We start from the raw sequence: 114,699 nt of genomic DNA, 5'->3' as shown, positions 1-114,699 counted from the left end.
CCTCGACCGGGTGACCGACGGACGCGGGCCGGTCGCACGGCATACCCTCGCGTCGCTGCGCCAGCTGCGCGTGCTCGGTCGCGAGCCGATCCCCACCCTTTCCGAGGCGCTCGAGGCGTTCCCCGAGGCGAGGTTCACGATCGACCTGAAGGAGCGTTCCGCCATCGGAGCACTCGCGAAGGTGTTGCAACACAAGGACTTCCGCGAGCGCGTGTGTGTGGCGGGCGCCTGGGACGGCTGTCTCGACGTCGTGCGTGCGCAGGTGCCGGGTGTGCGTACCGCCCTGGGGTGGCGCGCCCTTGCTGCCGTGGTCACCTGCGCCCGCGCCGGTATGCCGCCTGCTCGCCGGTTCGCGACGGCCGAGTTCCTGCACGTGCCAGACCGGATGGGTCGAGTCCAGGTGTTCGTCGAACGGTTGGTGACCGGGGCGCACGGGATCGGGGTGAAGGTCGTGGTCTGGACCGTCAACGACCAACCGTCGATGGTGCGGCTCCTCGATGCCGGTGTCGACGGCATCATCACCGACCGCCCCGACCTGCTGCGCGAGGTGCTCGTGGCTCGCAACCAGTGGACCCCGATGCCCGTCTGGCCCGGCACCTCCACCTCCCCGCGGTCGCTGGCCTCCTGAGGCCGACACGCACGAGCGCCCGTCCCACTCGTGGGACGGGCGCTCGTGGAGCGTGGCTGGACGGCGCTCAGGTCAGGCTCTGGAGGGCCTTGACCTCGTCGCGCGCGGTCACGATCGCCGCGTGCTGCTGCTGGACGACGGCGCGGAAGCCGTCGCTGAGGTCGTCCTCCGCGAGCGCCTTCTCATACTCCGACACCGCGTGGTCCTCACCGGTGACAGCGGCACCGAGGACGCCGGAGGCGTCGTCGCCGGTCAGCGCGTCCTTGAGTGAGAGCCAGCCGCGGTGCACGGTGGCGGCGACCGAGCCGCTCTCGTCGACGTCGTCACCGTACGCGTGACCCATGGACACGAGGTCGCGGGCGAAGCCGGCGCGCTGCTCGGAGAGGCGCTCCAAGGTCACGGCGGCGTCGGGGCTGTCGCTGTCACGCAGCTTCTCGGCCGCGGACGCGAAGCCGTTCCGGCCGTCCTTGAGGGTCTCCACGAGGTCCTTGGCGACCTTCTCGTCAGCTGACATGGCTGGTTCTCCTTCTGTCGGTGTTGGCGTTCACCATGGGCCTACCCGCATCGTCCCTTCCCAAACCCCACAGGCACGGGTGCGCTCGGACACGCGTTGATCAGGACGTAGATCGTCCGCAACGGGCCGTAGCGTGCTGGCCATGGCTATCGCACGCTTTCCCAGCATCGTCCTCGACTGTCCCGATCCCGTTGCCCTGGCGACGTTCTACGGGACGATGCTGGACTGGAAGGTCGACATCTCCAACATCGACGGTTCCGACGGGACGGACGGCTGGGCCGACGTGAAGGCCGACTACGGGCAGTGCCTGTCGTTCCAGCAGGTGGCGGACTACCAGGCGCCGCAGTGGCCCGGCCAGGAGGTGCCGCAGCAGATGCACCTCGACGTGGTCGTCGACGACCTCGACGCGGGTGAGGCCGCCGTGCTCGAGCTGGGCGCGACCAAGCACGAGCACCAGCCGGGGACGTCCTTCCGGGTGTTCCTCGACCCGGCCGGCCACCCGTTCTGCCTTTGCCTGAACTGACTAGACGCCGTTCGACGACCCGTCGCGGTCTGTGGGCGGGTCGTGGTCCGGGGTGAGCTCGGACCGGTCCTCGGCCGCGGAGGCTCTGTCGTCCTTCGAGTCGGATCGGTCCATCGCCGCAGATCGTCTCGCCCGCAGGCTCGCGTCGTAGTCCGAGTCGGGGTCGAGGAAGGACTCGCGATCCGCTACGCCGTCCCGGTCGGCGGCCACGGAGTCGCGGACGTCTGCCTGCTCGTCACGGGCGTCAGCGTCGTCCAGGACGCGTTGGACCTGAGCCCTGCGCTCACCCGAAGCAGTGCCGTCATCCCCACTGCCGTCGATGTCGTCTGCATGGTCTGGCTCACGGGACTGGTGGGGGGGAGTGTGCCGCGCGGTCATGGTCGATGCCTTTCGGCGGGATGGCCGGCCCTCTGGCTCGCCCCGGGCGGGCGGGCCGAACCCAGCCGCTGGACACCATCAAATCACGACACTGCCTCCGGTCCGGCCGTGGATGGCGGGACGTTCGGCTCAGGTGGTCCTGGTCCTGGCCGCTGCGTACGCGTTCACATCAGTTCCACCAACCAGCTTCCACGCGCAATGGCGTGAGGCAGGCGTCGCAGGCACTGAGTGCCGTCGATCGCCGACCGGCTCTCGTCAGCGAGGCGGACCTCGCTGACCTGCCGGCTCCGGTCGCGGCCCATCTGCGCCGATCGGGCGCGGTCGGGCAGCCACGGGTGACGAGCTTCGCGGCGTCCTTCCACGGCCGAATCCGCAGCGGCCCGGCGGAGCCCTGGATGCCGTTCACGGGGCGGCAGGTCAACACCTACGGGCCGCGACCCCAGCGGGCCTTCATCATGGATGCCACCCGGTCCGGCCTGCCGGTCACGGTCCTGCACCAGTTCATCGGCGCCAGCGCGACGATGCGCGCCAAGGTGATGTCCATGGTCCCGGTCGTCGACGCCGCAGGCCCTGAGATGGACCAGGGCGAGACCGTGACGGTGTTCAACGACCTCGTGGTGTTCGCCCCGGGTGCCATCCTCGACGCCCCCATCCGGTGGACGGCGCTGGACTCCACCCACGTGCGCGGTGTGTTCACCAACGGGGGCCGGAGCGTGACTGCGGTGCTCACCTTCGACAGCGACCACCGCCTGGTCGACTTCACCTCACTGGACCGGTTGCGGGCCTCGACGGACGGCAGGCCGTTCACCGCACTCCCGTGGTCCACCCCAACTCTCCGGTCACCGGGACTTCGGGGATACCTGCTCCCCCAGCTCGGCGAAGCGCGCTGGGATGCGTCCCCGCCCGAAGGGTCGTTCAGCTACGTCGAGCTCGAGCTCGACGACAGCGCTACAACGTCCGGGACCTCGGCTGCTTCGCCGCAGGCGGGATGGCGGCCGTGCACCGGCGTCAGCACCAGCTGCCGTCACCCGCTGTGCCATGACCGCGCGGCGAGGGGTGCCAGCCCGTGCGGGCCACCCTTGCGGTGTGGACCTGTACTGGCTCCCACTGGGCTCCAGGGAGGGCGGGTGGTGCGTCCGGGCCAACGGTCGTCTGTGCGAGGCGATCGCCGCGATGCGCAGTGGCCGGCCGCGGTCGGACCTCTACCACTCCGCCTTGGTGGTGCACGTGGACGGAGCCGCCTGGGCAATCGAGATGACCCCGGTGTGGGCGGCTGCCGACCCCGACAGGGGGAGCCGTCGGCGAAGGCAGCGTCGGCCTGGCGATCTTGGGTCGCTCCCGCCTGTTCCGCTACGAGTTCCGGTGCTGGCGCCACGGAACGATCCCGGACATCGCCGCGGCCGTCGAGAGCCCTCGCAGGGTGAGCAACGACGTAGCGGCCGCACGCAGACTGCTCGAGCTCGTGCCGTCGTTCCTTCGCGCGACGTGGGGGCGCGATGAGCAGGGTGCCGGGGAGATCTGGAACTCCAACTCGCTGACGTCGTAGCTGCTCCCCAGCAGTGGTCAGGACACCCGCCGTGCCGACCTGCGACCGCCCCTCGGTGGCCGAGCGCCCGGGTGGGCCGCCGGCCTTGTCGTCGCCCGACCCAGCTGCCTCTCGACCGGTTAGACGCCTCCGAAGGCGCCGTTCATGCCGGGCGCGGTTCCGTCGCGGGTCGCGTGCGCCGCGTGCCACTTCTCGGCGTGCTCGCTGTCGTCCTGCTCCTCCGGCGGTTCCGGGTCGAGGCCGTCCCAGGCGGCGTAGCCGCTGAAGAGCCCGAAGGCCGGCTCACTGTTGATCACGGCATCGGCGAGGGCCGTGAGTGCCGGTGCCGGGACGGATCGGGTCAGGACGCCCGGGCTCCGGCGCTCACCGAGCGTCGCCAGGTGTGCCAGAGGAGTGATGTCGTCGGGGCGGAGGTGGGCGCCCGCCACGAGCTCGGCCTGCACGGTTCGTAGGACGACCTCCCGGTGGGCCGGGTCGATCGCGGCCAAGGCGTCGATGTGTGCCGCCTCGAGCGCGTCCAACGGCGCAGTTCGGAGCAGGTAGCGGTACTGGCGGACCGTCTGGTCCTCCGGGCCTTCACGGGGTGGCACCTGCCTGCGTCCGTGCACGGGCTTGAGGCCCCATGGGCCCGATTTTAGGGCCTGGTCGCAACCAGCAGAAGGCCTTCGCAGCCGCCCGTGTCAGCACCAGATGCAGGTATGCCGCGGACGCGACGTGCGTCCGCGGCATACCGGATGGTGGCGTCGGAGGTGCGGCCGGTGAGTGGAGGCGGTCAGTCCTCCTTGCCCGAGCTCATGCCTTCCTTGATCAGGCCCATCACCGAGGAGTCGGCCAGCGTTGTGACGTCGCCGACCTCACGGTTCTCGGCGACGTCGCGCAGCAGGCGGCGCATGATCTTGCCGGAGCGGGTCTTGGGCAGCTCGGACACGACCATGATCGAACGCGGCTTGGCGATCGGGCCGATCTCCTTGGCCACGTGGTTGCGCAGCTCCTGCACCGTCTCGTCACCGTGGTCCTCGTGGCCGCCGCGCAGGATGACGAACGCGACCACGGCCTGGCCGGTCGTCTCGTCGGTCGCACCCACGACGGCCGCCTCGGCCACCGACGGGTGCGACACCAGGGCCGACTCGATCTCGGCGGTGGACAGGCGGTGACCCGACACGTTCATGACGTCGTCGACGCGGCCGAGCAGCCAGATGTTGCCCTTTTCATCGAACTTCGCACCGTCGCCGGCGAAGTAGTACTTGGGTCCGAACCGCGACCAGTAGGTCTCCTTGTAGCGCTCCTCGTCGCCCCAGATGCCACGGAGCATGCCCGGCCACGGCTTGGTGAGGACGAGGTAGCCGACGGCCTCCGGGTCGTGCAGCGGGTTGCCCTCGTCGTCAAGGATCTCGGCGCTGATGCCGGGAATGGGCCGCTGGGCGGAGCCGGGCTCGAGGTCGGTGACGCCGGGCAGCGGGCTGATCATGATGCCGCCGGTCTCGGTCTGCCACCAGGTGTCGACGATCGGGCAGTGGCCGCCGCCGATGTTCTTGCGGTACCAGAGCCAGGCCTCGGGGTTGATCGGCTCACCGACCGAGCCGAGCACGCGCAGCGAGGACAGGTCGAACTTCGCCGGGATGTCGTCACCCCACTTCATGAACGTCCGGATCGCCGTGGGTGCGGTGTAGAGGATCGACACTTTGTACTTCTCGATGACCTCCCACCAGCGGCCCTGGTGCGGGGTGTCGGGCGTGCCCTCGTAGATCACCTGGGTCGCGCCGTTGGCCAGCGGCCCGTAGACGATGTAGGAGTGGCCGGTCACCCAGCCGATGTCGGCGGTGCACCAGTAGACGTCGGTCTCCGGGTGGACGTCGTGGACGACCGAGTTCGTGTAGGCCGCCTGGGTCAGGTAGCCGGCCGTCGTGTGGAAGATGCCCTTGGGCTTCCCCGTGGTCCCCGACGTGTAGAGGATGAAGAGCGGGTGCTCGCTGTCGTGGGCGACCGCCTCGTGCTGGTCGCTCGCCGAGTCGACGACGTCGTGCCACCAGACATCGCGGTCGTCGTTCCAGTCCACGGGGTCCTTGGTGCGCTGCACGACGAGCACCTTCTCGACGGTGGTCTCGCCCTCCACGGCCGCGTCGACGGCAGGCTTGAGCGGGGCGGTCTTGCCACGGCGGAACTGGCCGTCTGCGGTGATGACGAGCTTGGCCTCGGCATCGGCGATGCGGGTGCGCAGCGCGTCAGCCGAGAAGCCTCCGAACACCACCGAGTGAGGGGCGCCGATCCGGGCGCATGCGAGCATCGCCGCAACCGCCTCCGGGATCATCGGCAGGTAGATCGCCACCCGGTCACCCTTGGAGACCCCAAGGGACTCAAGCGCATTGGCGGCCTTGGCGACGTCACGCTGCAGGTCGGCATACGTGATGGTGCGGCTGTCGCCGCCCTCACCCTCGAAGTGGATGGCGACGCGGTCGCCGTTGCCGGCCTCGACGTGCCGGTCGACGCAGTTGTACGCCGCGTTCAGCTCGCCCCCGACGTACCACTCGGCGAACGGCGCGCCGCTCCAGTCGAGGGTCTGGTCGAAGTCCTTGGCCCAGGTGAGCCGCTGCCTGGCCTGGTCGGCCCAGAAGCCCTCGAAGTCCGCGGCCGCAGCGTCATAGAGGTCCGCCTGGCCGTTGGCCTGCGCGGCGAACTCGGGGCTGGGGGACAGGTCCAGGACCTCGGTGTGGTTCGTGGACTGGCTCTCGGGCGACTCGGGCACGGTGGTTCCTCCTGGCGACATTGGCAGGCGACTCTTCCGGCAAGGCCGACGTCGAGGTCGCGGTGACACCCCAAGCCAACCCGTATCCGGGCTGCGCATCAAGGGGAGTGGTCGCGCTGATCGGTCGACGGACGCTCGCAGCGGCAGACGGCTAGCCTTGGCCGCTGTGAGCACCACGACGAACGCCGAAAGGGATGCCGGTTCCGGCACCCCGTCGCCCAGACCCCTCGACCGGGGGCGGGCAGTCCTGCGCCGCGTGTGGCCAGAGGTCGCCCTGCTGCTCGCCGCGGTCCTGTGGTGGCCCGTCGGGTTCTGGGGTCTGATGCCCTGGTTGCACCTGCCGCTCAAGGCCCTCGACGGTGACCTCGTCCTGCTCGGGGCGACCGCCGCCGCTGCGTCGGTCTCGCTCCTCGTTCGCTCGCCCTGGCCGCGGTTTGCGATCGTGCTGGTGTTCAGCGGCCTCGGCTGGCTGCTCTCGGCCCCCGCGGTCGACAGCTACCCCGACGAGCGCGAGTCCCTGGTGATCCTGCTGGTTGCGGCGGCCTTCCTCGGCATCGTGCTCGGGGCGCGCGGCAACAAGGGTCCGCTGGGCGCGGCCACCGTGCTGGCCGTCGTCGCGGGACTGTCGCCGGCCACCTGGCCGCACGGCCTCCCGCTGGCTCTTGCCCTCGCACTGCCCTTCGCGGTTGCCACCTGGCAGCGCGTCGCGCCGACGCTGCTCAGCGTGGCACGGATCCTCTTGACCTGGCTGGTGTTCTCGCTGTTGGCGGCGTCGCTCAGGGTCGGCTGGGACGTGCTCCACCCGAGCATGCAGGCAGGCTCGAAGCGGGCCGAGCTGCGGCTCGTGGCCGACGCCTCCTGGGACTTCCTGCGCACGCAGTGGTGGACCCACTCCGAGGAGCTGCTGAAGTCCACGAAAGGCTGGTTCTGGGTCGCCCTGGCGCTGGCTGTCCTGCTTGCCGCAGGGCGGGCGCTGCTCGGCGTCCTGCGTCGCCGGACAGCGCCTGCGGGGAGTGCTCAGCCGCGGAGCTGAAGGACCCCTACCAGCGGTGGGCCACGTCGATGACGACTCGGCTCGTGGCCCCGTCGTTGAGGGTGAAGACGCGGAACGGCAACCGCGCCCGCACTCCCACACCCACAGAGGTGTAGCCCTCGAAGGTGCCGGCCCACACGACCTGGCGGAAGGTCGAGTAGCCGGCGACGTTCACGACCTCGGAACGGTTCCTGGGGGTGAAGGTTGCGGACCCCGTCGGGGTGTAGGCGGGGGCGTTGACGGTCAGCTGCAGCTTGGCGCCACCCCTGGTGGGGATCACGGCGCCCGAGCCGTCCGCAGTGACCTGCGAGACGTAGCGGACGGTATACCCCGGGGCTGTGCCCTTGAGGTCGATGACGAGACGGTCGAAGCACGCGTGGCGCCCAGAGCGGACGCCGGTGACGGGACCGGCCTGCAGCGGCGCCTTGGTCTTGGCCAGTGAGCCCCAGGTGATGCCGCAGTACGGCGCCGCCTGGGCCGAGGTGGTGGCCGTCGCGACCGGGACTGCCCCGGCAAGTGCGGCGACGAGGAGCGACCGGGTGATCGCGGTTCGGGTGATGTTCATGGCGTCCTCCTTCCGGACACACCATTGACGCGGTCGCCCCCGGCCGGGTTGACCTCGGCCGCCCAGCTGACCGTGTCGTCCCGAAACGTCCCGGAGCGGGCGGCATACCCCAGGCGTGGGCGGCGGTGAGACGGCGCGAACAGCACGATGCCGCGTTCCCCATCAGGAAACGCGGCACCGTGGTCTGGTGGTGTTGACCGGGGGTCAGTGCGAGGTTGCCTTCTCCGCACCGTGGCCGGTGAGGGAGCGCACCTCCATCTCGGCGTACTTGGCTGCGTTGTACTCCTTGCTCGTCACGGTGCCCAGCCAGCCCAGGATGAAGGCCAGCGGGATCGAGACGATGCCGGGGTTGTCGAGCGGGAACCAGTGGAAGTCCACGGTCGGGTCCGTGATCATCGACGCGCTGGTCTTGAGGGGTGCGACCGGCGCCTTGCCGGAGACCACTGGGCTGAAGACGATCAGCGTCAGCGCGGTGATGAGGCCACCGTAGATCGACCAGAGGGCACCTCGGGTGTTGAACCGCTTCCAGAACAACGAGTAGAGGATCGTCGGCAGGTTCGCCGACGCCGCGATGGCGAAGGCGAGGGCGACGAGGAACGCGATGTTCTGGCCGTTGGCGAGGATCCCGCCGAAGATCGCGAGGATGCCGATGACGACCGCGGTGATGCGGGCGACCTTGACCTCCTCCTCTGCCGAGGCGGTGCCCTCCTTGATGACCGAGTTGTAGATGTCGTGCGCGAGGCTGGCGCTGGCCGTGATGGTCAACCCGGCGACGACCGCGAGGATGGTCGCGAACGCCACTGCCGAGATGAGGCCGAGCAGCAGCTCGCCGCCGAGCTCGTACGCCAGCAGTGGTGCTGCTGAGTTGGCCTTGCCCGGGGCCGCTGCGATGGCCTTGGGTCCGACGAGGGCAGCAGCGCCGTAGCCGAGCACCAGCGTGAACAGGTAGAAGATGCCGATCAGCCAGATGGCCCACTCGACCGACTTCCGGGCCTCCTTGGACGAGGGCACGGTGTAGAACCGCATCAGCACGTGCGGCAGTCCGGCGGTGCCGAGCACCAGGGCCAGCGACAGCGAGATGAAGTCGAGCTTGGTCAGCCCGCTCTTGCCGTACTGCAGCCCGGGATCGAGGACCTTCTTGCCGCCGGACTCGGTGACGGCCTCACCGAGCAGGTGGGAGAGGTTGAGCCCGAACTTGCTGAGCACCCAGACGAACATCACGGCGGCGCCGATGATGAGCAGCACGGCCTTGATGATCTGGACCCAGGTGGTCCCCTTCATGCCGCCGATGAGCACGTAGGCGATCATGATGACGCCGACGACGGCGATGACGAGGGACTGGCCGCTCTTCTTGTCGATGCCCAGCAGCAGGGCCACCAGACCGCCCGCACCGGCCATCTGCGCCAGCAGGTAGAAGAAGCAGACTGCGAGGGTCGAGATCGCCGCTGCCATCCGGACCGGCCGTTGCCTGAGGCGAAAGGACAGGACGTCGGCCATCGTGTACTTGCCCGCGTTGCGCAGCAGCTCGGCCACCAGGAGCAGCGCCACGAGCCACGCGACGAGGAAGCCGATCGAGTAGAGGAAGCCGTCGTAGCCGTTGAGCGCGATGGCCCCCGCGATGCCGAGGAAGCTCGCCGCTGACAGGTAGTCGCCCGCGATGGCGATGCCGTTCTGCCGTCCGGTGAACGCCCGACCACCGGCGTAGAAGTCGGCCGCGCTGCGGTTGTTCTTCGACGCCCGGATGACGATGCCGAGGGTGATCAGGACGAAGACGCCGAAGATGGTGATGTTGAGCGCCGGGCTGCCGACGTTCGTGGCCGCGGGGACCAGGGCGGCGATGGTGGGTGCGCTCATCGGTGGTCATCCCCGATCGTGGTGGCGAGGGCTGCGGCCCGCGGGTCGAACTCACGGTCGGCCCAGCGGACGTAAAGGATCGTGATGACGAACGTCGACACGAACTGGCCGAGCCCGAGGAGCAGCCCGACGTTGATGTTGCCGAACACCTTGGTGCTCATGAAGTCGGACGCGTACACCGACAGCAGGACGTAGAGGAAGTACCAGGCCAGGAACAGCCCGGTCATGGGGAACACGAACCTGCGGAACCGGGACCTGAGGTCCGCGAACTCCGGGGAGTCTTGGAGCGCGACGAAGGGGTCGTGCTCCGTGCGAGCGTCGTTGCTCACGAGGACACCTCCAGTGGTGGCGCGGGCCGGTCCCGCGATCGTCGCCACTGTGCCGCTGCGAGGCCATGAGCAGCAGGTATGCCGCGTGGTCGCGCGCCGTGCGGGGAGTGCGCTCGCCGGGTGGTGGCGCCTGCTGCGCCGAACGGTCGGCGCCGAGCGCCGAGCGGCGATGTGGGCCGTTTGCCCTCCGGCGCGGGTGGGCAGCTCGGCCGGGCCTCAGCCCCGGTCCAGGGCCAGGTCCTCGGGGGTGTGCAGCCGCACCATGGTCCGTGCCGTGTGGCGGGGGATCCGACCCGGAGTGGCCAGCGAGACGACGACGGCCGTGGCGAAGGAGATGGGGATGGTCCACGCGGCCGGCTGCCCGAGGAGGGCGCCGGTCCACCCGGGGATGGGGCCCGCGAAGATGGTGATCGCCACCGCTGCGGCGGCCAGGGAGCCCCCCACGACCAGCCCGGCCGCGGCACCCACGGTGCTGAGGCCACGCCACCACGAGCCCAGGACGAGGAGGGGGCAGAAGGTGGATGCCGCGACGGCGAACGCGAGGCTCACCATCGTCGCGAGGCCCACGGGCTCGATCAGTCTCGACGCCGCATACGGGACGATGACGGACAGCACCGTGGCGAGCCGGAACCCCTGCGCGACGGTGAAGTCGTCGCCGGTCATCCGGCCGAGCCGGCGCCGCAGCAGGTCCTGGTCGATGACCCCGGCGACCGACATGGTGAGCCCTGACGCGGTCGAGAGGAAGGCAGCGAAGGCGCCACCGGCCAGCACCGCCGAGAGGACCTCGCCGAGCTGGCTGTGGACCATGGCGCCGGGCAGCTGCAGCACCAAGGTGTCGGCAGCGGTGCCCAGCGGGAGCTCGGGGATGTAGACACGGCCGAGGATGCCGTACAGCGGCGGGAAGAGGTAGAACGCGCCGAGCAGGGCCACGACGGTCAAGGTGGTCCGTCGCGCGGCCTTGCCGTCCGGGTTCGTGTAGAACCGCACGAGGACGTGCGGCAGCCCCATGGTGCCGAGTGCGAGTGCCAGCAGCAGGCTGTAGGTGGCATAGACCGGATGGCCCTGTCCTGCAAGGCCGTTCAGCGGTTCGGCCCACGCCGTGTCCCGAGCGATGGCCGGACTTGGTGCGCCGTCGCCGAGCCAGGCGCCGAGCAGGACGAAGGCCGGCACGGCGATGGCGGTCAGCTTGATCCAGTACTGCACTGCCTGGACCATCGTGATGGAGCGCATGCCGCCGGCCGCGACGTTGGCCACCACGACGACGGCCACGACGAGGCCGCCGACCCACGTGGGCGCGCCGGTGACCGTGCGGAGGGCCAGACCGGCACCCTGGAGCTGGGGGAGCAGGTAGAGCCAGCCGATGGCCACGACGAGGACCGAGCTCAGCTTGCGGATCACGGTGCTCTCGAGCCGGGCCTCGGCGAAGTCCGGCAGCGTGTAGGCGCCGGACCGGCGCAGCGGCGCGGCGACCAGGACCAGCAGGACCACGTAGCCCACGGTGTAGCCGACGGGGAACCACAGCATGTCGAGCCCGTTGGTGTAGACCAGACCGGCAATGCCGAGAAAGCTTGCGGCGGAGAGGTATTCGCCGCCGATGGCGCTGGCGTTGCGGTACGGCGTCACCGTGCGGCCGGCGACGTAGAAGTCGCTCGTCGTCCTCGAGAGACGGAGACCGAACGCTCCGATCGCCAGGGTCACCGTGCAGATCAGGACGATCGCGACGACACCGTAGGCCGAGTTCACGCGGCGTCCTCAGCGGCGCGGTCCGCGTGCCCGCGGGGCCTCCCCGTCGCGCGCTCGACGGCGCGCATCATCGGCGCCGAACGACGTGGGAGAACTCGGCCTCGATCCGCTCCGACGCACGCACGTAGTAGCGCGCCACGATGATCGCCACGGGGTAGACGACGACCGCGAGCATCAGCCAGGGCAACGGGATCCGGCCGAGGGCCATCGTCCTGGTTGCCGGTACCAGCAGGAAGAGCAGGGGCAGACCGCCGAGTCCGACGGCGCCGAAGGCCAGCACCCTCAGGGCCAGCCGCAGCTGGGCGGACATCAGGCCGGCCATGTAGACCTCGCCCAGCTGGCTCTGTTCGTCGATGTCCCGCGTCAGGGGTCGCAGGTCCCGCCGCGTCGGTGCGTCCCGGCGGGTGCTCGTGACGCGGACGCGAACGGGCGGGGGACCCGGGGAGGTCTCGACCGGCGAGAGGGGGTCGTCCGCCGGGACCTGCGTCGGGTCGTCGGGGGTGCTCACGGGCTGACGCGCGGAGTGGCCCTGAGCAGGCGGTCGCGCAGCTCGCGGGTGTGTCGTCTGCTGACCTGCAGCTCGGCGTCGTCGAGGACGACGCTGCAGCGGCCGTGCTCCATGCGTACCTCTCTGACGTGGGCCAGGGAGACCAGCGTGCTGCGGTGGATGCGTACGAATCCTGCTGCAGCCCAACGCTCTTCGAGCGTGCTGAGGGGGATGCGCACCAGGTGTGACCCGGCCTCGGTGTGCAGGCGCGCGTAGTCGCCCTGCGCCTGCGCGTAACGAATCTGGCTCCTGGTGATGAACCTGGTGACGCCGGCGAGCTCGACCGGGATCGTCTCGTCCTCGAGCTCGGCCGCAGCGCCTGCGTTGTTGGCCGCCGCGCCGGGGTCGGCCGCCGCGACGACCCGGCGCACCGCCTCGGCCAGCCGATCGGCTCGGACCGGTTTCATGACGTAGTCGGTGGCATCCACCGCGAACGCGTCGACGGCGTGCTGGTCGTGTGCCGTGACGAAGACGACCTGCGGCCGCTCCACGAACCGCGCGATGACGCGGGCCAGCTCCATGCCGTCGAGCCCGGGCATCGAGATGTCGGAGAAGACGACGTCGATGTCGCCCCCGTCGAGGGAGCGCAGGGCATCGGCGCCGCTCGAGGCGGTCAGGACCTCTGCGATGCGGTGGTCCTGGCGAAGCAGCCAGCTGAGCTCCTCGAGGGCCGGCGCCTCGTCGTCCACCACGAGCGCTCGCAAGGCTGCGCCCGCGGTGCCTCCGGTGGCTTCCAGCGGGCGGCGGAGCTCCGGATCGCCGGAGGGGGCGCCAGCCATGGGGGAGAGCCTACGGCGTGGGGTGAACGCCCGGGGCGTACTTGGGCACCCGGAACGTCACCTTCGTCCCGGCTCCAGGAGCGGTCTCGACGACGAGGCCGAAGTCGTCGCCGTAGACCTGGCGCAGGCGGGCATCGACGTTGCCGAGCCCGACGTTGTCGCCGTCGGCTCGGCCGTCGAGGACCGTCCGGATGGCCTGTGGGTCCGAGCCCACCCCGTCGTCCTCGATGGTGATGACGGCCTCGGCACCCTCGTCCTGCGCGGTGATGGTCACGTGGCCGCCGCCTTCCTTGGTGGCGAGGCCGTGCCTGACCGCGTTCTCGACGAGCGGCTGGATCGCCAGGTAGGGCACCGTGACCGGCAGCACCTCCGGCGCGATCAGCAGCGAGATCCGCAGCCGGTCGCCGAACCGCGCCTGCTCCAGCACGAGGTAGCGCTCGACGTTGCGCAGCTCCTCGGCCAACGTGGTGAACGCCCCTCCGCGTCGCAGCGCATAGCGGGTGAAGTCGGCGAACTCGAGCAGCAGTTCACGCGCGCGTTCGGGGTCGGTCCGCACGAACGAGGCGATGGCGGCCAGCGAGTTGTAGATGAAGTGGGGGCTGATCTGGGCGCGCAGGGCGCGGAGCTCGGCCTCCATCGTGCGGGTGCGCTGGTGGCCGAGGTCGGACAGCTCGGCCTGGGTGGCCATCCAGCCGGCGACCTCCTCGGTCGCGCGGGCGAGGCCGGCGGACGCGTGTGGTCCGTAGGCCGCGATGGCCGCCACCACGCGGTCACCGGTCACCACCGGAGCGATCACCACCGTCCGCGCGGGGCAGTCGGGATCAGCGCACTGCACCTGGCCGGCGCGCAGGACGATCGTGCGTCCCGTGCGCAGCACCTCCTCCGCGTGCCCAGGTGCATCGGCGGCGTGGTGCTCCGGCGCCCCGTCCCAGGCCAGCAGCCCGCTGGAGTCGCAGACGGCAACGGCGGACGACCCGAGCAGCTGGCGGAGGTGCTTGGCGGCCTTGGCCGTGCCGTCGGCGGTCAGCCCGTCCTGGAGGTGGCGGGCCGCCATCGACGCGGTGTGGAGAGTGGCGTGGGTGGCCTGGTCGACCTCGGACACGAAGCCCTGCGATGACTGCCGGCCATGGCGTACCAGCCGCACGAGGGCGTACAGCAGCACCATCGCGCCCGCGACGAAGATCGCGGTGGGGAGGTGGAAGCTGCCGGACACATCGCGCACTCTAGGCCGCACCGCCCGCTCCCGGCTGGCCCGCGAGCGCGGCGCCGCTGCGCCGCTGAACCGCTGAGCGAGCTCGGGGGCGGTCGGCCAACGCCTGTCTCAACCTGATGGCCGGGTGCACCTAGGCTGCCGTCCGTGGTCGACGTCATCGCAAACCTTCGTGCCCTGGCCGACCTGCCCGGGGTGCCGGAGCGGATCACCGCAGCCCGGGAGGCGTGTGAGCGGGTGCGCTGGCACGAGGCACTGCGCCGTCGCATCCCCGAGGCCGCGGCCGAGTCGCGGGTTCGCGGTGCCCAGGCCAGTGCGGCGCTCGAAGGGGCGACGGTGCCCCTCGACCTGGTGCGCGACGTCATGCGTGGCGCCGCCCAGTGGCCCCTGCAGCCCGACCCTGTCGAGCTCGTTGCTCGCGGCGCCGTCAACGCGACCGCCGAGAGCGAGCACGTGCGCAGCCTGGTTGCCAGCGCCCCGCTCCAGGCACTGGCGCGTCTGCACGTCGCGGCGGCCTCGGACCTGGTCCCCTCCGACCAGCTCGGGCGCCCACGCATCGAGGCAGAGAGCAGCTCCGAGTTCCTCGACCTCGGCGCGGCGCCTCTGGCGAGTGCCTTGCGGGACCGGCTCGAGCTGCTGGTCGCGGTGATGACCGCAGGGGCGGCCGTCCCCGCCCTGGTCGTGGCGGCGGTGGCGCACGCCGAGATCGCCACCACCCGACCGTTCGTGCGGGGCAACGGCGTGGTCGCGCGCGCGGTCGAGCGCGCCCTCGTCCAGGCCACCGGCCTCGACCCGACCGGCGTCGTGGTGACCGAGGCCGGTCACGCCGCCCAGGGTGGGCCGGCCTACCTCGGTGCGCTCGCGGCCTACGGAACCGGCTCTCCGGAGGGGCTGGGACTGTGGATCGGGCACTGCGCCGATGCCATCGTGGCCGGCGCGGTGCAGGGCGAGCAGATCTGTGACGCGGTCCGCGCGGGTCGTCTCACCTAGGCCGAGCAGGGGGACACGCGCGCACCCACCGGTCGTTCAAAGTCAAGGGTTTCCTTTGCGCCGGGGCGGGGGTACACATGGAGGCAAGTCGACGAACGGGAGTCCGACGACCACCGTGGCCCCATCGGGCACCCACGCGCGGGCAGTCCACTGGTGGACCGATCGTGACGGGCTTGTCCCGGTGCGACAACTACACAAAGCACGCCTGGTAACCCGTGGCGGATCACGGTCGATGGCACCCCGCCCTGCGGGGTGCCATCCTTCGGTTCGTGGCGGTTTGCGCGCGCTCAACGCCCATCGCTGCAGGTCCGACCCCAAGTTGGCCTCGAAACGCGCCTCGAACAAGTTGCGGTTGAACGGTAAATGGTCCACCATGAAGGCGTCCGCTCCCCCTTGTGGGTAGAGCGGATCGGCGCACCGGCTCCTCCCCCCCGGAGCTTGGCGCGTCGACGGCCCCGGTTGTCCCCCCGACCGGGGCCGTCCCCTTTCCTCCCGCAGTTCGGGTCCGCCGTCCGGCGCCTGTCCCGGTATGCCGGGTGGTCCGGCCAGAGCCCACGTGACCGGGCCGCTGTGGGCGCCGTCCTCCACAGCCCCGGACCGGCGAGGCGGGTCGTCCACAGCCCGGATCGACCGTGCTTGGGTGGTCGGGCGGCTCCCTTCAGGCTGGCAGACATGGACCACAGGGTGATGGGTGTGATCGGGGCGTCGGGTGGACTCGGCGTGTCGACCCTCGCGGTCGCGCTCGCGGTGCGCGCCGGCCCGCACGTGGGCGCCACCGTGGCCGTCGACGGGGCGCCCGACGGAGGTGCCCTCGATGTGACCGCCTGCCTTGAGCACCTCCCCGGGGTGCGCTGGCCCGACCTGGCCGCAGCCCAGGGCGGTCTGGACGGCGCGGCCCTGCTGCGCGCGCTTCCTGCCGAGGGGACGACGAGGGTTCTGGCCGGCACCCACCGCGGCTTGGGCGAGGACGTGGTCAGGGCCGCCCTGACGGCCCTGGCGCGAGTCTGTGGCGTGGCCGTCGTGGACCTCGGGCGCTCATGCTGGCTCGCGGAACAGTGCACGGAGCTGGTCCTCGTGGCGGGCACCTCGGCGCGCCACCTCGCGGACGCGACGGGAATGGCCGACGCGATCCACGGGCTCGGGTGCCCGGCCGGCCTCGTCGTGCGGACGAGCCGGGGTGACCCGGTCAGTCCGGAGGAGGTGGCGGTCCACCTCGACCTGCCGTTGTCGGGCACGCTGCGCGACGACTCCCGCATCGTGACGGACGCCGACCGCGCGCGGCCGCCCGGCGCCCGCTCGTCGGGCGCGCTCGCGGGGCTGGCCGATGCGCTGCTGATGACGCCCACTTCGGACGACCTCTCCATGCGGCAGGTCGGCGCGTGAGGCCGGTGGACGGATGACCCAGGAGACGCTGATCGCGCAACGGATCCGCCGTGGGCGGGGTCCGGACCCGGCCGCCGTCCACGACATCGCCACCGCCGATGCCGCGCGACTCGGCGAGACCGGTGTGGCCTCTGCACGTGCCGTGCTGGCGTCCGAGGTGCTGGGGCTGGGGCCGCTGGAGCCCTGTATCGCCGACCCCGACGTCACCGACGTGCTCGTCAACGGTGACGGCTCGGTGTGGCTGGATCGTGGTGCGGGCGAGCTGGTCCGGGCCGAGGTGGCCCTCGACCCGGCAGCGGCGCGACGACTGGCCGTGCGACTGGCTGCCCTTGCGGGACGCAGGCTCGACGAGAGCCAGGCGTGGGTGGACGGGCTGTTGCCCAGCGGCATCCGGCTGCACGCCATCCTGCCGCCACTGGTCGATGGCGGCGCCCACGTGAGCCTGCGCGTTCCACGGGCTTCGGGGGTGGGTCTGCCGGCGCTGCGCGCGCGGGGCATGTTCGACGGCACCGTCGAGGAGCTGCTTCGGGCGCTGGTTCGGCGCCGGTCGTCGTTCGTCGTCAGCGGTGGCACCGGCTGCGGCAAGACCACGCTGCTCGCAGCCATGCTGGCCGAGGTGCCCGTCGGTGAGCGGATCGTGGTCGTCGAGGACGTCCGTGAGCTGGCCGTCGCGCACCCTCACGTGGTTCGCCTGCAGGGGCGTGGACCCAATGTCGAGGGCCACGGCGCCGTCGGGCTGGTGGACCTGGTCCGTCAGGCACTGCGGATGAGGCCGGACCGGCTCGTCGTGGGTGAGGTGCGAGGGGCGGAGGTGCGCGAGATGCTGGCTGCCCTCAACACCGGCCACGAGGGCGGTTGCGGCACCCTCCATGCGAACGCGCCGGCCGACGTGCCGCGCCGGTTCGACGCGCTCGGCGCCCTCGCGGCGATGCCCAGGGACGCCGTGCAGACCCAGCTGTCCAGCGCCGTGCAGACGGTGGTCCATGTCGAGCGCGATGCCGGCAGGCGACGCGTCGCGTCCCTGTCGGTGATCAGGTGGAACGGGGTCGAGGTCGTCTGCGACCTTGCTCTTGACGCTGCATCCGGCCGGCGGGGCCCTGGCTGGGATCAGCTCGCAGGTCTGACAGGAGGTGGGGGGTGACGCTGGCGCTGGTGCTCGGGCTCCTCGTCGTCGCGGTAGCCCTCTGGCCAGCGGGGGACAGTCGGGTGCCGACTCGTGCCCGGGTGACAGCCCGCGACCGCCCGGGCCACGGTGACGGAACAGCTCTCGACGGGACGGCTCCTCCGGGTCGCCGTGGTCGCCGTGGTCGCCGGGGTCGTCGGGGTCGCGGTGGGCGGGCTGGTCGGGTGGCCCTGGAAAGCGCCCTCGCCGAGCTCGTCGCCGCCATCGCGGCTCCGCTGCGTGCGGGGGTGGCGCCCTCCCTGGCCCTGACGGCTGCCGCGCCGACCTGCGCTCATGACCCGGCTCTCGGCCCGCTGCTGCGCGATCTGGTCGAGGCCACGAGCACAGGCACCTCCGCCGCCGCGGTGTGGCTGCGGCACGCCGACTCCCACGGGAGCGCAGACCTGCACTTCGTCGGCCAGGCGTGGGGTCTCAGCGAACTGACCGGCGCGCCCCTTGCGGACGCCCTCGCGTCCGGTGAGGAGGTGCTTCGCGCGCGGGCGCGGGGACGGGATCGCGTCGCGAGCGCGGCGGCTGGTCCGCGAGCCTCGATGGCTGTGCTGTGCCTGCTCCCCGCGAGTGGTCCGGTCGTGGGCGCGGCAATGGGTGTCGATCCGCGCTCGCTCTACTTCTCCTCGCCCGTCGCCACGGCCAGCCTCCTTCTCGGGCTGGTCCTGGCGGCCGGCGCCTGGTGGTGGAGTCAGCGGATCCTCGGGCGCGCGGCATGACCACCGTGCTCGTCTGCCTCCTGTCCGGGCTGGCTACCGTCCTGTGGCCCTCCGGTCAACGGGCCGACCGGTTGCCGGCCGCACGGGCCGCCGCCACCGGCAGCACCGGTTCTCGGGCGAGGGCTCCTTCGGGTGGCCCGACCCTGACGCACCGATTCGCCCTCGCAGGCCTCCCCAATCGCTGGGGTTCCCATCGCCGCGAACAGGCGTCGAGCGACGAGGTGGCCGATGCGTTGGTCCTGATCAGCGTGGCGCTGAGAGCCGGGCTACCCCTGACCGAAGCCCTGCACCACGTGCAGGCCGGGGCCACCGGTCGGGTCCGCGTGGACCTCGCCGCCGTGGCAGCAGCACTGGGCTGGGGGAGACCCGCCCAGGAGGCGTGGTCCTTCGCCGGGCCGGGGTGGCGAACCGCTGCGATGGCGACCCACATGTCCGAACACACCGGCGCCGCGCCGGCAGCCCTCCTCGAGCGTGCCGCGGGACGGCTGCGCGAGGAGCGCGAACGCGAGCGCGAACGGGCGGCGGCTCGCGCGGGGGTGCTGCTCGTGCTGCCGCTGGGGCTGGGATTCCTACCGGCTTTCGCCTGCACCGCAGTGGTCCCCGTCGTGCTGAACCTTGCTTCCGGCGTGTTGTCAGGCGGACTGTGACCAGCTGGTCAGGGCTCCACGCCGATGTCCTCGTTCCAGAGTCCGGGCTTGTCCCCGAGCAGGCGCTGCATGAGCGTGTGGCACTCAACGTCATCGAGAACATCGACCTGGACGCCGTGCGAGCGCAGCAGCTCCTCCGAGGTCTCGAAGGTGCGGTTCTCACCCACGACGATGCGCGGAATCCGGTACAGCAGAACGGTTCCGGCGCACATGAAGCAGGGTGACAGCGTCGTGTAGAGCACGCTCGCCTGGTAGGTCCGGGCCGTCAGCCGGCCGGCGTTCTCGAGACAGTCGGTCTCGCCGTGCCGGATCACGCTGCCCTGCTGGACCCGGCGGTTGCGTCCGACCGAGACCAGCTCACCGTCGTGCACGAGCGCCGCCCCGATCGGGATGCCGCCCTCGTCCCACCCGATCTGCGCCTGCTCCAGCGCCACCGCCAGCCAGCGCCGGTCGTCGTCGGCGTTCGACCTCATCAAGCCTCCTGATGTCGTGGATCGTGCCCCGGGGTCCGGCGTCCGGCGTCCCGCGGCCCTCGACCGTCCGGGTCGGCGTCTGGTGACAGGGTGCCACGGGCCCCCACACCTGGACCCGCTCAGCCGGCTGTCAGAGCAGACGGATGCGGGCCCGCATCGCGGGGACTGTCCACAGGCGGCGCGTGCCCGGGCTCACGTCCACAGGGGGGCAGCTCGCGGCTGGCTGCTGGGGCGTGGACGCGCTGGACTCGAGTGGAACAGGGCCGGTGGCCCGATCCACAACCAAGGAGTGCAGCGTGAAATGCAAACTGGTCCAACGATTTTCGACGATCCGTCTGCGCGCCGAGGCAGGCATGACGACGGCGGAGTATGCCGTGGGCACACTGGCCGCGTGCGCGTTCGCCGCCGTCCTGCTGGCCGTGGTCCGTTCGGGCACCGTGAAGTCGGCGCTGGCGTCCGTGATCGCGACCGCGCTCGGGTCGGCCGGCTAGCGGGTGAGCGCGGGATGGCGACGGCCGAGTTCGCCGCCGCCATCCCGGCTCTCGTGATCGTCCTCGTTCTGGCGTTGTCGGCGATCGTGACCGTGACCGACCAGGTCCGCTGTGTGGACGCCGCCCGCGCGACGGCGCGTGCCCTTGCTCGGGGTGACGAGGAAGGAGCCGCCCTCGCGGTCGGCCGGCGGCTCGCGCCGTCCCGTGCGACGTTCGCCGTGGCGCGCTCGGACCGGGAGGTCTCGGTCATGGTCCGTGGAGCTCCGGCGGCGGCCCTTCGGTGGCTGGGCTCGCGGGCTACTCCGACCGGTCGCGCAGTGGCAGCGCGCGAGGATGTCGACATCGTCGACGGCGCAGGTGCCGTGGGAGGTGGGCCATGAACCAGCCCCTGGGCAGGCGAGGGCGAGGCCCTGCGGGTCTGCTCAGGCCGGGTGGACGCGTGCGTCGGGCCCGCCGACCAGACGAGGGCGGCAGCGTGACCGTGGTCGTGGTGGCCGCCATCGGGGTGGCCCTCGTCCTGTTGTGGGGTGGCCTGGCCCTGGCCAGCGCCGTGATCGCCACCCATCGGGCGCGGTCGGCCGCTGATCTCGGCGCGCTCGCCGCCGCCCAAGCCGTCCAGCGGGGAGTCGCCGCGCCGGAGGCGTGCGCGGTGGGGATGTCCGTGACGGCAAGGAACGGCGCCCGGCCGGCCGGCTGTGTTGTCGCCCCCGACGGATCGGTCACAGCGCGCGCCACGACACGGGCCGGACTCGGGCTTTACGCAGCAGGGTCGGGGACCACGACGGCCACCGCCCGGGCAGGACCATCGCCCTGACTCGCGGTCGGCTCCGCACGGGACGTGGGGGAGGGGCCCGAATGAGGGGTTGACGACTCGAACATGGACTCTTAGTGTCTTAGTTACCTAGATAACTGGAGGGATGATGATCGAGTTCACCCTGGACGGCCGGTCCGGCGTCTCGCCCTACCTGCAGGTCGTGCAACAGGTACGTCAGGCCCTTCGCCTTGGTCTGCTCACGAAGGGCGACCAGCTGCCCACCGTCAAGGACGTCGTGAGCCGGCTCGCGATCAACCCGAACACGGTGCTCAAGGCCTACCGCGAGCTGGAACGCGATGGGCTCATCGCCGCCCGACCGGGGATCGGCACCTTCGTGACCCGGACGCTGACCGACGACTCGTTCGCGGCCCACGCACCGCTTCGCAAGGACCTTGATCGCTGGCTGACGAAGGCGCGACGTGCCGGCCTCGACGACGAGAGCATCGAGGCGCTCTTCATGAGCACGTTTCGCAGTGCCCAGGAGGGAGTAGCGTGACCGCCGTCCTGGAGGCGAGGGGGCTCGGCAAGCGGTACCGCCGCCGGTGGGCGTTGCAGGACTGCACTCTCGAGATCCCCGCCGGGCACGTCACCGGCCTCGTCGGCCCCAACGGCGCGGGCAAGACCACCTTGTTGAGCTTGGCCGTCGGTCTGCTCGCCCCGACCGCCGGGACGATCGAGGTCTGCGGTGGTGTCCCCGCGGGGGGTGCCGAGCAGCTCGCCAAGGTCGGTTTCGTGGCCCAGGACACCCCGACCTACGCGAACCTCAGCATCGAGGACCACCTGCGGCTGGGTGCCCATCTCAACCCCCGGTGGGACAGGTCCATCGCCCAGACCCGGATCGAGCGGCTCGGCCTCGACCCGACGCAGCGCGCCGGCAAGCTGTCCGGCGGACAACGAGCCCAGCTCGCCCTCACCCTGGGACTCGCCAAGCGCCCAGAGCTGCTGATCCTCGACGAGCCCGTCGCCAGCCTCGACCCACTGGCCCGTCGCGAGTTCCTCCAGGTGCTGATGGAGGCGGTGGCCGAACACGACGTCAGCGTGCTGCTCTCGTCGCACGTGGTGTCCGACCTGGAGCGGGTGTGTGACCACCTCGTCGTGCTCGTCGACTCCGAGGTGCGCGTCGAGGGTGAGGTCGAGAGCCTGCTCGCCACCCACCACCGGCTGACGGGTCCACGCCGTGAGACCGACTCCCTCCCGGCGGACCAGCACCTCGTCTCGGCCAGCCACACCGACCGGCAGTCCACCCTGGTCGTGCGTACCGAGGCACCGATCCTCGACCCGGCCTGGACGGTCACCAGGCTCGGGCTGGAGGACCTTGTGCTGGCCTACATGGAAGTGCCGTCCGCGGACACCCGCAGGAACGGCGATGCCCGCAAGCCGGCGCTGGAGGTGCTGCGATGACCTGGTTGACCTGGCGACAGTTCCGCACTCAGGCGGCCACCCTCTACCTCGCCGTCGCCGCAGTGGCCGTCGTCGTCCTGGTCACGGGGCCCCGCCTGCACGACCTGGCCAAGAGTGGCGCGAACCTCTTCGACAACCTCACCAAGAGCGACCAGGCCCTGTTCTTTGCCGGGGTCATCCTGGTCGCCGCCGCGCCGGCGATCATCGGTGCGTTCTGGGGTGCGCCACTCGTGGCTCGTGAGCTCGAGCACGGCACCCACCGGCTCGTCTGGAACCAGAGTGTGACGCGCACCCGCTGGCTGGCGACCAAGCTGGGCCTGACCACGCTGGGCGCGGCCGCCGCGGTGGGGCTCCTGACGTGGGCGGTCACCTGGTGGTCCTCCCCACTGGACGGGACCCTCAGCCAGTCTCGCGGCAATCTTCCAGGCCGACTGACGCCCGTGTCCTTCGCGATGCGCGGTCTCGTGCCGGTCGGGTATGCCGTCTTCGCCGTCGTCCTCGGCGCCACCCTCGGGATCATCCTGCGTCGCTCGCTGCCGGCGATGGCCATCACCCTCGCCGTCTTCGCCTTCGTGCAGGTGGCCGTCCCGCTGTGGGTCCGCCCGCACCTGATCGCCCCGGCGACGGTGACCCTCACCTTCAGCGAGAAGGCGCTCGACTCGATCAGTGGGAGCCCGTCCGGCGGTCCCGACCGCATCGAGCTCAACACGGCCAACCACGGAGACTGGATCCTGACGAACCGCACGGTCAACGCCGCCGGTCAAGCCACCGCGCTGCCCGCGTGGCTCGGCGACTGCCTCCCCGGGCCGCGGCAACCCGCGCCCAGCACGCCGACCACGCAGCAGGCGCCGGACATCACCGCCTGTCTGGACCGGCTCAATGCCGAGGGTTACCGCCAGCGGATCGTCTACCAGCCCGTGGACCGGTTCTGGCCCCTGCAGTTCGCCGAGACCGGCCTGTTCCTGGTCATGTCCGGGCTGCTCGGAGGCCTCTGCTTCTGGTGGACCAGGAAGCGGCTCTCATAGCCACGAAGGCTCTGGCATGCCAGCGTGGCTCGTCCTCCGGCCGGCTGTCGGAGATGCCAGCGGAAAACGGTGCCGGCAGAACATAGCGACTGCGGCGACCCCACGGGGGTCGTCGCCGTCGTCGTCGTGTTCGTCAGCTCCGGTCGACCGGGTCCCGCCCCATGATCTTGTCGGCCACGGTGCGGAAGCCTGAGCCCTCATTCGAGCCCTCAGCTGCGTCGTCGCTGCCCTCAACCGAGCTCGATGAGCCGGTGGGGGCCGTCGCATCAGTCGAGGAGGCCGAGTCGGTCGAGTGCCCTGAGCCCACCTCGGTCGAGTCGGTCACGTCGGTCGAGCGGGTCACGTCGGCCGAGTCGGCGGCCGTGGCCGTGGTGCCGAACGGCTCGTCGCTGCTGCCCGCGCTGGTCGCGCCGGCCGGCACGCTGTCCGTCTCGGCGTCGGACGAGTGTCGCCCGGACGCCAGGTCGGAGTCGCCCGCGCCCGCTGCGCTGGCAGCACCGACGCCTGCTGCACCGACGCCAGCTGCGCCGGCAGACCCTGCACCGGCAGAGCCTGCACCGGCACCGCGAGTCGCGAGCTCCTGCTCGACCTTGCGTCGCTCGTCTGCGCGCACCCGCTCCTCGTTCTCGCGCGCACGCTGCTCGGCTGCCTGCTGACGGGAAGCGAACTCCTCCTCGCGGGAGGCCAGCTCGCCGTCACGCTCGCGGTCGCGGTCGGCCAGCCGGGTCTGGAACTCCTCGTCTCGTACGCGGTCACGCTCGGCCAGGGCGCTCTGGTGCGTCTCCTCGGCCCGGGCGCGCTCGTCGGCGCGGATGCTCTCCTCCAGCTTGGCCTGACGCTCGGCGTCCTTGGCCTCGCGTGCCGGCCGACGCCGGCGCTTGGCGCTGCCCCGGATCATCCCCAGCCCGAACCAGAAGAGCAGCATCGCCACAGCGCCGGTGATGAGCAGGGCGAGCGGGGTCATCCCCCAGTGGTAGCCAGCCAGCTCGAGGTTCACCGGGTCGGTCAGCGACTGGGTCGCGAGGAACAGCACGACACCTGCTGCGAGGGCGAGCAGAACGAGGATCAGTCCGAACACGATCACTGGTCGAAACCTCCGACACATCAAGGGTGCGTGGTGCACCGTCCGCAGTCGACACTAGCCGCTGGCCTGCAGGTTTGCCCCTTTCGTCGCCTCGGCATCCCGCGCTGGGGCGCCGGGGTGCACGGCTTCTCCCCGGTCCTGCGGGGCCTGGGCGAGCACTGCCTGGAGCAGACTCACGGCCCGCGCCTTGTCGAGTGGCTCGTTGCCGTTGCCGCACTTGGGTGACTGCACGCAGGCCGGGCAGCCACTCTCACAGCGGCACGACCGCACCGTCTCGAGCGTCGACTCCAGCCACAGCTCGAACGAGTCGAACGCCCGCTCGGCAAAGCCAGCTCCGCCCGGGTGCCCGTCGTAGACCATGATCGTCGGCAGCCCGGTGTCGGGATGGAGCGCGGTGGACACCCCTCCGATGTCCCACCGGTCGCAGGTGGCCACGAGCGGCAACATCCCGATCCCGGCGTGCTCGGCCGCATGGGCTGCGCCGGGGATGTCCGCCTCACCCACTCCGGCCGCCTCCAGCCACTCGACGGGCATCGTCCACCACACCGCGCGTGTGGTCAGGGTGCGCTGCGGCAGGTCGAGGGGGTGCGTCCCGATCACCTCACCGCTGGGCAGCCGACGCAGGAACGAGGTCACCTGGGTGTGCACCTGGACGGTCCCGAACGACACCCGCACCGGCCCCCAGTCGACGCTGCGTTGGGCGCCGACGATGTCGAACGCGCTCACCGACTGGGCGAACGTGCTCCACCCGGGGTCTCCCCTCACCACCGTCGCCGTCCCCTGCTCGAGGTCGAGCTCGGTCACGACGTAGCTGTCGCCCTGGTGCACGTGCACGGCCCCGGTGTGCACCTGGGTGTGCGCCGACGCCTCGTCGATGGTGCCCAGCACGCGGCCGGTCCGTTGCTCGACGATCCCCACGACCTCGCCCGCCCCGCGCAGGGACACGTGGTCGGAGGCCCGGTCGGTCCGCGCCCAGAACCAGCCGTTGGGTCGACGGCGCAGGATCCCGCGTGCCACCAGGGCGTCCACGAGCCCGCGGGCCTGGCCGCCGAACATCGCGAGATCCGCCTCGCGCAGTGGCAGCTCAGCCGCCGCGGCTGCGAGGTGCGGCCCGAGGACGTGGGGGTTGTCGGGGTCGAGGACGGTGGCCTCGACGGGTTGCCCGAAGACCACCTCCGGGTGGTGCACTACGTAGGTGTCCAGCGGGTCGTCGGCCGCGACGTAGACCGCCAGCGACCGGGTGCCTGCCCGGCCTGCGCGACCTGCCTGCTGCCACAACGACGCCCGGGTGCCCGGCCACCCGGCGAGCAGCACGGCGTCGAGCCCGCTGATGTCGATGCCCAGCTCGAGGGCATTGGTCGCCGCCAGCCCCACGATCGCGCCCGAGCGCAACGATCGCTCCAGCTCGCGCCGCTCTTCCGGCAGATAACCCCCTCGGTATGCCGCGACGGCACCTCCCAGCGCGGGTTCCACCTCCATCAGGGTCCGGCGGGCGCTGGTCGCCAACGCCTCGACCCCGGCGCGCGACTTGGCGAAGGCCACCGTCTGCACACGCTGGGTGACCAGGCTCGCCAGCAGGTCAGCCGCCTCGGACGTAGCCGACCTCCGACCGTCGCCCTCGCCGAGCAGCCCCGGCTCCCACATCGCGAAGGTCATCGCCTCCCTGGGCGAACCGTCCTCGGTGACGGGCGCCACCGGCATACCCAGGAGGCGGGAGGCGTGGACGCCGGGGTCGCGGACCGTTGCCGAGGCGAACACGAAGGTGGGGTAGGAGCCGTAGCGCGCGCAGACCCGCCGCAGTCGACGCAGCAGCGCGGCGAGGTGCGAGCCGAAGACGCCGCGGTAGGTGTGGCACTCGTCGATCACGACGTAGCGCAACGCGCGCAGGAAGGGCGCCCAGCGCTCGTGGAGCGGCAGCAGCGAGTGGTGCACGAGGTCGGGGTTGGTCAGGACGAGGTGGGCGTGGTCGCGGATCCACCGGCGTTCCTCGGTGGCGGTGTCGCCGTCATAGGTCGCCGCGCGAACTCCCGGCACGGCCATCGCCTGCACCCTGGCCAGCTGGTCGGCGGCCAGCGCCTTGGTGGGGGACAGGTAGAGCGCCGTCGCCCCCCGACCCGACGGCGCGAAGGCTCCCTCGACTACAGCCGACAGCACCGGCAGGAGGTAGCCGAGGCTCTTGCCCGACGCGGTGCCGGTCGCCATGACGACGTGCGACCCGTCATGGGCCAGGTCGGCCGCCTGCCGCTGGTGCGACCACAGGGACGCGACCCCGGTTCCGGCGCACGCGGCATACACGCTGGGGTCGACCCAGGTGGGCCACTCGGCGAGCGATGCGGCCCTCGCGGGCACCTCGTGCACGTGCAGCAACCGCTCGGCTCTCGACCCGGAAGCCAGGGCTGCCAGCGCGGCCTCGGGGTCGAACGGGACGCGCTCGGGCCTCGCAGAACCGGGTGCGGTGGGGCCGGTGGTGGACATTGCCGCTACCGTAATCCCGAGGGCAGACGGTCCGGGCGGCTGCTCACTGGCAATGGCAACTGAAGGGGTGACCGTGGACCTGTCGGTCTCCAGCAGCGAGCAGGGCGCAGTGACCATCGTCCACGTGGCGGGCGAGATCGACGTCTACACCGCTCCACTGCTGCGCGAAGTGCTCGACAAACAGGTGGCTGCGGGCCGCACCGACCTCGTGGTCGACCTCGAGAAGGTCACCTTCATGGACTCCACGGGGCTCGGCGTGCTCGTCGGTCGGCTCAAGCTGGTCCGTGGACAGAACGGCACGCTGCGCATCGTCAGCGCCCAGGAGCGGATCCTCAAGGTCTTCAAGATCACCGGCCTGGACAAGGTGTTCCACATCTACCCGACGGTCGACGAGGCCGCCGAGGCGTCCAACGCCTGACGGAACGTCCGCGAAACACCCCCAGCGCACCCCCAACGCCCGGCGAAACCTGCCAGAGGGCGGTCTCAGGGTGACGATTTACCTGTGACGATGCTCACCCGGGGCCCCACAGGCTGTGACGTGCATTACTCTCGCCACCAACGTCCCCTCTGCGGTGCGCCATCGTGGCGTGCCCTTGGGTGGTCCTGAAAGTTTCCCCATCGAGGAGGATGGAATGTCGCGCCTTGCGCCTGCCGCCACCGCTGCTGACCTGCAGCTGGACGGCACCAATCTCACCCTGGTCTACGCCGTGCTCGCCATTGCGATCATCGCGCTGGTCATGGGTGTGTTCTTCCGCCAGCAAGTTCTGGCGGCCGACCCCGGCACCGAGAAGATGCAGGAAATCGGCGCTGCCGTGGAAGAAGGCGCCCAGGCGTACCTCGCCCGCCAGTTCAAGACGCTGAGCGTCTTCGTCGTCCTCGTCTTCGGCCTCCTGCTCCTGCTCCCCGCTGACACCGCCGAGGTCCGCTGGGGACGCTCCGGCTTCTTCATCGTCGGTGCCCTCTTCTCTGCGGCGATCGGCTACTTCGGCATGAGCCTGGCCGTCAAGGCCAACGTCCGGGTGGCGTCCGCCGCCCGCGACGGCGACCGTGACAGCGGCATGCGGATCGCCTTCCGGACCGGTGGCACCGTCGGCATGGCCACCGTGGGCCTCGGCCTGCTCGGTGCCTCGGTCGTCGTGCTCCTCTACCAGGGCGAGGCCCCCAAGGTCCTCGAGGGCTTCGGCTTCGGTGCCGCCCTGCTCGCCATGTTCATGCGTGTCGGTGGCGGCATCTTCACCAAGGCTGCCGACGTAGGCGCCGACCTGGTCGGCAAGGTCGAGGCCGGCATCCCCGAGGACGACCCGCGCAACGCGGCGACCATCGCCGACAACGTGGGCGACAACGTCGGCGACTGCGCCGGCATGGCCGCCGACCTCTTCGAGTCGTATGCCGTGATGCTGGTGGCCGCCCTCATCCTGGGTTCTGCCGCCTTCGGCACCTACGGCCTGGTGTTCCCGCTGATCGTTCCCGCCATCGGTGCCGTCACGGCCCTCCTGGGCGTCTTCATCACCCGGGTCAAGCCCGGCGAGAACGCCCTGTCGGCGATCAACCGTGGGTTCTACATCTCGGCCGTCATCGCCGCGGTGCTCTCCGGGGTTGCCGCCTACATCTACCTGCCCGACACCTTCAGTGGGCTCGGCTCCACCGACGAGTCGGTCGCCGCCCTCACCGGCGACCCGCGTCGCTCGGCCCTGCTGGCCGTGATCATCGGCATCGTGCTGGCGGCGGTCATCCTCTGGCTGACCGGCTACTTCACCGGCACCGACAAGCGCCCGACCAAGGACGTCGCCCGCACCTCACTCACCGGTGCGGCAACCGTCGTGCTGTCGGGCATCGGCGTCGGCCTCGAGTCGGCCGTCTACACCGCCGTCATCATCGGCGCGGCCGTCTACGCAGCGTTCCTGCTCGGTGGCGGTTCGGTCATCCTGTCGCTGTTCCTCATCGCGCTGGCCGGCTGTGGTCTGCTGACCACCGTGGGCGTCATCGTGGCGATGGACACCTTCGGGCCGGTCTCGGACAACGCACAGGGCATCGCCGAGATGTCCGGTGACGTGGATGGCGAGGGCGCCCAGATCCTCACCGACCTCGACGCGGTCGGCAACACCACCAAGGCGATCACCAAGGGCATCGCGATCGCGACGGCCGTGCTCGCTGCGACCGCGCTCTTCGGGTCCTACTCGGACGCCTGGAAGGGTGTCTACAACCCGATCCTGCAGGACCTGAGCCAGCAGGCGCAGAGCGGCGCCCTGGACAAGGTCCAGATCGCGGCGATCCAGCGTCAGATCGACACGACGTTCAACCTCGAGATCGTCACGCCCAGCACGCTGGTCGGGCTGCTGCTCGGCGCGGCCGTGGTGTTCCTCTTCTCCGGCCTCGCCATCAACGCGGTGACCCGAGCTGCCGGCGCCATCGTCTTCGAGGTGCGCCGCCAGTTCCGCGAGCACCCCGGGATCATGGACTACACCGAGAAGCCCGAGTACGGACGGGTCGTCGACATCTGCACCAAGGACTCGCTGCGTGAGCTCGCGACGCCGGGTCTGCTGGCCGCGCTCGCCCCCGTGGCGGTCGGCTTCGGTCTCGGTATCGGCCCGCTCGCCGGCTTCCTCGCCGGCGCGATCGGCACCGGCTGCCTGATGGCGGTGTTCCTGGCCAACTCCGGTGGGTCATGGGACAACGCGAAGAAGATCGTCGAGGACGGCACCCACGGTGGCAAGGGCAGCGACGCCCACGCCGCGACCGTCATCGGTGACACCGTCGGTGACCCGTTCAAGGACACCGCCGGCCCGGCCATCAACCCGCTCATCAAGGTGATGAACCTGGTGTCCGTGCTGATCGCCCCGGCGATCGTCACGCTCTCGATCGGCGCTGACAAGAGCAACGTCGTCCGCTACGGCATCGCCGCCGCTGCGGTCGTCATCATCGTCGCCGCGGTGGCCGTCTCCAAGGCGCGCGACCTGGCGATCGGTGGCGACGGCGACGGCCAGGCTGCCGCCCGGTTCGACGCCGTGGCTCCGGACGCCGGAGAGGCCGAGACCGCACCCGGTCAGGCCGTCGACGACGCAACCGACGTGGTCGAGGAGCCGGCGAACCGCTAGCTCCGATACGGCATACGTGCAGCGGCCGGCTCACCCACCAGGGTGAGCCGGCCGTTCTGTTGCAACGGCTCGGAGTGGTCCGAGCCCGCGCATGCCGTAAAAGCATCCCGAATCGGGCACCAGGGCGAATACATTCAGGTCCGTGACAGTCACGACACCGTCGCGCGGGTCCTGGCGGGCGGCCCACCGCAGGTTGCTCCGGTCCACGGCGATCCTCGTCCACGTGGCGACCATGGTCGCGGTGGCGGCGCTGAACCGTTCTGTCGCGTGGTGGGTCCTCGGGGTCGGGGTGGCAGTGCTCGTCCTCGTTCCGGTCGGACTCTCGCTGGTGGAGCGCACCCGGGGCACCGCTGCGGTGCGCATGGTCCCCGACGGGCACCGGATGAGCATCGAGTTCCCCGCCCGTCCGTTGGCTGCCGCTCTCGGGCTCGCTGCGCTGGTGGCGGGGGTGCCTGGGCTCGCAGCCCTTGCCGCAGTCGCCGTCCACGAAGCCCGGGACGGCCAGCCGGGCTACTGGCCGGTCGCCGTCGTCCTGGTCGGGGTGGTGGCGACGACGATCTGGCAGGGGGCCCGTCCTGGGCGCGGCCCCCGGGGGTGGCCGGCCGTGCGCCTCACGCAGGAAGGTGTGGTGCTGCCGACGCTCATGGGCGGCGACGTCATCGCCTGGACGCAAGAGCCGAGGGCGGTGGCATGGGACGGCAACATCCGGGTGCTGACGCCGTCGGAGGCCTGGCGGATCAGGTCCTCCCTGAGGGAGCGGGCTGCCCAGGCGGTTCGCTTCAACCCACGCATCATCTCGGCCTTCACCACGGGCGCCGACGTGGCGGTGGTCGCGGCTGCCGTGAACTTCTACTCGGCGACCCCGGAGCGCCGGATCGAGCTCACATCGATCATGGCCCTCGAGCGCATCAGACGGCGCGACCTTCCCCCGCCCTGGTAGCCGCCTCCGGGCTGCGGGGCGGAGCCGGTGTGCCGCCTGGCCGAGTGCCACGCGCGCCCCCCCGCGTAGGGTCGCGTCATGCCCACGGAGAGCGAGTTCGACATCTCGGCCGTCACGCGGGACGACCTGGCCGACCTGCTGCCGTTGATGCGGGCCTACTGCACGTTCTACGAGAGCGACCCGTCGGACGAGGACCTGCGCGCCATGAGCCGGGCGTTCCTCGAGACCGGCGCGGGCGGCACCCAGCTGATCGCCCGCGACACGACGGGCGGGGCGCTCGGCCACGCGACCATGCTCTGGAGCTGGGACACGACCCTCGCCCAGCCGCTCGCAGTGATGGAGGACCTGTTCGTCACCGCGCAGGCGCGCGGACGAGGAGTCGGAGCAGGACTCATCGACGCGTGTCGGCAGCTGGCCGCAGACCGCGGGATGCAGTGGCTGGCGTGGGAGACGGCGCCGGACAACGAGACGGCGCAACGGCTCTACGACGGGTTGGCTGACCGGGCCGGCACGTGGTTGGCCTATCGACTGTCGACGGACCGACCCGCGACCTAGGCTGGGGCCATGCAGAGTCCGCTCTTCGACCAGGCCAACCTCGAGGTCCAGGCCCAGCAGCGGTTCGCGCTGCAGAACCCCCAGATGCTGCGCGTCCACCTCGGCGGCGACGTGCTCGCGGTCAAGGGCGCGATGGTGTCCTACCAGGGCCAGATCCGGTTCGACCACGAGAAGGCCGGCAGCGTCGGCAAGCTGTTCAAGAAGGTCGTGACCGGCGAGGACGTCTCACTCATGCGGGTGTCCGGTGAGGGCGACGTCTTCTTCGCCTCCGAGGCCGGGTTCGTCTTCCTCGTCGACCTCACCGGCGACGCGCTGTCGGTCAACGCGCGCAACCTGCTGGCCTTCGACTCCACCATCGAGTGGGACATCAAGCGGGTGCAAGGTGCCGGCATGCTGAGTGGCGGGTTGTTCAACACCACGCTGCACGGCACCGGGACGGTCGCGATCCACACCGTCGGCCAACCCGTCATCCTCGACTGCAGCCAGCAGCCCACCTTCGTGGACGTGCAGGCCTGCGTCGGCTGGTCGGCCAACCTCGTGCCCCAGGTCGTCTCGAGCATGAACGTCCGCTCCATGCTGCGCGGCGGGTCGGGGGAGGCGTTCCAGTACGCGTTCTCCGGGCCGGGTTTCGTGATCGTCCAGCCGAGTGAGTGGACGCCACCAGCGGCGGGGAGCGGGGGCGGCGGCGGGGGCTTCAACCTCGGCGGGCTGCTCGACGGATGAGCGTCCCCACCCCGGTGGCCGACCCCGAGCTCGTCGCCCGCCTGCGGGCCGACCTGAGGGCCGCGGCATACACGGTCGAGGCGGTCGCTGAGCTGCTCGGACCGTTGGCGACAGCGGCGCTGGCCCGCGAGCAGGTGCTGCCCGCCCAGCGGGTCACGGTCGACGTCGGCACGCCGCTCGCGACGCTGGTCCGGCTCTTCGGCCTCGGCGACGCCGTCGACAGCGAGGAGGCGGCCGCGGCCCTGCCCACCCTGGGGCTCGTCGGCGCTGCATCGCTCGGCCTGGTGCGCGAGCAGGGGCCTGGCGTGGTCGCCACGTGCGACCTGCGCCCCTACGGCGACGAGGACCACGCGTGGTGGATCGCCTCCGACCTCACCGAGCTGCAGACCCGCGGTCCCCTTCGTGAGGACCACGTGCTGGGTCTCGGCGGAGCCTCGACGACGCTGGCGTCCTGGACGCCGCGACCTGCTGTGGAGCGCGCGCTCGACCTCGGCACGGGGTGCGGGGTGCAGGCGCTGCACCTCGGCGCGCACGCCCGGCAGGTCACCGTCACGGACATCTCCACGCGGGCACTGGACTTCGCGAGGTTCAACGCCGTGCTCAACGAGTGCGACTGGGACGTCGTCGAAGGCTCGATGCTGGATCCCGTTGCGGGACAACAGTTCGGGCTGATCGTCAGCAACCCGCCGTTCGTCATCACGCCACGGACCCCCGACGTCCCGCTCTTCGAGTACCGCGACGGTGGGCAGGCCGGTGACGCTGTCGTCGCCGACCTGGTGCGCTCGATCGGAGCGCACCTCGAACCGGGTGGCGTTGCGCAGTTCCTCGGCAACTGGGAGGTCGTCGGCGACGCCGACTGGCGCGACCGCGTGCGCGGCTGGGTGGCCGGTACCGGCCTCGACGCGTGGATCATCCAGCGCGACGTGCAGGACCCCGCGGAGTACGCCGAGACCTGGTCGCGCGACGGAGGGCACCACAGCGCGACCACCGAGTTCGCCACGATGTATGCCGCGTGGCTGGACGACTTCGCGTCGCGCGGGGTCAGCGCGATCGGCTTTGGCGTCATTACCCTGCAGCGACTCGTGGGGGACCGTGAGCCCTTCGTCGAGCTGACCGAGGCGACCGGGCCGGTGGCGGTTCCGATGGGTGCGCACGTCCTGTCCGGGTTACGCGCCCGCACCTGGCTGGCCGAGCACACCGATGACGAGGTGCTGGCCGTCGCGTGGCGGTGCGCCGACGACGTCACAGAGGAGCGGCACGGCCGGCCGGGGGAGGAGGACCCCGCGGTGATCATGCTGCGCCAGGGTGGCGGGCTGCGCCGCGTGGTCCGGCTCGACACCGTCGGCGCCGCGCTCGTCAGCGTGTGCGACGGCACGCTGCCCGCGGGCGCCGCCCTCGCGGCCATTGCGGAGCTGCTCGGCAAGCCGGCAGCCGAGGTGCGCGTGGCCGCCCTTCCGTTGGTCCGCGAGCTCGTAGCCGACGGGCTCCTGGTCTGAGCCGCGAGTGAGTGCCGGCCGGGACATCCGTCATCTGGGCGCTCATTTGTGCAGGTGGAAAACCCAGTTGTGAGTGAGTGCTCACTCACTCATACTGATCACCATGTCACCCCGCGCCCCCGCGATGGCCCCCGACGACCGGCGGGCCTCGATCATCGCCGCCACCATCCCCCTCCTGCGGGACAAGGGACGCGGCATCAGCACGAGGGAGATCGCCAAGGCCTCGGGCATCGCCGAGGGCACGATCTTCCGGGTGTTCGACAGCAAGGACGAGATCATCCATGCCTGTGTCCACGAGGCGTTCGACACGGCCGCTGTCAAGGCCGAGCTGGCCGCAGTGGATCGCGACCTGCCGTTGCGTGACCGCCTCGCTGCAGCGGTCACCGTGATGCAGAAGCACCTGCAGGGCATCTTCGCGTTGATGAGCGTCCTGCAGTCGTCCGGCCAGCCGCTGCACCGCCCGATGGACCCGAAGGCCATGCGTCGCCGTCAGGAAGGGACGGCAGAGCTCGACGCCGCGTTCACCGCCCTGATCGGCGACGACGTCGCGCTGCTGCGGATCCCGGTCCTCAACTTCATCGGCTACCTGCGGATGCTCACGCTCTCGAGTGTCCACCCGATGCTCGACGGCCAGGACTCCACCGCGGCCGAGCTCGTCGACGTCGTCCTCGAGGGCGCGCTTTCCCGGCCGGCGGCGACCGACCGCCGTCCGGCCACCAAGGAACGTCGTCCTGCCGCCGCCCAAGGACGCTCCGCCACGACCGCAACCGAACGCCGCTCCGTCGCGATCACCTCGCGCACCTCAAGGGGGAAATGACAGTGCTGATCCGGATCATTCGTGACTACCTGAGGCCCTACCAGGGGTTGGTCGCAGTCCTGGTGGGACTGCAGCTCGTGGGCACCATGGCCTCGCTCTACCTGCCCAGCCTCAACGGCAAGATCATCGACGAGGGTGTCGCCAAGGGCGACACCGGCTACATCGTCAGCACCGGTGGCTGGATGCTCGCGGTGTCGCTGGTGCAGATCGTGGCGACCGTCGCGGCGACCTACCTAGGCGCCAAGTCGGCGGCCGGTCTCGGGCGGGACCTCAGAGCCGGGATCTTCGCGCGGGTGGGTGACTTCTCCGCCCAGGAGGTGTCGCGGTTCGGCGCGCCCACGCTGATCTCCCGCAACACCAACGACGTGACCCAGGTCCAGACGGTCGTCTTCATGGGTGCGGCGATGATGGTGTCGGCTCCGATCATGATGGTCGGCGGCATCATCATGGCGTTGCGCGAGGACGTCGGCCTCTCGTGGCTCGTGGCGGTCGCTGTCCCGCTGCTGGCGCTCTCGGTGGCCTTGGTGATCCGCAAGATGATCCCCAACTTCCGACTCATGCAGGAGTCGGTCGACTGGGTCAACCGCGTGCTGCGCGAGCAGATCACCGGCATCCGGGTGGTCCGTGCATTCGTCCGTGAGGACCACGAGCGGGCCAGGTTCGCGGACGCCAACAGGCAGTACACCGGGACCGCCCTCGCCGTCGGCCGGTTGATGGCGCTGGTCTTCCCCATCGTGATGCTGATCTTCAACGCCTCGACCGTCGCGGTCCTGTGGTTCGGGTCGCACCGCGTCGAGAACGGCCAGATGCAGATCGGTGAGCTGACCGCCTTCATGAGCTACCTGATGCAGATCCTCATGTCGGTCATGATGGCGACCTTCATGTCGATGATGATCCCGCGCGCGACGGTCTCGGCCGGACGCATCGCCGAGGTGCTCGACACCGACTCGACGGTCGTCCAGCCGGCCCGCCCGGTGGCCATCCCGTCCACCGGGACCCGCGTCGAGCTGCGCGATGTCGAGTTCTGCTACCCGGGTGCGGATGTGCCTGTCCTGCAAGGTGTTTCACTGACGGCTGAGCCGGGGCGTACCACTGCCATCATCGGGAGCACCGGTGCGGGCAAGTCGACGCTCATGTCGCTGATTCCTCGGCTCTACGACGTCACGGGTGGGTCCGTGATGCTCGGTGGGGTCGACGTCCGGGATGCGATGCTCGAGGACGTCTGGTCCCGGATCGGCCTGGTGCCGCAGAAGCCCTACCTGTTCACGGGAACGGTCGCCTCCAACCTGCGCTACGGCGACTCCGGGGCGACCGACGACCAGCTGTGGGAGGCGTTGCGCATCGCCCAGGCAGAGGACTTCGTCCGGGCGATGCCCGAGGGCCTCAACGCCCCGATCTCCCAGGGTGGCACCAACGTCTCCGGCGGCCAGCGTCAGCGGCTGGCCATCGCGCGGGCCCTGGTGTCCAAGCCGGAGGTGTTCCTCTTCGACGACAGCTTCTCGGCCCTGGACCTGTCCACCGACGCGAGGCTGCGGTCGGCACTCAAGCCGGTCACGCGGCATACCGCGGTGATCGTGGTGGCCCAACGGGTCTCGACGATCATCGATGCCGACCACATCGTCGTCCTCGATGACGGCAAGGTGGTCGGAGCCGGCCGCCACGACGAACTGCTCGAGACGTGTCCGACGTACGTCGAGATCGTCGAGTCCCAGCGATCTGCAGAGGAGGCCGCGGCATGAGCGGTGAAGGAGTGAAGACCGAGGAGGAGAAGGCAGCCGAGGCGCGGCGCGGGCCGGGTGCGAACGCCGCCCAGCGGCGCGGCCCGATGTCGATGGGCATGCCCACGGAGAAGTCGCAGAACTTCGGGCCGTCGGCCAAGCGCCTGCTGTCCCTGCTCCAGCCCGAGCGGGCTGCCCTGTATGCCGTGATGGCACTGGCCGTGGGCAGCGTCGCCCTCAACGCCGTGGGGCCCAAGATCCTCGGCAAGGCGACGGACCTCATCTTCGCGGGAGTGGTGGGCAAGACCCTGCCGGCCACCGCGACCCGCGACCAGGTGGTCCAGGGGTTACGCGCCCGGGGCCAGGACAACTTCGCGGACATGGTCGCCAGGATGAACCACCTCGTGCCCGGTGCCGGCATCGACTTCGGCGCGGTGGGCCGGGTGCTGCTGTTCGTCCTCGCCCTCTATGCCATCGCGAGCGTGCTGTCCTGGGCGATGGGCTGGATCCTCACCGGAGCGGTCAACCGCACGATCTTCAACCTGCGTCGCGACGTCGAGGACAAGCTCAACCGCCTCCCGCTGCCGTACTTCGACGCGCAGCCGCGTGGCGAGCTGCTCAGCCGCGTCACCAACGACATCGACAACGTCGCGCAGAGCATGCAGCAGACGCTGAGCCAGATGCTGACCTCGCTGCTCACCGTGGTCGCGATGGTCGGGATGATGCTCTACATCTCGCCGGTCCTCGCCCTGATCGCGCTGGTCACGATCCCGATCTCTATGGTCGTCACGGCCACGATCGGCAAGCGTTCGCAGAAGCACTTCGTGCAGCAGTGGAAGAGCACCGGTGAGCTGAACGCAATCGTCGAGGAGACCTTCACGGGCCACCACCTGGTCAAGGTCTTCGGCCGCCAGGACGAGGTCCGCGCGTCGTTCCGCACCAAGAACGACGACCTGTTCGACGCCGGTTTCGGCGCCCAGTTCATCAGCGGCATCATCATGCCGACGATGATGTTCATCGGGAACCTCAACTACGTCGTCATCGCCGTGGTCGGCGGGCTCCGCGTCGCGAGCGGGTCGATGAGCCTCGGTGACGTGCAGGCGTTCATCCAGTACTCGCGCCAGTTCACCCAGCCGCTGACCCAGGTCGCCTCGATGGCGAACCTGCTCCAGTCCGGGGTGGCTTCGGCTGAAAGGGTCTTTGACGTCCTCGATGCACCAGAGCAGCGGCCCGATGCGGCCGACCCGACGGCCCTGGACGACCCGCACGGACGAGTGGAGTTCCAGGACGTGTCGTTCTCCTACGACCCCGCCAACCCCCTGATCGAGCACCTCGACCTCACCGTCGAGCCCGGTCAGACGGTGGCCATCGTCGGGCCGACGGGGGCGGGCAAGACCACGCTGGTCAACCTCATCATGCGGTTCTACGAGCTGGACGCCGGCCGGATCGCCCTCGACGGGGTGGACATCACCGACCTGACCCGGCACAACCTGCGCGGCGAGATCGGCATGGTCCTGCAGGACACCTGGCTGTTCGGTGGCACGATCCGCGAGAACATCGCGTACGGCCGACCGGGTGCCAGCGAGGAGGAGGTCATCGAAGCGGCCAAGGCAACCTACGTCGACCGGTTCGTGCACTCCTTCCCCGACGGCTACGACACCGTGCTGGACGCCGAGGGTGGCAACATCAGTGCCGGCGAGAAGCAGCTCATCACCATTGCCCGGGCGTTCCTCTCCGACCCGGCGCTGCTCATCCTCGACGAGGCGACCAGCTCGGTCGACACCCGTACCGAGCTGCTGGTCCAGAAGGCGATGTCGGCGCTGCGGCACGACCGCACCAGCTTCGTCATCGCGCACCGGCTGTCCACGATCCGCGACGCGGACGTGATCCTCGTGATGCGCGATGGGCAGATCGTCGAGCAGGGTTCGCACGACGTCCTGCTCGCGAGGGGTGGCGCCTACGCGGAGCTCTATGCCGCGCAGTTCAGCGGCGCCGCCGTGGACGTCGACACCGGCGAGGCGCCGGCGGCGCCAGACCTGGCCGGCGCCAAGGTCTGAGTCCGACCCCGAGCACCAGGTGTGCCGCGTGGCCGCCTCGGCCACGCGGCATACCTGTGTGGGGGCTCAGCAGCCGGCCACGGGTTGAAGGATCCTGCGGGCCAGGATCCGCAGGATCCTTCAAACTCGCGCCCGAGCTTGGAACCGGAGGCGCTGGCCCGTGAGGCCCGCCCGGGTGCCGATTCACGGCATACGCCCTAGGTTGGGCTGAGATCCGTCGCAACGTCGCCCAGGAGCCAATCGATGACTGCCCTTGCCCCGCTCGCCCTACCGGCCGCAACCCCGTTGATCGACGCGAACTGGCTCGACTACACGCTCGTCGCGATCTACTTCGCCTTCGTGCTGGGCATCGGCGTCATGGCCAGACGCTCCGTCTCGGACTCGATCGACTTCTTCCTGTCCGGGCGCTCGCTGCCCGCGTGGGTGACCGGCCTGGCGTTCATCTCGGCCAACCTCGGTGCGGTCGAGATCATGGGGATGTCCGCCAATGGCGCGGAGATCGGTCTGCCGACGGTGCACTACTTCTGGGTCGGCGCGATCCCGGCGATGCTGTTCCTCGGCGTCGTGATGATGCCGTTCTACTACGGCTCCAAGGTCCGCTCCGTGCCGGAGTTCATGTTCCGGCGCTTCGGCACCGGTGCCCACCTCGTCAACGCCATCAGCTTTGCCTTCGCCCAGCTGCTCATCGCCGGGGTCAACCTCTACCTGCTCGGCTCGATCGTGCACGCACTGCTCGGCTGGCCCCTCTGGCTCGCGCTGATCGTGGCGGCGGCGATCGTGCTGTCCTACATCACCCTCGGAGGCCTTTCCGCGGCCATCTACAACGAGGTCCTGCAGTTCTTCGTCATCGTCGCCTCGCTCCTGCCGCTGACCCTGATCGGCCTGCACCGCGTGGGTGGCTATGGCGGTCTCAAGGACAAGATCACCGCCTTTGCCGACGCCGCACCGGCCGGAGCGAAGGTGGCCCCGGCGGCTCAGCAGCTCGAGTCGTGGCCCGGTCAGGCCCTGTCCGGCTTCGACTCGCCCTTCTGGTCGGTCGTGGGCATCGTCTTCGGCCTCGGCTTCGTGCTGTCCTTCGGCTACTGGACGACCAACTTCGTCGAGGTGCAGCGCGCGATGGCCTCGAAGTCCATCTCGGCAGCCCGCAAGACACCGATCATCGGCGCGTTCCCCAAGATGTTCGTGCCGTTCCTCGTCATCTTCCCCGGCATGGTCTCGGCGGTGCTGGTCAAGGAGATGATCGACCTCAAGGGCGGCGGCCACCCAGCCGGAGGTGCGTCAGGCGAGGGCGTGAAGTACAACGACGCCCTGCTGCTGTTGATGCGGGACATCCTCCCCAACGGCCTGCTGGGACTCGCGATCGCCGGCCTGCTCGCGGCCTTCATGGCCGGCATGGCAGCGAACATCTCGGCCTTCAACACCGTGTTCAGCTACGACCTGTGGCAGCGCTACATCCGCAAGGACCACAGCGACGACTACTACCTGCGGATCGGCCGGCTGGCCACGGCCGCGGCGACCCTCATCGCCATCTTCACCGCCACGCTGGCCAGCAACTTCTCGAACATCATGGACTACCTCCAGACGCTGTTCGGGTTCTTCAACGCCCCGCTGTTCGCCACCTTCATCCTCGGCATGTTCTGGAAGCGGATGACCCCGACGGCCGGCTGGGTCGGCCTGTCCAGCGGCACGCTGTCGGCGGTGCTGGTCGCGTTCCTCTCCGAGGATGCCTTCGGCTCGGCGAGCCAGGGCGTCATCCCGCTCTCGGGGCAGGGAGCGAGCTTCGTCGCAGCGTCGACCGCGTTCGTCGTCGACATCCTCCTCAGCATCGTGGTCAGCATGGTGACGCAGCCGAAGCCGGCATCCGAGCTCAAGGGCCTGGTCTACTCCGAGACGCCCAGGGAGGACCTCGTCGACCCGGAGGAGGCTTCAATGCCCTGGTTCCAACGCACCATGCCGCTCGCCGGCATTGCGCTCGTCATGGTCCTCATCCTCAACTTCGCGTTCTAAGGGAGGCTGCACATGTCTGACAAGAAGAACGAATCCTCGGCCAAGGCATCGGGTGGCCACACTGCCGGCGCGTTCGACATCCGCAACATCATCGGTTCCCTCCTCGGCATCTACGGCCTGCTGCTGCTCATGGCGGGGCTCTTCATGGACACCCAAGAGGCCAAGACGGGCGGTGTCAACGCCAACCTCTGGACGGGTCTCGGCCTCACGGTCGCCGGAGCAGTCTTCCTCCTCTGGGCCCGGCTCAAGCCGATCATCGTCCCGGCCGACGTCGAGCCGGTCGGGGACGACCCGACCCGTCCGGCCCCTCGCCGTCGCCCCGGCGGCCACTGAGCCACCCAGCCACGACCAGGACTGACGGGTATGCCGGGTGGTCACCACCCGGCATACCCGTCAGTGGGTCTCGTGGACGGGTTGGCGGCGCAGTGCCTGGCTGCCGGTGAAGGCGAGGACCGCCGCGGCGGCCACCCCGAGCGCTCCGCCGACCACCCACATCAGCCGTGGGCTCAGCTCGAAGAGCGCTCCGGCGAGCGGTGGCGCGATGACGGTGCCGCCGATGGAGGCCGCGCCGTAGAGGCTCTGGTACCGGCCGTGCATCCCCTCGGGCGCCCGGTCTGACGCGTGCGCCGTGGCCGTCGGCTTGTAGAGCATCTCGCCCGCGGTCACGACAGCCACGGCGACCAGCACCACCGCGATGCCCGGTGAGGGTGCCACCACCACCCACCCGACGCCGACGAGCAGGAAGCCGAGGGCGATGAGGCGTTCGGGCGGCCGTTCGCGCAGGCGGTGGGCGAGCCACGGTTCGAACAGCACGATGAGCCCACAGTTGAGCGAGATCGTCGTGCCGTAGATCCAGGGGGCGGCGCCGAGGGCCTCGAGCTGCCACGGGACGGCGGAGTAGGCGAACCGGTAGGCGGTGTCAGCGGCCACGACGGTCAGCAGGAGCAGGACGAACCGTGGATCCTGGCGGAGGGCGGCGAGCAGCCGGGTCGGGGTGCCGTCAGGCACGGGCGTGCGCGCAACGCTCGGTACGACGAACATCACGACGCCCAGCATCAGCAGGCTCGCCACGGCGTCGATCACGAAGATCGCACCGAAGTGGTGCACAGCCAAGAGCCCCCCGAGCGGTGGGCCGAGCACGGTGCCCGCGTTGTTGACGGCTCGCATCCACGCCGACGCCTGGCGACGGTGCTCGCGCGGGAGTGCGCTCGTCACGAGGGCGAACGACACCGGCCGGCCCACGCCGCCGAGGGCGCCCATGAGCGCCAGGACGACGGGCAACCCAGGGGTCGGCGTCACCGGGACGAGCAGGCAGCCGACGGCCGACGCGAGGGAGGCCAGAGCCAGCGTCGGGCGGAGTCCGAAGCGGTCGCCGACGGTCCCGCCCGCGAGGTTTCCGGCGATCATGCCCAGGCCCCAGACGGCCGCGATCGAGCCGGCGGCGCCCTCGCTCAGGCCGCGGTCCGACACCAGGTAGAGCGGGATGAAGACCCAGGCCATCGAGCCCAGCGCATTGACGAACCGGCCGACGAGGAGCCACCGGACCCAGCCGGGGAGTTCCTTCACGCCAGCGTCACCCGAGAACCGACCCTCGCCCAAGGACCCGGTGTCACCCGGTGAGCCTGGGTCACCACATGGCCTCGAGCTCTGACCGGCCCAGGGCCGGCGGCTCGTAGCGCGGCTGGTAGAGCGTCATGGTCCCCGCGCCGGGGACGACGAGCTGCACCGTCGTGCCCCACGACTGCTCGGTCACGCCGCCCTCGAACTCGGCGCCGCGCTCCTCGAGCTCGGCCATGGTCGTGGCGAGGTCGTCGCACAGCAGGGACAGGTCGAACCGCTGGTCGGTGCCGCCGACCTGCGTGCCGCCCTCGCCACCGTGGTCCCACGACGAGGGGTGCACACCGAGCTCGCTCGGCCCGGTGCGGAAGATGAGCCAGCCGCCGCCGGTGTCGGTGGCGGGGAAGCGCAAGACGTCGCGGAAGAAGTCGCGGGCCGCGGCGGGGTCCTGGGCGTAGACCAGGGTGTGCAGTGCGGTGATCATGGGACCACGGTAGAAGCCCGACGGCGCTCCAGCCCGTCGAGCACGACGTCGATCCCGAACTCGAACTCGGTCTGGTCGTCGCACCACCCCAAGGTCGAGCCGGGGTCGTCGTGCGCCACCTCGGCGAGCATCTCCACGAGGTGTGGGATCTGGGTGGCCATCGCCGCCAGCATCTCTTCCGAGGCATCGCCCGAGGCGGCGTCACCGGGGTCGAAGAGCTCCTGCGAGAAGCCGATCACGCGGCTGCCGAGGGCGTGCAGCGAGTGGTGCGCCAGGTCGTGGCTGAACCCACCGGCGCGCAGGATGCCCACCACGCCGTCGTAGTAGCGCACGATGTCGAGGTTCATCGTGGTGCGCGTCTCCAGCACGCCGGGGGCCCACCTGTGGCGGAGCAACACCTCCCGGGCGGCCAGGGCGCGTGCCCGCAGGGCCCCGCGCCAGTCGGTGGCGGGATCTGGGGAGTCGAGCGACGCCACTGCGGCGACGAGCTCGGTGGCGACCTGCTCCACCATGGCGTCCAGCAGGGCCTCCTTGCCGGCGACGTGGTTGTAGAGCGACATGGCCTCCACGCCGAGCTCCTGGCCGATCCTTCGCATCGAGACCGCCGCGATCCCCTCGGCATCCGCCACGTCCACGGCGGCCCGCATCACGCGCTCGCGGCTGAGCGGACGGCGCGGGGCGTCGCGAGTCGTGTCGCGCTCGACGGTGTCGGTCACGGGTCCTCCGGATCGGGTGCTGGTCGTCACGATGCTAGCTCTCGGCCGTTGACAGACTTACGGCGTAGGGCTAACTTACGCCGTATATTTACACCGTAAGTTTCATCTCGAGCACAGGAGCCACCATGACCGACCTCGCCCACACCAGCCCCTCCGCAGCGTCGCCGAGGGTGGCCGCCGAGCCCGCCCCGCGGCACGCCGGGCCGGCGCCCACGACGATGCGCGCGGCAGTTCACGAGCGCTACGGGCCGCCGGAGGAGGTAGTCACGGTGCGGACCGTTGCGGTGCCGGACGTCGGCCCCGACGACGTGCTCGTGCGCGTCGGCGCGGCCTCGGTCAACGCCCTCGACTGGCACTACGTGACGGGGCTGCCGATGTTCGCCCGGCCGACCCTGGGGCTGCGTCGCCCGAAGCGTCAGGTGCCCGGTGCCGACGTCGCCGGCGTCGTCGAGGCGGTAGGGGCGGCCGTTACCCGGTTCCAGCCGGGTGACCGGGTCTTCGGTGAGGTGTCGGGTGGAGCGTTCGCCGAGTTCGTCGTGGCACCGGCCGACTGGCTGGTGCCGGTGCCCGACGGCGTGGAGGTCGAGACGGCTGCAACCATCGGCGTCGCCGCCGAGACGGCCCTGCAAGGCCTGCGCGACTGGGGCCAGCTGAAAGCCGGTCAGCGGGTGCTGGTGAACGGCGCGTCGGGTGGCGTCGGCAGCTTCGCGGTCCAGCTCGCGAAGGCGCTCGGGGCGTCCCACGTGACGGCCGTGTGCAGCACGGGCAACGTCGAGGCAGCCCGCCGAGCCGGCGCTGACCGGGTCGTCGACTACACGCGAGAAGACCTCAGGGCGCTGGGGGAGACCTTCGACGTGTTCTTCGACAACGCCGGCAGCCTCACCCTGCGAGAAAGCCGTCGCCTGCTCGCTTCCGGGGGCAGCTACGTGATGGTCACCTCGCCCAAGTCGAAGTGGCTGCACCCGCTGCCGCGGTTGCTCCGGGTGCCGGTCTACTTCGCGTTCGGCAGCCAGCGCGCTCCGGCGTTCAAGGTCGCCTCGCGCAGCCGGGCCGACCTCGAATACTTGGTCGACCTGGTGGCGACGGGCCGGCTGAGCCCGGTGATGGACCGGCGGTGGGCGCTCGCCGACGCTCCCGAAGCCCTGCGGGTGCAGGGCGAGTTCCACGCCAAGGGCAAGTCGGTGGTCATTCCCTGACCGGTCCGGCCCCCGAGATCCCAGCTCTCGGGCTACTGTGCGGGCAGGAAGCCCGAGAGCTGGGATCTCGGTGAGGGCCGGGTCAGGCGAACTGCCAGGACCGCTTGCTCAGGCCGAACCAGAAGCCCTCGATGACGCTCTCGTTGTCCAGGCTGCCGGACTCGTATGCCGCGCCGAGACTCACGTACAGCGGCGCCCAGTGCTCGGTGCGCGGGTGCGCCTCACGGGCTGCCGGGGCCTTGTGCATGAAGTCGAGGATGGCGTCGACGTCCTGGCGCTCGAGGGCCTCGGCGGCCCAGTTGTCGAACTCGGCGGAGGCGGCGGGCGGGGTGCCGTCGGGGCCGCCGGCCGGGTTGAACCAGCGCAGGTTGTGGGTGGTGAAGCCGGACCCGACGATGAGGGTGCCCTGGTCGCGCAGCGGGGCGAGCTTGCGCCCGAGGTCGAACAGTGCACGCGGGTCGAGGGTCGGCATCGACATCTGCAGGACCGGGATGTCGGCGTCGGGATACATCTCGACGAGCGGCACGTAGGCGCCGTGGTCGAGGCCGCGGGTCTGGTCCTGGTGGACCGGGGTGTCGGAGGAATGCATCAGCTTCGCGACGTCCGCGGCGAGCTCGGGTGCACCCGGGGCGGCATACGTGACCTCGTAGTAGTGGCGCGGGAAGCCGTAGAAGTCGTAGACGAGGGGGACGTCGCCGGAGGTGGCGGAGAGGGACAGCGGCGCCTCCTCCCAGTGCGCCGACACCATCAGGATGTTGGTCGGCTTGTCGAACCCGCTCGACCACGTCGAGAGCTGGTCGGTCCACACCGGGTCGTCGGCCAGCGGAGGCGCGCCGTGGCTGAGGTACAGCACGGGCTGGCGGTCGGTGGTCGCGGTCTCGCTCATGCAGGAAGCATAGACCCTTATGCTTGAACCTTCAACTAAACGACCGAACCGGGAACCGAGACGCTGCGTCGCGGATTTGACCCTCTCGGATACCGTCATCCGCGATGCCGTGTCCATGCAGCGACGAATCCGCTGCACATGGGGTCAGAACAGAGGTTGAACCATGAGCACAGGGCGCAAGCTCGTCATCGTCGAGTCGCCGGCCAAGGCGAAGACGATCGGCGGCTACCTGGGCAAGGACTGGGACGTGGAGGCGTCGGTCGGTCACATCCGCGACATCCCCACCCCGTCCGAGATGCCCGCCGATATGAAGAAGGGCCCGTTCGGCCGCTTCGGCGTGGACGTCGACAACGGCTTCGAGGCCTACTACGTCGTCGACTCCGACAAGAAGAAGAAGGTCTCCGAGCTCAAGCGGCTGCTCAAGGGTGCCGACGAGCTCTACCTCGCCACTGATGAGGACCGCGAGGGCGAGGCCATCGCCTGGCACCTCCTCGAGGTCCTCCAGCCCAAGGTCCCGGTCAAGCGGATGGTCTTCCACGAGATCACCAAGGAAGCCATCCAGCGGGCCGCCAACACCACCCGCGACCTCGACGTCGCGATGGTGGACGCCCAGGAGACCCGACGCATCCTCGACCGCCTCTACGGTTACGAGGTCAGCCCGGTCCTGTGGCGCAAGGTCAAGGCCGGCCTGTCCGCTGGTCGGGTGCAGTCCGTCGCGACCCGCATGGTGGTCGAGCGAGAGCGCGACCGGATGGCCTTCGTCCGCGCGTCCTACTGGGACGTGGAGGGCGACTTCACCCCGGACGGTGCGGCCAACCAGTTCGGTGCCCGGCTCAGTGCGGTCGACGGTGCACGGGTGGCCACCGGCCGCGACTTCGCCGACGACGGGACGCTCAAGGCCAAGGGTGTCGTCCACCTCGACGAGGAGATCGCGAACTCCATTGCCGCACAGGTGATCTCGGCCCAGGTCAAGGTCACCAGCGTCCAGGAGAAGCCCTACACCCGGCGGCCGTCCGCCCCGTTCACGACGAGCACCCTCCAGCAGGAGGCCTCGCGCAAGCTGCGGCTGTCGTCCAAGAACGCCATGCGCGTCGCCCAGCGGCTCTACGAGAACGGCTACATCACCTACATGCGCACCGACAGCACCACGCTGTCGGAGGCCGCCCTCACCGCGGCACGCCAACAGGCACGGGACCTGTATGGCGCCGAGTACGTCCCCGACGCACCTCGCCGCTACGAGAAGAAGGTCAAGAACGCGCAGGAGGCGCACGAGGCCATCCGTCCCGCGGGTGACCGGTTCCGCACTCCCGCCCAGGTCGCCGGCGAGCTCCGCGGCGACGAGTTCGCCCTCTACGAGCTGATCTGGAAGCGCACCGTCGCCTCCCAGATGGCCGACGCCCGCGGGTCGACCGCGACGGTCAAGCTCGGTGGCACGCTCGAGGACGGCCGGGTCGTGGAGTTCAGCGCCTCGGGCACCGTCATCACCTTCCGCGGCTTCCTCGCGGCCTACGAAGAGGGCCGGGACGAGGAGCAGATCAGCAAGGCCCAGGAGGCCGACGAGGAGCGACGCCTGCCGCGGCTCAGCGAGGGCGTCGGGATCACCACGCTGCGCGCCGAGGCCGACGGCCACGAGACGTCTCCGCCCCCGCGCTACACCGAGGCCACCCTCGTCAAGGCCATGGAGGAGAAGGGGATCGGCCGCCCGTCGACCTACGCCTCGACGGTGGGCACCATCCAGGACCGCGGCTACGTCAACACGCGCGGCAACGCCCTCATCCCGACCTGGCTCGCCTTCGCGGTGACCCGGTTGCTCGAGGAGCACTTCGCCGAGCTGGTGGACTACGACTTCACCGCCTCGATGGAGGAGGACCTCGACCGCATCGCCGGGGGGGACGAGCAGCGGGCCCGCTGGCTGCACCGGTTCTACTTCGGTGGGGACGGCCTGGGTGTCCCTGCCGTTGGCGGAACCGGCGGCGGACTCGTCGGCGGCTCCGGCCAGGGCCTCAAGCACCTGGTCGAGGACCTCGGCGAGATCGACGCCCGCGCCATCTCCACCATCGAGATCGGCGAGGGCATCGTCGTCCGGGTCGGGCGCTACGGCCCGTACGTCGAGGAGACCGTCCCGCGCGGTGTCGACCTGTCCACCGGCGAGATGACCGACGATGCTGCCGTCACCCCGCGGCGCGCCACCATCAACGACGACATCGCACCCGACGAGATGACCCCGGCCCGGGCGCGTGCGCTGCTCGACCAGTCGGCCGACGACGGCAAGGTGCTCGGCCAGGACCCCGTCAATGGCCGCGACATCGTCGCCAAGGCCGGTCGCTACGGCCCCTACGTCACTGAGGTCCTCGACGAGGAGACGGCGGCGCTGAAGGGCAAGGCCAAGGTGAAGCCGCGCACGGCCAGCCTGTTCAAGGACATGGACCTCGCGACCCTGGACCTCGACACGGCCCTCAAGCTGCTCAGCCTGCCCCGGGTCGTCGGCGTCTCCAAGGAGGAGGACGGCACCGAGGTCGAGATCACGGCGCAGAATGGTCGCTACGGCCCCTACCTCAAGAAGGACACCGATTCCCGCTCGCTGACCACCGAGCAGCAGCTCTTCGACATCACCCTCGAGGAGGCCCTGGCGATCTACGCCCAGCCCAAGCAGCGCGGCCGCGCGTCGAGCGCCCCGCTCAAGGAGCTCGGCAACGACCCGGTGTCCGGCAAGCCGATGGTGGTCAAGGACGGCCGCTTCGGTCCCTATGTCACCGACGGCGAGACCAACTCGACGCTGCGCAAGGGCGACGAGCCCGAGTCGATCACCCCTGAGCGGGGTGCCGAGCTGCTCGCCGAGAAGCGCGCCAAGGGTCCCACCACCCGCAAGCGGGCTGCCAAGAAGACGACCAAGAAAACCGCCACCAAGAAGGCGGCGACCAAGAAGACCGCTGCCAAGAAGTCAGTGGCCAAGAAGGCGTAGGTACCCATGCCGATCGAGCCGACCACCGCCCGCCAGCTGGACCACCGGCTCGCCCGCGAGCAGTCCGACCACCGCCTGCCGTCCGTCGCGGCCGGCCTGGTCCGGGGCGGCGAGCTGGTCTGGTCCGGCGCCGTGGGCACCCTGTCGGGTCGCTCCGACGGTGAGGCCGCCACCACGGACACGCAGTACCGCATCGGCTCGATCACCAAGACCTTCGTCGGTGTCGAGGTGATGCGGCTGCGCGACGAGGGTCGGTTCGAGCTCAACGACGCGGTCAGCAGCCACCTCGACGAGACGGCGGACACCGACTTCGGTGCGGTGACCATCGCGCAGCTGCTCTCGCACACCTCGGGCCTGCAGGCCGAGACGTCGGGACCCTGGTGGGAGCGGACTCCCGGCGGCAGCTGGTCGGACCTGCTGGCCAGCCGACCGGCGCTGCGGTTCCGTCCGGGTGCGCGGTTCCACTACTCCAACATCGGGTATGCCGTCCTCGGCGAGCTCGTGGGTCGGTTCCGTGGCGTGCCGTGGGATCAGGCTGTCCGCACGAGTCTTCTTGAGCCGCTGGGGATGTCGCGCACCTCGACCCGTCCCGTCGCACGCTCCGCACCTGGTTGGGGCGTCCACCCGCTGGCCGACCTGCTGCACGTCGAACCCGAGCACGACGCCGGGGCGATGGCTCCGGCAGGGCAGCTGTGGTCCACGGTGGAGGACCTCTCGCGGTGGGCAACCTTCCTGGCCGGCGACACGGCAGACCTGCTCAGCGCCGACACCCTCGACGAGATGTGCCAGCCCATCGCCGTCAACGACAACCCCGCTCAGGCGTGGACGGGAGCGCACGGGCTGGGCTGGCAGGTCTGGAACCTCGACGGCGTCCGGTATGCCGGTCACGGCGGTTCGATGCCCGGCTTCCTGGCTGGGCTGCGGGTCAACCGGGTCACCGGTGACGGCTGCGTGGCCTTCGCGAACGCCACCTCGGGGATGGCGCTCGGCAACGACCTGCTGGACCTGCTGGCCTCCGCCGAACCCCTGCCCGTCACGCCGTGGTCCGCGGACGCGGGACAGGCGAGCGGGCTGGACCTGGTCGGCGACTGGTACTGGGGGACCACGGCATACGACCTGCGCCTTGCGTCGGACGGACACCTCGTCATCGGCGAGCCGGGCGCAAACCGCGGCTCGCGGTTCCGGCCCACCGAGACCGGCTGGGTGGGGCTGGACGGCTACCACGAGGGCGAACCGCTCGTCGTCGTCCTGGGCGCCGACGGGCGGCCGAGCCACCTCGACCTCGGCTCCTTCCGGTTCAGCCGGACGCCCTACGACCCGGCCGCGGACATCCCCGGCGACATCCACCCCGACCGCTGGCACTGACGCGGCACACCCCCTCGAAGCCCGTTCTGTTGGAAGGGGAACTTCCGGATATCCGGAAGTTCCCCTTCCAACAGAAGCAGCGGAGGCGGGGCGGCTGACCTGCGGCAACCGCGCGAAAACGTGCCAAACCGTGACAACCCCCTGATGTGTGCTGAGGACATGTTCTGTCAGGGTTGTGTGGCGAACCCGGCCATATCAGGCACCCCTGCGCCGTCCTAGGGTTCTGCAGAACGCGACGGCCCCATCCGTCGCACCGAGCCGCACGAGGAGGTGCCGGTTGCCCAGCGACGCCCGCCCGGACGCATCAGGAGCCCTGCTCCAGACCCGAGCGCTCACCAAGGAGTTCCGCGGCTTCCGGGCCGTCTCCGACGTCGGCCTCAGCGTCGCCGAAGGCACCGTCCACGCGCTCGTCGGGCCCAACGGCGCCGGCAAGACCACGCTGTTCAACCTGCTCACCGGTTTCCTCGCGCCGACCTCCGGCCAGATCCTGTTCCGCGGCGAGGACATCACCGGTCGCCAGCCCGAGCAGATCGCCCACCTCGGGATCGCCCGGTCGTTCCAGATCACCAGCCTCTTCGACCAGATGAGCGCCGTCGACCACGTCGAGCTGGCCCTCGCGTCGCCCACCGGGCTCGGCTACCGGTTCTGGCGGTCGTCCACCCAGATGCGCCAGTTCCGCGACCGGGCCATGGACCTGCTCGGCCAGGTCGGCCTGGCCGACCGCTCCGGGGCAGCGGCCGGCTCGCTGGCCTACGGCCAGAAGCGCGCGCTCGAGCTCGCCCTCGCCCTGGCCCTCGACCCCCAGCTCCTGCTCCTCGACGAGCCGACGGCCGGGATGGGCCTCGAGGACGTCGACCGGACCATCGCCCTCGTGAAGCAGGTCGCCGAGGGACGCACCGTCGTCTTCGTCGACCACAACATGCACGTCGTGGGGTCGCTGGCGGACACCGTGACCGTGCTGCAGTCCGGTCAGGTGCTCGCGGAGGGCAGCTACGACCAGGTGCGCAACGACGAGCGCGTCATCACCGCCTACCTCGGACAGGCAGGGTGACCCCGGTGGCTGGTGAGGTGCTCGAGGTTGCCGGGCTGTCCGCCTGGTACGGCGAGGCGCGCGTGCTGGACGACGTCGACCTGCGGGTCGCGCCCGGCGAGGTCGTCACGCTCGTGGGCCGCAACGGCGCTGGCAAGACCACCTTGCTGCGCTCGGTGATGGGCCTGCACCGCCAGGTCAGGGGAACCGTGACCTGGGCGGGCCAAGACCTCGGCAAGATGTCCGCCGACAGGCGGGCCAAGTCCGGTATCGGCTGGGTGCCTGACGACCGGGGCATCTACGCGACCTTGTCGGTCCAGGAGAACCTCCTGCTGCCCCCGGTCACGAGCAAGGCCGACGCCTGGAGCCTCGAGCAGGTCTACGAGCAGTTCCCGGTGCTGCACGAGCGACGCGACTTCCCCGGCACCAAGCTCTCCGGCGGTGAGCAGCAGATGCTGGCCATCGCCCGGGTGCTTCGCACCGGGTCGCGGCTGCTCCTGCTCGACGAGCCGTCCGAGGGCCTCGCGCCGGTGATCGTCCAGCAGATCGGCGACATCATCCGCCAGATCAAGGACCAGGGCATCTCCGTGCTGCTCGTCGAGCAGAACGTCAAGTTCGCCTCCACCGTCGCCGACCGGCACTACCTGCTGGCCCAGGGGCGGGTCGTGGAGTCGCTCGACAACGACTCGTTCCAGTCCCGCACCTCCGAGCTCCTCGAGTACCTCGGCATGTAGCACCACCCGCTCCACCACCACCTCGACCAGACCCGCAACACCCCAGGAGGGGAACATGCAGCGCACCAAGACCAGACAGACCATGGCCTTCATGGCCACCGCTGTCACCGGCAGCCTCGTGCTCGCCGCCTGTGGCGGGGCCGGCGGCCCCAGCTCAGGCGGCGGCAAGATCAGTGACGACAAGGTCGTCATCGGGCTGCTCAACGACCAGTCCGGCGTCTACAAGGACCTGTCCGGCCCCAACTCCAAGGTCGCGATCCAGATGGCGATCGACGACTACAAGGCCAAGTACGGCGACAAGGCCGTCGCCAAGGACATCGAGATCGTCTCGGCGGACCACCAGAACAAGCCCGACGTGGCCAACACCAAGGCCCAGGAGATGTACGACCGCGACAAGGCCGACATCATCCTCGACGTGCCGACCTCGTCGGCCGCGCTCGCCGTCGCGACGCAGGCCAAGGCCAAGAAGAAGCTGTTCATCGACATCGGCGCCGGCACCACCGCGCTCACCGGCAAGTCCTGCAACAAGTACACCTTCCACTGGGCCTACGACACCTACATGCTCGCCTCGGGCGCCGGCGCCGCCCTGGTCGAGGGTGGCGGCAAGAACTGGTCGATCGTCTACCCCGACTACGCGTTCGGTCAGGACATGACCAAGTCGTTCAGCGCCGCCGTCGAGCGCGCCGGTGGCACCGTCCAGCAGAAGATCGCCACGCCGTTCCCGAACGAGAACTTCTCGACCTTCATCACCAAGGCCGGCTCCTCCAAGCCCGACGTCATCGGGATCATGGCCGCCGGTGGAGACCTCGTGAACTTCGTCAAGCAGTACAACCAGGCAGGGATGGCCGACCAGGCCAAGCTCGCCGTCGGCCTGATGTTCATCACCGACATCCACAGCCTCGGTGTCGACCAGTTCAAGGGCACCACGTTCACCGACGCGTGGTACTGGAACTTCGACGCCCAGAACAAGGCGTGGGCCGACAAGTTCAAGGCCAAGACCAACACCCGCCCTTCGTTCGCCCACGCGGGCAACTACTCGGCCGCGTTCAACTACCTCGAGGCCATCCAGGCGTCCGGTACCGACAACTCCGACGCCGTCGTGAAGCAGCTCGAGGGCAAGAAGATCAACGACATGTTCCTGCGCAACGGCGAGGTCCGTGCGGCCGACCACAACGTCATCCACGACGTCTACCAGGTCAAGGTCAAGAGCAAGGACCAGGTCAAGGAGGACTGGGACTACGAAGAGGTCGTCAAGACCATCCCCGCCTCCGACGCCTACGGCCCGGCCTCGCCCGACTGCAAGATGTGACCGTAGTTCACCAAGGCTGAGAGGTATGCCGCCCGCGCGCCTGGGCGGGCGGCATACCTCCTCTGAGCCGCACCGAAGCCCTACGCACCGACCACGGGAAGACGCCATGACCGCCTTCATCCAGTACACGCTCCAGGGCCTGGCCCTGGGCGGTTTCTACGCGCTGGCCGCGCTGGGACTGGCCGTGATCTTCGGTGTCCTCGGGGTCGTGAACTTCAGCCACGGTGCCTGCTTCATGCTCGGCGCCGTGGGCGCGGCCGTCCTGCTCGACTCCACGGGGCTGGGCTTCTGGTGGGCGCTGCCGATCATGACCATCGCGATGTTCCTGTTCGGTGTGCTGATGGAACGGCTGCTGGTCCAGTGGCTGCTCCGGCTCGACCCGCTCTACAACTTCCTGCTGACCTTCGGCCTGACGCTGCTGCTGGTTGACGTGGTCAAGCGCAAGTACGGCGTCTCCGGACTGCCCTACCCGCTGCCGGCCGGTCTGCAGGGCCGGTTCACGATGGGGTCGGTCTCGCTGTCGACCTACCAGGTGTTCGCGGCGGTCTTCTCGATCGTCGTCTGCCTCGCCGTCTGGCTGGTCCTTACCAAGACCCGGGTGGGCATGATCGTCCGTGCTTCGACCGAGGACGCAGAACGGTCGCGAGCCCTCGGCATCAACGTGAGCCGTTGGGTGACACCGGTTTTCGGCTTCGGCATCGCTCTTGCCGGACTCGCCGGGGTGCTGCGCGCGCCGACCGGTTCGGTCAACGCCGACATGGGCAGCTTCTTCATCATCATCCTGTTCGCCGTCGTCGTGATCGGCGGTCTGGGTTCGATCCTGGGCGCCGTCGTGGCCGGGTTCCTGGTGGGTCTCGTGGAGGCCTACGGCCAGGGGTATGCCGGCCGGTTCAGCCAGGTCTTCATCTTCATGCTCATGGCGCTGGTGGTACTTGTCCGGCCCTCGGGTCTGTTCGGCCGTGAGGAGGCTGCGTCTTGAGCTCCCTGACAGCGAAGCGAGCACACGAGCGAGGTACGAGCGAGGCGCGGAGCAAGCGCGGAAGGGAGCAATCCACATGAGTTCGCAACTGGAGCACAAGGTGGACGTCGAGCTGCCTGCCGCGCCCGTCACCGTGGCACAGCGTCCGGTGGTCCGCTGGGTGATGCTGGCCGTCGGGCTGGTGGTGACCCTGGCGCTCCCGTGGTTCGTCTACCCGCCGGTGGCGATGGACATCGCGGCCTGGGCGCTGTTTGCGATCTCGGTCGACCTGCTGCTGGGCTACACCGGGCTGCTGTCCTTCGGGCATGCCGCCTTCTGGGGCACGTCGGCTTACACGACCGGGCTCATCGCCAGCAACCTGGGCCTGCCCTTCCCCGTCGCCATCCTCGGGGGCGCGATCGTTGCGATGCTGCTGGCGGTGCCGATCGGCTACCTGTCGGTCAAGCGCACCGGCATCTACTTCGCGATGGTGACCCTGGCGTTCGCGCAGATGGTCTACTTCATCGCCAACCAGTGGCGCTCGGTGACCGGCGGCGAGAACGGCCTCCAGGGGATCCCCAAGAACCTCGGCCCGCTGACCGACACGATCAACGCGGACTCGTTCTACTTCTACTACGCGGCGCTGCCGATCATCTTGCTCGGTGTCTTCATCGCCTGGCGCACGGTGAACAGCCCGTTCGGTCGGGTGCTCGTCGCGATCCGGGACAACCCCGCCCGGGCCAGGGCGCTCGGGTACGACGTGGAGCGGTACAAGATCATGGCGTTCGTGCTGTCGGCCGGGCTCGCGGGTCTGGCTGGCGGGGTGTTCTCCATCAGCCACGGGTTCGCCTCGCTGCAGGAGCTGATCTGGACCACGTCGGGCAAGGTCGTGCTCATCACGGTCCTCGGCGGCATCGGCACGCTCTGGGGCGCCGTGGTCGGCGCCGCGCTGGTGGTCACCCTCGAGGACCAGCTCGCGTCGTCAGGGTTCAACGGGATCGGCATCGTGACCGGTGCGATCTTCGTGGTCATCGTGCTGGCCTTCCGGCACGGCATCTGGGGCACCGCTCGCAACGGCCTCAACGCGTGGCTCCGCAAGCGCCGGCACGCCCGCGACGTTTGACGCACTGACCCGCCGCGGCCAATCCCATCGCCATCGCCGACGTGTTGCCGCGAGATGGTCATCGAGGCGCGGGAATCGGCATCGGTGACCACCGCAGAGCAACAGGTCGCCAACAGCTCGACATGTTGCCGCGAGGTGGTCATCGAGGCGCCAGGTTCCGCGTCGGTGACCACCACAGAGCAACAAGTCCCTCATGCTGCGACTTGTTGCCGCGAGATGGTCATCGAGGCGCGGCAAACGGCACCGGTGACCACTTCAGAGCAACAGGTCCGCAAGGGAGCAACACGTCGTTCAGCAGCGCCCAAGGTCAGGACGTGCGGTCGACGAGCTCGGCCACGCCGTCGAGGATGGTGCGCAGCCCGAAGTCGAGCTCGGTCTCGAAGAAGTCCTCGTCGTCGTCCATCATCGCCTCGCGAGCAGCGGCCACGATCCGGGGGAAGCGGACCGGGTCGACGAGCTGGGCGAGGTTCTGCGGGTAGTCGTCGCCGCCGTCCTGTGACTCGCCGGTCTCGCTGATGAAGCCCAGCTGGAGGGACTGCCGGATGTGGTGCTGGACGTAGCCGTCGACGAGCAGCATCGACGAGAGCTGTTGCTGTGACGTCAGTTTCGTGCCGGCGAAGGCCTGCAGCCCGCACTCGGTCCAAGCCGTGGCGTTCGGCGTCGCAGGTGGCTCGGTGAGGGGGATGAGCACCGACCAGGGGTGAGCAAGACGGACGGCGGCGATCGCGCGCGCCCAGCGCTCGAGCCGGCCGCGCCAGCCGCCCCGTGCGGTGACCGACATGTCCGGCGGGCCGTAGGCGATGTCGAGCATCACGGCATACAGCTCGTCCTTGGAGTCGACGTAGCGGTAGAGGGACATCGTGGTCAGGCCCAGGGCCTGCGCCACAGCCTTCATCGAGACCGCGCCGAGGCCCTCGCGATCGGCGAGCGCGACGGCTGCCTCGCCGATCTCCTGGATGGAGCGACCCGGCTTGGGCCCACGACGCCCGGGCGCCTCCACGCCCCACATCAGCTGCAGGTAGCGCGCCACCTCCAGCGGCGGGCGGGTCGGCTCGGTCTGCGGGTCGGTCACGAGGGAAGTCTAGGGGACTTCCCGAGAAACTGCTTGCATCGCAGACAATTCTGCCCTACCTTCCGTGTATCAGTTAAACACTATGCAACATACACAGATAGGAGACGGCTGATGCCGACCCCACCCACTGCCGGACGACGCGAGTGGACCGCCCTCGCCGTCCTCTGCCTGCCCCTGCTCGTCGCGTCGATGGACGTGTCGGTGCTCTTCTTCGCGGTCCCGTTCATCGCCCGGGACCTCGACCCGTCGGCAACGCAGATGTTGTGGATCTTCGACATCTATGGCTTCGTCCTGGCCGGGCTGCTGCTCACCATGGGCTCGATCGGGGACCGGATCGGTCGGCGCCGGCTGCTGCTGATCGGAGCTGCCACCTTCTCCGCGGCCTCGCTCGTCGCGGCCTACAGCACCAGCGCCGCGATGCTCATCGGCGCCCGTGCTCTGCTCGGAGTGGGCGGCGCCACCCTCATGCCGAGCACCCTCGCCCTCATCCGCAACCTGTTCCACGACGAGCGCGACCGGGGCAAGGCGATCGCGGTGTGGAGCGCCGTGATGTCCGGTGGCGTCGGCCTCGGCCCGGTGCTGGGTGGGGTGCTGCTCGAGCACTTCTGGTGGGGTTCGGTCTTCCTCATCAACGTGCCGGTGATGGCGCTGCTCCTCGTCGCCGGACCGGTGCTGCTTCCCGAGTTCCGCGCGACCGAGCGACGCCCCTTCGACCTGTGGAGCGCCGTCGTCTCGCTGGCCGCGGTGCTGCCGTTCATCTACGGGGTCAAGTCCACCGCCACCGACGGGTGGTCCGTGCTTGCGACCGCGATGGGGGTATGCGGTGTGGTCCTGGGAGCTGTCTTCGTCCGCCGCCAGCGCGCCACGGCGCACCCGATGGTTGACCCGGCCCTGTTTCGGGACCGGCGCGTGGGGGGCGCCGTCGTCGTCAACGTCGTGGGAATGTTCGGCGTGATGGGCAACGCGATCGTCATGACGCAGTACCTCCAGTCGGTGCTGGGCATGAGCCCACTTCGGGCGGCCCTGTGGGGTCTCGCACCGTCGGTCGCCGTCGGTGCGGCTGCCCCCGTGGCTGCAACCTTGTCCGCAAAACTGGGACGGGCCCGGGTCATGGCCAGCGGGTTCGCAGTCGCCGCAACGGGATTCATGATCCTCGCCACGGTCCACAACGGGAGCCCGTTGGCGGTCGTCCTGGTCGGAGCCGGGGTCGTGGCGTGCGGCACCGTCGCGATCCTGACCCTCGTCACGGACTACGTCCTGGGGGTGGCCCCGCCCGAGCGGGCGGGCGCAGTGAGCGGCCTGTTCGAGACCACCAGCGAGTTCGGCGGGGCGCTCGGCATCGCCATCCTCGGCAGCGTCCTGGCCGCCGGCTACCGCAGCCGTGTCGACGACCTGCTCCCGGCCGGGCTCCCCGGAGCCGCGCACGCGGCCGCGCACGACAGCCTCGCGGGCGCTGTCGTGGCGGCCACCCAGGTGCCCGGGCAGCCAGGTGAGGCGATCCTGCAGGCCAGCCGTACGGCATACCTGTCCGGGATGCGGGTGACCGAGATCGTCGCCGCAGTCACGATGCTCGCCATGGCCCTCGTCACGGGTCACCTCCTCAGGGGTGGCGAGCCCACCTCGCTGCCGGTCCCGGAGAAGGAACTTGACCCTCACGCGCCGTGAGGCGTCACAGTGGTCCCATGACCGAGAGGACACAGACCCTGCTTACCGTGGGGCAGGTGGCCGAGCGGCTCGAGATCACGGTGCGAACGCTGCACCACTACGACGAGATCGAGCTGCTGCAGCCGAGCGAGCGATCGCCGGCCGGCTACCGGCTCTACACCGAGGCCGACCTCACGCGCCTGCAGCACGTGGTGGTCTACCGCCGCCTCGGGTTCGCCCTGGAGGAGATCGCACTCCTGCTGGACCACCCCGAGAGCGTCGGGCAGCACCTGCGTCGTCAACGCGCAGCGGTCCAGCACCGGCTCGACGAGATGCGCGACCTCGTCACGGCCATCGACCGAGCACTGGAGAGAGAGATGAACGACGAACACGCCACCACCGAGGACATGAAGGAGCTCTTCGGAGAAGGCTTCGAGGACGCCCAGGCCGAGGCGGAGCAACGGTGGGGGGACAGCGACGCGTGGCAGCAGTCGCAACGGCGCACCAAGGGCTACACGAAGGCCGACTGGGAGCAGGTGAAGGCCGAGAGCGACGCCCTCCACAAGGGGTTCACCGACGCCATGGATGCCGGTGAGCCACCCACGAGCGACGCCGCGATGGATGCGGCCGAGGCGCACCGGCTCAACATCAACGAGCGGTTCTACGACTGCCCGCCGCAGTTCCACCGCAACCTCGCCGACATGTACGTCAGCGACCCGCGGTTCACGGCGACGTACGACGAGATCCGCCCGGGGATGGCGCACTACGTCCGTGACGCGATCCACGCGAACGCGGACCGCCAGGAGCGGCAGGGGGGCTGACCACAAGGAAGGTGGCCAGCGGGGCTGTCGGAGCGATCCGGCGGCCCCGCTGGCTACCCTCTGACGATGAGTCCTTCGGCCGTCGACTTCGGTGCCGTGCCGTGGCCGGTGCGCACCCGCCGGACCTCGCTGCGGCCAGTCCGCCCGGACGACCGAGAGGCGGTGCACGCCCACCGAGGGCTCGACGAGGTCGCGACCTACCTGAGCCGTGGGCCGCTCGATCTCGACGAGGTCGCCGAACGGATCGCCAGCGACCTGGCACGCGCCCGACCGGGGCACCCCGAGCCGCTCCTCGGGCTGGTCATCGAGGTCGACGGCGCCGTGGTGGGGGACGCGATGGTGCGCCTCGAGCCCGATGGTCCCGACGGCTGGGCTGCCTTCCTCGGCTACACGATCCATCCGGGCCTGGCGGGGAGCGGACTCGCGACCGAGGTGGCCGAGGCCTTGGTGCGGCTGTGCTTCGCGTACCTCGACGTCGCCGTGGTCAAGGCCGACGTCTTCGTGCCGCACCGCGCGTCGCAGCGGGTGCTCGAGAAGGCCGGCCTGCGCCGGGTCGCGGAGAAGCCCGCCGGCAGCGACGGTGACGGACACCCCCGGATGGACGACTACGTGTATGCCGTGACGGCGGCCGAGTGGGCTGCGTCGGCGCCCGGGGACGGCGGCCGGTCGCCCGGGTGAGGTACTACGACCATCGCCCAATATCGCGCGGCCATGACCCGACCGCACTGTGGATCCGTCACACTCCTACACGGAAGGATCCATCATGAAGCGCACCACGATCACCCTGGCCGCCCTATTGGCCGCTCTTGTCCCGGCAGCGGTCGGGCTGTGGGGCAACGCCTCGTTCTCCCAGGCGGTGCCCGTCCGTGTGCCTGCCAGTGCGCAGGTGGTCACGCCCACCAGCCCGGCGACCACCACGGACGACCATGGCGGCGACACGCCCCGCGACCAGCGCACCGAGCCCGGTGACGACCGCGACGACCGGTCGGCGACCTCGACGAGGACCGCCACCCCGAGCGGAACCAGCACGACCGAGGCCGGCGACGACCACGGCGGCGACACCCCACGCGACCAGCGCACCGAGCCCGGCGACGACCGCGACTCCGGCTCCGGCGGCGCAGGCTCGGGTTCGGACGACAGCTCAGGTTCGGGCTCGGGTTCGGGTTCGGATGACAGCTCAACCAGCAGCGGTTCGGGCCACTCGGGTTCGGACGACTCGGGTTCCGGCAGCTCGGGACACTCCGGCTCCGACGACAGCGGGTCCGACGACCACGGCGGCCACGGAAGCGACGACTGAATGGACCACAGCACCACCCCGGTCGCCTCGACGCAGCCCCTGAGCGTCGAGGCGGCTGAGGCTGCTCCTTGGGTGACGGTCTCGCGTCGACGGGAGACGGCGGCAGCGCAGGCGCCGGTCAACCCGCGGCGGGTGCTCATTCAGGTCGGCGCCGGCCTCGCCGTGGTGCTGCTGGTGGTTGGACTCCTCGGTTCGTGGGCCGCCCAGCGCCTCGCCGAGCGCGAAGCGGTGACCGATGCCGCGACGATCGCCGACGTCCTGGCCGAGGCGGTGATCACCCCATCCCTGACCGATGGGCTGGCCGACGGCGACCCCGCCGCGGTGGCGGCGATGGATGCCGTGGTCCGCGAGCGGGTCCTCGGGGCTCGGATCACCAGGGTGAAGCTGTGGTCGCCCACGGGTCAGGTCCTCTACGCCGACGAGCCCCAGCTGGTGGGCCGGACGTTCCCCCTCAGCGACAACCAGCGCCTCGCGATCTCCCAGCCCCAGACCAAGGCGGAGGTGTCCGAGCTCGACTCGTCGGAGAACGAGTTCGAGACCGGTGGGCGAGCGCTCGAGGTCTACCGCCCGGTGTGGACCCCGAGCGGCCGCGAGCTGCTCTTCGAGACGTACTCCCCGTACGACTCGGTCAGGGAGCGCAGCGGTCAGCTGTGGCGCGGCTTCGCCGGTGTCACGGTCAGCAGCCTGCTGATGCTCGTCGTCCTGACAGCGCCCATCCTGTGGCGCCTGTTGCGCCGGCTCGGCGAGGCCCAGCGCCAGCGCGAGCGCCTGCTCGAACGCACGGTGGAGGCCTCCGACGCCGAGCGCCGGCGGATAGCGGCAACCCTCCACGACGGTCCCGTCCAGGAGCTGGTGGCCTCGGCCTTCGTTGCTGCAGGGTCGGCGGCCAAGGCGGAGTCGTCGGGGCAGCCACGGATGGCGGACGACCTGCGCGGGCTGGCTGCCTCGGTGCGCGGCAACATCCGCACGCTGCGGAGCCTGCTCGTCGACATCTACCCCCCGAGCCTGGCCAGCTCCGGGCTCGCCACCGCGCTCGCGGACCTCGCGCAGACGGGTGCGTCGCGCGGGCTCACGGTGCACCTCGACGTGGCCGACGCGGACGACCTCGGGCTGGGGCAGGACGAGGAGCGTCTCGTCTACCGCGTGGCCCAGGAGTGCCTGCGCAACAGTGCCACCCACGCCGCCCCGTGCACCGCGACGATCCGGCTCGCCCGCGAGGACGACCGGGTCGTCCTCGACGTCCTCGACGACGGCCCGGGTTTCGACACCGCACGGCTCGATGACCCGGAGGGCGGCCACTTCGGCCTGCGGGTGCTGGCCGACCTCGCGAGCGACGCAGGTGCCGACCTCCAGGTCGCCTCCCGGCCCGGCTCCGGCACCCACTGGCGGCTCGCCGTCGAGCCGGGCGGCACGGCGTGATCCGGGTGCTCGTGGTGGACGACCACGCCATGGTGCGCACCGGCCTCGCTGCTCTGCTCGAGGCCAGCGACGACGTCACGGTGGTGGGTCAGGCGGGCGATGGTCGCGAGGCGCGCACCGTCGCGGTCGAGACCCGGCCGGACGTCGTGCTCATGGACCTGTCGATGCCGGTGATGGACGGCGCCGAAGCCACCCGTGAGCTGCTGGCCGCCGTGCCCGACGCCAAGGTGGTCATCCTCACCTCCTTCTCCGACCGCCGCCGCGTCAGCGAGGCGCTCGAGGCGGGCGCGGTCGGCTACCAGCTCAAGGACTGCGAACCCGCCGAGCTGCTCGGCGCCGTGCGGGCAGCAGCCGCCGGCCATGTGCCCCTCGACCCCCGAGTGGCCAGAGTGCTCCTGCCGGCACAGGCGGGGCGACCGGCCGACGGGCTGAGTCCTCGCGAGCAGCAGGTGCTGCGGCTGGTCGCCGACGGGCTGGCCAACAAGCAGATCGGCCGGGCGCTGGGCATCACCGAACGCACCGTCAAGGCACACCTGGGCAAGGTCTTCCGCCAGATCGGTGTGGTCGACCGGACGAGCGCCGCCCTGTGGGCCCGCGACCATCTCGACACGGACGCCTGAACGGCCGAGCAGCGCCGGGCGTACGCGGAATGCTGCCGAGCAGCACCAGCCGCACCGCCGAGCAGCACCAGCCGCACCGGCGATGGTCCAGACTGTGGCGCTGTGCCCCGTGACCCCGCCCGAGCAGGCCACCGCCGGCTGCGCCGGGTAGCGCTGCTGGGCGCCGTTGCCGCGCTGACGGTCGTCGTGGCGGCGGTGGGCGACGCGCTCTGGGTCGTGCACCGCATGCCGACGGTCGCGGTGGCCGCTCCTGGTTCGGGGGAGGGGACGAGCTACCTCCTCCTCGCCTCCGACTCCCGCGAGCGGCTCACGACGGCCGACCGGGCGCGGTACCGCGACGGCAACCAACCATCCGGCGAGCGCGCCGACCTGGTGCTGGTGCTGAGGGTGCCGGTGGACGGGCGGCCCAGTGTCTACTCGCTCCCGCGCGACCTCTACGTCGGTCAGCAGCGGGACCGGCCGCACCGGCTCGGCCTCTCCCTCCAGGACGGCCCCCAGGCGATCGTCGACAGCCTCTGCAGCGATGTCGGCGTGGGGGTCGACCACGTCCTCATCGCAGACATGGATGCCCTCGTCGGGCTCGTCGACAGCACCGGACCGGTCACCGTGCGGACCGCGGCTCCCGTCCGGGACCGCTGGGCCGCCCTGTCGCTCGAGCAGCCGGGACTGCACCGTCTCCACGGTCGGCAGGCCTTGGCCTGGGTGCGGTCCCGCCATCCCGAGGTGCTCGTGGACGGTCGATGGGTGCCCGATGCCACGTCCGACCCGACGCGCACGAGTCATGCCGTCGAGGTGCTGACCCAGGTGCGGGCGCATCTCGACGACCCCATGTCGGTGCAGCGCGGGGCGTGGGAGGTCGGCCCGCGGCTGCGCCGCGACCGTGGCCTCGGTGCCGCCGAGCTCCTTCGCCTCGGCGACGCGCTCGGTGCGGCCACGCGGGCGAACCGCCTCGTGTCGGTGCCGGCCCGACTCAGCGGCACGGAGGTGCCGTTCGCCTTTGTCACCCCCGAGACCAGGCAGGCCCTCCAGCCCCTGCGCAGCCGGTCGTGCCCTGCCCCCGGCTGACACGATCTGGTCTCAATGGTCCCGAAATCGGGCAGACGCACCCGGATGGGTGGTCTGGCCGATACCTTCTCGCGCGAGGGGTTCGATCCATCCACACTTTGCGAGGTATCTCAGTGCGCTCTGCCCATGTCCGCATGTCCGTGGCCGTTGTGGCCCTGTCCCTGGGTGGTGCGGTCCTCGTGGCCGGCGCGGCCCAGGCGGTACCGGCCACCACCATCGTCGTGCAGAACGAGGACGGCGTGGTCTTTGCCGACCAGCCGCTGCAGGTGTCCGGCACCTGCGCGCCCGGCGCCACCACCGCCGTCGTCGCGTTCGAGCAGGATGGCGACACGGTCGCAGAGAAGTCCGTCGACCTTGCCAACGACGGTGCCTGGAGCACCAGCCTCGACATCTCCGACGCCGTCGACGACGTCGCCACGGCGAGCGTCGACTGCTTCGCCTACGGCTCGGTCGACCCGATCGGCAGCGCGTCCGAGGAGGTCTTCGTCTTCCCCACCGACATCAAGGTCTTCGAAGTCACCGTCTCCCCGTCCAAGGTTCGCATCGGCGCGCCGTTCACCATCAGCGGCCTCTGCCCGGCCGGCACGACGGTCGCCTCGGTGGCGGCCGGTGGCGAGGACGACGATGACCCGTTCCTGTCCAAGACCGTGACGCCGGCCGCCAGCGGTGCGGTCAGCTACACCTCCAAGATCCCGACCAAGGGTGTCAAGCCGGGTCCGGCCATCGCCGTCATCGCCTGTGGCGTCGACGCCGGTACGGCCTTCGGCATGGAGACCCTTGTCGCGGCCGCCCCCACGGCGTTCGGCCTGGGCGAGTTCACGATCCTGGCCGCTCCCGCGGCCGCTGCGGTCCCGGCCGTGCAGGATCCGACCCTGGCCAACACGGGCTCGGACAACGCGCCTCTGGTGGCGCTCGGTGCCGGCCTGCTGGTGCTCGGGGTGGGCGCCCACCGGGCCCGCCGCGTCCTGCGCTGACCAACGAGCGTCCTGCGCTGACCAACGACAGGTATGCCGCGTGGCCGAGCCGGCCACGCGGCATACCTCGCGCGTGGGGCCTGTCCGCCTGCTGGCCTAGGCTCGCCCCGTGACCGACGGACTCTTCATCGCCTTCGAGGGCGGCGACGGCGCGGGCAAGTCCACCCAGGTGGCCCTGCTCCGCGAGGCCTTCGAGACCGCTGGGCGCACGGTGACGATCACCCGTCAGCCCGGTGGCACCGACCTCGGCCGGGAGATCCGCGACCTGGTGCTGCACGGTGCGCACGTGGCGCCACGGGCCGAGGCGCTGCTGTTCGCTGCCGACAAGGCGCACCACGTCGACCAGCTGATCCGGCCCGCACTCGATCGTGGCGAGGTGGTGCTGACCGACCGCTACACGGACTCGGCCGTCGCCTACCAAGGAGCGGGCCGTGACCTCGGTGCCCAGGAGATCCACGACCTCAACATGTGGGCGGTCGACGACCTGGTGCCCGACCTGACCGTCGTCGTCGACGTGTCGGCGCAGGAGGGCCGCCGCCGACGCGGCGACGTCCACGACCGGCTCGAGGCCGAGGAGGACACCTTCCACGACGCGATCCGCGCGCACTACCTGGCGATGGCCCAGGGCAACCCGCAGCGCTACATCGTGGTGGACGGCACGCACGCACCTGACGAGATCCACGCGCAGGTGCTCGAGCGGCTGCGCGCCATGGGGGCCCTGCCGTGACCGTGTGGCGCGACGTCATCGGCCAGGACACGGCTGTCGCCACCCTGCAGCGGGCGGTCACCGACACCACCGCGATGACCCATGCCTGGTTGCTCACCGGACCGCCCGGGTCAGGGCGATCGGTGGCGGCGCGCGCCTTCGCCGCCGCGCTGGAGTGCCCGCAGCACGGCTGCGGCGAGTGCCGCGAGTGCCGCACGGCCGTGGACGGCACCCACGCAGACGTGGATGTCATTGCCACTGAAGGACTTTCGATCAAGGTCGAGCAGGCTCGCGAGCTGGCTGCGATGTCGGCCCTGCGGCCGTCGGTGGGTCCGTGGCGGGTCATCATCATCGAGGATGCCGACCGCCTGACCGAGCGTGCCGCCGACGCGCTGCTCAAGGCCATCGAGGAGCCGGTGGCCCGCACCGTGTGGATCCTCTGCGCCCCGTCGCTGGAGGACGTCGTCATCACCATCCGGTCGCGCTCGCGGCACGTCCGGCTTCGCACGCCCCCCGCCGAGGCGGTGGCCGAGCTGCTCAACCGCCGCGACGGGGTCGAGATGCCGATGGCGATGTATGCCGCGCGGGCGGCCCAGAGCCACGTGGGCCTCGCCCGGCGGCTGGCCCGCGACGAGGGTGCCCGGATCCGGCGCCGCGACGTGATCAGCCTGGCTGGCCGGATCCACGGGGTCGGTGACGCGATCGGTGCCGCCGCAGACCTCGCCTCGATCGCCGACGAGGAGTCCACGGCGGCCGCCTCCGAGCGTGACTCCGCGGAGCGACAGCGGCTCATGGAGGTGCTGGGGGCGGACCCGTCGGCGCGCACCCAGCCGCCGCACATCCGCAGCCAGCTCTCGGGGCTGGAGAAGGACCAGAAGGCCCGGGCCACGCGGCACTCGCGCGACGTCCTCGACCGGTCGCTCGTCGACCTGCTGTCGGTCTACCGTGACGCGCTCATCCTGCACAGTGGCGCGGCCCTCGGACTGGTCAACCAGGACAGCCTGCCCATCGTGCAGGGGGTGGCCCGGTCGATGAGTGCCGAGCAGCTGCTCCTGGCGATGGATGCCATCGGCACGGCTCGGGAACGGATCGGTCTCAACGTCGCGCCGCTGCTGGCGCTGGAGGCGATGGCGATCTCACTTCGCGTGCCGCGGTGAGCCGTCGCCAGCAGGCCGGGATACCGTCGAGCGCATGACGGTGAAGGGACGAGTACTGGTGGCCGCTGCCGCCGCGCTGGCAGTCAGCCTGTCCGGCTGTTCCCTGCTGACCGGCGATTCTGAGCAAGCCGCGACCCCGCTGCCGAGCACGGAGCGCACGCCACCGCCAGGGGCCGAGGGCCTCGCGAAGTTCTACGGCCAGACGTTGGACTGGAAGAGCTGTGCGGGCGGGGAGTGCGCCGGTCTGTCGGTCCCGATGGACTACGCCAAGCCCGACGGCGAGGCGATCACCATCCAGCTGCTGCGGGTGCGCGCGTCGAAGAAGTCGCAGCGACTGGGCTCGCTGGTCGTGAACCCGGGCGGCCCCGGCGCCTCGGGGATCGACTACGCCCGGGCGGCCGACTTCATCGTGGGCAAACCGGTGCGCCAACGCTTCGACGTCGTCGGCTTCGACCCGCGGGGGGTGCAGCGCTCGAGCCCGGTCGACTGCCTCTCCGACGAGGAGATGGACGGCTTCCTCGCCCAGGACCCGACGCCCGATGACGCCACCGAGGTGGCCAAGTACCTCGGGTCGATGAAGGTGCTCGGCGAGGGCTGCCTCCAGCGCACCGGCCCCCTCCTGGGCCACATCTCCACCATCGACACGGCCAAGGACATGGACATCCTCCGGTCCGCCCTCGGGGACGCCAAGCTCAACTACCTCGGCAAGTCCTACGGCACCCAGCTCGGGGCGGTCTATGCAGGGCTGTTCCCGAAGCTGGTCGGACGCTTCGTCCTCGACGGCGTCCTCCCGCCCGACCTGAGCGCCGAGGAGGGTGCCGTGGGCCAGGCCGAGGGCTTCGAGCGTGCGGCGCACGCCTGGGCCAAGGACTGCGTCGCCAGCGGCGACTGCCCGATCGGTGACTCCGAGTCTCAGGTGATGTCGGGGCTCGGCGACCTGCTCAAGCGGCTCGACGTGACTCCCGTGCCGATGCGCGACGGGCGTGAGTCCGAGCTCACGGAGGGCTGGGCGACCCTTGGCGTCGCGCAGGCGATGTACGACCAGGGCTCGTGGGGTGCGCTCACCGACGCGATCCGCGAGGTCGTCACCAAGGACACCGGCACCCAGCTGATGCAGATCGCCGACCAGTACGCCCGGCGCGACCCCTCCGGCAGGTACACCGACAACCTGCTCGAGGCGTTCTACGCGATCAGCTGCCTCGACACCCCCGGCCGCCCCGACGCGAAGTTCTACGAGGACATCGTCGCCAAGGCCAGCGTGAAGGCGCCCGTCTTCGGCCCGGCGCTGGCGTGGGGCGCGGCCACGTGCAGCAGCTGGCCGGTGAAGGAGGGGCCGGGCCCGCGCAAGATCAGCGCCGAGGGCAGCGGACCGATCGTGGTCATCGGCACCACGCGCGACCCGGCGACGCCCTACGAGTGGGCGGTGCGCGAGCGTGACCAGCTCGCCAACGCGCGGCTGCTGACCTTCGACGGTGACGGCCACACCGCCTACACGCGGTCCAACAAGTGCATCGACAACGCGGTCAACGACTACTACACGAGCGGCAAGGTCCCGGCGGACAACACCAAGTGCTGACCGGTATGCCGCGTGGTCGCCGTCGCGACCAGGCTGCTGTGCCTGGCCGGCTGAGAGAGGCGAGCACGCGGCATACCGAGCTGTTGGTCAGCGGAAGGCGTAGACCACGGTGACGGTCACGCCGACGTTCGTGCTGCCGGCCTGGATCGGGACGGGCGAGGAGTCCGCTGCCTTGGCGGCGGCCCGCATGTCGTAGTTGACCGGGGGCGGGTCGGCGACGGTCTCGGTGATGCTAACGACGGCGCCGAGGTCGCGGCCGGAGGCCTTGGCGTACTGCTCCGCCTTGGTCTTGGCGTTCGCCACGGCCTGGTCGCGGGCGGCGGTGAGGAGCTTGCCGTTGTCCTCCAGGTCGAGGCTGACCCCGTTGACCTGCACCGCATTTCCGCCCGCGTTGACTGCGGCGGAGATGGCGTTGCCCGCCTTGCCGAGGTTGCGGAGGGTGGCGGTGACGCCCTCGCTCACGGTGTAGCCCTTGATGACCGGGGAAGCGTTGGTGGGGTAGGAGTACTCGGGTTGGACCTGCAGGTTGGAGGTCTGGATGTCCTTGGCCGCGACGCCGTTCCTGGTGAGCGAGGACTGGACGCGTGAGGTGAGCGAGTTGGCGGCGTCGAGCGCCTTGTCGACGGTGGCGCCGCGGGTCTGGACACTGAGGTCCAGGCGCAGGGTGTCGGGCTTGCCCGCGACCTGGGCGGTGCCGGTCACGGTGATGCCGGGGCTGCTGCCGGGGCTGCCCGGGGTGCCGGGGCTGGTGGTGCTGGGGAACGAGACGAGGGGCGCGGCGGAGGCTTCGCGTCCGGAGTGGGAGCCGACCCAGAAGGCGCCTCCCAGCAACGCTGCGGTCGTCAGGGCGACCGCTCCACGGGACATCGGCTGGGTGCTCATGGCGATGGGACGCCATGCCGGCTGTCAGGGTTCCGCAGAGGCCCGCCGAGGGGCGTCGCGGCCGGTTCGGAAATCTGAGGGGTCATCCGTATACTCATCGTCCGTGCCTTCGGGCACCTGCCTCCTTAGCTCAGTCGGCCAGAGCGATTCACTCGTAATGAATAGGTCATCGGTTCGATTCCGATAGGAGGCTCCACCCCAGCAGCGCCCTCGACTCCGGTCGGGGGCGTTGCTGCTGGTTGGCGCGCTCTGGGCACTCAGGACTCCGCGACCGTCAGGAGGGGTAGGCCTCGATGGCCTGCCTCGCCCGGGCGAGGAACGACTCCTCGCCCAGCGTGTTCACCTTGAAGAACATCGCCTGGCTGCCGCCCGCGCTCACCGCTGACAGGCACATCCTGTCGCCCACCGCGAGGATGCTGATGCACAGGCTCACCCGGTTGCCGCCGAAGGCGCTGTAGCGCTCGTAGGCGCGCACGACCATGCGGGCGTCGCCGATGCTGTGGTCGGTGCCGGCCTCGTACTTCGCCGTGATGCTTCCCTGAGGGATCGCCTGATCCAGATAGGTGACCAGGCTGTCGACATCACCAGTCAGCTCGCGTTGGTAGTGCGCCATGGGCCCAACCTAGGGTCCGGAACGCCGCCACACGTCGGAACGCAGGAGGTCCGAAGCTGACACCGGGCGGAGCGCAGGGGCCCGAAGCCGTCAGGCCGAGTCCAGGGCGTCCGCCTCGTGGCTCTCCAGGCTGAGCAGGATGTCGATGAGGCAGCGGACCGGCTCTTCGCGCGCGAAGGCTGGGTCGGCCAAGCCGGCGATGATGTACTCCGCCACGCGGACCAGCTTGGTGTTGTGCTGGTTGGAGTAGGTGCGCAGCATCTCGAACGCCGCGTCCTCCCCGATCCCGAAGCTGAGCATGAGCGCGCCCTTGGCCTGCTCGATCGCCGCGCGATGCTCGGTGGAGGCCAGCACCGCCTCTGCGGCGCCCTCCCGCATCGTCTGGGTGATGTCGACGATGAATCCCGAGAGCTGCTTGACCTCACCGCCTGCGTCTTCGCTCTGCCCCACGAGGACGAGGCGCCGCGTCCGTCCGTCGGGGGCGACGAGGCGGTACTCGAGTGAGAAGGGGCTGGCCCGACGAACGACCTCCTCGAACCGCTGCCGGACCACCGGTCGGTCTTCCTCCACGACGCGATCCAACATCAGCTCGGTCGTCGGATCCTGGCCGGGTGGGATGGCGTACAGCTCACGAAGACCGGCCGAACAGGTCCACCGGTCTGCGATGGCGTCGTACTCGAAGAACAGCGCAGGTTCGTCCGTCAAGGACGCGAGAAATGACATCAGACCCTCCATCGCAAGAGACCGCCGCGGGACCAGCAACCACGTGTTCAGAGAGGCCACTTCTTGACCTTCGACAAAGATGATACGAACGGCCGGACGCACGTCAAGTCCCCTCCGGGAAAATCTTGGCATCGCCGGTTCCGCTCCAGTTCCCGGTTCACAACACCGGTCCCGATGGCCCCGTGAGCCCCACCGCGAGGAACCGTGTTTGCGGTCGAAGCAGGCGGGTAGGGGGTCTGAGATCGTGCAGGCTGCGTCTGGGTACCGCCGTGCCCACGACTGCACGTCCGGCACACACTGTTCCGTCGCATCGAGAGAGGTCGCCATGCCGAAGAAGAGCACCAAGAGTCGTGCGACGGGAGCCGCCAAGGGGGAAGGCAAGAGCCCGTCTCCCGTGACGGGGCAGCCGGCCAAGCAGCCCGATCCCATCGTCGGCTCCGGCGGGGAGCACCACCAGCCGGTGCAGGGTGGCCAGGTCCTCACGTCCGCGCAGGGCGCGCCCCTGTCGGACGACCAGAACAGCCTGCGTGCCGGTGAACGTGGCCCGACCTTGCTCGAAGACTTCGCCATGCGCGAGAAGATCTTCCACTTCGACCACGAGCGCATCCCCGAGCGGGTGGTGCACGCCCGCGGCTACGGCGCCCACGGCACCTTCGAGACCACCGCCGACCTGTCCGCGGTCACGAGGGCGGCCATCTTCGCCAAGCCCGGCGCCAAGACCGAGGCGTTCGTCCGGTTCTCCACCGTTGCGGGCGCCAAGGGGTCCTTCGACCTAGCACGCGACGTGCGCGGCTTCGCGGTGAAGCTGTACACGACGGAGGGCAACTGGGACATCGTCGGCAACAACATCCCGGTGTTCTTCATCCAGGACGCCATCAAGTTCCCCGACCTGGTGCACGCGGTCAAGGAGGCTCCCGACCGCGCGTTCCCCCAGGCACAGTCGGCGCACGACAGCTTCTGGGACTTCGTGTCCTTCACGCCCGAGGCGATCCACATGACCCTCTGGCAGATGTCGGACCGGGCCATCCCGCGGTCCTTCCGCTTCATGGAGGGGTTCGGGGTCCACACGTTCCGTTTCGTCAACGCCGACGGGGTGTCGAGCTTCGTCAAGTTCCACTGGCGGCCGCTGCAGGGTCTGCAGTCGGTGCTGTGGAACGAGGCCGTCAAGATCAACGGTGCGGACCCTGACTTCCATCGTCGTGACCTGTGGGCCGCCATCACCAGTGGAGACCTGCCCCAGTGGGACCTCGCGGTGCAGGTGTTCGACGAGTCGTTCGCCGAGGAGTTCGACTTCGACGTGCTGGATGCGACCAAGCTCATCCCGGAAGAGCTGGTGCCGCTGCAGGTCGTCGGACGGCTGACCCTGGACCGGGTCGTGGACAACGACTTCGCCGAGACCGAGCAGGTTGCCTTCGGCACGGGCAACGTCCCGCCGGGCATCGACTTCTCCGACGACCCCCTGCTCCAAGGGCGCAACTTCTCCTACCTCGACACCCAGCTGTCCCGGCTCGGCACCACCAACTTCACCCAGCTGCCGATCAACGCACCTCGTTGCCCGGTGGCACACTTCCAGCGCGACGGGCAGATGCAGACGGAGGTGCCGACCGGTCGGATCAACTACGAGCCCAACGGCTTTGGCGGAGCCGAGCGCGGGCCGCGGGCGGACCCGTCAGCGGGCTTCCAGAGCTACCAGGAGCCGGTGGACGGTGCCAAGGTGCGCGCGCGTTCGGCCACCTTTGCCGACCACTACAGCCAAGCCCGGCAGTTCTACATCAGCCAGACCCCGGTTGAGCAGGACCACATCGTGAAGGCGTACACCTTCGAGCTCAGCAAGTGCGAGATCCCGCAGGTGCGGACGCGCATGCTCGCCCACCTTCTCAACGTGCACGAGGACCTGGCGACTGGCGTCGCAGCCGGACTGGGTATGCCGTTGCCCGAGGCGGCCGCCGCAGCCATGCCGACACGCACCGACCTGCCGCCTTCGGACGCACTCAGCATCCTCAAGAAGGGGCCGGGCAGCTTCGCGGGTCGCAAGCTGGGCGTGCTCCTCACGGACGGCTCCGATGCCGCCGTGCTCCAGGCTGTGCGAGAGGCGCTCAGCGAGATGGGCGCCGTCCTCGAGACCGTCGCGCCCGTCGTGGGTGGAGTCACGCTCAGTGACGGGTCCGTGCTGATGGCCGACCAGATGATCGACGGAGCCCCGTCGGTGCTGTACGACGCCGTGCTGCTCCTACCGGGCGCCAAAGCCGTTCCGGAGCTGGCTGCGCGAAGCACGGCCAAGGACTTCGTCTCGGACGCCTTCGCCCATCACAAGTTCATTGGGCACAACGCCGCGTCACGCTCGCTGCTCGAGGCGGCAGGGGTGGGCGACCTTCTCGATGCCGGGTGCGTCAAGGTCACCAGGTCGACGGCGACGGCGTTCGTGAAGAAGTGCGGCGCGCTGCGGTTCTGGGAGCGCGGCGTCCAGCCCTGACGGGAGCACTGACGGGCGCCGTCGTCGATCAGCGTCCGGCGACGCGTTCGCGGTGCCTGCCCTCGGCGATGTAGGCAAGGCGCCGCAGCGCCTCGGCATTGCGGGGGCCGATGGCGAGCTGGCGTAGTGGTCGTGGCAGCAGGGTGCCCGGCCCCGCCACGGCGTCCTCGGCCATGGCCACCGTGCACGACAGGTCGCTGCCCGGCGTGACCGTGAGGACCACCTTGGCCTCACCCACTGGCCAACCTCGCGCCTTGAGAACGAGCTCGGTCGGCTCGGTGCAGCGGACGACGTGGGTCGTGTCGCTGAGGACGGTCGGCCACACCCCGACGGAGTGGTGGATGCGCGCCCCCTCCGCCGGCCACTCGTGGTCGACGTCCCTGACGCGCGAGGCGCCCACGACCCACGTGGCGTAGAACCATCCGTCGGCAAGGACGTCCCAGACGGCTTGTGCGGGCGCCTCGATGTCGCGGGTCACGGTGATGACGCCAGTGCTCGGGTGGTGCATGGTCAGGTTCTCTCTCCGGTCGAACGGTGCACGGTTGAGGTCACGCGATCCGCTCGTCTCCCTCGCGGATGACCTGCAGCCAGCGGCACCCGTAGCCCTCGAGATCCACCTCGATGGACGGCGTCGCCGATCCGTCCGTGACCGGCTCGAGCCGGTAGTCGTCGAGCAGGTCCGTGAGGTGGGCGATCGGTGGCAGGTCGTCGCCGGCAACCGAGGCAAGGGACAGGGGCACCCGGCAGGCGTCCGGACCGAGGTTGTGGACCGCGATGGTGGCCCACGAGTCTACCTTGGCGACGTGCGCCAGGACGGCGTCGAACGGCTGCTCGAGAGGGTGGAACGGGCCCCAGCCGAGCTCGGGCGACTGCCGATAGCGCCGGATCAGCTGGGCGATGAAGGTCCACAGCGAGTCGGGGTCGTTGCGCTGGGAGGCCACGTTGACGTGGTCCGGCCCATAGGCGCCTTCGGTCAGCGGCCTCGGCAGCCGGCGCTTGGCCGCCTTGGAGAAGCCACCGTTCTGAGCCGCGCTCCACTGCATGGGCGTCCGCACGGCATACCTGCCTGGCACGTCGAGGTTCTCGCCCATGCCGATCTCCTCGCCGTAGAAGAGAACCGGGCTGCCGGGCAGCGAGAACATCAACGAGTAGGCGAGTCGGATGCGACGGGGGTCGCCGTCCAGCATCGTCGGCAGCCTCCGGCGCAGGCCGCGACCATAGAGCTGCATGTCCGGGTCGGGCCCGAAGGCGTCAAAGACCTCCTGCCGCTCCTCGTCGGTGAGCTTGTCGAGGGTGAGCTCGTCGTGGTTGCGCAGGAAGTTCACCCACTGGCTCTCCTCGTCGGCCTCCGGCCGGCCGCGCAGTGCCTCGACCAGGGGTCCTGCGTCGCCACGGGCGAGGGAGAGCCAGGTGGCCTGCATGGCGATGAAGTCGAACTGCATGGTGAGCTCGTCGCCGTCCGCGCCGCCGAAGAAGGCAGCCTGCTCGGCGCGGGCCACGTTCACCTCTCCGAGGAGGACCACCTCACTACCGCGTCGGCCACAGAACGCCTTGACGTGCCGCAGCGCCAGGTGGGGATCCCACTCGAACTTCTGGTCCTTCTTGGGCAGCGTGTCCTGGGCGAAGAGGAAGGGCACCGCGTCGATGCGAAAGCCCGAGACGCCGAGGCCCAGCCACAGCCCCATCACCTTGACGATCTCGTCGCGGACCTTGGGGTTGGCCGTGTTCAGGTCGGGCTGGGTCTTGTAGAAGTTGTGCAGGTACCACTGGTCGGTGCGGTCGTCCTTCTCCCAGATGCTGTCCTCCTGGTCGGGAAAGACGACCAGGGCGGAGGTGTCCGGTGGGGCGGTGGAGCGCCACACGTAGTAGTCCCGGTAGGGGTTCGCGGTGTCCTTGCGAGCCTCCTTGAACCACGGGTGGTGGTCCGAGGTGTGGTTCATGACGAAGTCGAGGATGACCCGGATGCCACGCGACCGCGCGATCCGGACCAGCTCGACGAAGTCACCGAGGTCGCCAAGGCGCGGGTCGACGCTGAGGAAGTCCGTGATGTCGTACCCGTCGTCGACGTCCCGCGTCGGGTAGAGCGGCATCAGCCACAGGCACGTGACGCCGAGGTCGGCCAGGTAGTCGACCCGGTGGGCCATCCCCGTCAGGTCGCCCTGCCCGTCACCGTCCGCGTCGAGGAAGGTCTGGACGTCGGCGCAGTAGAACACCGCGGTCTTCCACCACAGGTCGGCCGTCTTGGACATCTGCATGTGACCACACTTCCACCGTCGACGTGAGCCATCCACCCTCGGCTGCGCGGGCGTCGACCGGGATGTCCCGGGAACCGACACGGCCGAGGATGGATGGGCCCACTGGAGCGGGACTGCTCAGGTCAGCGGGTCGACGTCCGTCGGCCGGAGACGTTGCCGTAGATCACGATCAGAACGGCCGCCACGACGATGCCGGCGATGAACGGGATGATCTTGAACCCGCCGTTGTCGTTGTTGTAGCCGATCTGGTAGACGATCCACGAGCCGATGAGCGACCCGAGGATGCCCAGGACGATGGTGACCAGGACAGAGATGTTCTGCTTGCCGGGCAGGACGAGCCTGGCCAGCGCGCCGATCACGAGGCCGGCGATGATGGCGCCGATGATTGTTCCGATCATGGGTGGTGCTCCTAGGTGCGTTGGTGAGTCCAAGCCGTGTGGCCACCAGAAGAGTGGCCGGCTTGCGTTCGTCGTGCCCTTCCCCTGTGCCCAGAATCCAGTCGTCCAAACGTGCCATCCCGGACCAGCCTGAGGCTGGAGGAGCTGGGGGGTGCAATCGGTGCATAAACGGCGATCGCCCCGCGTCCCGCTACGCCCGCTGCCATCATGTCGGCATGACACACGGGTCCCGCAATGAAGGGCGGCTGGACTACCGACTGACGGGGCTCGCCCGCGTGACTGCCGAGCTGATCCGGGCGGCGAGTGCCGAGGACGTGACGAGGATCGTCGTCGAGCACAGCGCTGAGGCCGTGGGGGCCACCATCGCCTCGCTCAGCCTCAGGGAGGGGCAGGACGTCGTCCGACTCATGGGGCTTCGCGGCGGCCTCGACGGGGACGCCGAGGCCTTCGCGACGTATCCCTTGGCCACGGCCACTCCCGCGGCGGATGTCATCCGGTCGGGGTGTCGCCTGATCCTGGCCGGACGTGCCGAGATCCTCGATGCCTACCCCGCAAACCCCAGCATTGATCGAGGGGAGCGCTCGCTGCTGGTGCTGCCGCTGAAGACAGCCAGCGAGACGTTGGGTGCGATCGGACTCTCCTTCCCGGGGCAGCGGGAGTTCGAGCCGGCGGAGCTGGACTGCCTCGACATCCTGGCCGACACCTGCGCCCAGGGGTTGCTGCGGATCCAGGCCGAGCAGGAGGCCGCGGAGCGCCAGGCGAAGCTGTCCTTCCTGGCCGAGGCGTCGGCGGAGCTCGCCAGCAGCCTCGACTACGAGGCCACGCTGGCGCGGGTCGCTCGACTGGCGGTGCCGACTTTTGCCGACTGGTGCGCGATCGACCTGGTCAAGGACAACCGGCTGCGCCGACTTGCCGTGGCTCACGTCGACCCGGCGAAGGTGGCGTACGCACACGAGATCGCGGAGCGGTACCCCACGGACCCGGACTCGGGCAGCGGCCCGTGGCAGGTGATCAGGACGGGGCGCAGCGAGCTGATCCAGGAGATCACCGACGAGATGCTGGTCGCCGCGGCCAGGGATGCGGAGCACCTGCGGATCGCCCGGGAGCTGGCGTTGTACAGCGCGGTCACCGTCCCGCTGATCGCCCGCGGCCGCACGCTGGGCGTCATCACCTGGGTGAGCGCAGAGTCCCAGCGCCGCTACACGCAGGGCGACCTCGAGTTCGCCGAGGACCTCGCCCGCCGAGCCGCTGTCTCCATCGACAACTCCGAGCTGCACAGCGAGATCTCGGCGGTCGCGGTCCGGCTGCAGCACGCCGTCCTGCCGTCCGCCCTGCCCGCTGTCGAGGGCTGCGACGTCGCGGTGAGCTACACCCCCTCAGGCCGGACCGAGGTGGGAGGCGACTTCTACGACGTGATCGCCCTGCCTGATGGTCGGGTGGCGCTCTTCGTCGGAGACGTGATGGGACGCGGGGTGGAGGCGGCAGCCTCGATGGCGCAGATGCGCGCGTCGGTGCGCGCCTACCTCGCGTCGGACCCACTCCCCGACGTGGTCCTCACCAAGCTCGACAGGATGCTCGCCCAGTTCGGCGACGACCAGTTCGTCACGCTGGCCTACCTGCTGGTCGATCCGGCAGGCAATGAGCTGCTGGTCGCGAATGCCGGTCACCCTGCTCCGGTCCTCCTGCGGGCTGACTCGTCGGTCGAGCAGTTCCCGGGGGCGGACGGTGGCCCGTTGGCGATCGGCGAGGGGCCACGTCGCTCGCACCGGGTCCGGTTCGATCCGGGCGACACCGTCCTGCTCTTCACCGATGGGCTGATCGAGCGTCGTACCGAGGACATCGACACCGGTCGGGGGCGGCTCTCGGCCGCGCTGGTTGCCCTGGCTGACGTGGACCTGCACCGGGGTCTGCAGAGCACCGTCACCGCCGTGGCGGACGAGACGCACGACGACGACGTGGCCGCGCTGGCACTGCGCCGTCACCGCCGCGCTGTCGCAGGGTGACCCCAGCCGCCATGCGGATGGACGCCCCGCCCACGCCCCCTTGCTGGCGGTCCTCTACGAGCTCGAGCCGCGGGTCGGAAGCGCTGCTAGGAGCGCTTGCGCCGCAGGTAGGCCCACGCGAGCAGCGCGCAGGCCAGGCCGTTGGCGGCACCCACGAGGATGTCGGTCAGGTGGTGCATGCCCCGGTAGAGGCGGGCCCACGCCACGAGCACGGGGATGACGAGGAACAGCGTCGTCACGACTCGGCGCAGCACCGTTCGCTCGATCCGTTGGGCAAGCAGTGCGAAGCTGACGTACAGCGCTGTGGACGCGCCGACGTGACCGCTCGGGTAGCTCGAGGTCGGGGGAGCGGGGTCGAGGTGGGGTACGTGCGGGCGGGGCCTGGCCACGACTGCCGTCGCGATCACGAAGACGGTGGCCTGGAGGGCGATCGCGATCGCCGGTATGGCGGCCACCCACCACTGTCGGGTGCGCCACCAGATGAGGGCGACCGCCACGACACAGACACCGATGACGATCTCGGTGTTGCCGATGTGTGACCACACCAAGGTGACGTCGTCCCACCTCGGACTCCGCAGCCCTTGGACGTCCTTGCTGATGGATTCCTCTGAGGGCAGGCCACCGAGGGGGCCCTTGATGAGCAGCCCGACCCCGACGATCGCGGCCCAGAGGGCAACGGCTGGGGCCACGGCGCGGAGGAACAGGTCGCGCAGGGCGCCGCCGACAGTGGGTGCGGAGGGATCGTCGGTGTAGCGCGTCAAGAAAGCCATGTCGTCCTACTCCTGGTGAGGTGCGCTGGGCTGGGTCGGCTTGTTGGTGGGATCCAGCCGTTGTGCCTGTTCGGGGGCCAGCCCGCGGACGACGTTCCCGGCGGAGCGGCCGCGGTGCAGCCGCCAGGCGCTGAACACGGCAGCCATCGCTGCGGTCCAGGCGGCTCCGAGGACGATCCCCGCCACGACGTCGGACACGAAGTGCGCGGCCAGGGCAACCCGCGAGAACGCGATGGCCAGAACCATGAGGGCCGCTGCGGCGATCACCGGCTTGCGCCATCGTGGCGAGATCACGGGGAGGAACACGAGCAGCAGCAGCGAGTAGCCAGTCATCGCCGCCTGGGCGTGACCACTGGGAAAGCTCGCGCCCGGAAGGTGCACCAGTGGGTGGTCGACCAACGGGCGGGGGCGATTGACCACTGCCTTGACCGCAGTGTTGAGCAGGGACGAGCCGATGCCGGTCACCACGACGAACGCTGCCAGTCGCCACAGGCGCCGCCACAGGAGCCAGAGGGCCACGGCCCCCAGCACGACCTGCCAGGCGAGGGAGGAGCCCGAGTCGCTGATGACCCGCATCACCGTCACAAAGGTGGAGTGGTCCAACGCGAACTGGTGCAGGCTGTCGCGAGCATTCCTGTCGGCCTCGGCGAGCGGCTCCCACTTGTCCTCCACCAGCACGAGCAGCAGCACGAAGGGTACGGCGACAGCGGCCAGGGCGGTGCCGGCCAGGAGCAAGCGCGTCTTGCGGTCGCGAGACTCGATGGCTGCAGTGTGAGGTTCCGGTACCTGTGTCACTGCTGGTCCCTTCTGCTGCCGGGTTCTCGGGGAGCGTCTCGAGCCTAGCCCTCAAAGGGTCTGCCATAGGCCCCTGACCTGCGCAAATGCGGATCAGCCAGAGGTAGGTCTATCACGGTGTCGGGCGGTGGCGTCCAGGCACAAGACGTCACATGACCCACTCCCGGGACCGTTGCTGCACCCCGGGTCAGTCGTGCAGCCCAGCCAGCGTGCGGACCGCCTCCAGTCCTTGAGGGGTGCCGGGCCAGTGCCGCTCGAGGGCCTCGGCGCCAGCCCGTCGGGTCACCGACCGCAGCACCACTGCCACCAGGATCGCGTCGTCGGCGTAGCCGATGACCGGCAGGAAGTCCGGCACGACGTCGATCGGGCTCGCGAGATAGGCGAGCAGCAGCCACAGGCGAACCCGCGCGCCACGCGGCACCGCGGAGTCCACCGCGAGGCGCCGCAGGAGGCGGACGACGTCGGGCAGCAGGCGCAACGCCTCGCGCAACCGCAGGTCGTCCGGCCGGACCACCCACAGGGCGGCGACCAGGGTCACCCACAGGAGCACCAGGCCACCGCCGACAGCCGCAGCCAGCGACCACCACGGGCCGGGCGCAATCACGTCGCTCCACGAGGCGGGCACGCGCCCAGTCTGGTCGACCGGGCGATCACACGGTCGAGAGGGCGGCTACCTGGTCGGCGAGGAGCACGGCCACGCGTCGCTGGTCGCGAGTCGGACGGGCGACGCGCGACGCCGCCGTGAGCTGGAAGTAGCCGCGCGCCGCCGTTCCGCTGCGGACCGGGAGGACGATGGTGCTGTCGATCGGCAGCCCGCCACGGTCCACGTCGAGCGAGCTGCCGCCGCGGGTGACCGACCCGTCCCGCTCGAGCAGCGGCCCGCCCGGGACCGTGCCGCTCGCCACGAACTCACACCGGTCGAGGTCCAGCACCTCACGGATCCGGTCGGCCACCGCGCTGGTCACACTCGACGCGCCAGCGTCCTGCGCCACGGACTCGGCCGTGGCCATCACACCGTCGAGGTAACCCCGCTGCCGGCTCAGGTCGGCCCGCTGGTGTTGCCCCCACAGGGCCAGCTCGGTGACGGCTATCCCCACCACGAGGAGCAGGAGCGCCACCTCGATGTCCTCGGCGCTGTCGATCGCAAAGCTCCGGTACGGCTGAGTGAGGAAGAAGTCAAACCAGACTGCGCTGGATACCGCAGCCGCCAACCCGGCCGCGCGGATGCCGGTCGCCGACGCGGCCACGATGACCACGACCAGCGCCACCGCAGCGCTCGCGTCCGGCACACTGTCGGGCGCCGCGCCGATCGCGGCGCACAGCGCCAGGGGGACGGCTGCGGCGACGGTGATGACCCAGGGCCTGCGTTGCGAGACGAGCTGCTCGATGTCCATACCTTCATGACGCATCGCCGCCGGAGCCGCGGTCAAGGCTCTTGACGCGATCTGTATGCCGGGTCGTCAAGATCGCGTCAACGGGTGTCAGGGCGGCGTCAACGAGGGCCAGCTGGCCGACCGGAAGTCGTTGACTGGCACCGTGATCGAAAACCTTGTCGCCGCAGTCATCGGCATCGCCCTGCTCGGCTACCTCGTGTACGCCTTGCTCCGTCCGGAGCGGTTCTGATGTCCGAGACCCTCAGTGGCCTGCTGACCATCGGCCTCCTCGTCCTCCTGCTGGCCCTCTGCTACCACCCCGTCGGGGCCTGGATGGCGAAGGTGTTCACCGACACCCGGCACTGGCGCGCCGAGAAGGCGATCTACCGGCTGGTCCGTGTCGATCCTGACTCCGAGCAGGGCTGGCGGGCCTACGCCACGAGCGTCGTGGCGTTCTCGGTGCTGGGCATCGCAGCGCTCTTCGCGCTGATCGTCGCCCAGACCCATCTGCCGGGCAGGCAGGGCTCCGACGGCATGGGCGTCACCACCGCCATCAACACAGCGGTCTCCTTTGTCACCAACACCAACTGGCAGTCGTATGCCGGTGAGGCGGGTGCCACGCCGCTGGTCCAGACGGTGGGCCTGACCGTGCAGAACTTCGTGTCCGCGGCCGTCGGGCTCGCGGTAGCGGTCGCGCTCATCCGGGCCCTGGCACGGCACAGCGCTTCAGCCATCGGCAACTTCTGGGTCGACCTGGTCCGCGGCGTGGTGCGCGTGCTGCTGCCGGGTTCGGTGCTCGCAGCGGTGCTCCTCCTCGCCGGTGGTGTCATCCAGAACCTCAGCGCGCCCCTGACCATCCACGGCTTCTCCGGTGTCGAGCAGGTGATCCGCGGGGGCCTCGTCGCCTCGCAAGAGGCCATCAAGGAGCTCGGCACCAATGGCGGTGGCTACTTCAATGCCAACTCCGCGCATCCTTTCGAGAACCCGAACCCCCTGACCAACATCTTCGAGATCTTCCTGCTGCTCGTCATCCCGTTCGCGCTGACCCGCACCTACGGGATCATGGTCGGCGACCGCAGGCAGGGCTGGGCCCTCGGTGGCTTCGCAGGTCTCCTCTGGGCCGGCGGTGTGGCCCTGACGACCTGGGCCGAGGTGCACGCCTCCGGGGCCTCAACCGGCGCCATGGAGGGCAAGGAACAGCGCTTCGGGGTCTGGGGCTCAACGCTTTTCGCGGCATCGACGACGAGCACCTCCACCGGCGCCGTCAACTCGATGCACGAGAGCTACAGCCCGCTCGGTGGCGGCGCGGTCCTGGCCAACATGGTCCTCGGCGAGGTGTCGCCGGGTGGTGTCGGCTCAGGCCTGTACGGCATCGTCATCGTGGCCCTGCTCGCGGTCTTCGTCGCGGGCCTCATGGTGGGTCGGACGCCGGAGTACCTGGGCAAGACCATCGGTCGGCGCGAGGTGACCTGCGCCGCGCTGTACATCCTGGTCATGCCGGTACTGGTCCTCGTCTTCGCCGGGATCTCGCTGGCCAGCGACGGACCGCGATCCACGATGTCGGCCTCCGGCCCTCACGGACTCACCGAGGTTCTGTACGCCTATGCGTCGGCGGCCAACAACAACGGGAGCGCGTTCGCCGGACTGACCGCAGACACCCCTTGGTACAACCTGACGCTCGCCATCTGCATGCTGCTCGGACGGTTCATCCCGATGCTGCTGGTGCTGCGCCTCGCCGGTCTGCTCGTCGAGCAGCGCAAACGGCCGGTCACGGTCGGAACCATGCCCACCCACACACCGCTCTTCGTCGGTCTCGTGACCGGCATCGCCCTCGTCGTCGCCGGGCTCACCTTCTTCCCGGCCCTCGCTCTCGGTCCCATCGCGGAGGCACTGTCATGACCCGCTCGTTGCTGAACGTCGTACCCCAGGCGTTCGCCAAGCTCGACCCCCGCCACGTCTTCCGGTCGCCCGTCATCTTCGTGGTGTGGGTCGGTTCGGTCCTGACCACAGGGCTGGCGATAAAGGACCCCAGCGTCTTCAGCTGGTCGATCGCCGTCTGGCTGTGGGCTACCGTGCTCTTCGCCAACGCGGCAGAGGCGGTGGCCGAAGGCCGCGGCAAGGCCCAGGCCGCCAGCCTGCGTGCTGCCAAGCGGGAGACGATGGCCCGCCGCCTGCGTGCGGACGGCATCGAGGAGTCGGTGCCCGGCAGCGACCTCACCATCGGGGACAAGGTGGTCGTCGAGACCGGACAAGTCATCCCCGGGGACGGCGAGATCGTCGAGGGTGTCGCCACCGTCGACGAGTCCGCCATCACCGGTGAGTCCGCGCCCGTCATCCGCGAGTCCGGTGGTGACCGCAGCGCGGTCACCGGTGGCACGACGGTGCTGTCCGACCGGATCGTCGTCCAGATCACGACCAAGCCGGGAGAGAGCTTCATCGACCGGATGATCGCCCTCGTCGAGGGTGCCCAGCGGCAGAAGACCCCCAACGAGATCGCCCTGACCATCCTGCTGACCACGCTCACGATCGTGTTCCTCGTGACCGTCATGGCGATCCAGCCGCTCGCGTCCTACTCGGGTCGGACCCAACCGGTGGTCGTCCTCATCGCCCTGCTCGTCTGCCTCATCCCGACCACCATCGGCGCCCTGCTCTCCGCGATCGGGATCGCAGGCATGGACCGGCTGGTGCAGCGCAACGTCCTCGCCATGTCGGGCCGGGCCGTCGAAGCCGCCGGCGACGTGTCCACGCTGCTGCTCGACAAGACCGGGACGATCACCTTCGGCAACCGTCAGGCCACCGAGCTCCTCGGCGGCGACCCGGCCGACGGCGAGCTGGCCGAGGCGGCCTACCTTTCCTCGCTCGCGGACTCCACGCCGGAAGGCAAGTCGATCATCGAGCTGGCCCACACGTCCTACGGCGTCAACGGCGGGCGCAGCGCCGAGGCGCTCGGTCGGGAGGGCGCGGAGTTCATCGAGTTCAGCGCCATGACCCGGATGTCGGGCGTCGACCTCCTCGACGGAACGCGCATCCGCAAGGGGGCCACCTCGGCAGTGCGCGCCTGGGTAGAGGAGTCCGGGGGGTCGATGCCCAGCCGGGTCGAGGTCCTCGTCGACGGGATCAGCTCGTCCGGTGGCACGCCCCTCGTCGTGGCCCAGCAGAGCGGTTCCTCGCAGGCCCGGGCGCTCGGCGTCGTCCACCTCAAGGACGTGGTCAAGCCAGGGATGCGCGAACGCTTCGATGTCATGCGTGCCATGGGAATTCGCACCGTGATGATCACCGGCGACAACGCCCTGACGGCCGCTGCCATCGCCAAGGAAGCAGGCGTCGACGACTTTCTCGCCGAGGCGACCCCCGAGGACAAGATGCGCCTCATCAGGAAGGAGCAGGAGGGCGGCCGGCTCGTCGCGATGACGGGTGACGGGACCAACGACGCCCCCGCTCTGGCCCAGGCCGACGTCGGCGTCGCGATGAACTCGGGCACCTCGGCCGCGAAGGAGGCGGGCAACATGGTCGACCTCGACTCGGACCCGACCAAGCTCATCGAGATCGTCGAGATCGGCAAGCAGCTGCTCATCACCCGCGGCGCCCTCACGACCTTCTCGATCGCCAACGACATCGCGAAGTACTTCGCCATCATCCCGGCAATGTTCATCGGACTCTTCCCCGGGCTGGACGCGCTCAACATCATGCGGCTGTCCTCGTCCGAGTCGGCGATGCTGTCGGCAGTCATCTTCAACGCGCTCATCATCCTTGCGCTGATTCCGTTGGCGCTCAGGGGAGTTCGCTACAGGCCGTCAACAGCAGCGCAGATGCTCCGTCGCAACCTCCTCGTCTACGGAGTCGGTGGGGTCATCGCCCCCTTCATCGGCATCAAGCTCATCGACCTCGTCGTCTCCCTCCTCCCCGGATTGGCCTGATCACATGTCCTCGAACCTTCGTCAGCTCGTGGCCTCAATGCGGATGATGCTCGTCCTCACCCTCCTGCTCGGGGTGCTCTACCCGGCCGCGGTGTGGGGCATCGGCCGGGTCGCCTTCGCCGACCAGGCTGGAGGTTCGCTCGTCCACCGCGACGGTGCCGTGGTCGGATCCACCCTGCTGGGCCAGAGCTTCACCGACGCGCGCTTCTTCCAGGGCCGCCCTTCGGCCAGCGAGTATGCCGGCGGCGTTAGCGGGGGTTCGAACCTGGCCGCGAGCGACCCCGACCAGGTCAAGACGGTGAAGGAGCGCGCCGCGGCATACGCAGCAACGAATTCGGGATCCGCTCCCGCCGATGCGCTCACCGCGTCCTCGAGCGGCCTGGACCCACAGATCTCGCCCGCAAACGCCCGGGCCCAGGCCCATCGGGTGGCCGCCGCCAACGGCCTCTCCCGCGCTGAGGTGATGAAGCTCGTGCAGGCGAACACGCAGGGTCGTTCGCTCGGTTTCCTCGGAGAACCCCGCGTCAACGTGCTCGAGCTCAACCTCGCGGTGCAGGACGCGGCCGGCCGATGAACCGCCCGTCCGCCGCACCGCCTGAGCTAGGGGCGACAATCGGCTCATGAGCAGGGGAGTGCTGCGGGTCTACCTCGGTGCCGCGCCAGGTGTCGGCAAGACGGTCGCCATGCTCTCCGAGGCAATCCGTCGCCGGGAACGCGGCACCGATGTCGTCATCGGCGTCTGCGAGAGCCACGGGCGCCCCTACACGGCGGGGCTCATGGAGGGCATGGAGAGGGTGCCGCTGCGATCGGTGTCCTATCGCGACAGCACCATCGCCGAGCTCGACGTCCCCGCGATCCTGGCGCGGCGCCCCGAGGTGGTGCTCATCGACGAGCTCGCCCACACCAATGCCCCGGGCAGCGACCACCTGAAGCGGTGGCAGGACGTCGAGGACCTCCTCGTCGCCGGCATCGACGTCATCTCGACCGTCAACATCCAGCACCTCGAGTCGCTCAACGACGTCGTCGAGGCGATCACCGGGGTGCGCCAGCAGGAGACCGTCCCCGACGAGGTGGTCCGGTCGGCCGACCAGATCGAGCTGGTCGACATGTCACCGCAGGCGCTGCGGCGCCGGCTGGCGCACGGCAACGTGTATGCCGCGGAGCAGGTCGATGCGGCCCTGGCCAACTACTTCCGCGAGGGCAACCTGTCGGCCCTGCGCGAGCTGTCCCTGCTGTGGCTGGCCGACCGGGTGGAGGAAGGCCTGGACCGGTACCGGGCGGACCACCAGATCACCGAGCTGTGGCCCACCCGGGAGCGCGTCGTCGTCGCCCTCACCGGTGGGGTGGAGGGTCGGACCCTGCTGCGTCGTGGCGCGCAGATCGCCTCGCGGGCCGGAGGTGAGCTGCTCGCCGTCTATGTGACGCCACCGGACGGGCTCGTGGACGCCAAGCTCGAAGGGCTGGCCGACCTGCGCCAGCTGACCGCGGAGCTCGGGGGCACCTTCCACACGGTCAAGGGCGAGGACGTCGCCACCGCCCTGCTCGAGTTCGCGCGTGGCGTCTCGGCCCGTCAGGTGGTCATCGGTGCGTCGCGACGCCGACGATGGCAGGAGGTGCTCTCGACGGGTGTAGGGCAACGCGTCGTCGAGGGTTCGGGTGACATCGACGTGCACCTCGTGACCCATGAGCTCACCCGCACGGTCCGCGCGCCGCTGCGGTTCGGCCCCGCCCTGGGACCACGCAGGACGGCGATGGGCTGGGGGCTGGCCGTCGTCGGCACTGCCGCGCTGGCCGGCATACTCCGGGCCACTCCCGGCTGGCACGACCTGCCGCTCGAGGTGCTCCTCTTCCTCCTGCTCACGGTCCTCACGGCGCTCGTGGGCGGCCTCTGGCCGGCGCTCGCCGCCGCCGTCCTGGGCAGCCTGGCGATCAACTGGTTCTTCACCGAGCCGGTCAACACGCTCACAATCTCCGACCCGCAGAACCTCGTCGCCCTGCTCGTCTTCGTCCTCGTCGCTGCGGCCGTCTCGTCGGTCGTGCATGTCAGTGAGAGGCGGGCGGCCGCCGCGAGCGCAGCGCAACGCGAGGCCGGAGCATTGGCTGCCTCGGCGGAATCCCTTCTGGGAGAACGCGACCAGCTCTCCGCCCTACTTCGTCAGGCGGTGGAGTTCTTCGCCGTCGACGGCGCCGCGGTGGTGCGTCGTGACAGCGTCCGTGACCCGTGGACCCTGGTGTCGGGCACCGACGGTTTCGACGTCGCAGGCATCCCCACCGCATCGGTCCGGGCTTCGGTCGACGACGCCCACACGCTCGTGCTGGTGGGCAGGGTCTTGTCGGGAGCCGACCGCCGGTTGGTGTCCGCCTTCGCCTCTCGCTCCGCCGCGCTGCTGCACCGCGACGAGCTGGTGCAGCAGGCCCGGGAGGCGCGCGCACTGGCCAAGGACAACCGTGCGCGCACCGCCCTGCTCGCGGCGGTGTCGCACGACCTGCGGACACCGTTGGCGAGCATCAAGGCGGCTTCGTCGAGCCTGCGCCAGCCGGACGTCACCTTCAGCGATGCCGATCGGGCCGACCTGCTGGAGACCATCGAGGAGTCGACCGACCGACTGACCGTCCTGGTGGCGAACCTGCTCGACATGTCGCGGCTGCAGAGCGGCTCGGTCGTGCCCAGGATGAGTGCGGTCGACGTCGATGGTGCCGTGTCGGTGGCGGCCGCCCCGTTGCTCGACGGGGACCGGGTGCGGATCAGCATCGACGGTGACCTGCCGCCGGCCGCCGCCGACGCCGGCCTCCTGGACCGGGTCCTGGCGAACGTGCTGGAGAACGCGCTCAAGCACTCTGCCGCGGAGGTCGTCGTCCATGCGGCCGCGACGGGCAGCCGACTCCAGATCCGGGTCGTCGACCGCGGCAGGGGGGTCCCGGAGGGAGCGAAGGACGCGATCTTCGCGCCGTTCCAACGCTATGGGGACGCGCCGAGGGGAACCGGGGTCGGCCTGGGACTGGCCGTGGCGCGGGGGCTGATGGAGGCGATGGGCGGCTCCATCGCTGCGGAGGACACTCCCGGTGGCGGGCTGACCATCGTCATCGAGCTGGCCAGGGACGCAGGGTCGGCAGCGCAGAGCACCCGACGAACCCCTGAACCCCCTCGACGAAGCACCGAAGCCCCTCGGCTCAGCCCTGACAGGATGGCTCCGTGACCTCGATCCTGGTCGTCGACGACGAGCCGCACCTCGTGCGCACGTTGGCGATCAACCTGAGGGCACGCGACTACTCGGTCGAGACGGCCGGTGACGGACGCAGCGCCTTGCAGGCCTTCCACGATGCCCGGCCCGACCTCATCGTCCTCGACCTCGGACTGCCGGACGTCGACGGCGTGGAGGTGTTGCGTCGGGTGCGGCAGACCTCCGACGTGCCGGTCATCGTCCTGTCCGCGCGCACCGACTCCGTCGACAAGGTGGAGGCGCTCGACCTCGGCGCCGACGACTACGTGACCAAGCCGTTTGCCATGGACGAGCTCCTGGCGAGGGTGCGGGTCGCGCTGCGGCGCCGAGAGGACGGCGCCGGATCCTTGGTGCCGTCCGTCCGGACCCCACACTTCACCTTGGACTTCGCCGAACGCCGGGCCGTCGTCGGCGGCACCGAGGTCCGGCTGACTCCGACGGAGTGGAGCCTGCTGGAGACCCTCGCCCGCAGACGCGGGCACCTCGTGACCCAGAAGGACCTGCTCCGTGAGGTCTGGGGGCCGGGATACGGCCGCGAGTCCAACTACCTACGGGTGTATGCCAACCAGCTGCGGCGCAAGCTCGAGCCGGACCCTGCGAGGCCGCAGTACGTGGTGACCGAGCCCGGCCAGGGGTACCGGCTGGTGGTCCCTTCCTGAGCGCGATCTGGGACTTCTGGTCCCGGCTTGCCGCGACCACCTGAGTCACTTCGCGCAGCCAGCGAACGCCTTCGAAAGCAACCGGTGGCTAACACCGGATCGGGGCGCACTTTCCGCGCCGTGACCCCTCCCCCTAGCGGCAAAGTCGATGGCATGCTGGTTTGCCTCTCCGGGCCGCTCTAGTCCGTTCGGTCAGTGATGCGCAGGCCAAACGTGCCAACCCCGCTCGGATCCCTACCCCTGCCCCCTGTGGACGCACGTATGTTGCCGTTCGCCCTAGTTTTCGTCGTGAGGAAGGTGGCTCCGTGTCCAGACTGCAGTCGGCGGCTGGCCGTGTCCCCCAACGCTGGTCGTTCGGTCAGTGGCCCCTTCGCCGCAAGCTGGCAGCCGCGATCGTGCTTCCGGTGCTGCTCGCCTTCGTCTTCGGAGGCCTGCGCGTCAAGAACGACTTCGACTCCTCGCGCCAGCTGTCGAAGGCTGCGGACACCGTCCTCGTCATCCGCCCCGTCGTTGACTACAACCTTGCCGTCCAGCGACTTGCCGCTGCAGAGAGCGTCGGCGGTGGTGGCGTCATCGCCGCCATCACCAAGTACGAGTCCGCAGCAGCGGACCTGCGCATCGCCATCAAGGGCGAGAACGTCCCCGCCTCCGTGAAGGCAAGCGCCGTCACCGCGCTGTCCCTCGGTTCGGCAGTGCGCACCGCCAAGACGCAGACCGGCTTCTCCGACGTCGTGATCGACAAGTCGGGCAACACGGCGACCCTGATGTCCACCGCAGTCAGCGACCTCGGACTGAGCGACGACTCGGCTTCGGCCAAGATCGTGGTGGCCCTGCAGGACACCATCGCCGCCCAGCGGGCAATGACCGGTGAACAGCTCAACCTGGCCAACGCCGACGACTCCTCCGCGACGATGCGTGCCGTCGGCCAGGTCGGTGCCGAGACCGCGGCACTGACGCGACTGTTCGCGGCCACCCCGCCCGCGCAGTCCGGCGATGTCCGCCAGCTCCTCAACGAGAACGGCCGCCGCGCCCTCATCCTCCAGCAGGAGACCCCCGACCGCGCCCAGATCCTCGGCCTCGGGACCGTGATCGAGTCCAGCAACGCCGGCTATGCCAAGGTCCTGGACACCCAGCTCCAGGCCCTCGAGACGAACCTGCGTCAGCGCGCTGCCGACCACCGCAGCGAAGCCATCCTCAACGCCGCGATCGTCGTCATCGCACTGGCCCTCGCGCTGATCCTGGTGCTGGCCCTCATCCGTTCGCTGCTCATCCCGATCCGCATCGTGCGCCAGGGTGCCCTCGACGTCGCCAACAAGCGGCTGCCCGAGGCGGTTGCCGCCATGCGTGACGGCACCGAGCTCCCCGAGTTCGAGTCGATCAAGGTCACCACCACCGAGGAGATGGGCCAGCTCGCCCGCGCCGTGGACGACCTCCACACCCAGGCTCGCACCCTCGCCGGTGAGCAGGCTCGCCTGCGGGTCCAGGTCGGCCACATGTTCGAGACGCTCTCGCGCCGCAGCACGTCCCTCATCGACCAGCAGCTGAGCCTCATCGAGCGCCTCGAGAGCGACGAGGAAGACCCCAAGCGGCTGCAGAGCCTGTTCCGCCTCGACCACCTCGCGGCCCGTATGCGCCGGAACAGCGACTCGCTGCTCGTGCTCGCCGGCACCTCGACCCGTCGTGGCGTGTCCGGGTCGGTCTCGGTCTCCGACGCCGTCCGTGCCGCCGTGTCCGAGGTCGAGAACTACGAGCGCATCGACATCGGCGACACCTCGAACGACCACGTCCTGGGTGCGGTCGGCTCCGACCTCATCCACCTGGTCGCCGAGATCGTGGACAACGCCCTGTCCTACTCGCCGCCCACCTCCCGCGTGGCCATCCGTGGCGCCCGCACGCCCGAAGGTGGCCTCCTCATCGAGGTCGCCGACCGTGGCCTGGGTATGCCGCCCAAGGACCTTGCTGCCCTGAACGACCAGCTCGCGCATGGTGGCGACATCACCGCGGACACTGCCCGTCGGATGGGCCTGTTCGTGGTGGGCAGCCTTGCCAAGCGGCACGGCATCGCCGTGCGGCTGCGTCGCAACGGCGACTCCAAGCAGGGCGTGACGGTCTCCGTCCACCTGCCTGCCGGACTGCTGGCCGACAGCACCCGCATCGAGCGCCCGACCCGTCCGGCGACGGCTCCTGCCGCTACGGCGCCGCCCGCAGCATCCTCGCTCGCTGCTCCGACGACGTCTGTAGTCGGTGGCACCACCAAGGCGGGTCTCCCGACCCGCGTCCGTGGCGCCAGTGGAGCCACCCTGAGCCCGGTGCCCGGGGCAGCCAAGAAGCTGCTGCCCACCCGCACTCCCGGGGCCCACGGACCCACGGCCTCAGACGTCATCCAGACCCCTGCCAAGCCTGTCATCGACGGCGCCGACGCAGCCGTCGAGGAGAAGGCGGCCACCAACGGTCACGCCGCTGACGACACCGCCCTCAACGGGACGTCCGACAAGCAGCAGCTCAACGGGAACTCGGCCCAGGTCGACGAGGCCGCCCAGGACAAGGCCGCGGACGACGCCCCCGAGGCGACCGTCGCCGAGGCCGTCGCAGTCGAAGCCGAGGTCACCGATGCCCCGGCGGCCGAGGTCGCGGGGGCCGACGTCACCGACGCCCCCAAGACGCAGGACGCTCCCGAGGCAGATGCAGCCGCAGGGCCGCAGCGTTCGGCGGCCGGCCTGCCGGTCCGCAAGCCGCGGGCCACCGGGATCACCGAGTACCGCGAGTTCGAGGACGCCCCGTCCACGGCGCAGGAAGCGGCACCCGACACCTCTGGTGCCAAGTCCGATGCGCCCCCAGCCAAGGGTGGCCGGCTCAGCTGGCTCCCCGGTCGCGCCAAGGCAGCCGCTGAGGCTGCCCGCGCTGAGGCCGAGGCCGCCGAGCCCCGTCAGATGCCGTCCAACCTGTCGGCCTGGCTCGAGCACCGCGCCAAGATCGTCGAGGCCAGCAAGGCTCGTGAGCTGGGCGGGGAAGAGCCCGCAGCCGACGCGGTGACCGCAGCGCAGAGCGAGACCGTGGAGTCCTCGGCCGAGGTCGCCGACTCGACCACCGCGATGCACGTTCCCGAGGAGTGGGTGACCGAGGTCGCCGACGCCGAGGCGGCCGACGCGCTGGCTGACCAGAGCTCCGACCAGGCCGCCGTCACCGAGGCCCTGGCCGAGGTCTCGCCCGATGACGACCACGACAGTGCTGTCGACGTGCCGGCCGAAACCCACGAGCAGGCGTCGACCCCCGTCGACAGCGTCGAGGTCATCGAGGCACCCGTCGCAGGGGACGGCGAGAGCACGCACCTGCCGACCCGCGTCCCAGGAGCCACGTCCGCCCTGGCGGCGCAGGCCGTCGCGGGTGACACCCCCACCGCCCGGCCGGCGATGCGGGCGCACAACACGTCCTTCTTCGGTGCCCGTCGGGCCCGCGACAAGGCAGCCGAGGCGCCGCTCCCCGAGCCCGTCGTCGCCGAGGTGACCGAGCCGGTCGCCACCGTCGACGAGGCCACCGAGGCCACCGAGGCCACCGAGGCCACCGAGGTCGTCCCGATCCAGGAGCCCGTCGCCGAGGAGCCCCAGGCGGGGACCCCCGAGGCAGTCGACGCGACCGAGGACGCGACCGAGGACACGACCGAGGTCTTCGCATCGACCGAGGCTGAGGGTGTCGACGAGTCGGTCGAGCAGCCCACTGCGGTCGACGAGCTCTCCGACGACGTCGTCCAGGTGCAGGCCCACGCTGAGGCCGACCCCGACGCCGACGCCGACGCCGACTCGTCCGTGCACGCCGAGGCGCACGCTGACCCCGTCGTCGAGCAGGCGCCCGCGCCTCGCACGGCCGACCTGAACGACACCCCCATCTTCCGGGCGATGATGTCGCGCTGGCTCACCGACGACTCGTCAGTGCCCGCCGCGGCGTCATGGTCAACCAACGAGGCGGACCAGGCTTGGTCTGCCGCAGCAAGGATCGAGGAGACCCAACCCCTGGAAGAGTCAGCAGCCGGTCTCCCCATGCGTCGCCCGGGCAGTTTTCTGATCCCCGGCGCCGTTGACGAGTCCGACCAGAAGCCCGCTGCCCCCGCAGCACCGCGACGCGATCCCGAAGCGATCCGCCGCAACCTCAACCGCCACAAGAACGGCGTGAGCTCCGCTCGCACCGAGGCACAAGATGGAACACACCGAGAGGAAGCCGATGTACACCACTGACGCCATGGCCCAGCCGAAGGGCGAGTACGACTGGCTCGTGGCCAAGTTCACGACTGAGACCCCCGGCGTGTCACACGCCATCCTTGTCTCGGCCGATGGGCTTCCCATGGCCGCCAGCGAGCAGCTCCCGGTGGATCGCGCCGAGCAGATGGCAGCCGTGGCCTCGGGCATGGCCAGCCTGGCCTCGGGTGCGGCCCGCCTGTTCCAGGGCGGCACGGTCCTGCAGTCCGTCATCGAGATGGAGCTGGGTTACCTGCTCCTCATGAGTGTCGGCGACGGATCGCACCTGGCGGCACTCACCAGCACCGACTCTGACATCGGTCAGGTCGGCTACGAGATGGCGGTCCTGGTCGACCGCGTCGGCAAGATGATCGACGCGTCGGCCCGGACGCCGATGACGGGCTAGCCCCATGGCGCCAGACGGACGCGAGGTGGCGGCAGGGCCGAGGCTCGTTCGGCCCTACGCGTTGACGTCCGGACGCACCGAGTCCGTGGTCGACCTACCCATCGAGGCCACGTTCGAGGTGTCGCCGTCCGGCCGCACCGCGACCTGGCCCGAGGGCGACCTCTCGGGACAGATCCTCGACCTGTGTGCAGCCAAGGAGTCGGTGGCTGAGGTCTCGGCGAAAATGCACATCCCACTCGGCGTCGCCCGGGTGCTGCTGGGTGACCTGGTCACCGCGGGGCACCTCAAGACGCGGACGACCATTTCCGAAAACACGACATCCGACGAACGACGTGAACTGATTGAAAGGACACTCAGTGGACTACGCGCCCTCTAACCGCAACAGCGCCTCGACGAAGATTGTCGTGGCCGGCGGCTTCGGCGTCGGCAAGACCACCTTCGTTGGTGCCGTCTCCGAGATCGACCCCCTGCGCACCGAGGCACTCGTCACGAACGAGTCCGAGGGCCAGGACGACATCTCCAAGGTCCAGCAGAAGCACACCACCACGGTGGCGATGGACTTCGGCCGCATCACGCTGGCCGAGAACCTCGTCCTCTACCTGTTCGGCACCCCTGGCCAGCGTCGCTTCTGGTTCATGTGGGACGACCTGGTCAAGGGCGCCATCGGTGCCGTCGTGCTGGTCGACGTCCGTCGCCTGGACGACAGCTTTGCCGCTGTCGACTACTTCGAGGCCAAGGGTCTGCCGTTCATCGTCGCGCTCAACCAGTTCGACGGTTCGCAGGAGTTCGGGCCGGACGACATCCGCGAGGCACTGGCCATCCCGGCGCACATCCCCGTCATCGAGGTCGATGCCCGGGACCGCGAGTCCGCCAAGAAGGCCCTCGTCCGCATCACCGAGTTCGCCCTGACCCAGCTCACCGGCGTGGCTGCCTCGGCCTGACCCCGAGCCGTCTCCGGACGACCCTCTCGACCCGACGCCGGGTGCCGCCTCCGAGGAAGCGGCACCCGGCGCGGTCGTGTCTAGTGGCCGGTGAGGACGCCGGCGAGGCGTTCCACGTCGTCGGGCCCGTCGAGGTCCGGCAGCCCGACGAACACGGTCGTCACCCCGAGATCAGCCAGCGCCAGGAAGCGATCGTGGTGCAGCGCCGCCTCACCCGCGTGATGACGTGCGGCGTAGGCCGCGGCAGGGGTGCGCCCGCGGTGCCTCTCGACCCGGCGCCACGTGTCGTCGCGGTCGGCGCCGATGACGGGGAGGTCGAGCACCGTCACGGCCACCTCGTCCGGGTCGCGCCCGACTGCGTCGCAGTGCCGACGCAGCACCGCGAGCTTGCGCTCGAGGGTCGGCAGGTCGCTCGGGAGGTTGCACGCGTCGGCGAGCTCCGCCGCGATACGCAGGGTGCGTTGCTCCCCGGAGCCGCCCACGACGATCTGTGGTTGCCCCACGGGCCGTGGGTATGCCGTGGTCTCCGGCAGCGTGACGCGCCGGCCCTCGTGCGCCTTGGTGCCCTTGCCCCACAGCGCCCGGATCGTCTCGATCGACGCCTCCAGCTGGTCCAGCCGCTCCGCCGGCGGGGGAAACGGCAGCCCGAACGCGAGGTGCTCGCGCTCCCACCAGCCTGCGCCGAGCCCGACGAACGCCCGGCCGCCTGACAGGACGTCAAGGGTGGCAACGGTTTTCGCGATGATGCCTGGAGCGCGGAAGGTCACCGGAGACACGAGGGTCCCGAGCCGGAGGTCGGTGTCCAGCCCGGCGAGCAGGCCCAGCGTCACCCAGGGCTCGGGGATCGGTTCCCAGGCTCGGTCCACCTGGGGGATCTGGATGAGGTGGTCCATCAGGGCGATGCCACCGAAGCCGTGGTGGTCGGCCACGAGGGCGATCGAGCGCAGCCATCCGGCGGGATCCTCGCCCCAGGGGAAGCGGGACACCTGCAGGACCACCTCCAGGCCGAGGTCACCCGACCCCGACCTCGTGGGGCCTGGTGCCACGGCTCTGGCCACTGGAGCAACAGTCGTGGAGGTCGACTCGTCGACGATCGTGCGGACCTCGTCCCACCCCTCCTCGCCGATGGTCGTCCGTACCCGCTCGAAGGTGGCGAGCTGCTGGGTGAGCACCGACGCCGGGACCGGTCGGTCGCGCTGGGAGTTGCGCGCCCGGCATACCGCCGCGTTGGTCTCGAAAAGGACTGCGACGCAAGGGAGCCCAGTCGCTCGGGCCTGCTCGCGAAAGCGGTCCCGCAGGTCCGGGTCGAGGCCGAGGGTATCGACGACGACCGTCAGCCCTCGGCGCGACCTCGCGGCGACGACCTGGTGGAGCAGGGCGAACGCGTCGGCCGAGGCGTCGAGGTCGAACTCACCACTGCCGACGACTGCGCGCAGCGCGTCCGACGACACGACCTCCTGCTGGCGGTAGTGCTGGGCGGCCCACGTCGACTTGCCCGCGCCGCTGGGCCCGACCAGCACCACGAGAGCCGGGTCGGGCAGGGGTTCGACTCTGCTCAGGCCTCTGCCCTCAGGGCGTGGCTGACAAGTCCGACGAGGTTGCCCTCGCTGTCCCGGATGAAGGCCATCCACTCGTCGCTGCCGGCCGGGCCGAGGGTGTCGTCGGTGTGGCTGAAGATGACGTGCGGCTCGGACTCGATGACCACGCCGTCGGCACGCAGCTCCTCGACGCGGGTCGTCACGTCGTCGACGGCCAGGTAGAGCAGGGCCGGGCTGGCAGCGATCTCGAGGAGCAGCCGGGTCCCGCCGCCCAGGCTGAAGAACAGCAGTCCGGGCGGGTCGAACCTGGCCAGCGGCTGGGATCCGAGCAGGCGTTCGTAGAAGGCTGAGGCCCGGTCGAGGTCCTCAGCATGCTGGGCCACCTGAGCCAGGCCTGTGCCACCTGTCATCGCACCCACCTCCTGGGCGTGAATCTACTGCTCGACGGTGCGCCGCCGCTCGAGGATGGCGGCGGCCACCTCGCGCGGATGGGTCTCGGGCAGCCAGTGCCCCGCATCGAGCTCGACGAAGCTGTAGTCGGCGGCCACGTGGTCGCGGGTGCGTTCGGCAGCTGCCCGACCCAGCGCCGGGTCGTGACGACCCCAGACGTAGGTCGCGGGGGTCGAGATCCGGCGAGTGCCGGTCGTGAGGTCAGAGTTGTTGCGGCGCAACGGAATTGCTCGGTACCAGCCCAGCCCGCCACGCGCCATGCCCGGGAGGCGGAACCGAGCGGCATACCTCTGCACGTCCTGCTCGGGCAGCCCGGAGCGACGCAGCGCGACGGGGAGCCGGCGGCGCAGCACCAGCTCGGGGACCACCGGGAGCTGGAACGCGGCCATGTACCAGCTGCGCCGGGCCTGGTCCGCGTGACGCATCGCCCACGCGATGGCGCGGTGGTGCGGCGTGGAGACCACGGTCAGGCTGAGCAGGCGTTCGGGGTGGCGCTCGGCAAAAGCCCACGCGACCGACCCGCCCCAGTCGTGCCCCACGAGGTGCACGCGGGACTCGCCCAACGCGTCGACGAGCGCCAGCACATCGGCGACCAGCTCGGACATGCGGTAGGCCGCGCGTCCCGTCGGTAGCGCGCCCGGGGAGTAGCCGCGCTGGTCCGGGGCCACCACGCGCAGGCCAGCCTCGGTGAGCAGCGGCGTTACCTGCGCCCACGCGTGCCGGTCCTGGGGCCAGCCGTGCAGCAGGACCGCGACGTCGTCTCCGCCGCCCCTGTCGGTGACGTCGAACACCAGGCCGTCCCGCATGAACTGCTCCACCCGGCGAACCTATCCCGGCGCTGCAGGATGCCCGGGGCGGGGTGGAGCGGCAGCAGCACCGGTCCTGATGTGGGCCGAGTCGCACAGGGCGGGGCCGGGCCGGACATCATGGGGCCGTGCCGACCTTCCAGTTCCACCACGAGTGGGCCCTCCCTGCCGAACCGGAGCGGGTCTTCGACGCGCTCGCCGACGTGGAGCGGTATGCCGTCTGGTGGCCGCAGGTGCGCTCGGCCGAACGGATCGACGACGAGTCGGGGCGTACTCACATCCGCAGCTTCCTGCCCTACACCCTCCACCTCGTGCTGCGCCGGGAGGTGGAGGACCGGTCCAACGGTCACCTGAAGGTTGCCGTGAGAGGAGACCTCGAGGGGTGGTGCGAGTGGCGAGTTCGCACTGGTGGCAACGGAACTGGGGTGAGCGTCGCGGAGTTCGACCAGGAGGCCGTCCTCACCCCCACGCTGCTCGCCCGGACCGCCCGCGTCACCGGACCGCTGATGCGGGCCAACCACTCGTGGATGATGCGGTCCGGCCGGGCTGGCCTCGTCGACTACCTGGCTCAGAGTCGGTGAGCGTGTTGGCGGCGTGACCCGTCGCGCCAACAGGCTCGGGGGTGCGAGACAATGGCACGTGACCAAGCCTGCCGCCCAGTACGACCTCGGCGGACGGCGGGCGTGGATCGTGTATGCCGCGTCGGTGTCCGTCTACATCCTGGCGGTCTTCCACCGCAGCTCCCTCGGCGTGGCCGGGCTGCTCGCGAGCGAACGCTTCGACATCGCGGCGACCCAGCTGTCCGTCTTCACGATGGTGCAGCTCCTCGTCTACGCCGCCATGCAGATCCCGGTCGGCGCGCTCCTCGACCGGTTCGGGCCGAAGCGGCTGCTGCTGTGCGGGGTCACCCTGATGACCGTCGCGCAGCTGGGCTTCGCCTTCGCCGACGTGTTCTGGATCGGCATCGTGACCCGGGTGTTCGTCGGGATCGGCGACGCCATGGTGTTCATCCCTCTGCTGCGCATCGTGGCGCTGTGGTTCCCGCCGCTGCGCATCCCGATGGTCACCCAGGTCACCGGTCTGCTGGGGCAGCTGGGCGCCCTCACTGCGGCGACACCACTCGTCTTCGCACTGCACAAGTGGGGCTGGACGCCGTCCTACGCGGGCTCGGCGCTGTTCGGTGTCGTCCTGGGCGCCATCGTCCTGGTCGTCGTGCGGGACTCACCCAACCCCGACCACGAGCTCGACCAGATCAAGGTCCGCGCCCTCGCGGGCAGCGTCCGGGCCGCCTGGCGAACTCCCGGCACCCGGCTCGGGCTGTGGTCGCACTTCTCCGCCCAGTTCGGGGCAACCGTGTTCGCGCTGCTGTGGGGCTATCCGTTCCTCGTCGCCGGACAGGGGCTGTCGCCCAAGACGGCCGGCATCCTGCTGATGCTGATGACCGTGACCACGGTGGTGAGCAGCCCGCTGATCGGCGGGTTCGTCACGAAGTACCCGTTCTCACGCTCGACGCTCATCCTCGGGATCGTCTTCTCGATCATGACCGTCTGGGCCGTCGTCCTGTTGTGGCCCGGCCGGGCGCCGCTGCCGCTGCTGGTGGTGCTCGTCGTCATCACGGCGGTCGGCGGTCCCGGTTCGCTCGTGGGCTTCGACCTGGCTCGGACCTTCAACCCGCCCACGCGGCTGGGCAGCGCCACCGGGATCGTGAACGTCGGTGGTTTCCTTGCGTCACTGTCGACGGTGACGCTGATCGGGATCATCCTGGACCGGGTCGCGCCGGGTGGACCGAGCACCTACGACGTGGACACCTTCAGGGCCGCGATGTCGGTGCAGTACCTCGTCTGGGGTGCCGGTGTCGTGCAGATCCTGAGGTACCGGCGCAAGACCCGGAGGGCGTTGTTGGACAGCGATCCGGACGCGTATGCCGCCCTGCGGTCCGGCGAGGCCATCACCCCCTGAGCTGCGGCCTCCTCCGACCGCTGGCCACCCGTGCCGCGCCCCGGGGGTTATCAAGGGGTTTGCTGCCAGATTGGTGGCCAGAAGTGCGGTCGTCGGATGGGCCCCAGAGGGGTGCTCAGGGCCTCTCACCTGCGAAAACGCCGATTTCGTTACCTATTCGTGATCAGTTCTGGACAGGTGATCGAAGGATTGCCGCGGCCTGCTGAAAGACATCGGTGTAACTCGACGAACTACACCAATGTCATTCCCGCCCGAGGCCGGTAAGGCGTGGGATTTGTGTGACGAGAGTGTTCTGAGTGAAAACCCGGCTCTAGTCTCGTGCGGCTGCCACAAACCCGACTGGCCACCCGATCTGAGAGGCATCCCCCCGTGCCGAACGCCCACTCCGCCCGACGCGCACTGCGCACCGGTGCGACCCTCTGCATGGTGGGGATCCTGGCTGGCACCACGGCGCTGTCCGCCTCGGCCGACCCGGACCCGGTGTACCCGTCCAAGGCGCAGGTCGACAAGGCCCAGTCCGCCGTCGCCACCACGTCCGGCAAGGTCTCCAGCCTCGACGCGCAGTACGCCGCCGCCAGCGCCCAGCTCAGCCAGGTCCAGGACCGTGCCGGTGCGGCCGCAGAGGCCTACAACGGAGCCGTCTACGAGCTCGACAAGCGCACCGCCGAGACCACCGCCGCCAAGAAGCGTGCCGCCCAGGCGCAGGAGGTCGCGGATGCCGCGGCCCTGCAGGTGCGGCGCTACGCAGCCAGCGTCTACCAGCAGGGCGGCAACCTCGGCGAGCTCGAGGCCTACCTGTCCAGCACCGGCCCGCAGGACCTGATGGACCGCGCCACCGCCCTCGAGGCCGTGAGCGACGCCCGGACCCGCACCCTCCAGCAGGCAGCCGCCTCCTCGATCGTCGCCGACACGATGCGTCAGCAGGCCGCCGGAGCCGAGGCGGCGCAGGCCAAGGCTGCCAAGGCCGCTGAGGACGCCCGGAACGCCGCCCAGGCGCAGGCCGACCAGGCCGAGGCCGCGGCGGCCCAGATCCAGCAGGAGCAGAACGCCCTCACCGTGCAGCTGGCCACCCTGCGCAAGACCTCGGTCGACCTGGAGAAGCAGCGCCAGGACGGGCTGGCCGCCGCGGCAGTCGCCCGGGCCGCCGCCGCTGAGGCCGCCCGTCAGGCCCGCCTTGCCGCTGAGCGCGCCAAGGCCGCTCGCACCGCTGCCGCCAGGAAGGCGGCCCAGCAGGCTGCAGCCCGCGCCGCCGCAGAGGCCGCTCGCCAGAAGGCCGCCGCCGAAGCCGCCGAGAAGGCCGCCGAAGAGGCGTCGCAGCAGCAGAACCACCCCAAGCCCAAGCCCAAGCCGGACAACCCCCCGCCCCCGCCGCCGTCCACGAACGGTGGGGTCTCGGCGGTCATCGGGTATGCGCGCTCCCAGATCGGCAAGCCCTACCAGTGGGGCGGTTCGGGTCCGAACAGCTTCGACTGCTCAGGCCTGACCATGCGCGCCTGGCAGCGGGCCGGCGTCAACCTCTCGCACTACACCGGTGCCCAGTGGGGCGAGACCTCGCGGGTGGCCATCAGCGACCTGCGCCCAGGAGACCTCGTCTTCTACGGCGACTCCGGCCCCACCAGCCACCACGTCGGTCTCTACATCGGCGGCGGCCAGATGATCGAGGCGCCCTACACCGGTGCCAACGTCCGCTACGCCTCCATCTACCGCTCCGACCTCGTGCCCTATGGCGGCCGCCCCTAGCTACTCCCGCGGCGGCCCGAGCGGACGCCCCGGTGAGCCGAGTGCCTATCCAGGCACCCGGCACACCTCCCCCCAAGACACCAAGCCCCCTGGCTGACGTCCTGTCGCCTTAGGGCCTGTGTATGCCGCGCGCGCGCCCCGCGCGCGAGGCTCAGTCGGTGGGGGGCTTGGCCTCGGACATCGGCTCGGCGGAGACGTCGGGCATCCGCCAGCGGGCGGTGGTCATGCCGGCCTCCTTGGCGCGCTGGATCGCCTCGCGCACCACGCGCTCGGCCTCCTCGCGGCCGGCCCAGTGGGCGCCCTCGACGGACTTGCCGGGCTCGAGGTCCTTGTAGGTCTCGAAGAAGTGCTGGATCTCGAGGCGGTCGAAGCTGCTGACCTGCTCGAGGTCGACGAGGTGGGCCTGGCGCGGGTCGCCGGCCGGCACGCAGAGGATCTTGTCGTCGCCGCCGGCCTCGTCGCGCATGTGGAACATGCCGATCGGGCGGACGCGCACCAGGCAGCCGGGGAACGTGGGCTCTTCGAGCAGGACCAGGGCGTCGAGCGGGTCGCTGTCCTCACCGAGGCTGTCCTCGACATAGCCGTAGTCGGCGGGGTACCGCGTCGAGGTGAAGAGCAGCCGGTCGAGCCTGATCCGACCGGTCTCATGGTCGACCTCGTACTTGTTGCGGTGCCCCTTCGGGATCTCGATGGTGACGTCGAACTCCACGACGATGTCCCTTCCGTAGTGCGCATGCCTGAGACGTGGTGCGCGCGCCTATGACCTAGGCTCGCCGCTAAGTGTTCCGTATGACGCAAGTCCAGCGCTGAGGGGGTCGAGTGCGCCGCATCCTGGCCGCGTTGCTCGCCGTCGTGGTGCTGGGGGCGGTCTACACGACTCTCGACGTGTTCGACATCGTGCCGGGGATCCTGACCCGTGACCAGCCACGGGTGGCGCCCACCCCGGCGGCCACGACCGGCACTGCGGCACCCACCACCGTCCCGGTCCCCACGGTCAACGCTGCCGCGCAACCCCTCGAGCCCGCGTCCGCGTCCGCACCCATCCCGGACCCGGCTGCCCTCGCCTCGGCGCTCGCGACCGTCGTCGCCGACCCGGCCCTGCGTCCCGGGCCGGGCATCGTGGTGCGCGACGCCTTCACCGGCCAGACCCTGCTGAGCAAGGACGCCACGAAGGCCCGCGTGCCCGCCTCGACGGCCAAGCTGCTGACCGCCCTCGCGGTCGGCACCACGCTCGACCCGCTGGCGACGCTGCCCACGAGGGTGGTGCAGGGCGCCCGACCGGACGAGCTCGTGCTCGTCGCCGGTGGCGACACCATGCTGGCCAGGGGCAAGGGGACGCCAACGGCGGTCGAGGGGCGCGCCGGCCTGGGCGACCTGGCCGGCCAGGTCGCCTCGGCCTTGCAGGGTGCAGCGACCACGAAGGTCACCCTCCGGCTGGACACCACCTACGCGAAGGGCCCGCGCTGGGCGCCGGGCTGGAGCCAGGCGGACGTCAAGGCCGGCTACACCGGTGGGGTGTCGATGCTCGGCCTGGCCGGCCAGCGCGCCGTGCCGTTCAAGCCGGCACCCCGCAACCCCGAGGCCGCCACCGGTGCGGCCTTCGTGAGCGCCCTGGCCAAGGCCGGGATCACCGCGACCCTCGCCCCCGAGTCAACCTGGTCCGAGAAGGTGCCCGCCGGTGCCACCGAGCTGGGGCGGGTGGCGTCGGCCCCGATCGGCGACATCCTCGCCCTCGCCCTCGACGACAGCGACAACGCCCTGACCGAGGGACTGGCGCGGCAGGCGACGGTGAAGGCAGGGGGCTCGACGAGCTTCGCGGCGGCCGTCGCCTTCGTGACGACCACGGTCGAGGCCCGCGGGGTCGACCTCAGCGGCGTGACCCTCAAGGACGCGAGCGGGCTCACCTCGGGCCAGGCGATCCCGCCGCAGGTGCTGTCGGACGTGCTCCAGCTCGGGGCCGACGGGTCGGTGCCGGCGATGCAGGACACCGTCGCGCAGCTGCCCGTGGCCGGCCTGTCGGGCACGCTGTCGACCCGGTTCCACGCGAAGAGCACGCGTGCCGTCGCGGGCCTGGCCCGGGCCAAGACCGGCACCCTCACCGGAGTAAGCGCCATGGCCGGAACCGTCATCGACGCCGACGGACGCGTGCTGTCCTTCGTGGTCGAGGCCGACGGGCTCCCGGGCGGCGTCGGAACCCTCAATGCGCGGGCCGCGTTGGACCGCTTCGTGGCGGTGCTCGCGACCTGCGGGTGTCCCTGACCTACCGTGAGGGGATGACCGTGCCCGACGCTGCAGCTCCGCAGGCCACCCGCTACGTCGACTGGCAGTTCGCCAAGACGACCGGGACCCGGCTCGTGCCGGCCGGACCCAAGGTGACCGTCGCCGAAGCCGCCGAGGTCGTCGCGTCGGTGCGCGCCGCAGCCCACCGCGCCCAGCAACCCGTGGCGGAGACGGCTCGGCTGCACGCTCCCGGCGACGCACCCGGCCCGGTCGTCGTCGACCGCCGCACCTGGATCTCGCTCAACGCCGACTCCATGTCGGCCCTGATGGACCCCGTCTTCGGCAAGCTCGTCGACAGCCAGAAGGCCGCGCCGAACCAGACGATGCAGGCGATCGGCGGCAAGGTCACCGGCGGCGAGGCCGGAGCGCTGCTCGCGTTCATGTCGAGCAAGGTCCTCGGCCAGTACGACCTCGCGCCGGGTGGCACGCCCCAGCTGATGCTGGTCGCCCCCAACCTGGTCCAGGTGGAGCGCGAGCTCGGCGTCGACCCGGCCGACTTCCGGCTCTGGGTCTGCATGCACGAGGAGACCCACCGCGTGCAGTTCACCGCGGTGCCGTGGCTGCGGGACCACATGGTCGACCGGGTGCGCACCCTGGCGACGGACCTCGTGCCCGACCCGGAGTCCCTGCAGGAGACCCTCTCCCGGCTCGGCAAGCAGCTCCCCGATGCGCTGAAGAGCGGTGGCGCCGGCCTCACCGACCTCATCGCCTCGCCGGAGCAGCGCGCCAAGCTCGCCGAGGTCACCGCGGTCATGTCCCTGCTCGAAGGGCACGCCGACGTCGTCATGGACGAGGTCGGCCCGCAGATCATCCCCTCGGTCGCGCAGATCCGGAGCAGGTTCAACGAACGTCGTAAGGGCGTCGGCGCCTTCGACCGGGTGCTGCGCCGGCTGCTGGGGCTGGAGGCCAAGATGCGGCAGTACCGCGACGGCGCGGTCTTCGTCCGCGAGGTGACCGAGGCCGTCGGCACCGACGGCTTCAACCGCGTCTGGGAGTCGCCCGAGACGTTGCCGCTGCCGGCCGAGATCGCCACACCGTCGACCTGGGTCGCCCGGGTCCACGGCTGACCGGTGACCACACCCGCATCCCGGTGGACCTGAGGTGACCGGACCGCACCCGGCCACGGCGGCCATCAGGGTCGCCGTCCGCGCGGCCCTGGCCGAGTGCGACCCGGGCGACCTCGTCCTCGTCGCGTGCAGCGGCGGCGGGGACTCGCTCGCGCTCGCGGCCGCCGTTGCCTTCGAGGCGCCGCGGCTGGGGGTCCGGGCGGGCGCGGTGGTGGTCGACCACGGGCTGGCGGCCGACTCGGCGGAGGTCGCCCGACGAGCCTCCGCGCAGTGTGACGCCCTCGGACTGGCTCCGTCGAGCTGGGCGACCGTCGAGGTCGCGGCAGGCACCGACGGTCTCGAGGCCGCCGCCCGCCAGGCGCGCTACGCCGCCCTCGATGCCGCCGCCGACCGACACGGCGCGCGCCTCGTGCTGTTCGGCCACACCCTCGACGACCAGGCCGAGCAGGTGCTGCTCGGCCTGACCCGTGGTGCCGGCGCCCGTTCCCTCTCCGGTATGCCGCGTGCTCGCGACCGATTCCGACGTCCCCTCCTCGGGGTGACCCGCGGGCAGACCCGTGCCTCCTGCGCCGCCGAGGACCTCACCTGGTGGGACGACCCGATGAACGCTGACCCTTCCTTCACGCGGGTCCGCGCGCGACGAGCCCTCGTCGACCTCGAGCGAGACCTCGGCCCCGGTGTCGCGGCCGCGCTCGCCCGCACCGCCGACCAGCTGCGCGAGGACGCCGACCACCTCGACCTGCTGGCCGACCAGGCTGTGACCGACCTCGGGGCCGGTCCGTGGGCGGCTGCCGACCTCGCCGTGCTGCCTCGTGCGGTCCGCACGCGGGTCTGGCGACGTCTCGCCGTCGCGGCGGGTGCGCCGGCCGGGCAGGTGAGCACGCGGCATACCGAGGCGTGTGACTCGCTGCTCACGCGCTGGCACGGGCAGGGACCGGTCAGCCTGCCCGGCGCCCTCCTCGTGACCCGCAGCGACGGGCGGGTATCCATCGCCGCCTCGCCTCGGGTTGAATAGCCCCGCACCCGCACGACCAGTACCCAACCACCAGGAGTAGAGCCGTGGACGCTGCCCACATGGGAGCCGACCTCGAGAAGGTCCTCATCACCGAGGAGGAGATCCACGCCAGGCTCGACGAGCTGGCGACCGAGATCTGGGCGGAGTACGAAGGCAAGGACCTGCTGCTGGTCGGGGTCCTCAAGGGCGCCGTCATGGTGATGGCCGACCTGTCCCGCGCGCTGCCCGGGACTGCCCCGGTCGACTGGATGGCAGTGTCGTCCTATGGCTCCGGCACCAAGTCCTCGGGTGTGGTCCGCATCCTGAAGGACCTCGACACCGACATCACCGGGAAGCACGTCCTCATCGTCGAGGACATCGTCGACTCCGGGCTGACCCTGTCCTGGATCAAGGCCAACCTCGAGTCGCGTTCGCCCGCCTCGGTGGAGATCTGCACCCTGCTGCGCAAACCCGAGGCTGCCAAGGTCGAGATCGACGTCAAGTGGGTGGGCTTCGACATCGCCAACGAGTTCGTCGTGGGCTACGGGCTCGACTATGCCGAGAACTACCGCAACCTGCGCGAGGTAGGCACCCTCGCCCCGCACGTCTACGCCTGAGGCGTACCCGAGAGGCGCACGGAACACCGCGTCCATCCGGGTCGTTGTCCAGCACGAGCCACCGGAGCACTGCGTAGTACCGTCGTGGTAGAGCCGAGCCCAGGCCGGGCCCCGGCACACAGCGTGAGCGAGCAGGAGGAACGGGGCGGCCAGCCCCGCTACATACATGGATTACAAGCGCATCCTTCGGGCCCCGTTGTTCTGGGTCGTCGCCGTCATCGCTGTCACGTTGATGGTCTTCAGCCTCAGCGACGCGGGCGGATACACCCGGATCGACACCTCCGCCGCGCAGCAGCTCATCGCCGAGAAGAAGGTGGAGCGCGCCGTTGTCACGAACAACGAGGTGGTCGACCTCGACCTCAAGAAGGGCGTGACCTACTCCGACGGCAAGAGCATCAAGGACGCGACCAAGGTCCGCACGCAGTACGTCGACGCGGCCGGTCCCGCCTTCATCAAGCTCCTCGAGGACAACCCGCCGCCCGGCCGCACCGACCAGGTCATCAAGGACACCAACCCGCTGCTCGCGCTGCTGGGTTCGCTGCTCCCGATCATCATCCTGCTGGGCCTCTTCTGGTTCCTGATGAACCAGATGCAGGGTGGCGGCTCCCGGGTCATGCAGTTCGGCAAGTCCAAGGCCAAGCTCGCCACCAAGGACACCCCCAAGGTCACCTTCGCGGACGTCGCCGGCGCTGACGAGGCCGTCGAGGAGCTCCACGAGATCAAGGAGTTCCTGGCCGAGCCTGCGAAGTTCCTCGCGGTGGGCGCCAAGATCCCCAAGGGCGTGCTGCTCTACGGCCCTCCCGGCACCGGCAAGACCCTGCTCGCCCGCGCCGTCGCCGGTGAGGCAGGGGTTCCGTTCTACTCGATCTCGGGTTCGGACTTCGTCGAGATGTTCGTCGGTGTCGGTGCGAGCCGCGTGCGTGACCTGTTCGAGCAGGCCAAGGCCAACGCCCCGGCCATCGTGTTCGTCGACGAGATCGACGCCGTGGGCCGGCACCGTGGCGCCGGCCTCGGCGGTGGGCACGACGAGCGCGAGCAGACCCTCAACCAGCTGCTCGTCGAGATGGACGGGTTCGACGTCAAGACGAACGTCATCCTCATCGCCGCGACCAACCGCCCCGACATCCTCGACCCGGCGCTGCTGCGTCCCGGCCGGTTCGACCGCCAGATCGCGGTCGAGGCCCCCGACATGATCGGCCGCCACCGCATCCTCGAGGTGCACTCCCAGGGCAAGCCGATGGCCACCGGGGTCGACCTGCTGGCGGTCGCCCGCAGGACGCCCGGATTCACCGGTGCCGACCTGGCCAACGTGCTCAACGAGGCCGCCCTGCTCACCGCCCGCAGCGACGGCAAGCTGATCGACGACGCCGCCCTCGACGAGGCCATCGACCGCGTCATCGCCGGCCCGCAGAAGCGCACCCGGATCATGTCCGCCAAGGAACGCAAGATCACGGCCTACCACGAGGGTGGGCACGCCATCGTGGCCGCGGCCATGAACCACCTCGACCCCGTGACCAAGGTGACGATCCTGCCGCGTGGCCGTGCACTCGGCTACACGATGGTGATGCCGACCGACGACAAGTACTCCACCACCCGCAACGAGATCCTCGACCAGCTGTCCTACGCGATGGGTGGCCGGGTCGCCGAGGAGGTCGTCTTCCACGACCCCACCACGGGTGCCTCGAACGACATCGAGAAGGCCACCGGCATGGCCCGCAAGATGGTCACCGAGTACGGCATGAGCGAGCGGGTCGGCGCCATCAAGCTGGGCTCATCAGGGGGCGAGGTCTTCCTCGGCCGCGACATGGGGCACCAGCGCGACTACTCCGAGGAGGTCGCGAGCGTCGTCGACGAAGAGGTGCGCAAGCTCATCGACGCCGCTCACGACGAGGCGTGGCACGTCATCAACGACAACCGCGACATCCTCGACAGCCTGGTCCTCGACCTGCTCGAGCACGAGACGCTCAACGCCAAGGAGCTCGCGGCGATCTTCGAGCCGATCCGCAAGCGCCCGATCCGCCCGACCTGGCTGTCCAGCGAGACCCGCTTCCTCTCCGACCAGCCCCCCGTCCTGACCCCGGCCGAAAAGGCCGCCCAGAACGGTTCGGCGCCGACCTTCGAGGCCGCCGGCAGCAACCGCCAGACCGCCGAGGCGATCGACAAGGCGGCCGAGGCCGGCGCGGTCAAGGCTCCCGAGGAGCACCCGCCCACCCAGGTGATCGAGATCCCCGAGGGTGGCCAGGTCGATCAGAATGGCCAGTGAGGCCAAGCCCCACGTGGTGGACCAGCCGCGTGCCGAGGCGGCCGTTCGTGAGCTGCTGATCGCCATCGGCGAGGACCCTGACCGTGAGGGTCTCGTCGAGACGCCGGCCCGGGTGGCGCGGGCCTACGGCGAGTTCTTCGCCGGGCTGTCCCTCGACGCCGGCGAGGTGCTGTCCAAGACCTTCCGGATCGACCACGAGGAGATGATCCTGGTGCGCGACATCGAGGTGTACTCGATGTGCGAGCACCACCTCGTGCCGTTCCACGGCGTCGCCCATGTCGGCTACATCCCGGCCAGGGACGGCCGCGTGACGGGTCTGTCGAAGCTGGCCCGACTGGTCGAGATGTACGCCCGTCGCCCCCAGGTGCAGGAGCGGCTCACGACCCAGGTCGCCGACTCCCTCGTCACCCACCTCGGTGCCCAGGGCGTGATGGTCATCGTCGAGTGCGAGCACCTCTGCATGTCGATGCGGGGCATCCGCAAGCCGGGGTCGCGGACCATCACCTCAGCGGTGCGCGGCCAGCTGCGCGACCCCGCCACCCGGGCCGAGGCCATGGCGCTGCTCCTGGGTGGCAAGCGGTGAGCGGACGCGAACTGTCGCGCCCCACCACCCCGAAGCTCCCCGGCATACTCACGGCGTCCAGGGCGCCTCGGCTGCTCGGCAACCTGACCTACCTCGTCGGCACGGTCGACCTGCTGACCGGGCTGCTGCACTCCTGGCGGCTGCACCTGCACGGTCTGACCGAGATGCTGCCCGGCGCCCTGTCCGACGCGGCAGCGGCGGTCACGGTCGTGTCGGGGATCTTCCTGATCGTGCTCGGGCACTCGCTCAAGCGCCGCAAGCGCCGCGCCTGGCGCGCCGCGGTCGGCCTGCTCGCCCTGTCGGTCGGTCTGCACGTGATCAAGACGGAGCCCGCATCGGCTGCCATCTCGCTCGTCGGGCTGGGTCTGCTCGTCCGCGACCGGGCGCAGTTCCGCGCACTCGGTGACCCCACCACGCGGTGGCGGGCGGTGCGCGCGTTCGTCGTGCTGCTCGTCGTGTCGGTCCTGGCCGGCGGCTTGGTCGTCTGGCTCAACCGGCGCGACATCGTGGGCGGCTTCCCCGGGCTGGGGGCGTTCGTCCAGGAGCTGGGCCTGGGCATGGTCGGCGCCAATGGCCCGCTGGAGTTCACCCAGGACCGGGCGTCCGACATCGTGGGGTCGCTCCTGCTGGGGCTCGGGTTGATGACGCTCCTCACGCCGGCCTACCTCGCGCTGCGTCCGGCCGAACCGGTGCCGTCCCTGACCGAGGACGACGAAGCCCGGATACGCGCGCTCGTCGACCGGCAGGGCGACTCGCTCGCCTACTTCAACACCCGTCGCGACAAGTCGGTGATCTGGTCGTCGTCGGGCAAGTCAGCGATCGCCTACCGCGTCGTGTCCGGCGTGATGCTCGCCAGCGGCGACCCGGTTGGCGACCCCGAGGCGTGGCCGGGGGCGATGCAGGCGTTCCTGGCCGAGGCGGGTGCGCACGCCTGGACCCCCGCCGTGCTCGGGTGCTCCGAGCACGCCGGCACCGTCTGGGTGCGGGAGACCGGCTACACCGCCCTCGAGCTCGGCGACGAGGCCGTGGTCGACGCGACGACCTTCACCCTCGCGGGCCGTCCCATGCGCAACGTCCGTCAGATGGTGGGGCGGGTCGCGCGGGCCGGGTATGCCGTGGATGTGTGTCGCGTCCGCGACGTCACCACCGGGGTACGCGAGCGGGCGATGGCCGATGCGGCCTCGTGGCGGTCCAGCGCCACCGAGCGCGGGTTCTCCATGGCGCTCGGGCGACTGCTCGACGAGAGCGATCCCGACTGCGTCTTCGTGGCGGCACGGCAGGATGGGGTGGTGCGCGCATTCCTGCAGTTCGTCCCCTGGGGTCCCGACGGGATGTCCCTGGACGTGATGCGGCGCGACTCGACCGCGGAGGCCGGTGTCAACGAGCTGATGATCACCGAGGCACTGGCGGCCGCTCCCGGGCTGGGCGTGCAGCGGGTGTCGCTCAACTTCGCGGCGTTCCGGTCGGTCCTGGAACGCGGCGGCAAGCTCGGCGCCGGCCCGGTCCTCAGGTCCTGGCGGCGGGTGCTGCTGTTCGCCTCGCGCTGGCTCCAGATCGAGAGCCTCTACCGGTTCAACGCCAAGTTCCAGCCCCAGTGGCAGCCACGGTTCCTCGTCTACCCCTCGGGGTCGGACCTCCCGCGGGTCGGGCTGGCTGCGCTCGAGGCGGAGGCGTTCCTCACCTGGCCCACGCTGGGCCGGCTCGGCGGTGGCGCGTGACCGTGGCACCCGGGGCAGGCGCCCTGTCGTGGCCGCTGCGGCGGGCCGACGGGCTGCCGGTGGTGATGGGCGTGGTGAACGTGACTCCCGACTCGTTCAGCGACGGTGGTCAGTGGTTCGAGCCGTCGGCGGCGATCGAGCACGGGCGTGACCTGATGGCCCAAGGGGCCGACATCCTCGACGTGGGCGGCGAGTCGACCCGGCCGGGTGCCGAACGTCCTTCCGTGGGGGAGGAGAAGCGCCGGGTACTGCCCGTGGTGGCTGCCCTGGTCGCCGAGGGTGCGCTGGTCTCGGTCGACACCATGCGGGCCGAGGTAGCTGCCGAGGCGCTCGCCGTCGGCGCGGGCATCGTCAACGACGTGAGCGGTGGCATGGCCGACCCCGCCATGGCCGAGCTCGTCGCCGCGGCAGGAGTCCCGTTCATCGCGATGCACTGGCGCGGGCACAGTGTCGACATGCAGTCCCGGGCGGTCTACGACGACGTGGTTGCCGACGTCGTCGCCGAGCTGTCGCAGCGGGCGACTGAGCTGGTCGCAGCAGGGATCGCCGCGGACCGGATCGTGCTCGACCCCGGCTTCGGGTTCGCGAAGCGAACCGGGCACAACTGGTCGCTCCTGCGCGGGCTCGACCGCCTGCTGGAGCTCGGCCACCCCATCCTGGTGGGCACCTCACGCAAGACCTTTCTCGGCCGACTCGGTGTGCCGGCCGGTGAGGAGCCGCGCCACCCGCTGGACCGCGACCCGGCCACCGCAGCCACCTCCATGCACGCCGCGCGACTGGGAGCCTGGGGCGTCCGCGTCCACCACATCCCCTCCACGCTCGACGCCATGCGGGTCGCCCGCGCCATCGAGGAAGCCCAGTGACACCCGGAACATCGACGAAGGTGCATCAGTGACCGATCAAATTGTCCTCAAAGGCATTTCGGCCAAGGGCTTCCACGGTGTCCTCGACTTCGAGAAGCGCGACGGACAGACCTTCGTCGTCGACGTGACGATGCACGTCGACCTCGCGGCGGCCGGCACCAGCGACGACCTGGCCGACACCGTCAACTACGCCGAGGTCGCGGGCGACGTGGTGGCCCTCATCGAGGGAGACTCCCTCGACCTGATCGAGGCGCTTGCCTCCCGGATCGCCGACCGGGTGCTGGCGCGGCCCCTCGTCGAGGCGGTCGAGGTCGTCGTCCACAAGCCCGAGGCGCCCGTGGGTCACCCGTTCACCGACGTGCAGGTGCGGGTCAGCCGGGAACGCCAGTCCCAGGTGGTCATTGCGATGGGATCCAACATCGGTGACTCCATCGAGACCCTGCACGACGCCGCCATCTCCCTCTACGGGCTCATCGACATCATCGAGGTCTCCCCGGTCGTCGAGACGGACCCGGTGGGTGGTCCGGAGCAGCCGGCATACCTCAATGCGGTGGTGACGGGGACGACGCACCTGGCGCCGTCCTCGCTCCTGGCCGGCCTGCACGACATCGAGCGGGCCCACGGCCGAACTCGCGAAGTGCACTGGGGCCCAAGGACTTTGGACCTCGACCTCATCCAGTACGGCGACCCGGTGTTCGACACCGACATCGTCATGAACAGCCCCACGCTCACCCTGCCGCACCCGCGTGCCCACGAGCGCAGCTTCGTGCTCCTGCCGTGGTTGCAGGCCGACTCCGAGGCGGTGCTGCGGGTGGCCGGCCAGGTGCGCCGGGTGGCTGACCTGGTCAGCGGGATGGACGTGTCTGGGGTCCGACCCGGGCCGGACATCGACCTGCTGGAGGGGCCGTGGTGAACCAGGGCAACGGGCTGCGCTGGGCACAGCTCGCTGGGATCGCCCTGGTCGTCGGCCTGCTGTCGTGGCTCGGGTGGCGGCTCTACCTCAACGGCGGCCACCTGCTCGGACCCGCGTCGTGGGTCTCCGCGGTCATGCTGGTCGCGATGGCGGTCCTGGTCATCGGGGCCGGGCTGCCGGTGCGCCGCTTCCTACGTGGCGAGGCTCGCAAGTCGCTCAGCCCGATCCGGGCGGCGCGCACCCTCGTGCTCGCCCAGGCTGCCGCCCTCACCGGGTCGGGGGTGCTGGGTTGGTATGCCGCGCAGGTGGCTCACGCGCTCGGCGACCTCGACCTGCCCGGCTACCGCGAGCTGCTCTGGCGGCTGCTCGCGCTCTGTGTGGCGTCACTGGTCCTCACGACCGCGGGGATGCTCACCCAGCGGATGTGCCGCGTCGACCCGCCCAAGGACCGCGACTCGCGCTCCTGAGAAGTAGGCCCACAAGGCGATTGCGGTCGTCCACAGACGGGTCGGGCACCCTCTCGTTGTCCACAGGCGGGGCGCTGGGGCTTGCCTTGTGCACCGCAGCGTGTCGGTGAAAAAGGGTGCAGCACAATGGAATTGACGCTCTATGTGGTACGGCGGGGTGTCGGTGGTGGCGTCTAGTGTTGGGGTCATGGAGGGGAACCTGACGGTTGAGCAGCGACGCGAGCAGATCGCAGCCGCGCGCGAGGCGCTGGCCGGGTTCGATGGGTCGCTGTGGCAGGTCCCTGGTGGTGGCGGAGGCGGCGGTGGTGGCCTGGCAGGTTTGCTCGGCGAGGTGGACGCGCTGGGTGCGATGTGTGAGGCGGCGAAGGTGTCGATCGTGGCCGAGGCGATGGAGCGGGGCGAGACGTCCGAGGGGGCGGCGGCGATGACCCTGACCCAGTGGGTGCGGCACCACGCGCCCTCGACCCGGGCGGGTGGGGCCGGTCAGCTGGTGGCGGTGGCGCAGGAGTTCGGCAAACCGGTCAACGCACCGGTGGTCCTGGCCATCCGGTCCGGGGTGCTGCCGGTGCGGTCGGCGGCGGTGGTGCTGGCCGAGGCGGACCGGTTGCGGCCGTTGCTGGTCGAGGGGGCGCAGCCGCACGTGTTGGCGGGTCTGATCGAGATGGCGGCGCAGCACGGGCCGCGGGGGTGCCGGATGGTGCGGCCGGCGTTGCTGGCCAGGTACGGCCAGGACGGTGAGCTGCAGACCCAGCAGGACGTCGCAAGGCGGTTCGTGTCGCTGTCGCAACCGGTCGAGGACGGCACCGGGACCGCGGAGTACCGGCTGGTCCTGGATGTCGAGGGCAAGGCTGTCCTCGAGGCGGCCCTCGGGCCGTTGTCCGCGCCCAGACCGGTGCAGGGGGACCGGGACCTGCGCAGCTGCGACCAGCGCCGCGGCGAGGCCTTGGTCACCCTGGTCCGCCGGGCAGTGGCCGCGGGTGAGCAGGTCGGGACGAACCCGAAGGCCCAGCTGGTCGTGACGATGGACTGGGAGTCGCTGGTCGCCGGGGTGCGTGGGGCCGGGGTCACCGTCGGCGGCTCGGACACCGGCACGATCCTGGCCCCGGAGACGGTGCGCCGGCTGGCGTGTGACGCGTCGGTGGTCCCGGTGCTGCTCGGGTCCGAGGGGGAGGTCCTCGACCAGGGGCGTGCGGTCCGGTTCTTCACCCCGGCCCAGACCCGCCGGCTGTGGCTGCGCGACGGTGGGTGCACGTATCCGGGGTGTTCGATGCCGCCGCACTGGACCGACGCGCACCACCTGGTGCACTGGGCCGACTTCGGGACCTCGGACCTGGGCAACGCCGCGCTGCTGTGCGAGCGTCACCACACGATCGTGCACAGCCGCCGGTACGCCGGACAAGTGGTGCACGGCGACGCCGGGGAGCGGGTCGAGTGGGACCGCACCCTGGGCAGCTACGACCAGCTCCTGGCCCGCCGCGCCGCAAAGGAACCAGCGTGACCCCGCCCCACACCCGGCCCACCCCGGGCGGGGCCAGACCCATGCCGACCGTCCTGCATCGCGTGAGCGCGCCCTGCCTACGGACGGGACTTGGAGCGTGCCGTGCGACCCCAGCGAGCCGCGCGCCACGAGCGAGTGCCGGTGGGTGAGCGGGTCAAAGAGCTGCCCGGACCGGGCTACTTGTCGACGTCGCCGACGACGAAGAACATCGAGCCGAGGATGGCCACCATGTCGGCGATCAGGTTGCCGGGGAGCACCTCGGCGAGCACTGCGACGTTGTTGAACGACGCCGAGCGCAGCTTGAGCCGCCACGGGGTCTTCTCGCCGCGTGACACGAGGTAGTAGCCGTTGAAGCCGAGCGGGTTCTCGGTGGCGGTGTAGAGGTCGCCCTCCGGGACCTTGAGCACCTTGGGCAGCTTGACGTTGACCGGGCCCTGCGGGAGTGACCGCAGCCTGTCGAGGCAGGCCTCGGCGAGGTCGAGGCTCACGTGTGCCTGTTCGAGCAGCACCTCGAGCCGCGCCAGGCAGTCGCCCGCAGTGCGCGTGACGACGCGACCCGGGCCACCGTCCGCGAACAGCTCGGCGTAGGCGAGGTACGGCTCGTCGCGTCGCAGGTCCATGTCAACACCGGCGGCACGCGCGATCGGTCCCGAAACGCCATACGCCGCAATGACTTCCGGCGAGACTACGCCAACCCCTTGGGTCCGCGCCTCAAGGATCTCGTTGCCGACGATCAGCGCCTCGATGTCCGGCAGCCGCCTGCGGACTGCCGACACGGCATACGCGACGCGGTCGAGCCACCCGGCTGGGAGGTCCTCCTTGAGCCCGCCGACGCGGTTGAACATGTAGTGCATCCGACCGCCGGAGGCCTCCTCCATGACGGCCTGGAGCTCCTCCCGCTCACGGAACGCGTAGAAGATCGGGGTGATGGCGCCGAGTTCGAGCGGGTAGGAGCCGAGGAACATCAGGTGGTTGAGCACCCGGTTCAGCTCGGCCAGCAGGGTCCGGGCCCAGACCGCGCGGACGGGCACCTCCATGCCCAGCATTCGCTCCACGCCAAGCACCACCCCGAGCTCCGAGGAGAAGGCCGACAGCCAGTCGTGCCGGTTGGCCAGCACGATGATCTGGCGGTAGTCGCGCACCTCGAACAGCTTCTCGGCGCCGCGATGCATGTAGCCCACGATCGGCTCGGCCGAGACGATCCGCTCGCCGTCGACGACGATCCGCAGCCGCAGCACGCCGTGGGTGGCGGGGTGCTGCGGACCGATGTTGAGCACCATGTCAGCGGTGGCCAGGCCGCCCGCGCCCATGCCGACGGTGAGGTCGCGCCGGCCTTCCGTGGTGGTCACGTCGCCAGTCTGCCGTATGCCGCGCGGAGAACGCCGTGCCGCCGGTGCCGGGGTCGGGGGGGTGCGTCCTCGCCGACCGCCCATCCGGGGTGGCGAGGCGTCGTGGCCTCCGGGTCGGTCAGCCGGGGCAGCCGGGGATGTTCTGGATGCTGGTGGCCTGGCCCTTGCTGTCGATCTGCACGAGCACCGTGTTCTCGCGGTCGGCCAGGCCCTTGAGCTGGGCGGGCTTGACGGACTTCGTCTGCAGCGGCTGGTCGGCGGCGATGCAGTGGCTGAACAGGATCCGCGCACCGTCGGCCACCGGGATCGTGAAGGTCAGCTTGGCATTCTGGTTGGTGTAGGGCACCGCACCCTTGAACGGGGCCGTGGGAACACCGTCCTTGGCGAGCTTGGCGTCGCTCAGACCCGTCCAGGTCCACCGGTCCAGCTCCAGCACGTCAACGCCGGCCACGGTGCTCACCTTCGTGACGACCCCGAAGTCGAAGGCACGGCCAACCACGTCGGACTTGGGGGCCTTCGGCGCGGCGGACGTCGGGCCGCCCGGCTTGGCCGTGACGGTGGGGGTGACCGTGACGGTCACGTTCCCCCCGGTGGAGGGCGTGTCCGACCCGCAGCCGGAGAGCAGGACCACGGCCGCGAGGGCGGTCAGGGTCGCGGCGGTGGCCGTGCGCAGGTGGTGCTGGTGCGTCATGGGGACAGGGGTCCTTTCGAGGGACAGCAACAGTCAAGTTTGCCCTCGCTGGAGCGCCTGACAAAACTCGACGATCTGCGGCAGGCTGATCGGGTGCCCAT

At 70.3% G+C, this 114,699-nt stretch carries 108 protein-coding genes and 1 tRNA gene (2 of these 109 only partly in view); 74 read left to right on the top strand and 35 right to left on the bottom strand.

The features are described 5' to 3' along the window. A protein-coding gene (locus EAH86_RS15490; protein ID WP_140742335.1) for a glycerophosphodiester phosphodiesterase crosses the window boundary here: on the top strand, window positions 1–628 show its 3' portion. The gene continues 176 nt to the left of window position 1, outside the view; only the last 628 of its 804 coding nucleotides appear in the window; its start codon lies off the left edge, out of view; the stop codon is at window positions 626–628. A 67-nt stretch (window positions 629–695) separates the two neighbouring features. Here EAH86_RS15490 and EAH86_RS15485 read toward each other — a convergent pair whose 3' ends face one another. Next, window positions 696–1,142 carry a ferritin-like domain-containing protein gene (locus EAH86_RS15485; RefSeq protein ID WP_140742333.1) on the bottom strand — a complete coding sequence of 149 codons (447 nt, stop codon included), beginning with the start codon at window positions 1,140–1,142 and terminating at the stop codon, window positions 696–698. Between the two features lie 142 nt (window positions 1,143–1,284). On the opposite strand from EAH86_RS15485, the gene EAH86_RS15480 reads away from it, so the two are divergent. Next, entirely contained in the window at window positions 1,285–1,665 is a 381-nt protein-coding gene (locus tag EAH86_RS15480; protein WP_140742331.1) for a VOC family protein, read from the top strand. Here the strand turns inward: EAH86_RS15480 and EAH86_RS15475 are convergent, their stop codons facing one another. After that, the gene (locus EAH86_RS15475; protein ID WP_140742329.1) at window positions 1,666–2,043 is read right to left on the bottom strand and encodes a hypothetical protein; all 378 of its coding nucleotides are present in this window, start codon (window positions 2,041–2,043) and stop codon (window positions 1,666–1,668) included. Between the two features lie 5 nt (window positions 2,044–2,048). On the opposite strand from EAH86_RS15475, the gene EAH86_RS21050 reads away from it, so the two are divergent. Together EAH86_RS21050 and EAH86_RS15470 are read left to right on the top strand one after the other, a co-directional pair. Beyond that, window positions 2,049–3,467, top strand: coding sequence for a DUF6544 family protein (locus tag EAH86_RS21050; RefSeq protein WP_425325230.1), 1,419 nt, complete (start codon window positions 2,049–2,051; stop codon window positions 3,465–3,467). Further along, window positions 3,371–3,589 (top strand): hypothetical protein, encoded by a 219-nt coding sequence (locus EAH86_RS15470; RefSeq protein WP_140742327.1) that lies wholly within the window; start codon window positions 3,371–3,373, stop codon window positions 3,587–3,589. The genes EAH86_RS21050 and EAH86_RS15470 overlap by 97 nt, the downstream gene beginning before the upstream one ends. A 119-nt stretch (window positions 3,590–3,708) precedes the next feature. Here EAH86_RS15470 and EAH86_RS15465 read toward each other — a convergent pair whose 3' ends face one another. Together EAH86_RS15465 and acs are read right to left on the bottom strand one after the other, a co-directional pair. After that, window positions 3,709–4,179: a hypothetical protein gene (locus EAH86_RS15465; RefSeq protein ID WP_140742325.1), complete on the bottom strand. Its 471-nt coding sequence runs from the start codon at window positions 4,177–4,179 to the stop codon at window positions 3,709–3,711. 182 nt (window positions 4,180–4,361) lie between these two features. Continuing rightward, on the bottom strand, window positions 4,362–6,353 hold the full coding sequence (acs, locus tag EAH86_RS15460; protein ID WP_140742323.1) for an acetate--CoA ligase: 1,992 nt from the start codon (window positions 6,351–6,353) through the stop codon (window positions 4,362–4,364). A gap of 145 nt (window positions 6,354–6,498) precedes the next feature. Between acs and EAH86_RS15455 the strand changes: the two genes are divergently transcribed. Next, the gene (locus EAH86_RS15455; RefSeq protein ID WP_140742321.1) at window positions 6,499–7,365 is read left to right on the top strand and encodes a hypothetical protein; all 867 of its coding nucleotides are present in this window, start codon (window positions 6,499–6,501) and stop codon (window positions 7,363–7,365) included. Window positions 7,366–7,372: 7 nt separating this feature from the next. On the opposite strand, the gene EAH86_RS15450 is transcribed toward EAH86_RS15455, so the two are convergent. From EAH86_RS15450 to EAH86_RS15420, 7 genes are all read right to left on the bottom strand, one after another. Then, window positions 7,373–7,930, bottom strand: coding sequence for an AMIN-like domain-containing (lipo)protein (locus EAH86_RS15450; RefSeq protein WP_140742318.1), 558 nt, complete (start codon window positions 7,928–7,930; stop codon window positions 7,373–7,375). Window positions 7,931–8,134: 204 nt separating this feature from the next. Further along, window positions 8,135–9,784 carry a solute symporter family protein gene (locus tag EAH86_RS15445; RefSeq protein ID WP_140742316.1) on the bottom strand — a complete coding sequence of 550 codons (1,650 nt, stop codon included), beginning with the start codon at window positions 9,782–9,784 and terminating at the stop codon, window positions 8,135–8,137. Further along, a complete protein-coding gene (locus EAH86_RS15440) occupies window positions 9,781–10,113 on the bottom strand; it encodes a DUF485 domain-containing protein (RefSeq protein WP_140742314.1) in 333 nt (110 codons plus the stop codon). The genes EAH86_RS15445 and EAH86_RS15440 overlap by 4 nt, the downstream gene beginning before the upstream one ends. A gap of 216 nt (window positions 10,114–10,329) precedes the next feature. After that, on the bottom strand, window positions 10,330–11,856 hold the full coding sequence (locus EAH86_RS15435; protein WP_140742312.1) for a cation acetate symporter: 1,527 nt from the start codon (window positions 11,854–11,856) through the stop codon (window positions 10,330–10,332). 67 nt (window positions 11,857–11,923) lie between these two features. Then, entirely contained in the window at window positions 11,924–12,364 is a 441-nt protein-coding gene (locus EAH86_RS15430; protein ID WP_194150786.1) for a hypothetical protein, read from the bottom strand. After that, entirely contained in the window at window positions 12,361–13,182 is an 822-nt protein-coding gene (locus EAH86_RS15425; protein WP_140742310.1) for a LytR/AlgR family response regulator transcription factor, read from the bottom strand. Before EAH86_RS15425 ends, EAH86_RS15430 begins: the two co-directional genes overlap by 4 nt. Before the next feature lie 10 nt (window positions 13,183–13,192). Then, window positions 13,193–14,395: a sensor histidine kinase gene (locus tag EAH86_RS15420; RefSeq protein ID WP_241668398.1), complete on the bottom strand. Its 1,203-nt coding sequence runs from the start codon at window positions 14,393–14,395 to the stop codon at window positions 13,193–13,195. Window positions 14,396–14,539: 144 nt separating this feature from the next. On the opposite strand from EAH86_RS15420, the gene EAH86_RS15415 reads away from it, so the two are divergent. The 5 genes from EAH86_RS15415 to EAH86_RS15395 all read left to right on the top strand — a co-directional run bounded on the left by EAH86_RS15415 (window position 14,540) and on the right by EAH86_RS15395 (window position 19,302). Further along, window positions 14,540–15,382: a Fic family protein gene (locus tag EAH86_RS15415; RefSeq protein WP_170212813.1), complete on the top strand. Its 843-nt coding sequence runs from the start codon at window positions 14,540–14,542 to the stop codon at window positions 15,380–15,382. A 672-nt stretch (window positions 15,383–16,054) separates the two neighbouring features. Further along, window positions 16,055–16,765 (top strand): hypothetical protein, encoded by a 711-nt coding sequence (locus tag EAH86_RS15410; RefSeq protein WP_140742306.1) that lies wholly within the window; start codon window positions 16,055–16,057, stop codon window positions 16,763–16,765. A 13-nt stretch (window positions 16,766–16,778) separates the two neighbouring features. Next, window positions 16,779–17,906, top strand: coding sequence for a TadA family conjugal transfer-associated ATPase (locus EAH86_RS15405; protein WP_140742304.1), 1,128 nt, complete (start codon window positions 16,779–16,781; stop codon window positions 17,904–17,906). Beyond that, the gene (locus tag EAH86_RS15400) at window positions 17,903–18,655 is read left to right on the top strand and encodes a type II secretion system F family protein (protein ID WP_140742302.1); all 753 of its coding nucleotides are present in this window, start codon (window positions 17,903–17,905) and stop codon (window positions 18,653–18,655) included. Before EAH86_RS15405 ends, EAH86_RS15400 begins: the two co-directional genes overlap by 4 nt. Beyond that, entirely contained in the window at window positions 18,652–19,302 is a 651-nt protein-coding gene (locus tag EAH86_RS15395) for a type II secretion system F family protein (protein ID WP_140742300.1), read from the top strand. The genes EAH86_RS15400 and EAH86_RS15395 overlap by 4 nt, the downstream gene beginning before the upstream one ends. Window positions 19,303–19,310: 8 nt before the next feature. Here the strand turns inward: EAH86_RS15395 and EAH86_RS15390 are convergent, their stop codons facing one another. Further along, entirely contained in the window at window positions 19,311–19,775 is a 465-nt protein-coding gene (locus tag EAH86_RS15390) for a nucleoside deaminase (protein WP_140742298.1), read from the bottom strand. 296 nt (window positions 19,776–20,071) lie between these two features. Here EAH86_RS15390 and EAH86_RS20845 point away from each other — a divergent pair, with 296 nt between their 5' ends. From EAH86_RS20845 to EAH86_RS15360, 6 genes are all read left to right on the top strand, one after another. After that, entirely contained in the window at window positions 20,072–20,266 is a 195-nt protein-coding gene (locus tag EAH86_RS20845) for a DUF4244 domain-containing protein (RefSeq protein ID WP_241668397.1), read from the top strand. Between the two features lie 14 nt (window positions 20,267–20,280). Continuing rightward, the gene (locus tag EAH86_RS15380) at window positions 20,281–20,646 is read left to right on the top strand and encodes a TadE family type IV pilus minor pilin (protein WP_140742294.1); all 366 of its coding nucleotides are present in this window, start codon (window positions 20,281–20,283) and stop codon (window positions 20,644–20,646) included. A 95-nt stretch (window positions 20,647–20,741) separates the two neighbouring features. Next, on the top strand, window positions 20,742–21,080 hold the full coding sequence (locus EAH86_RS15375) for an Rv3654c family TadE-like protein (protein ID WP_161988672.1): 339 nt from the start codon (window positions 20,742–20,744) through the stop codon (window positions 21,078–21,080). A 103-nt stretch (window positions 21,081–21,183) separates the two neighbouring features. After that, entirely contained in the window at window positions 21,184–21,576 is a 393-nt protein-coding gene (locus tag EAH86_RS15370; protein ID WP_241668396.1) for a GntR family transcriptional regulator, read from the top strand. After that, window positions 21,573–22,481 carry an ABC transporter ATP-binding protein gene (locus EAH86_RS15365; protein WP_140742290.1) on the top strand — a complete coding sequence of 303 codons (909 nt, stop codon included), beginning with the start codon at window positions 21,573–21,575 and terminating at the stop codon, window positions 22,479–22,481. Before EAH86_RS15370 ends, EAH86_RS15365 begins: the two co-directional genes overlap by 4 nt. Next, on the top strand, window positions 22,478–23,506 hold the full coding sequence (locus EAH86_RS15360) for an ABC transporter permease subunit (protein ID WP_140742288.1): 1,029 nt from the start codon (window positions 22,478–22,480) through the stop codon (window positions 23,504–23,506). The genes EAH86_RS15365 and EAH86_RS15360 overlap by 4 nt, the downstream gene beginning before the upstream one ends. A 133-nt stretch (window positions 23,507–23,639) precedes the next feature. On the opposite strand, the gene EAH86_RS20300 is transcribed toward EAH86_RS15360, so the two are convergent. Together EAH86_RS20300 and EAH86_RS15350 are read right to left on the bottom strand one after the other, a co-directional pair. Continuing rightward, window positions 23,640–24,590 carry a hypothetical protein gene (locus EAH86_RS20300; RefSeq protein WP_161988671.1) on the bottom strand — a complete coding sequence of 317 codons (951 nt, stop codon included), beginning with the start codon at window positions 24,588–24,590 and terminating at the stop codon, window positions 23,640–23,642. A 54-nt stretch (window positions 24,591–24,644) separates the two neighbouring features. After that, window positions 24,645–27,065, bottom strand: coding sequence for a DEAD/DEAH box helicase (locus tag EAH86_RS15350; RefSeq protein ID WP_140742284.1), 2,421 nt, complete (start codon window positions 27,063–27,065; stop codon window positions 24,645–24,647). A gap of 73 nt (window positions 27,066–27,138) precedes the next feature. Here EAH86_RS15350 and EAH86_RS15345 point away from each other — a divergent pair, with 73 nt between their 5' ends. The 11 genes from EAH86_RS15345 to EAH86_RS15295 all read left to right on the top strand — a co-directional run bounded on the left by EAH86_RS15345 (window position 27,139) and on the right by EAH86_RS15295 (window position 40,806). Further along, window positions 27,139–27,483, top strand: a complete 345-nt coding sequence (locus tag EAH86_RS15345) for an anti-sigma factor antagonist (protein WP_140742282.1) — start codon at window positions 27,139–27,141, stop codon at window positions 27,481–27,483. Window positions 27,484–27,697: 214 nt separating this feature from the next. Beyond that, complete coding sequence (locus tag EAH86_RS15340) at window positions 27,698–30,160, top strand: sodium-translocating pyrophosphatase (RefSeq protein WP_140742280.1); 2,463 nt, start codon at window positions 27,698–27,700, stop codon at window positions 30,158–30,160. A gap of 142 nt (window positions 30,161–30,302) precedes the next feature. Continuing rightward, window positions 30,303–31,100: a hypothetical protein gene (locus tag EAH86_RS15335; RefSeq protein ID WP_140742278.1), complete on the top strand. Its 798-nt coding sequence runs from the start codon at window positions 30,303–30,305 to the stop codon at window positions 31,098–31,100. A 78-nt stretch (window positions 31,101–31,178) separates the two neighbouring features. Continuing rightward, window positions 31,179–31,655 (top strand): GNAT family N-acetyltransferase, encoded by a 477-nt coding sequence (locus EAH86_RS15330; RefSeq protein WP_140742276.1) that lies wholly within the window; start codon window positions 31,179–31,181, stop codon window positions 31,653–31,655. A gap of 9 nt (window positions 31,656–31,664) precedes the next feature. Beyond that, a complete protein-coding gene (locus EAH86_RS15325; RefSeq protein ID WP_140742274.1) occupies window positions 31,665–32,378 on the top strand; it encodes an AIM24 family protein in 714 nt (237 codons plus the stop codon). After that, on the top strand, window positions 32,375–33,874 hold the full coding sequence (locus EAH86_RS15320; RefSeq protein WP_140742272.1) for a N5-glutamine methyltransferase family protein: 1,500 nt from the start codon (window positions 32,375–32,377) through the stop codon (window positions 33,872–33,874). The genes EAH86_RS15325 and EAH86_RS15320 overlap by 4 nt, the downstream gene beginning before the upstream one ends. A 103-nt stretch (window positions 33,875–33,977) precedes the next feature. After that, entirely contained in the window at window positions 33,978–34,691 is a 714-nt protein-coding gene (locus EAH86_RS15315; protein WP_140742270.1) for a TetR/AcrR family transcriptional regulator, read from the top strand. A 2-nt stretch (window positions 34,692–34,693) separates the two neighbouring features. Next, entirely contained in the window at window positions 34,694–36,430 is a 1,737-nt protein-coding gene (locus EAH86_RS15310; protein WP_140742722.1) for an ABC transporter ATP-binding protein, read from the top strand. Then, window positions 36,427–38,466 (top strand): ABC transporter ATP-binding protein, encoded by a 2,040-nt coding sequence (locus EAH86_RS15305; protein ID WP_140742268.1) that lies wholly within the window; start codon window positions 36,427–36,429, stop codon window positions 38,464–38,466. Before EAH86_RS15310 ends, EAH86_RS15305 begins: the two co-directional genes overlap by 4 nt. A gap of 243 nt (window positions 38,467–38,709) precedes the next feature. Further along, window positions 38,710–40,473: a sodium:solute symporter family protein gene (locus EAH86_RS15300; protein ID WP_140742266.1), complete on the top strand. Its 1,764-nt coding sequence runs from the start codon at window positions 38,710–38,712 to the stop codon at window positions 40,471–40,473. A 12-nt stretch (window positions 40,474–40,485) separates the two neighbouring features. Then, entirely contained in the window at window positions 40,486–40,806 is a 321-nt protein-coding gene (locus tag EAH86_RS15295; RefSeq protein WP_140742264.1) for a hypothetical protein, read from the top strand. Between the two features lie 60 nt (window positions 40,807–40,866). Here EAH86_RS15295 and EAH86_RS15290 read toward each other — a convergent pair whose 3' ends face one another. The 3 genes from EAH86_RS15290 to EAH86_RS15280 all read right to left on the bottom strand — a co-directional run bounded on the left by EAH86_RS15290 (window position 40,867) and on the right by EAH86_RS15280 (window position 43,230). Further along, complete coding sequence (locus EAH86_RS15290; protein WP_140742262.1) at window positions 40,867–42,039, bottom strand: MFS transporter; 1,173 nt, start codon at window positions 42,037–42,039, stop codon at window positions 40,867–40,869. 61 nt (window positions 42,040–42,100) lie between these two features. Then, window positions 42,101–42,514 (bottom strand): VOC family protein, encoded by a 414-nt coding sequence (locus EAH86_RS15285; RefSeq protein ID WP_140742260.1) that lies wholly within the window; start codon window positions 42,512–42,514, stop codon window positions 42,101–42,103. Further along, window positions 42,511–43,230, bottom strand: a complete 720-nt coding sequence (locus tag EAH86_RS15280; protein WP_241668395.1) for a TetR/AcrR family transcriptional regulator — start codon at window positions 43,228–43,230, stop codon at window positions 42,511–42,513. Before EAH86_RS15280 ends, EAH86_RS15285 begins: the two co-directional genes overlap by 4 nt. A gap of 125 nt (window positions 43,231–43,355) precedes the next feature. Between EAH86_RS15280 and EAH86_RS15275 the strand changes: the two genes are divergently transcribed. Beyond that, window positions 43,356–44,426 (top strand): NAD(P)-dependent alcohol dehydrogenase, encoded by a 1,071-nt coding sequence (locus tag EAH86_RS15275; protein WP_140742258.1) that lies wholly within the window; start codon window positions 43,356–43,358, stop codon window positions 44,424–44,426. An 82-nt stretch (window positions 44,427–44,508) separates the two neighbouring features. Here EAH86_RS15275 and EAH86_RS15270 read toward each other — a convergent pair whose 3' ends face one another. Next, on the bottom strand, window positions 44,509–45,312 hold the full coding sequence (locus EAH86_RS15270; RefSeq protein ID WP_140742256.1) for a dioxygenase family protein: 804 nt from the start codon (window positions 45,310–45,312) through the stop codon (window positions 44,509–44,511). Window positions 45,313–45,475: 163 nt separating this feature from the next. On the opposite strand from EAH86_RS15270, the gene topA reads away from it, so the two are divergent. The 7 genes from topA to EAH86_RS15235 all read left to right on the top strand — a co-directional run bounded on the left by topA (window position 45,476) and on the right by EAH86_RS15235 (window position 54,793). Then, complete coding sequence (gene topA / locus EAH86_RS15265) at window positions 45,476–48,274, top strand: type I DNA topoisomerase (protein WP_140742255.1); 2,799 nt, start codon at window positions 45,476–45,478, stop codon at window positions 48,272–48,274. A 6-nt stretch (window positions 48,275–48,280) separates the two neighbouring features. Then, entirely contained in the window at window positions 48,281–49,639 is a 1,359-nt protein-coding gene (locus EAH86_RS15260; protein WP_140742254.1) for a serine hydrolase domain-containing protein, read from the top strand. A 277-nt stretch (window positions 49,640–49,916) separates the two neighbouring features. Then, a complete protein-coding gene (locus EAH86_RS15255) occupies window positions 49,917–50,690 on the top strand; it encodes an ABC transporter ATP-binding protein (RefSeq protein ID WP_241668394.1) in 774 nt (257 codons plus the stop codon). Window positions 50,691–50,695: 5 nt separating this feature from the next. Beyond that, window positions 50,696–51,403 (top strand): ABC transporter ATP-binding protein, encoded by a 708-nt coding sequence (locus tag EAH86_RS15250; RefSeq protein WP_206665848.1) that lies wholly within the window; start codon window positions 50,696–50,698, stop codon window positions 51,401–51,403. A gap of 55 nt (window positions 51,404–51,458) precedes the next feature. After that, the gene (locus EAH86_RS15245) at window positions 51,459–52,712 is read left to right on the top strand and encodes an ABC transporter substrate-binding protein (RefSeq protein WP_140742252.1); all 1,254 of its coding nucleotides are present in this window, start codon (window positions 51,459–51,461) and stop codon (window positions 52,710–52,712) included. Between the two features lie 106 nt (window positions 52,713–52,818). Then, the gene (locus EAH86_RS15240; protein WP_140742250.1) at window positions 52,819–53,691 is read left to right on the top strand and encodes a branched-chain amino acid ABC transporter permease; all 873 of its coding nucleotides are present in this window, start codon (window positions 52,819–52,821) and stop codon (window positions 53,689–53,691) included. 76 nt (window positions 53,692–53,767) lie between these two features. Further along, on the top strand, window positions 53,768–54,793 hold the full coding sequence (locus EAH86_RS15235) for a branched-chain amino acid ABC transporter permease (protein WP_140742248.1): 1,026 nt from the start codon (window positions 53,768–53,770) through the stop codon (window positions 54,791–54,793). Between the two features lie 307 nt (window positions 54,794–55,100). On the opposite strand, the gene EAH86_RS15230 is transcribed toward EAH86_RS15235, so the two are convergent. Continuing rightward, window positions 55,101–55,865, bottom strand: coding sequence for a TetR/AcrR family transcriptional regulator (locus EAH86_RS15230; RefSeq protein ID WP_206665847.1), 765 nt, complete (start codon window positions 55,863–55,865; stop codon window positions 55,101–55,103). Window positions 55,866–55,976: 111 nt separating this feature from the next. Here EAH86_RS15230 and EAH86_RS15225 point away from each other — a divergent pair, with 111 nt between their 5' ends. The 11 genes from EAH86_RS15225 (at window position 55,977) to EAH86_RS15175 (ending at window position 67,144) form a co-directional block, all read left to right on the top strand. Beyond that, complete coding sequence (locus tag EAH86_RS15225; protein WP_140742246.1) at window positions 55,977–57,530, top strand: MFS transporter; 1,554 nt, start codon at window positions 55,977–55,979, stop codon at window positions 57,528–57,530. Between the two features lie 17 nt (window positions 57,531–57,547). After that, a complete protein-coding gene (locus tag EAH86_RS15220; protein WP_140742244.1) occupies window positions 57,548–58,330 on the top strand; it encodes a MerR family transcriptional regulator in 783 nt (260 codons plus the stop codon). A 66-nt stretch (window positions 58,331–58,396) separates the two neighbouring features. Next, window positions 58,397–59,008 carry a GNAT family N-acetyltransferase gene (locus tag EAH86_RS15215; protein WP_140742242.1) on the top strand — a complete coding sequence of 204 codons (612 nt, stop codon included), beginning with the start codon at window positions 58,397–58,399 and terminating at the stop codon, window positions 59,006–59,008. A gap of 85 nt (window positions 59,009–59,093) precedes the next feature. Beyond that, window positions 59,094–59,627: a hypothetical protein gene (locus EAH86_RS20480; protein ID WP_170212808.1), complete on the top strand. Its 534-nt coding sequence runs from the start codon at window positions 59,094–59,096 to the stop codon at window positions 59,625–59,627. Then, window positions 59,628–61,046: a sensor histidine kinase gene (locus EAH86_RS15205; RefSeq protein ID WP_140742238.1), complete on the top strand. Its 1,419-nt coding sequence runs from the start codon at window positions 59,628–59,630 to the stop codon at window positions 61,044–61,046. Beyond that, window positions 61,043–61,666 carry a response regulator gene (locus EAH86_RS15200; RefSeq protein WP_140742236.1) on the top strand — a complete coding sequence of 208 codons (624 nt, stop codon included), beginning with the start codon at window positions 61,043–61,045 and terminating at the stop codon, window positions 61,664–61,666. Before EAH86_RS15205 ends, EAH86_RS15200 begins: the two co-directional genes overlap by 4 nt. 102 nt (window positions 61,667–61,768) lie before the next feature. Continuing rightward, window positions 61,769–62,731 (top strand): LCP family protein, encoded by a 963-nt coding sequence (locus EAH86_RS15195; protein WP_140742234.1) that lies wholly within the window; start codon window positions 61,769–61,771, stop codon window positions 62,729–62,731. Between the two features lie 134 nt (window positions 62,732–62,865). Next, window positions 62,866–63,705, top strand: a complete 840-nt coding sequence (locus EAH86_RS15190; protein ID WP_140742232.1) for a hypothetical protein — start codon at window positions 62,866–62,868, stop codon at window positions 63,703–63,705. A 109-nt stretch (window positions 63,706–63,814) separates the two neighbouring features. Continuing rightward, complete coding sequence (gene tmk, locus EAH86_RS15185) at window positions 63,815–64,432, top strand: dTMP kinase (protein WP_140742230.1); 618 nt, start codon at window positions 63,815–63,817, stop codon at window positions 64,430–64,432. Further along, on the top strand, window positions 64,429–65,568 hold the full coding sequence (locus tag EAH86_RS15180) for a DNA polymerase III subunit delta' (protein WP_140742228.1): 1,140 nt from the start codon (window positions 64,429–64,431) through the stop codon (window positions 65,566–65,568). Before tmk ends, EAH86_RS15180 begins: the two co-directional genes overlap by 4 nt. Window positions 65,569–65,602: 34 nt before the next feature. Continuing rightward, window positions 65,603–67,144, top strand: coding sequence for an alpha/beta hydrolase (locus EAH86_RS15175; RefSeq protein WP_140742227.1), 1,542 nt, complete (start codon window positions 65,603–65,605; stop codon window positions 67,142–67,144). Window positions 67,145–67,231: 87 nt separating this feature from the next. Here the strand turns inward: EAH86_RS15175 and EAH86_RS15170 are convergent, their stop codons facing one another. Next, window positions 67,232–68,026 carry an SIMPL domain-containing protein gene (locus EAH86_RS15170; protein WP_140742225.1) on the bottom strand — a complete coding sequence of 265 codons (795 nt, stop codon included), beginning with the start codon at window positions 68,024–68,026 and terminating at the stop codon, window positions 67,232–67,234. A gap of 119 nt (window positions 68,027–68,145) precedes the next feature. On the opposite strand from EAH86_RS15170, the gene EAH86_RS15165 reads away from it, so the two are divergent. Next, a tRNA-Thr gene (locus EAH86_RS15165) sits at window positions 68,146–68,222 on the top strand. A 78-nt stretch (window positions 68,223–68,300) separates the two neighbouring features. Here the strand turns inward: EAH86_RS15165 and EAH86_RS15160 are convergent. Both EAH86_RS15160 and EAH86_RS20295 read right to left on the bottom strand, forming a co-directional pair. Further along, the gene (locus EAH86_RS15160) at window positions 68,301–68,639 is read right to left on the bottom strand and encodes a DUF6054 family protein (RefSeq protein WP_140742223.1); all 339 of its coding nucleotides are present in this window, start codon (window positions 68,637–68,639) and stop codon (window positions 68,301–68,303) included. Between the two features lie 90 nt (window positions 68,640–68,729). Beyond that, window positions 68,730–69,362, bottom strand: a complete 633-nt coding sequence (locus tag EAH86_RS20295; RefSeq protein ID WP_161988670.1) for an ANTAR domain-containing protein — start codon at window positions 69,360–69,362, stop codon at window positions 68,730–68,732. Between the two features lie 325 nt (window positions 69,363–69,687). Here EAH86_RS20295 and EAH86_RS15150 point away from each other — a divergent pair, with 325 nt between their 5' ends. Beyond that, the gene (locus EAH86_RS15150) at window positions 69,688–71,835 is read left to right on the top strand and encodes a catalase (protein WP_140742219.1); all 2,148 of its coding nucleotides are present in this window, start codon (window positions 69,688–69,690) and stop codon (window positions 71,833–71,835) included. Window positions 71,836–71,863: 28 nt separating this feature from the next. On the opposite strand, the gene EAH86_RS15145 is transcribed toward EAH86_RS15150, so the two are convergent. From EAH86_RS15145 to EAH86_RS15135, 3 genes are all read right to left on the bottom strand, one after another. Then, window positions 71,864–72,343, bottom strand: a complete 480-nt coding sequence (locus EAH86_RS15145) for an SRPBCC family protein (RefSeq protein WP_194150785.1) — start codon at window positions 72,341–72,343, stop codon at window positions 71,864–71,866. Between the two features lie 40 nt (window positions 72,344–72,383). Next, entirely contained in the window at window positions 72,384–74,090 is a 1,707-nt protein-coding gene (locus EAH86_RS15140; protein ID WP_140742217.1) for an alpha-amylase family protein, read from the bottom strand. Window positions 74,091–74,212: 122 nt separating this feature from the next. Next, window positions 74,213–74,488: a GlsB/YeaQ/YmgE family stress response membrane protein gene (locus tag EAH86_RS15135; protein WP_140742215.1), complete on the bottom strand. Its 276-nt coding sequence runs from the start codon at window positions 74,486–74,488 to the stop codon at window positions 74,213–74,215. A 215-nt stretch (window positions 74,489–74,703) separates the two neighbouring features. On the opposite strand from EAH86_RS15135, the gene EAH86_RS15130 reads away from it, so the two are divergent. After that, a complete protein-coding gene (locus EAH86_RS15130) occupies window positions 74,704–76,491 on the top strand; it encodes a GAF domain-containing SpoIIE family protein phosphatase (protein ID WP_140742213.1) in 1,788 nt (595 codons plus the stop codon). A gap of 86 nt (window positions 76,492–76,577) precedes the next feature. Here the strand turns inward: EAH86_RS15130 and EAH86_RS15125 are convergent, their stop codons facing one another. The 4 genes from EAH86_RS15125 to EAH86_RS15110 form a co-directional block, all read right to left on the bottom strand. Beyond that, entirely contained in the window at window positions 76,578–77,261 is a 684-nt protein-coding gene (locus EAH86_RS15125; RefSeq protein ID WP_140742211.1) for a phosphatase PAP2 family protein, read from the bottom strand. A 6-nt stretch (window positions 77,262–77,267) separates the two neighbouring features. Beyond that, window positions 77,268–78,056 (bottom strand): phosphatase PAP2 family protein, encoded by a 789-nt coding sequence (locus EAH86_RS15120; RefSeq protein WP_140742209.1) that lies wholly within the window; start codon window positions 78,054–78,056, stop codon window positions 77,268–77,270. 187 nt (window positions 78,057–78,243) lie between these two features. Beyond that, window positions 78,244–78,681 carry a YkvA family protein gene (locus EAH86_RS15115; RefSeq protein WP_241668393.1) on the bottom strand — a complete coding sequence of 146 codons (438 nt, stop codon included), beginning with the start codon at window positions 78,679–78,681 and terminating at the stop codon, window positions 78,244–78,246. A 25-nt stretch (window positions 78,682–78,706) separates the two neighbouring features. Next, on the bottom strand, window positions 78,707–79,450 hold the full coding sequence (locus EAH86_RS15110) for a DUF4118 domain-containing protein (RefSeq protein ID WP_206665846.1): 744 nt from the start codon (window positions 79,448–79,450) through the stop codon (window positions 78,707–78,709). A gap of 55 nt (window positions 79,451–79,505) precedes the next feature. Between EAH86_RS15110 and kdpF the strand changes: the two genes are divergently transcribed. The 10 genes from kdpF (at window position 79,506) to EAH86_RS15060 (ending at window position 92,802) form a co-directional block, all read left to right on the top strand. Further along, complete coding sequence (gene kdpF, locus EAH86_RS20840; protein WP_140742205.1) at window positions 79,506–79,679, top strand: K(+)-transporting ATPase subunit F; 174 nt, start codon at window positions 79,506–79,508, stop codon at window positions 79,677–79,679. Further along, window positions 79,679–81,328 carry a potassium-transporting ATPase subunit KdpA gene (gene kdpA, locus EAH86_RS15100; RefSeq protein ID WP_140742203.1) on the top strand — a complete coding sequence of 550 codons (1,650 nt, stop codon included), beginning with the start codon at window positions 79,679–79,681 and terminating at the stop codon, window positions 81,326–81,328. The genes kdpF and kdpA overlap by 1 nt, the downstream gene beginning before the upstream one ends. Next, entirely contained in the window at window positions 81,325–83,346 is a 2,022-nt protein-coding gene (gene kdpB / locus EAH86_RS15095; protein WP_140742202.1) for a potassium-transporting ATPase subunit KdpB, read from the top strand. Before kdpA ends, kdpB begins: the two co-directional genes overlap by 4 nt. Before the next feature lie 4 nt (window positions 83,347–83,350). Then, on the top strand, window positions 83,351–83,920 hold the full coding sequence (gene kdpC / locus EAH86_RS15090) for a potassium-transporting ATPase subunit KdpC (RefSeq protein ID WP_140742200.1): 570 nt from the start codon (window positions 83,351–83,353) through the stop codon (window positions 83,918–83,920). Window positions 83,921–83,966: 46 nt separating this feature from the next. Next, window positions 83,967–86,543: a DUF4118 domain-containing protein gene (locus EAH86_RS15085; protein WP_170212812.1), complete on the top strand. Its 2,577-nt coding sequence runs from the start codon at window positions 83,967–83,969 to the stop codon at window positions 86,541–86,543. After that, window positions 86,540–87,226: a response regulator transcription factor gene (locus EAH86_RS15080; protein WP_140742198.1), complete on the top strand. Its 687-nt coding sequence runs from the start codon at window positions 86,540–86,542 to the stop codon at window positions 87,224–87,226. The genes EAH86_RS15085 and EAH86_RS15080 overlap by 4 nt, the downstream gene beginning before the upstream one ends. A 305-nt stretch (window positions 87,227–87,531) precedes the next feature. Beyond that, window positions 87,532–91,455 carry an ATP-binding protein gene (locus EAH86_RS15075; RefSeq protein WP_140742196.1) on the top strand — a complete coding sequence of 1,308 codons (3,924 nt, stop codon included), beginning with the start codon at window positions 87,532–87,534 and terminating at the stop codon, window positions 91,453–91,455. Further along, window positions 91,442–91,861: a roadblock/LC7 domain-containing protein gene (locus EAH86_RS15070; protein WP_241668392.1), complete on the top strand. Its 420-nt coding sequence runs from the start codon at window positions 91,442–91,444 to the stop codon at window positions 91,859–91,861. Before EAH86_RS15075 ends, EAH86_RS15070 begins: the two co-directional genes overlap by 14 nt. Before the next feature lie 4 nt (window positions 91,862–91,865). Further along, complete coding sequence (locus EAH86_RS15065) at window positions 91,866–92,237, top strand: DUF742 domain-containing protein (protein WP_140742194.1); 372 nt, start codon at window positions 91,866–91,868, stop codon at window positions 92,235–92,237. Continuing rightward, window positions 92,218–92,802 (top strand): GTP-binding protein, encoded by a 585-nt coding sequence (locus EAH86_RS15060; protein WP_140742192.1) that lies wholly within the window; start codon window positions 92,218–92,220, stop codon window positions 92,800–92,802. The genes EAH86_RS15065 and EAH86_RS15060 overlap by 20 nt, the downstream gene beginning before the upstream one ends. 80 nt (window positions 92,803–92,882) lie before the next feature. On the opposite strand, the gene EAH86_RS15055 is transcribed toward EAH86_RS15060, so the two are convergent. From EAH86_RS15055 to EAH86_RS15045, 3 genes are read right to left on the bottom strand one after another with little or no spacing between them, the layout of a single operon-like run. After that, window positions 92,883–94,325 (bottom strand): LLM class flavin-dependent oxidoreductase, encoded by a 1,443-nt coding sequence (locus EAH86_RS15055; protein WP_241668391.1) that lies wholly within the window; start codon window positions 94,323–94,325, stop codon window positions 92,883–92,885. A gap of 32 nt (window positions 94,326–94,357) precedes the next feature. Continuing rightward, a complete protein-coding gene (locus EAH86_RS15050; protein WP_140742190.1) occupies window positions 94,358–94,750 on the bottom strand; it encodes a VOC family protein in 393 nt (130 codons plus the stop codon). Between the two features lie 24 nt (window positions 94,751–94,774). Next, entirely contained in the window at window positions 94,775–95,608 is an 834-nt protein-coding gene (locus EAH86_RS15045; RefSeq protein WP_241668390.1) for an alpha/beta fold hydrolase, read from the bottom strand. A 116-nt stretch (window positions 95,609–95,724) separates the two neighbouring features. Here EAH86_RS15045 and EAH86_RS15040 point away from each other — a divergent pair, with 116 nt between their 5' ends. The 3 genes from EAH86_RS15040 (at window position 95,725) to EAH86_RS15030 (ending at window position 99,295) form a co-directional block, all read left to right on the top strand. Further along, the gene (locus EAH86_RS15040; RefSeq protein WP_140742188.1) at window positions 95,725–96,177 is read left to right on the top strand and encodes an SRPBCC family protein; all 453 of its coding nucleotides are present in this window, start codon (window positions 95,725–95,727) and stop codon (window positions 96,175–96,177) included. A 58-nt stretch (window positions 96,178–96,235) separates the two neighbouring features. After that, window positions 96,236–97,555, top strand: coding sequence for an MFS transporter (locus EAH86_RS15035; protein ID WP_241668389.1), 1,320 nt, complete (start codon window positions 96,236–96,238; stop codon window positions 97,553–97,555). 369 nt (window positions 97,556–97,924) lie between these two features. Beyond that, the gene (locus EAH86_RS15030; protein ID WP_140742186.1) at window positions 97,925–99,295 is read left to right on the top strand and encodes an NlpC/P60 family protein; all 1,371 of its coding nucleotides are present in this window, start codon (window positions 97,925–97,927) and stop codon (window positions 99,293–99,295) included. Between the two features lie 151 nt (window positions 99,296–99,446). On the opposite strand, the gene EAH86_RS15025 is transcribed toward EAH86_RS15030, so the two are convergent. Next, complete coding sequence (locus tag EAH86_RS15025; RefSeq protein ID WP_056921746.1) at window positions 99,447–100,004, bottom strand: inorganic diphosphatase; 558 nt, start codon at window positions 100,002–100,004, stop codon at window positions 99,447–99,449. Window positions 100,005–100,114: 110 nt separating this feature from the next. Between EAH86_RS15025 and EAH86_RS15020 the strand changes: the two genes are divergently transcribed. The 11 genes from EAH86_RS15020 to EAH86_RS14970 all read left to right on the top strand — a co-directional run bounded on the left by EAH86_RS15020 (window position 100,115) and on the right by EAH86_RS14970 (window position 112,558). Next, on the top strand, window positions 100,115–101,554 hold the full coding sequence (locus EAH86_RS15020; RefSeq protein WP_140742184.1) for a D-alanyl-D-alanine carboxypeptidase/D-alanyl-D-alanine-endopeptidase: 1,440 nt from the start codon (window positions 100,115–100,117) through the stop codon (window positions 101,552–101,554). Window positions 101,555–101,568: 14 nt separating this feature from the next. Continuing rightward, window positions 101,569–102,642: a zinc-dependent metalloprotease gene (locus EAH86_RS15015; protein ID WP_140742182.1), complete on the top strand. Its 1,074-nt coding sequence runs from the start codon at window positions 101,569–101,571 to the stop codon at window positions 102,640–102,642. Window positions 102,643–102,676: 34 nt separating this feature from the next. After that, window positions 102,677–103,657, top strand: coding sequence for a tRNA lysidine(34) synthetase TilS (gene tilS, locus EAH86_RS15010; RefSeq protein ID WP_140742180.1), 981 nt, complete (start codon window positions 102,677–102,679; stop codon window positions 103,655–103,657). A gap of 44 nt (window positions 103,658–103,701) precedes the next feature. Beyond that, window positions 103,702–104,253 carry a hypoxanthine phosphoribosyltransferase gene (hpt, locus tag EAH86_RS15005; RefSeq protein ID WP_140742178.1) on the top strand — a complete coding sequence of 184 codons (552 nt, stop codon included), beginning with the start codon at window positions 103,702–103,704 and terminating at the stop codon, window positions 104,251–104,253. A 166-nt stretch (window positions 104,254–104,419) separates the two neighbouring features. Next, a complete protein-coding gene (gene ftsH / locus EAH86_RS15000) occupies window positions 104,420–106,516 on the top strand; it encodes an ATP-dependent zinc metalloprotease FtsH (RefSeq protein ID WP_140742176.1) in 2,097 nt (698 codons plus the stop codon). After that, a complete protein-coding gene (gene folE, locus EAH86_RS14995; protein WP_140742174.1) occupies window positions 106,506–107,099 on the top strand; it encodes a GTP cyclohydrolase I FolE in 594 nt (197 codons plus the stop codon). The genes ftsH and folE overlap by 11 nt, the downstream gene beginning before the upstream one ends. Beyond that, window positions 107,096–108,817, top strand: a complete 1,722-nt coding sequence (locus EAH86_RS14990; protein ID WP_206665845.1) for a phosphatidylglycerol lysyltransferase domain-containing protein — start codon at window positions 107,096–107,098, stop codon at window positions 108,815–108,817. The genes folE and EAH86_RS14990 overlap by 4 nt, the downstream gene beginning before the upstream one ends. Before the next feature lie 65 nt (window positions 108,818–108,882). Then, complete coding sequence (gene folP / locus EAH86_RS14985; protein ID WP_140742696.1) at window positions 108,883–109,680, top strand: dihydropteroate synthase; 798 nt, start codon at window positions 108,883–108,885, stop codon at window positions 109,678–109,680. A 28-nt stretch (window positions 109,681–109,708) separates the two neighbouring features. Then, window positions 109,709–110,593, top strand: a complete 885-nt coding sequence (gene folK / locus EAH86_RS14980) for a 2-amino-4-hydroxy-6-hydroxymethyldihydropteridine diphosphokinase (RefSeq protein ID WP_140742172.1) — start codon at window positions 109,709–109,711, stop codon at window positions 110,591–110,593. Further along, window positions 110,590–111,060, top strand: a complete 471-nt coding sequence (locus EAH86_RS14975; RefSeq protein ID WP_161988669.1) for a DUF3180 domain-containing protein — start codon at window positions 110,590–110,592, stop codon at window positions 111,058–111,060. The genes folK and EAH86_RS14975 overlap by 4 nt, the downstream gene beginning before the upstream one ends. A 187-nt stretch (window positions 111,061–111,247) precedes the next feature. After that, the gene (locus EAH86_RS14970; RefSeq protein ID WP_161988668.1) at window positions 111,248–112,558 is read left to right on the top strand and encodes an HNH endonuclease signature motif containing protein; all 1,311 of its coding nucleotides are present in this window, start codon (window positions 111,248–111,250) and stop codon (window positions 112,556–112,558) included. Between the two features lie 176 nt (window positions 112,559–112,734). On the opposite strand, the gene EAH86_RS14965 is transcribed toward EAH86_RS14970, so the two are convergent. Together EAH86_RS14965 and EAH86_RS20660 are read right to left on the bottom strand one after the other, a co-directional pair. Next, window positions 112,735–113,868, bottom strand: coding sequence for an NADH-quinone oxidoreductase subunit D (locus EAH86_RS14965; protein ID WP_140742694.1), 1,134 nt, complete (start codon window positions 113,866–113,868; stop codon window positions 112,735–112,737). A 157-nt stretch (window positions 113,869–114,025) separates the two neighbouring features. Further along, complete coding sequence (locus EAH86_RS20660; protein WP_140742167.1) at window positions 114,026–114,598, bottom strand: hypothetical protein; 573 nt, start codon at window positions 114,596–114,598, stop codon at window positions 114,026–114,028. Between the two features lie 93 nt (window positions 114,599–114,691). Here EAH86_RS20660 and EAH86_RS20655 point away from each other — a divergent pair, with 93 nt between their 5' ends. Beyond that, on the top strand, window positions 114,692–114,699 hold the start of the coding sequence (locus EAH86_RS20655) for a cytochrome P450 (protein ID WP_241668388.1). 1,195 nt of this gene lie beyond the right edge of the window; 8 of the gene's 1,203 nt are visible here — the first part of the coding sequence; its start codon is at window positions 114,692–114,694; the stop codon falls past the right edge of the window.

Origin of the sequence: Pedococcus bigeumensis (assembly GCF_006438965.1) — a bacterium.
GTDB lineage: Bacteria > Actinomycetota > Actinomycetes > Actinomycetales > Dermatophilaceae > Pedococcus > Pedococcus bigeumensis_A.
The sequence above is the reverse complement of the archived record's forward strand: the minus strand, read 5'-3'. Positions and strand labels throughout refer to the sequence as shown.

Coding starts and splice junctions, on each gene's coding strand:
- EAH86_RS15485 (WP_140742333.1), bottom strand. CDS start 1,142: ATGTCAGCTGACGAGAAGGTCGCCAAGGACCTCGTGGAGACCCTCAAG.
- EAH86_RS15480 (WP_140742331.1), top strand. CDS start 1,285: ATGGCTATCGCACGCTTTCCCAGCATCGTCCTCGACTGTCCCGATCCC.
- EAH86_RS15475 (WP_140742329.1), bottom strand. CDS start 2,043: ATGACCGCGCGGCACACTCCCCCCCACCAGTCCCGTGAGCCAGACCAT.
- EAH86_RS21050 (WP_425325230.1), top strand. CDS start 2,049: ATGCCTTTCGGCGGGATGGCCGGCCCTCTGGCTCGCCCCGGGCGGGCG.
- acs (WP_140742323.1), bottom strand. CDS start 6,353: ATGTCGCCAGGAGGAACCACCGTGCCCGAGTCGCCCGAGAGCCAGTCC.
- EAH86_RS15450 (WP_140742318.1), bottom strand. CDS start 7,930: ATGAACATCACCCGAACCGCGATCACCCGGTCGCTCCTCGTCGCCGCA.
- EAH86_RS15445 (WP_140742316.1), bottom strand. CDS start 9,784: ATGAGCGCACCCACCATCGCCGCCCTGGTCCCCGCGGCCACGAACGTC.
- EAH86_RS15425 (WP_140742310.1), bottom strand. CDS start 13,182: ATGGCTGGCGCCCCCTCCGGCGATCCGGAGCTCCGCCGCCCGCTGGAA.
- EAH86_RS15410 (WP_140742306.1), top strand. CDS start 16,055: ATGGACCACAGGGTGATGGGTGTGATCGGGGCGTCGGGTGGACTCGGC.
- EAH86_RS15405 (WP_140742304.1), top strand. CDS start 16,779: ATGACCCAGGAGACGCTGATCGCGCAACGGATCCGCCGTGGGCGGGGT.
- EAH86_RS15395 (WP_140742300.1), top strand. CDS start 18,652: ATGACCACCGTGCTCGTCTGCCTCCTGTCCGGGCTGGCTACCGTCCTG.
- EAH86_RS15390 (WP_140742298.1), bottom strand. CDS start 19,775: ATGAGGTCGAACGCCGACGACGACCGGCGCTGGCTGGCGGTGGCGCTG.
- EAH86_RS15380 (WP_140742294.1), top strand. CDS start 20,281: ATGGCGACGGCCGAGTTCGCCGCCGCCATCCCGGCTCTCGTGATCGTC.
- EAH86_RS15370 (WP_241668396.1), top strand. CDS start 21,184: ATGATGATCGAGTTCACCCTGGACGGCCGGTCCGGCGTCTCGCCCTAC.
- EAH86_RS15360 (WP_140742288.1), top strand. CDS start 22,478: ATGACCTGGTTGACCTGGCGACAGTTCCGCACTCAGGCGGCCACCCTC.
- EAH86_RS15350 (WP_140742284.1), bottom strand. CDS start 27,065: ATGTCCACCACCGGCCCCACCGCACCCGGTTCTGCGAGGCCCGAGCGC.
- EAH86_RS15340 (WP_140742280.1), top strand. CDS start 27,698: ATGTCGCGCCTTGCGCCTGCCGCCACCGCTGCTGACCTGCAGCTGGAC.
- EAH86_RS15330 (WP_140742276.1), top strand. CDS start 31,179: ATGCCCACGGAGAGCGAGTTCGACATCTCGGCCGTCACGCGGGACGAC.
- EAH86_RS15325 (WP_140742274.1), top strand. CDS start 31,665: ATGCAGAGTCCGCTCTTCGACCAGGCCAACCTCGAGGTCCAGGCCCAG.
- EAH86_RS15320 (WP_140742272.1), top strand. CDS start 32,375: ATGAGCGTCCCCACCCCGGTGGCCGACCCCGAGCTCGTCGCCCGCCTG.
- EAH86_RS15315 (WP_140742270.1), top strand. CDS start 33,978: ATGTCACCCCGCGCCCCCGCGATGGCCCCCGACGACCGGCGGGCCTCG.
- EAH86_RS15305 (WP_140742268.1), top strand. CDS start 36,427: ATGAGCGGTGAAGGAGTGAAGACCGAGGAGGAGAAGGCAGCCGAGGCG.
- EAH86_RS15300 (WP_140742266.1), top strand. CDS start 38,710: ATGACTGCCCTTGCCCCGCTCGCCCTACCGGCCGCAACCCCGTTGATC.
- EAH86_RS15295 (WP_140742264.1), top strand. CDS start 40,486: ATGTCTGACAAGAAGAACGAATCCTCGGCCAAGGCATCGGGTGGCCAC.
- EAH86_RS15285 (WP_140742260.1), bottom strand. CDS start 42,514: ATGATCACCGCACTGCACACCCTGGTCTACGCCCAGGACCCCGCCGCG.
- EAH86_RS15275 (WP_140742258.1), top strand. CDS start 43,356: ATGACCGACCTCGCCCACACCAGCCCCTCCGCAGCGTCGCCGAGGGTG.
- EAH86_RS15270 (WP_140742256.1), bottom strand. CDS start 45,312: ATGAGCGAGACCGCGACCACCGACCGCCAGCCCGTGCTGTACCTCAGC.
- topA (WP_140742255.1), top strand. CDS start 45,476: ATGAGCACAGGGCGCAAGCTCGTCATCGTCGAGTCGCCGGCCAAGGCG.
- EAH86_RS15260 (WP_140742254.1), top strand. CDS start 48,281: ATGCCGATCGAGCCGACCACCGCCCGCCAGCTGGACCACCGGCTCGCC.
- EAH86_RS15245 (WP_140742252.1), top strand. CDS start 51,459: ATGCAGCGCACCAAGACCAGACAGACCATGGCCTTCATGGCCACCGCT.
- EAH86_RS15240 (WP_140742250.1), top strand. CDS start 52,819: ATGACCGCCTTCATCCAGTACACGCTCCAGGGCCTGGCCCTGGGCGGT.
- EAH86_RS15235 (WP_140742248.1), top strand. CDS start 53,768: ATGAGTTCGCAACTGGAGCACAAGGTGGACGTCGAGCTGCCTGCCGCG.
- EAH86_RS15225 (WP_140742246.1), top strand. CDS start 55,977: ATGCCGACCCCACCCACTGCCGGACGACGCGAGTGGACCGCCCTCGCC.
- EAH86_RS15220 (WP_140742244.1), top strand. CDS start 57,548: ATGACCGAGAGGACACAGACCCTGCTTACCGTGGGGCAGGTGGCCGAG.
- EAH86_RS15215 (WP_140742242.1), top strand. CDS start 58,397: ATGAGTCCTTCGGCCGTCGACTTCGGTGCCGTGCCGTGGCCGGTGCGC.
- EAH86_RS20480 (WP_170212808.1), top strand. CDS start 59,094: ATGAAGCGCACCACGATCACCCTGGCCGCCCTATTGGCCGCTCTTGTC.
- EAH86_RS15205 (WP_140742238.1), top strand. CDS start 59,628: ATGGACCACAGCACCACCCCGGTCGCCTCGACGCAGCCCCTGAGCGTC.
- EAH86_RS15190 (WP_140742232.1), top strand. CDS start 62,866: ATGTCCGTGGCCGTTGTGGCCCTGTCCCTGGGTGGTGCGGTCCTCGTG.
- EAH86_RS15175 (WP_140742227.1), top strand. CDS start 65,603: ATGACGGTGAAGGGACGAGTACTGGTGGCCGCTGCCGCCGCGCTGGCA.
- EAH86_RS15170 (WP_140742225.1), bottom strand. CDS start 68,026: ATGAGCACCCAGCCGATGTCCCGTGGAGCGGTCGCCCTGACGACCGCA.
- EAH86_RS15160 (WP_140742223.1), bottom strand. CDS start 68,639: ATGGCGCACTACCAACGCGAGCTGACTGGTGATGTCGACAGCCTGGTC.
- EAH86_RS20295 (WP_161988670.1), bottom strand. CDS start 69,362: ATGTCATTTCTCGCGTCCTTGACGGACGAACCTGCGCTGTTCTTCGAG.
- EAH86_RS15150 (WP_140742219.1), top strand. CDS start 69,688: ATGCCGAAGAAGAGCACCAAGAGTCGTGCGACGGGAGCCGCCAAGGGG.
- EAH86_RS15145 (WP_194150785.1), bottom strand. CDS start 72,343: ATGCACCACCCGAGCACTGGCGTCATCACCGTGACCCGCGACATCGAG.
- EAH86_RS15140 (WP_140742217.1), bottom strand. CDS start 74,090: ATGCAGATGTCCAAGACGGCCGACCTGTGGTGGAAGACCGCGGTGTTC.
- EAH86_RS15135 (WP_140742215.1), bottom strand. CDS start 74,488: ATGATCGGAACAATCATCGGCGCCATCATCGCCGGCCTCGTGATCGGC.
- EAH86_RS15130 (WP_140742213.1), top strand. CDS start 74,704: ATGACACACGGGTCCCGCAATGAAGGGCGGCTGGACTACCGACTGACG.
- EAH86_RS15125 (WP_140742211.1), bottom strand. CDS start 77,261: ATGGCTTTCTTGACGCGCTACACCGACGATCCCTCCGCACCCACTGTC.
- EAH86_RS15110 (WP_206665846.1), bottom strand. CDS start 79,450: ATGGACATCGAGCAGCTCGTCTCGCAACGCAGGCCCTGGGTCATCACC.
- kdpF (WP_140742205.1), top strand. CDS start 79,506: ATGCCGGGTCGTCAAGATCGCGTCAACGGGTGTCAGGGCGGCGTCAAC.
- kdpA (WP_140742203.1), top strand. CDS start 79,679: ATGTCCGAGACCCTCAGTGGCCTGCTGACCATCGGCCTCCTCGTCCTC.
- kdpB (WP_140742202.1), top strand. CDS start 81,325: ATGACCCGCTCGTTGCTGAACGTCGTACCCCAGGCGTTCGCCAAGCTC.
- kdpC (WP_140742200.1), top strand. CDS start 83,351: ATGTCCTCGAACCTTCGTCAGCTCGTGGCCTCAATGCGGATGATGCTC.
- EAH86_RS15085 (WP_170212812.1), top strand. CDS start 83,967: ATGAGCAGGGGAGTGCTGCGGGTCTACCTCGGTGCCGCGCCAGGTGTC.
- EAH86_RS15070 (WP_241668392.1), top strand. CDS start 91,442: ATGTACACCACTGACGCCATGGCCCAGCCGAAGGGCGAGTACGACTGG.
- EAH86_RS15065 (WP_140742194.1), top strand. CDS start 91,866: ATGGCGCCAGACGGACGCGAGGTGGCGGCAGGGCCGAGGCTCGTTCGG.
- EAH86_RS15050 (WP_140742190.1), bottom strand. CDS start 94,750: ATGACAGGTGGCACAGGCCTGGCTCAGGTGGCCCAGCATGCTGAGGAC.
- EAH86_RS15015 (WP_140742182.1), top strand. CDS start 101,569: ATGACCGTGCCCGACGCTGCAGCTCCGCAGGCCACCCGCTACGTCGAC.
- ftsH (WP_140742176.1), top strand. CDS start 104,420: ATGGATTACAAGCGCATCCTTCGGGCCCCGTTGTTCTGGGTCGTCGCC.
- folE (WP_140742174.1), top strand. CDS start 106,506: ATGGCCAGTGAGGCCAAGCCCCACGTGGTGGACCAGCCGCGTGCCGAG.
- folP (WP_140742696.1), top strand. CDS start 108,883: ATGGGCGTGGTGAACGTGACTCCCGACTCGTTCAGCGACGGTGGTCAG.
- EAH86_RS14970 (WP_161988668.1), top strand. CDS start 111,248: ATGGAGGGGAACCTGACGGTTGAGCAGCGACGCGAGCAGATCGCAGCC.
- EAH86_RS14965 (WP_140742694.1), bottom strand. CDS start 113,868: ATGGGCGCGGGCGGCCTGGCCACCGCTGACATGGTGCTCAACATCGGT.
- EAH86_RS20660 (WP_140742167.1), bottom strand. CDS start 114,598: ATGACGCACCAGCACCACCTGCGCACGGCCACCGCCGCGACCCTGACC.